A 115,343-nucleotide genomic window follows, 5' to 3' on the forward strand; every position below is an offset into this window, starting at 1 on the left:
TAAGCCGATCCGCTATATTTTAACGATCTTCCACAGGCTCCCGGTTCCAGGCGTCGGGTTATGCTTACCCATCAGGCCAAAATCGACAAGGTACAGCTCATTTCCTTCGGCATTAAATTTGACATCAATAGGCCGGATCGGCCCTAGTTTCGTAGATTCGCCATGTGGATTGGTCAGAAAGTTGGAAATTTGCCCGGTATCCAGGTTGACTGTAACCACTTTAAATCCGGGAAGTTCCTCGGTTTTTTCAAAACCGGATTCTCCAAACTGGGCGACAAACAGTTCCCCTGGACTGCCGAATTCAGCGTTCGTACAAACATCAAATTTCATGGAAGCGCTATGCGGCTGCAGACGGGCGAGCGGTTGGGCGGCAAGCGGAGGATGGTTGCGGATAAGAAAGGTAGGCTTCGCTTGTTCCGCGGCATGGAAATGGGGGAGGGTTACGGGCAAACCGCTAAAAAACTCCGGAAATCCGTACCACCCCCCAGGGGTGACCTCCCAAATTTTATCCCAATCCAGCTTGATTTGCCGGCTTCCCCGCGGATCCGCGCCATGGTCCGTTACGATCAGTTTCCCGTTCATTGGGGAAAATCTTAAACCGAACGTATTCCGGAAGCCGTCTGCGACGATCTGTAGGTGGCTTCCGTCAGGATTACAGCGGTAGATGACCCCGTTAGCCAACAATCGGCCTTTGACGATATCACCCGATTTGCTCGGAACTCCAAAGGCATGGTATGCCCCCGTTACGGCTGCCCCTGGTTGATCGGATAGCGGATCCCGGGTAATAAAATTGGTGCCGATCAATTCCAGGTCTCTGGCCGGCACATCGTGAAATTGCGGGTGATGCTTCAGGATCAGCATATTATCCAGCCCTACAACAGCCGAATTCGTGGCGGTACCAACGGAAAAGTACAGTTTGCCGTCAGGGCCGAACAGAATGTCTCCGGTAAAATGGTCCCCGCATGTGCGCAGCCCGCTAACAATCGTTTGCCTAGTACCGTCCGGCGATACTCGAATAATTTCCCCGCATCCGTCTGACGGCTTTTCCCCTAAATTTCCTGCAGCCACATACAAATCCCCATGATGCCAGGCAATGCCTGTTACAGGACCTCCGAATCCTGAGGCGATTTCTGTAAAGGACCCATCCGATTCCAGGCGGAGCACGCGGCCCATTCCTGGCTCAGTCCCGTAAGCAAACCCGGCTTCGGCAACATAGACGGTTCCTTGCGGGTCAAATGTCATGACCGTGGGGAACGTTAGCCCCGTGGCGATCCGCGTCAGCCGGTACCCCTTTTCCAATATGTAATCGGGCTTTTGCGTTTCATGTTGGGGTTTGAAAAGCTGACCAAAGGTCTCCTTTAATGCTGTAAGCGTATTGACCTGCGCCAACTGAGACTTTATCAAGTCTTCGATCCCCAATGGATACGAGGAAACCGGCAAAAAGTAATCGTGATAGCTGATGTACTCCTGTAACAATTCATACTCCCGCTGATGGAGTTCTTTAATACAGTCCAGAAGCGGATTATACCTTATATTCACCGTTGCAGAAGGACTGGATATCCCCAGTGAAGCCGCGAGCTTCCTCAATGCATCCAATTGCTGTTCCTGCTTGTTCAGCAAATCGTTCAGCGGTGCCATCAGTTTGGGAAATGGGTTATTCTCTTGAAGATGCCGGTACAGAAAATAATTGACCCATTCCCAGTGATACTGCTTTTGAACCATTCCCTGCGGTACATATTCGTTCATTGAAACACTCCTCCTCGATCCTCCAAAAGGAAAGTGGTGTCCAGGATGTCGCTAGATGTCCAGACTAAGGCTTGTAATGTATATTCCATTCCGGATTTCAATAGAAGGGTCATGACTGAATGAAAAAATGGGTCATTTCCCGGAAAATAATTTGTCGGATGCAGCCCATTTGCAGCGGGCTCTCATCAAGGGCTAATGCTAAAAAACAGCGGAACTAGGACTGAGGATGCAGTCTTAGATTGCCGCTGTTCTCTATTTTCGGCAGGGGTAAACCATTGAACCGCAAAAAAACTCCCGTTAAACCGAGTTTGATTTTTGCTGAATGTACGCCGTTTCTTATTCTTTAAGCACCTGTATTTTGGGCAAAGTATTTTTATTAACAAACTACCTTGACAGTCATAGTAGTATATCGTATCATGCAGATATGGAGGTGATGACATGAAAGACAACAAAATCACATCCGACCTGCTGCGAGGCCATACCGACACGATGATTTTACGGCTCTTATCCGAAGCCGACCGCTACGGTTATGAAATTGTCAAGCTGATTGTCGAGCGTTCGGGCGGTGAGTATGAATTAAAGGAAGCCACGATGTACTCCAGCGTTCGGCGGCTTGAAGGTGACGGTGATATCGAGTGGTATTGGGGCGATGAATCGCAGGGCGGACGGCGCAAGTATTTTCGGATGACTAAGAAGGGCAAGGCAACTTATGAACGCAACCAAAGCAACTGGAAGTACGCCAAGCGCGTGCTTGAAAACTTATTATAAGGAGAGATGATGGGATGAACGAGAAATTGACGAACTATTTGAACGAGGTTTTTGCTGCATACGAAGGGGTGAGAAGCGTCAGCGAATTAAAGGCCGACCTGCACTCCGATCTGCAGGAGCGGTTCCGTGAGCTGAAAGCTGAGGGCAAGGACGATGAAACGGCTTTGGAGATGACTATCGACAGTATCGGGGACATTGAGCAAACCGTACTGGAGGTGGCAAACCTTTCCCGTTCGCTGGAGCGGCAGGTGCTGACCAACCTCAGCGCGAGCAACTTGGCCGAAAGCGACTTTGCGGGCGTTACCGCACATAAGGGGAAATTCACATCAAGCACGCTCCGAGGCTCCGACTTCACGAATGCGGACTTGACCGGCAGTTCATTTAAGAGCAGCGATGTGAAGGATGCACGATTTGACGGCGCAAACCTGACCGACTGCAGCCTGACCACCCTGGACCTGGCCAATGCAAGCTTTAACGAATCCACTCTTGTACGAACGAACTTCAGCAAGTCGTGGCTGGCCGGAGCCACATTCACAGGCGTTCACCTGACCGACGTCAACCTGACGATGACCGCTCTCACCAAAACCGTCTTTGAGAATTGTGTATTCGACGGAGTGGACTTCACATCTTCCGATCTGACAGGGCAGCACTTCGATGGTCAAATCTTCATTGGCGTCAAGTTCGACAGAGCCGGGTTGAAAGAAGTTTCGTTCAAGGGCGCTACGCTCAAAAATGTGTCTTTTCAAGGGTCGATGTTGTCCAAGAAATATTACCGCGCCATTAAAACGATCTGCTTTGACGGGGCAACGATGGATAAGTTGACCTTTGCCGCACTCAAGGGCATGGATGCCGATTTATCAAAAGTTACGGTGATTTGAAAAGGAGGAGAAGATATGCCAAACAAATCGATTCAAGTCAAAGGACTGCAAAAATCCTACAAACAGCAGCAAGTTCTAAAAGGTGTGGATTTTGAGGTGGATCAGGGAAGCATTTTCGCCCTGCTCGGCTCCAACGGGGCGGGTAAGACGACAACCGTAAAAATCCTTACCACGCTGCTTAAGCCTGACGGCGGAAGCGCTGCCGTCAACGGATTCGATGTCACCTCAAAGCCGGACCATGTACGGCAGTCGATCAGTTTGACCGGTCAGTTTACCGCCGTAGACGAAAATTTGACCGGACAGGAAAATCTCATCATGATCGCCAAGCTGCGGCATCTCGCAGCTCCGCGTGTGGTCGCACGCGATCTGCTTATGCGCTTCGGCTTAACGGATGCCGCGAACCGGAGAGTATCTGCTTATTCGGGAGGGATGCGCCGCAGGCTCGACCTCGCTATGAGCCTGATCGGAAAACCGCAGATCATTTTCCTTGACGAGCCGACGACCGGGCTTGATCCCGAGGCGCGCATCGAGGTGTGGAAGATCGTCAAGGAGCTGGCGGACGGCGGCACGACCGTATTCCTGACCACGCAGTACCTGGAGGAAGCTGAACAGCTTGCCGACCGAATCGCCATTCTGCATGAGGGCAAGATTATCGCGGGCGGCACGCTCGCGGAGCTGAAAAAGCTGTTCCCGCCTGCAAAGGTAGAGTACGTTGAAAAACAGCCTTCATTGGAAGACATATTTCTTGCCATCGTTGGCAAAAAGGAGGAAAAGTAAATGGAAGCGGTAAAGAAGCATTACTTCAGCGATATGGGTGTGATGCTGGGACGTTCCATGCGCCATATTTTCCGCAGCTGGGACACCATCATCACGGTCACGATCATGCCGATCGCATTTATGCTGCTGTTCGTTTATGTATTCGGAGGCGCCATTCAAACCGGCACGGATAACTATGTAAATTATTTGCTGCCAGGCATTTTGCTGATTGCCATTGCAAGCGGAATTTCTTATACGGCTTATCGCCTGTTTATCGATGTGCAGCGGGGCATATTCGAGCGGTTCCACTCCATGCCGATTGCCCGTTCCACCATGCTGTGGGGACATGTGATCAGCTCGCTGGTATCCAATGCCATATCGGTGGTCGTCATCATTCTTGTTGCGCTATTAATGGGCTTTCGTTCGTCGGCCGGGCTGCTGCCATGGCTTGCCGTAGCCGGCATACTGATGCTGTTTACACTGGCGTTAACGTGGGTCGCGGCGATTGCCGGGTTGTCCGCCAAATCCGTAGATGGCGCAAGCGCCTTTTCCTATCCGATTATCTTCCTGCCGTTCATCAGCTCCGCGTTTGTGCCGACCGATTCGATGCCCCGGGTCGTTCGCGCCTTTGCCGACAACCAGCCGGTGACCTCGATCGTGGAAGCGATCCGTTCGCTGCTGTCAGGTCAGCCTGTGGGCAATGATATCTGGGTCGCTCTTGCATGGTGCGTCGGGATCATGCTCGTGGCATATGTTTTTGCGATGAGGGCGTATAAAAAACGGGTGTGATATCCGTAAATCCCCGCTTATCTCAAGCTGCTGCCTACCATCCGGCATTGTTTGTCCCTGCCCCATTTGGGGTAAAAAGTGTAAATAAACAAAAGCTGCCGTTCCAGACGGATAATGCACCATGATCAGGGAATATTAGGCAGTGGACATGAAGACAGCGGGGTGAATGTGCAATGAAGGAAATACCGGAGCAGCACGTTAAGCTGCATGGTTTTAACAACCTGACGAAGTCGCTCAGCTTTAATATGTATGATATCTGCTTTACGCGGACCAAAGAAGAGCGCGAGGCTTACCTGGAATACATCGATGAGCAGTATAATGCGGAGCGTCTGACGACGATTCTGAAGACGGTGTCGGATATTATCGGGGCTCACGTGCTGAATATAGCCAAACAGGATTACGTACCGCAGGGGGCGAGCGTGACGATTCTCGTCTCCGAAGGGCCGGTGGTGGAGGTTCCGCAGGAATCCTATTCCGAATCCCCCGGACCGCTGCCGGACTCAGTCGTCATGGCCTTGGATAAAAGCCATATTACGGTTCATACGTATCCGGAGTTCCATCCGGATGAGGGCATCAGCACCTTCCGGGCCGATATTGACGTATCGACCTGCGGGAAGATTTCGCCGCTGAAGGCGCTGAACTATCTCATTCATTCTTTTGACACGGATATTATGACCATCGACTACCGGGTTCGCGGATTTACGCGCGATATTAGCGGCCATAAGCTGTTCATCGACCACGATATCAATTCGATCCAGAACTATATCCCGGATGAGGTGAAGGATATGTACGACATGATCGACGTGAACGTGTATCAGGAGCATATCTTTCATACGAAATGCAAGCTGCGGGAATTTGACCTGGACAATTACTTGTTTGGCTATACGAAGGATACGCTGAGCGAGAGCGAGCAGGAAGAAATCACGGAGCGGATTACACTGGAAATGGACGAGATTTATTACGGCAAAAACTTGGTTTGAGGCAGATGAACCTGGTGCGGAAGTGATGAAGTTAAATTCGATAAGGCGATGGAGTCATGAAAGAGAATAAAAGCCTAACTATGCTGGCAATAAGGCGCTGTGCTCACACAAAGGGGTACGGCGCTTTTATTTTGCTGACGGCAGTTATTTGAAAATGCTGATCAAGATGGAGATCACCGCAAACAGGGCGATGCCGGACATAAAAAAGTAGCCGAAGTAGCGGATCGGGGCGGGGAGCTGGTCCATATTGACCTTTTTGGGCGGGCCGCCGCCTTCGATGGTTTGTATGTTTCTGAGCTGCTCATCAACATAACTTTCATGATCAAGGGTCGCAGCGGTTTCGTTCGCGGGCTGCGTTTCGTGAACTGCGGGCTTTCCTTGCGGACTGGTGGAACGGGATCGGTTGGGGTCCATGGGGGTCAGCTCCTTTTTTGTTTAAAATTACATTTAATTTCCATTATTGTAACATACGGGAGATGGAAAAGCATCTTCAGCCGGATCGTAAAAAAAGACTGGATCTGTGGGGAAGCCACATGGATCCAGTCTTTTTAGTAGAAGCAGAGCCCAGTGTGAACGCCATGATTGTACACAAGGGGCCGATCTCGTTCCCGGGATGCCGGATTAAACCTTTTATGGCTGAGATGTGCCAGGCTCAGCGCCTGCCGGATCGGGCGTGCTTGGCTCGGACGAATCAGGATCAGTACTTCCTGGATTGGACGTGTCTGGATCGGACGAACCTGAGGCGGTATCACCTGAATCGGCCGGGACCGGATTGGACGGCTCAGGATCCGTGCTGCCCGGAACAAGGGAACCCGGATCGGTCGAATCCGACTCGGCTGGACCGGTCTCTTCACTAATGCGGTTAACCGGTATTGGGACGTAAGGTTTGACGACCAGAAGGGAGGCGGCAGCTGTCTGTCCGTTATATTCGGCCTTAATACTCGTCAGGCCCGGTGCCAGCCCGATAATATTACCCTCTTCGTCAATTGAGGCGATCTCAGGGTTTTCGATTGAAAACCGGGTCACTTTGGTCACCGGAAGGACGGTGCCGTCCGTTTTTTTAAACAAAGCGACGATATCAATCATGTCGTTTACCGTTACGGAATACTCGCTGTCATCCAGGAAAAATTCACCTTCGCCGGGCTGCTCGCCTTGAGATACGAGCTTAAACTTCGTGAGCTGAAGATAAGCGGAGGACTCGATACTGTTTAAATATACAAACCCGCCGTCTTGAAGAAGGGCTGCATGATTGAAATTTCCCGTATACCCGGGGATCTCCTGGCGAAGGACATCCACGGTTTTCCCTTCGGCGTTAAGCTTCAGGATCACATGGTCATCGCTCGTTTGATCCTTGCCGAAGACCAGATAACCATCGTCTACCCGGTTCATTTGCAAGAACGAAATATCGTCCAATTCCCGCGAGGAATCGGTTAATCTCAGGTTCCACAGCGTATTTCCGGAACGGTCGATTTCCCAGAGACCTTCGGCATTCAGCATGATATAGCCCTTCCCATCGGCCGAGGCCATGATCTGCTTGTAATCCAGCCTCCCCCAGTCCTTTCATGCGTTTGGATATCAGTTTTCCGGAAGCATTATATTTGACCAACAAAGGATAGTATGTAGAGGAATCATAGGATCTGCCTACCACCCAAAAACCGCCGTCCGAAGTCTCGGCAGCAGCGTTGAAAACTTGACCATCCCTAAAATCGGTCGGTCCGCCCCCGCTGTAACGAAATGTATGGTCCCATTGCAGATGGCCGTCTTTGTCCGTTTTAAAGACGTAGGCAGGAGCCGTATCGGAGCGGTTATAGGTGGAGGACGTCACGATAAAACCGCCGTCGCTCGTTTCTTGGACGCTGTTGACCGGATTTGCGAAGACGGTGCTGTAGGCCCGGTTCCATTCCACTTGTCCCGTGGACGACAACTTAAGGAGGTATGCGCGATAAAGGGGCCCGCCATTGGAACGGTCATCGAGGGCAGCACCAATGATATATCCTCCGTCCCGGGTCTGTTGAATGTCGTACCCGTGATACGCTTCTGTGACGTAATGATCGTCGAAAAAGTCTGTTTCCCACTCGGTGCCGCCGCTTGCATCCGTTTTGATCACATGCAGTCTGGTGGGGCCGAAGGTACGGCTCGTGAGGTCGCTGAGCACGACAAAGCCGCCGTCGGCCGTCGGCGCCACATGGTCCGGCGTATTGTAGTTCGCGGGATCCCCGAACAATTGGGTCCATTCCGCTTCTAGCTGGGAAGAGCTCATGTCCGCATAACTTGTAGCCGTCTGGCTCACCCATAGACAAATTCCTGTCACCAAAGCCATCAACATCATCGCCGGTTTGCGCAAGGCTGTCGTCAATCTGCAACACTCCTTTAGCATTGGTAATATGATCAAATTCTATTGTGCGGCAGGAGCTGGCGGCCCGACAGGTGCGCTGTAACCATTCTGCATATGAGGTTTGTCTTATTTTCAAGTTAGCTGGCAACAGCGGCATCGGAAGTTCAAAGTCTACCTTGGAAACAGAAAATAGCTGCAAAAATGCAGCTATTGTGGCCATTCTTACCTGTTATTCAGCGCTCCCCGATTAGATGATTTTTCTCCGCACCCATCCCGAAATGAGATCCGTCAGGATGACCAGGACGATGATTCCCAGCAAAATGATGCCCACACGGTTCCAGTTGCGCACCTGCAGCGCGAAAATCAGCGGGGTGCCGATGCCTCCGGCACCGACCAGACCGAGGGTCGTGGCGGAGCGGATGTTGATCTCGAACCGGTACAGCGAGTAGGAAAGGAACTGCGGGATGACCTGCGGCAGCACCGCATACCGAAGCACCTGCAGCCGGTTCGCCCCGGACGCGATCAGGGCTTCCTGCGGTCCGCGGTCGATGCTCTCGATCGTCTCCGAGTAGAGTTTGCCCAGCATGCCGACGGAATGGATGCCCAGGGCCAGGACGCCGGCAAAGGAGCCGGGACCGACGGCTTTAATGAACAGAATCGCCACGATGATCTCCGGGAATACCCGGATGACGCTAAGGACCAGCTTGCCGCTGCCGGACAGCGCGAGACCGCGGCTCATATTGCTGGAAGCCCAGAAAGCGAACGGAATGCAGACGACGGCAGCGACGACGGTGCCGAGGACGGAGATGACGAGCGTATCGAGCAGACCCCGAAGCAGATCCTCTCCGTCCGGAATATACACAAAAGACCAATCCGGATGCAGGAAGCCGGTCAGGATGGACTTGGAGACGGTGCCCGCCGTCCCTTGAATTCCTTCAAAGTGCATCCCCTGAATGGACCACCAGTAGACGGCAATCACCACCAGCGTGACCAGTCCGAAACGGATGCGTGAGCGAAGCACCGAGCCGAATGACACCGGCGTGCCGGACGGCGGCAAAGATGTGTTACGGTTCATAATAATCTCCTCCGAATCAGCGCGCTGCCGTAATCGATGATCAGAACGATGACGAGGGTCAGCAGGATGATGATGCAGGCGCGGTCGTACCGGAACAAGCCGAGGGAGCGGTCGAGCAGGAGGCCGATACCGCCCGCCCCGACAAGCCCGAGCACGGCAGCTGCGCGCACGTTCACCTCAAACGTATACAGCAGGTACGACATAAAATAGGGCAGGGCCTGCGGGATGACGGCATACCGGATGATCTGCAGCCGGTTTCCGCCGACGGCCGACATCGCCTCCAGCGGCCCCGGGTCGATCGCCTCGATGGCCTCGAACGTCAGCTTGGCGATAATACCGAAGGAGAAAAAGACGAGCGCCAGCATCCCGGCAAATGGGCCGATGCCGAATACGGCGACGAATATGGCTGCGAACAGCAGGTCCGGAATGGTGCGGACGAGGTTCAGCACCATCCGTACCGGCAGCGAGACGAAGCGGCTCACGCGCAGATTGGACGCGGACAGCAGCGCCACCGGAATTGCCAGCAGCCCGCCGAGGGAGGTGCCGAGCACGGCGATCTGCACGGTTTCCATCATCGGGGCCCATATCGTGGGCAGGTAGCTCCAATCCGGCGGGAACATTTCCGCCAGGAGGCCGCCCATCTGCGGCAGGCCGGTGATGAGCTGGTAAGGGGTGACCTCGGTGCGGATGGAGCAGGCGATGAGGATTGCGATCAGGACGATCCACCCCGCGTACCGCTTGTATTTCGGCGGCGGCTCCATCCCGGGAAGGGAGGCCGTCTGCAGCGGCCCTGCCTGGGGCGACGCCTTCATGACACGCCTCCCAGCAGCTCGTCCTTGAGGACCGGCCGTCCATAAATTTCGGCCAACGCCTCGTCTGTCGCCTCCTCCGGGGTTCCGTCGAAGACGACCTCGCCGGCGCGCAGCCCGATGATCCGGGTCGCATACTCCCGGGCAAGGTCGATAAAATGGAGGTTGATGACGGTCGTAATGTTCATCTCGCGATTGATCCGCTTCAGGTCGTCCATGACCTGGCGGGTGGTGAGCGGGTCCAGCGAGGCGACGGGCTCGTCCGCGAGAATGACCCGGGCCTCCTGCGCGAGCGCGCGGGCGATCGAGACGCGCTGCTGCTGGCCGCCGGACAGCTGGTCGGCGCGGATGTACGCTTTTTCACGGATGTTGACGCGGTTTAGAGCCTCGAGCGCGATGGCGACGTCCGGCTTCGGGAACCAGCCGAGCATCGTCCGCAGCGTTGAATGGTAGCCGACCCGGCCGGACAGCACGTTGCTGAGCACGTTCTGGCGCTTGATCAGATTGAAGTTTTGGAACACCATGCCGATGTCGCGGCGGATCAGCCGAAGCTGGCGGCCGGCCGCACGGGTGACAGATTGTCCGCCGACACGAATTTCCCCGGAGGAAATTTCGTTCAGCCGGTTAATGCTGCGCAAAAAGGTGGACTTGCCCGCGCCGGATAGGCCGACGATGACGACAAGCTCACCTTCCTTGATGGTCAGATTAATGTCGCGAAGTCCGACCGTTCCGTTGGGATACACTTTGGAGACGTGATCGAATTCAATCATGAGATTCCAACTTTCTGTCGTATTTTCAGATAAAACGGGAAAACAACACCGCCATGAAGCCATTGGACGGTGCTGCCCGGTTCATTGTATCTACATTGAAATGCTTGAAATTACTTGATTTCCTGCCCGACGGCTTCAGCGTATTCGCGAACCGGATCGAAGTTTTTGTCATCGCCTTTGGCATAGCCGACATGCGTGTAGATGTCTTTGATGATTTGTGCGCCTTCCGCATCGTTCGTAATGTCGATGAACGCCTGGCTGATTTTGTCTCTCCAGCTTTGGTCCATGTCGTTGCGGACGCTGACCGTATCGTTCGGGATTTTGGCCGTATAGTGAAGGACGCGGGTCTTATCGAAGACGTCCGGAACGTCCTTTTTCACCGTGTTGCGCGCGTCCTGGAATACGGCGACGGCATCAACCTGACCGTTCAGGAGCGCCATAATGGCGGCATCATGCCCTTTGATCGTCACGCCTTGAACGTCTTTGTCCGGATCGATGCCTTCCTTTTTCAGCTCAGCCGCAGGGAATACATAGCCGGCGGAGGAAGTGACGTCCTGCCATCCGATCTTTTTGCCCTTCAAGTCCTGAAGGCTTTGGATCGGCGAATCCTTTTTCACAACGATCATCGCTTTGTAGAAATCGACCTTTTCGGTGGTGTCTTCGCCGGTATCGTCTTTAATGCCGTAGCGCTGCGCCTGAAGCAGCAGGTCGGCGGCTTTCTTTTTGTCGTGGGCCAGTACGTAAGCGTTCGGCGGCAGGAAGCCGACGTCCACCTGCTTGGAAGCCATCGCTTCCACGATCGTGTTATAGTCCGGGGAAACCGTGACATGAACCGGAATGCCGAGACGGTCGCCGAGGAGCTTTTCCAGCGGCTTCGTTTTGGCTTCCAGGGTGTCGGCGTTTTGGGATGGAACGAACTGCACGTTCAGTTCTTTGGGCACATAAGCCGTAGCAGCCGCTTCCGCCGTACCCGAGGCCGATGAGGCGGCCGTGCTGCCCGAGTCGCTGCCGCTGGTTTTAGACCCGCATGCCGCTAAACCGGCAGCCAGGGCCAAGGTCATGCTGATGGATAGTACTTTTTTAAACATGGATGATCCCCTCTCCACTTGATTCATCTATTTGGCCAGAAGCGGGTTTAACCCCGTCTGACAGGAAAGAGCTTATCACACGTTCCGGGGGACAAGGGTTAACAGAGAAGAGGTCTTTTGTAAACGAATGTAAAAATTTAGTACTTCGGAACGGAGGGTCCGGCGTTTTTCTAAGGCGAAAGGTCTACTTCCAATAAGTAGAAACAGGTCTGAAAGGGCGTTTACGTGGAATTAATGTTTTTCCGTTATACTGGAAAACAGGAAGTGCCGGCTTGTTCGAGCCGGCCGGGAGGAGAGGAGACATCAATGAATATAGTGAACGGGATGATCCCCGATAACAATACAACGGTCAACCTGCGGATTCTGTCGACGACGGACGTGCATGCCTGCCTGATGGATTACGATTATTACCGGGAACAGCCGGATCCCTCCATCGGTTTGGTGCGGACAGCCGCCTTGATTGCAAGCGCGAGGGATGAGGTGCCGAACACGCTGCTCGTGGATAACGGAGACCTGATCCAGGGAACGCCGCTCGGAACGTATGCCGCTAAAAAATATGCTGCGATGAAGCATGGGAAAGGGCCATATGTCCACCCCGCGATCCGGATCATGAATGCGATGGGGTATGACGCGGCAACTTTGGGCAACCATGAATTCAACTATGGACTCGACATGCTGGATGACGTTATCGCCGGAGCCGAATTTCCCTATGTCAACGCCAACGTATATTTCGACGAAGGCCTTGGCCTTGAGCCTGAGGAATGCGGCCGGAACAGGTATAAGCCGTATGTCATCTTGGATAAAAGATGTCTGGATGATGCCGGGCAGGAACATCCTATCCGTATCGGGCTCATCGGTTTCGTGCCGCCGCAAATCATGGACTGGGACCAAGCTAACCTTGAAGGCCGGGTGAAGGTGAAGGACATCCTGCTGTCCGCGCTGGAATGGGTTCCGAAGATGAAGGAGGAAGGCGCGGATCTGGTCGTGGCGCTGGCTCATACGGGCTTCGACGGCAAGGTGGCGCTGACGGACGGCAATGCCGAGAACGCGGTGTATCCGCTCAGCCTGGTGCCTGGCATTGATGCGCTGACCTTTTCCCATACGCATCATGTGTTTCCTGCGGATAGGCATCTGCTGGATGCTTCCTTTAAGGATGAGAGCGGTGAACTCCTGCCGGACATCCATTTGGAAAAGGGGACGATTCACGGCATTCCTGCCGTACAAGCCGGGTTCGGCGGAGGGCATTTGGGTGTGATCGACTTGTCGCTTCAATTTCGGCAGGGGAGATGGCAGGTCGTGCAGGGGACGTCTATGGTTCGCCGTTTGGAAAAAGAGGAGGATGCGGCACGCGACACGCCGCTTCGGGACCCAGGGATCGCCGAGCTCCTCCGGCAGGACCATGCGGCGACCGTCGCCTATGCCAATGAGCCGATCGGCACCATTCACGCCCCGCTGCACAGCTATTTTTCCCTGGTCCAGGATGACGCCTCCGTTCAGCTCGTCAACCATGCCCAGACGTGGTACGCCCGGCGGATGATTGCAGCTTCCATGCCGGAGCTGAAGCAGCTGCCGGTATTGTCCGTGGGCTCGCCGTTTAAAGCGGGGCGCAACGGTCCCAAGGAATATGCGGATATTCCGGCCGGACCGATTGCGATCAAGAGCGCGACGGAGCTGTATTTGTATGACAACACGATCAAAGGGGTGCGGATTTCCGGCCGGGCCGTCAAGGAGTGGCTGGAGATGACCGCGGGAGCGTACAATCGCATCGATCCGCTGTCCTTGGAGGAACAGCCGCTGCTTAACCCGCAGTTTTCCGTGTTTAATTTCGACGTGATCAGCGGCATCACGTACGAGGTCGACGTAACGCAGCCGGCAAAATATAAGCTGGATGGGAGCCTGAACGACCCGGATGCCAGCAGGATCGTTCATCTGTGTTTCGAAGGGGCTCCCATGGATCCGGATCAGGAGTTCATCGTGATTTCGAGCAACTACCGGGTCTTTGGCGGCGGCAATTTCCCGGGGATCCGGGAGATGGAGCTGGTCATCGATTCCGAGGATGAATGCCGGCAGGTACTGATTGACTACATTACGGCATGCGGCGAAATTCCGGCTGAGGCGGAGCCGAACTGGCGCATCACACCGGTGGAAGGCCCTGTGAACGTCACTTTTACGACATCGCCTGACGCGGTGAAATATGCCGGAGATTATCCGCACATCCGATATACCGGGCGGCAGAACGATCAAGGCTTCGGCATTTTCAGCCTGGATCTGGGGCGGAAGTCGCCGGAGCGGGAAGCGGAGACCCGGAATTCGGGAAAGATTGGTTTAAAGGGATAAATCCCCTGACGATCCGGAATGCCAAATATATAATGATAGGATAACCGGCATTCAAGGAGGGAATCGTACATGGCAGCTCGTTCCATTCAGCAGCCTGCCGTTATCGTAATTACCGGCATTATGGCCAGCGGCAAATCGACGGTTGCGCAGCTGCTCGCCGAGCGGACGGGCAAGTCCGTGCATCTTCGCGGCGACCTGTTCCGGAGAATGATCGTGAACGACCGGAAGGAGGTCGAGCCGGACGCTTCCGAGGAGGAGCTGGGCCAGCTGCTGCTTCGCTACCGGCTTGCCGCGCAGGCGGCCGATACGTACGCCGGGGCAGGGTTTACGGTCGTGGTGCAGGACGTCATCGTCGGCCGGGTGCTGGAAGATTTTTTGTCCTTCCTGCATAGCCGCCCGGTATATTTGGTGGTGCTGTGTCCCACTCCCGAGGCGGTCGAACAGAGGGAAGCGCAGCGGTCCAAAAAGGGCTACGGGGCCTGGACGGTGGACGCCTTAAACCGCGTGCTGCATGATGAAACGCCCCGGCACGGTTTGTGGCTGGATTCCTCCAGCTTGACGCCGGGGGAGACGGTGGACAAGATCATGTCCGGCATAGCAGAAGCCAAGATTCGTTAAATAACGGCAGGGTATGACATCACTGTTGAGGGGAGAGTCCTAGGCATAAGCCTAAAGGTCTCTCTTTTTTTGCGCCAAAATGAGGACTGCGGCACTGCCCGCCCTTCCGCTCCCTCATATAAAATCCAAGGTAAGGAAGGGTTTCCGTAAGCACCTCGGTGCATTTGTACAGCAGTCCCATATTTTACATAATCCGCAACAAGCCATAATAAAGGGATGTTAACCTGAGGAAGCCGCAATCATAATTGCCGGAATGTAAAGGAGGAGTTCGCAAGATGGACAACCCGTATTTCGTCCGCAGGAAAAAGCTCACAGGTCTATTTCTGGCATGGATGCTGCTGCTGTCCGCCGCCTTGGGATACATGCCCGCACAGGCTGCGGCTGCTGTTCCGCTCACGGTGGCCGAAGCTCTTGCCAAAAACAACAGCGGAGAAACTGCGACCGTTGAAGGCTACATCGTCGGTGAGATGTACAATTCCAAACCGATTTATTCGGGCTTTCAGGACGATTTTAACGTATTGATTGCCGATACAGCCGGGGAGAAGACACAGAGCAAAATGATTGATGTCCAGATCTCGGCTTCCTACCGTTCCCAGTACGGTCTGAAGACGAACCCCGCCAACGTGGGGAAAAAACTGACTGTTACCGGGCAATTGGCCGCGTACAGCGGCATGGCTGGAATCAAAAGCCCGACAGCGATGTCCCTGGACGGGGAGTCCGGAGAAAATCCCGGCGGAGGCACGCCGAACCCGGCGGATCCGGGCAGCGAAAATATCGGCGTTCCGACGACGCTGCCGGATGGCACGGGGAAAAAGGTGCTGTTCGACGAAACGCACGGTCAGACGGCCGGAGCTTCGGACTGGGTCATTGACGGTGCATTTTCGGACTTTGCCGACGGGCTGAGGGATGCGGGCTTCCAAGTGGACGCGCTGCAAAGATCGCTGCCGATGGACTCGCACGCTTTTGACACGCCGGCGATTACGCTGAGCAAGCTGAAGCAATACGACGTCTTTATTATCGGCGAAGCCAACATCCCGTTTAAGGCGTCCGAGCAGGCCGCCATGCTGACGTATGTCAAGGAAGGCGGCAGTATATTTTTCATCTCCGACCACTACAATTCCGACCGGAACCTGAACCGCTGGGACTCCTCGGAAGTGATGAACGGCTATCGGCGCGGAGCATTTGGTAATCCGACCAAGGGCATGTCCACCGCCGAAGCGGCATCGGGCGCGATGCAGGACGTGACCAGCACGGACTGGCTCGGCCAGAACTTCGGCGTACGCTTCCGCTTCAATTCGGTTGGGGACGTTACCAAAACCGGCGCGGTGAAATATGATCAGTCTTTCGGTATTACCGCAGGCGTTAATGATGTGGAGATGCACAGCGGCTCCACGCTGACAATTCTGGATCCGACCCGGGTCAAGGGCGTTGTCTACCTCCCGGAAAATGTGCCGGGCTGGGGCAATGCCGTAGAAAACAGCGACAAGGCAAACTTCCCGAACGGAGGCGTCTATAAAAACGGCGGCATCGCCGAAGGGCCGTTCGCTGCCATTTCCAAGCTGGAAAAAGGAAAAGCTGCATTCATCGGCGACTCCTCGCCGGTCGAGGACCCAACGCCGGGATACGTCCGCGAGGACAACGGCGGCAAGAAAACGACTTACGACGGATTCAAGGGGGAAGCCCAGGACGCCGTCTTCCTCGTCCAGACGGTAAAATGGCTGGCAGTTCATGAAGATTACGCAACATTCGAAAATCAGGGTATTACGCTTGATGAGCCGACGCCGCTGCTCGGTAAGCTGGAAGAACCGGCCACATCGGCCGAAATTCCGGGAACCGAGCCGTGGACGACGCCGGCCGCAGGGTACAAATGGTATGATCCGACGACGTACAAAGCCGGTTCCTATGGAGCCGGCGGTACGCCGCCCGTCGTTACCATTCCCGATTTGACAACCATTGCGGAAGCGCGTAAAGCGGCAGACAACGATTACGTTACGGTGCAGGGCGTGGTCGTGTCGGAGCCGGGAGTTTTTGGCGGCTCGGGATTTTACATGCAGGACGGCACCGGCGGTGTCTATGTGTACCCGAGCAAAGCGACAGGCTACCATGCCTTGGACAAGGTCAAGCTGACCGCCCAAAAGCTGACCTATAACACCGAGGTCGAGCTGGCCAACGAGGTCCAGGTGGCCAAGCTGGACGCCCAGGCCGATATTCCGGCTCCGGTTCCGCAGGCTGCGGCCGAGGTCAATGACAGCAACCAGGGGCAGCTGATCACGATCAAAAACGCGGCGGTGCAAAACTACGCCACCGTCACGGGCTCCCTGGAATTCGATCTCGTCAGCGGCGGCACGACGAACCGTGTCCGCGTCGACAGCCGGACGGGCATCAGCGCGGATGCGCTGAAGCAGGCCTATCCGGCAGGAACGGCCGTCGATATTACCGGGATCTCTTCGATCTTTAAAGGCGCCTACCAGTTGAAGCTTCTGAGAGAAAGCGACATCCGTCCGGCTGGGGCTGCCGGAGACAATCACGCTCCGGCGTTTGCCGACGTGCCTGCCCAGACCGTGAAAGCCGGGCAGCAAGTGACGTTCTCGGTGTACGCCAACGATGAGAACGGAGACGTTTTAAGTTATGAGGCGGTGTCCCTGCCGGAGGGAGCGGCCTTTGATGCGGCTTCCGGAAAATTCACGTGGACGCCGGCTGCGGAAGGCAGCTACACGGCTTCCTTCCGGGTTCAGGACGGAAAGGGCGGCAGCGATACGCTCCAGGTCAGCATCACGGTGGAAGCGGCAGGGACGCAGGCGCCGAACTCCGCCGTGCTGACCGGTCCGGCAGCGGCTTCTGCGGGAGCGCAGGTTGACTTGGGCGTAGGCATTACCAAGCCGGCGTTTGCCTTTACGGCGCTGGACCTGATCGTCAAGTACGATCCGGCCAAGCTGGAATTTGCGACCGTGGCAAATTCGGACGGCACGCTGGCACTGGCCGACGGCGCGGTAAGCTCCTCGCGCACCGGCTTTGGCGTGCTGGCCACCGGGGTGAAGCCGGAATCAGGCGAGATCCGCATCATCATGGCCAGCACCGGCCAGGAAAACGCCGTCTCGGAGGACGGGGAGCTGCTGAAGCTCCGCGGCACGCTGAAAGCCGGCGTCTCCGGAAGCGCAGCCGTGTCGGTGTCCGCCTTTAACATATCGGCGGACGGCAATTCGAGCCCGGTGAACACGGACTCCGCTGCGCTGCAGATCCAGATCGCCACGGCTGACCGGGCGGCGCTGCTTGCCGCCATCGGCGAAGCGCAGAAGCTGGCGGATCAGGCCGTCACGGGCACGGAGCCGGGGCAGTACCCGGCATCGGCGAAGACTGCGCTGCTGTCGGCGATCAGCGACGCCAAGCGTGTGGCGGACGATGCCGCTGCCACGCAGAAGGCGATCGACGATGCGCTGACCGCTCTGAAAGCGGCGGTCAGCACGTTCAAGAACGCCGTCATCCCGGTTCCTTCGGTTCCGGTCGACAAGTCGGCTCTCACTTCGGCGATTGCCTCCGCGCAGAGCATCTATGACCGGGCGGTCACAGGGGATAAGGTCGGCCAATATCCGGCATTGGCCAAGGTCCAGCTGAAGGCGGCCATTACAACCGCGAATGTGGTGTACTTAGACAATGGCGCGACGCAAAACCAGGTGGATTCGGCTGCGGCTGCACTCGGCAGCGCCGTAACCACCTTCCAGAAGAAGCTGATCACGCTGGTACCTGGTGCGGTGCAGATTACAGTGCAGGATTTGTCCATCCTCGCCAAGTACTACGGCATCCAGTCGACGGATCTCAACTGGAGCCGCGTTGCTCCGGCGGACCTGTTCAGCGAAGGCGAAATTTCGATCCGTTCGCTGGCTGCGGTAGCGCAGATGATCATCGGCAGCTGGTACGCGAAGTAAGGGGATAGAGAACCGGATGGTCCTCAAGCCCGGCTCATACGCAGTACCTTGTCTCGCATGATTCATGCGGGGATTGGGGCCGTATCGGGATGGATATGGTCGTAAGCAGCATTAGAAATCAACTGCTTGGAAAAGGATACAATCGCAGGAGCGGTGCAGGCTGCTCCTGCGATTTTCAATTCATGGAAAGAGGGCTGGACGTATGCCACGAAAACAATCTACCCGCTATGCCGCATGGGCCGTAGCCATTTGTGTCGGACTCATCGGATCAGGAACCCCCGCAAACGCTGCGGTTTCAGAAGTACGCACGGCTGGCAGCTCCCCGGTTGCCGCGGCCTCCCCGGCTATTGCGGTAACCACCGCCGCTGCGGAAGCACCTTCCTTGTCACTGGGGGTAACTTCCAATGGCTCCAAGGTGACGGTCACGGTGACCGGCGAGCAGCTGAAGGACTTGTATGCGTATGAGCTGACGCTCAGCTTTGACCCGGCGAAGCTGGCTTACCGCACCGCATCCTCTGGGACATCCGGCTTTTCGGTCGAACCGATTGTCCAAAACAACGAAATCCGCCTAGCCCACACCAAAGTAGGAAAAACAGCCGGAGACAGCGGCAAGCTCCAGCTCGCCGCCATTGAGTTTACGGCGCTGCAGGCGGCTTCGTCCCGGGTGGCTGTGGAGAGCGCCAAATTGGTGGATTCCGCTCTCCGCTCATCCGAGATGACCGTCAAGCCGGAAATCACGGTCCAACCGGGCAAAGCGGAAGGAGCGCCGGGCACTTTCCGGGATATCCGCGGCCACTGGGCGGAGCAGCCGATTCTGAATGCGGTCCAGCAGGGATGGGTCAGCGGATATCCCGACGGCACGTTTCAGCCGGGCAAGGAAGTGACCCGGGCAGAGTTCGCCAGCATGATGATGCGTGCGGTCTCGATGGGTCAGACGGCCGGCTCGCAGGCGCTGGCCTTTTCCGACGCGAAGAAAATTCCGGCCTGGGCGCTGTCTTCTATCCAGGATGCGGTGTCGCGCGGCATCATGAACGGTTATGCCGACGGCACGTTTGGGCCAAGCCGGCTCATTACCCGGGCCGAAATGGCGGCGATGACCGTCAGGGCGCTCGGTACCGGAACACCGGGCGGCACGGGAAGTTTGAATTTTGCCGACCGCGGTCAAATTCCGGCCTGGGCCAAGCCGTATATCGCATCAGCGGTGGAGAAAGGAATCATGCACGGAAGAGCGGGCAGCTTGTTCGCCCCGAACGCGCACGCAACGCGGGCTGAAGCGGTGGCCGTGATCCTGTCGGTGCTTGAGCAGTGATAAGTGCTGCCGCGAGTCCGTTCAGTGCTTGCTGCAGGCTCATCAATGCCTGTCGTCTGTCATTTTAAATGGCTGCTGATATACCGAAAAATGTCCATCTCCAGCCCCATATCCAAATTTTTAATCCATGGAAATAAAAAGCTATTAAAAAACTGAAACACTTTTGGATACATTTATGCTATAATGATGAAAACAATGTAAGTTGCATGAAAAAAAATAAAAATAAATGAATATGGATCTTCGGGGTAAGGTGAAATTCCTGACCGGCGGTGAGCGTCTCTTCTTGTGGTAAAGACGGCGTCAAGCCCGCGACTCGCAGCTTTAGCAATAAGGCGGCGACTGACCTGGTGGAAATCCAGGGCCGACGGTAAAGTCCGGATGGGAGAAGATCAAAGAATAGGCATGTGCGAAATTTTGACATTTCCGCAAGCTTATTTGATCAACCCCCGATGTGTCGATTGATGTCGATCTCGGGGGTTTTCCAATGTTGACTCCGTATTCAGGGATAGGGGAACTGGAGTATGGAAAATGTAAGCAGCAATATCAAGGTACGGCCCGCGGCAAGCGGGAAGGCCGAACGCAGCAAATCCGGCTTTTGGCTGGTCGTGCTGGGTGCAGCATTGTGGGGAGCGGATCCGCTGTTCCGGATCATTTTGCTCAAAGAACATATGACGGCAACGCAGATCGTGCTCATCGAGCATATTTTGCTGGTGCTGTTCGTCGCACCGATGCTGTGGAAACATCGGAGCGAGTTGAAAGGCCTGAAACTGCGCCATGTCGGCGCGTTGCTCTTCCTGTCGTGGGGCGGCTCGGCCGTTGCAACCATCCTGTTTACGCAGGGGCTGTCCTCCGGGAACTTGAACGCGGTCGTTCTGCTGCAGAAGCTGCAGCCGATCTTCGCCATTCTTATGGCCAAACTGCTGCTGCGTGAGAAGCTTCCGAAGCATTTCACCTGGCTGTTCATCGTGGCGCTGGCCGGAACGTATTTGTTGACCTTCGGCTTCACGTTTCCGTTCGGGCATGTGAATGATTTCGTCAAGGTCGGCAGCTTGTTCTCGCTGGGTGCCGCGGCACTGTGGGGCGGTTCCACGGTCATGGGTCGTCTGATGGTCGGAAAAATGGAGTATGAGACGGTGACTTCGCTGCGTTTCATTCTGGCGCTGCCGCTGCTGATCGGGATTACCATCAATCAGGGAGATCCTTGGCAGGTGCATACCGACGGGGGAACGCTGGCTGCAGTGTCGATCAACATGCTGGGGCAGGCGCTTCTGCCGGGACTGTTCAGCTTGATGGTGTACTATAAAGGGCTGACAACGACGAAAGCATCGGTGGCGACGCTGGCGGAACTGAGCTTCCCGATGGTGAGCGTGCTGATCAACTGGATCGTATTTCATCAGGTCGTGACGCCAACCCAAGCGGTCGGATTTATCCTGATCTGGGCGGCGCTGTTCATGATTTCCCGCAAGAGCGCGGCTTAAAGCTTGCAAGCAGCCAGTCCAGGATTTGAAGACGCAATTTTATATAGGTTTGAAAAGCGGTTCCTGCTGATGGCAGGGGCCGTTTTTATTTGGAAGGGAAGGGCAAACCGTGCGAAGGATTTCAGTAACTTTTTTTCAGCACATTTAAAAAATAAATCAGTCATCATTTCCAAGCGATCCCTCATACATTTTACGGAAAGCGCTTGCAGAACACGTTTTAGCCGCATGAGTCCGTCAGCCCGCTCCGTACTTTTCGTGAAGGGGTATGCGGTTTCCTCGGAATGAAGAGGTTTGATTTCTTCGGATCCATGGGGCACGAACCTTCCGATCTGAAGACGTGAAATCTGCATCACGCTTGCATGTATATAAAATGAGCTAAAGGCGAAGTGCTGTCCCTGTCTTAGTTCAATTTATGTAGATGTGAATTGGAGGAAATGGGGGAGTTTACATGAAGCTGAAATTAGCTTCCAAGCCGCTCATGGCCCTTTTCGTGGCGGCGACCGTGATGATCGCGGGCTGCCAGACCGTGCAGCCGCCTTCCGCAACGGGAACGACGACGCCGCCGGCGCAAGGGGAAACCAAGCCGGCCGATCAGGGAGAAAAAGCCACGGAGCCGGCGACGACCGAGCCCGCGGCGAACCAGCCAGCAACGAGCGGAGACGCCAAAGAAACGCCGAGAAATGAAACCCTTTACATTAACGGAATTCAATGGGGGCCGCCATCCAACTTCAACCTGCTGAGCGGCAATCCGGCCTTCCCGATCAACTATGGTAACTCGAGAGAGTTGGTCTACGAGACGCTGTTTATGATCAATCAGCTGGACGGCAAGCTGGAGCCGCTGCTCGGCACCAAATACGAGTGGACCGACGACATGACATTGCATATCGAGCTGAATAAGGACGCTAAGTGGAGCGACGGCAAGCCGTTTACGTCCGATGACGTTGTGTACACCTACCAGCTCGGCAAAAAATACGACATCAACTGGAGCAACTATTGGGCGTACATTGCGGATGTCACAGCGGACGGCCCGAATGCGGTCAAGATCATGCTGAACAAAGACAACCCGAACCGTCTGACGGTGCTTGACAGCATCGAGCTGATCCCGATGATGCCCAAGCATATTTGGGAAGAAATCGAGAAGAAGTCAAACAACGATCTGGCGACGATCCGCAAGGAAGTCAACGCCAATCCGGTAGCCACCGGCCCTTACAAAATCTACTTCTACAACGACCAGAAAATCACGATTGTGCGCGACGACAATTACTGGGGCAAATCGCTCTTCGGCAAGCTGCCTGCTCCGAAATATATTACGCACGTCATCTACAAGGATAACGCCGCCGGCGATTTGGCCTTCAAGAGCGGGCAGGTGGACGTCTCCCAGCAGTTCATCCCGCAGGTATGGAACATGTGGAAGAACGGCGCTCCGATCAAGACCTATCTGAAAGACGCCCCTTATTACGTCCCGGGCTCCATGCCGTCGATCTTCTTTAATTTCTCGAAAAAGGGGCTGGATAACCCGGATGTCCGCCGCGCGATCGCGATGAGCATCGATTACAAGAAAATTTCCGACCTCGCGATGAGCGGCTACTCGGCAGCGATGCAGCCGTCCCTGACGCTGAACACGGACGCGGAGTCCAAATACGTCGATCAGGCTGCGATCAAATCGCTGCAGTGGACGACCGACGTCAAGGCGGCCAACGAGCTGCTCGACAGCATCGGCGCCAAAAAAGGCAAGGACGGCATCCGTGTGCTGAACGGCACCCGCCTCGGGCCATTTGAAGTGGAATGCCCGTACGGCTGGTCCGACTGGAATGCGGCGCTGGAGATCGTGGCCCAGAGCGCGAAAGCGATCGGCATCGAAATCCGCACGAAGTTCCCGGAAGCGCCGGTATGGACGAACGACCTGCAAACCGGCAAGTTCGACATCATCATGAACACGCCTGCGGGCGGCGTCAATCCGAGCCAGCCGTGGAGCAGAGCGCATGACATCATGTATTCCAAGGAAGTGGCTCCGCTCGGCGAAATGGCGTTCTGGAACTGGGGCCGTTACAAAAACGACAAGGCCGACCAAATTATCGACAAAATTCCGAGCGTCACCGATCAGGCCGAGCTCAAAACCCTGTACACGGATTTGACGAAAATCTGGCTGACCGACATTCCGTCCATTCCGCTCATGTACCGTCCGTGGGTGTTCCATACGGTCAATGAATCGGTATGGAAAGGCTTCCCCGTCGACGGAGACGGAAGCAACATTCCTCCGCAAATCGCCATGGACGGGGCGGGCATCCGGGCGCTGTACCAGATCCACAACTAAGCCCAAGGAAGCGGCCTGCATGGGAGGCTACCGGCACTGCCGGAGCGCCATGCGGGCCCTCTTTTCCAAGACGCATCCACCGCCGATCCAAAGATCAAGGGAGGGACCTTCTTGAATGCCTATGCCAAATATTTCGTAAAAAAGCTGTTCTGGTACCTGGTGACGCTCGTCATTGCCGTTTCCCTGAATTTTTTCCTTCCGCGCATGATCGAGGGGAATCCCGTCGCCATGATCGTATCACAGATGACCAAAGGGATGACGGACAGCGATACGATCAAACGGGTCTATGAGACGTTCATTCAGGAGTTTGGTGTTGACAAGCCGCTCTGGCAGCAGTTTCTGATCTATGTCCAAAACCTGTTTACCGGCAACCTCGGCACCTCGTTCGGCCTGTATCCGAAAAAGGTGACGGACATCCTGGCTTCAGCGGTGCCGTGGACGATCGGCCTGCAGCTGCCGGCGATTCTGGTAGGCTGGATTCTGGGCAACGTGCTCGGAGCCGTGGCTGCTTATAAAAAAGGCGTGTTCGACAAGGTGATTTTTCCGGTAGCCCTGTTTGTGAACTCGATTCCCTTTTTTACGCTGGCCATCATCATGCTGTACGTATTCGCCCTGACGCTGGGGTGGTTCCCGCTGTCCGGAGGGTATGATTTTCAAATGATTCCGCAGCTCAGCTTCGAATTTATCGGCTCGGTCATCCGCCATCATACGCTGCCATTCCTCTCGATCGTGCTTGTCACCATCGGCGGCCAGGCGATCGGGATGCGGGAAATGTCCATTTACGAGCTGAATGCCGACTATGTGCTGTACAGCAAGCTGCTTGGGATCCGCGATTCGCGCATCTCGAGATATGTGTTCCGGAACGCCATGCTTCCCCAAATTACCGGACTGGCTTTGTCCATCGGCACGATGGTGGGCGGTTCGCTCATCTGCGAAATCGTGTTCAGCTACCCGGGCATCGGCACCTGGCTGTTTACGGCCATCCGCCAGCTCGATTATCCGCTCATTTCCGGCTGTACGCTGCTGATCGCGCTCTCTGTTCTGCTGGCTAACTTTACGATTGATATCATTTACGGTTTTATCGATCCGCGGATCAAAGCCTCGCAAATGGAGGACCAGTAATATGAAAAACTCCTTCAACATTCTCATCAAGTCCCCCAAATTCATGCTGGGGGCGGGAATATTCATCGTTATGCTGGCGCTGGTGCTCATCTTCCCGATGATCAACAAAAAGGATCCGCTGGAGATGATCGCCCTGGCGTTTCAGCCGCCGAGTTCGCAGCTGTGGCTCGGTTCGGACAATTTCGGGCGGGATCTGTTCCTGGAGCTGATGTACGGCATCCAGACCTCGATCCGGGTCGGTCTCATCGCAGGCGTGTTCGCCACGGCCATCGGACTCATTATCGGCCTTGCTTCCGGCTACATCGGCGGTATCGTGGATAACTTGCTGACGTCGATCACGAACATTTTTATCGTCATTCCGTCGTTTATTATTCTGATCCTCATCTCGGTCAGCATCAACTCGCGCAGCTCGCTCGTGACGGCGATCATTATCGGTATCACCAGCTGGCCGTGGACGGCCCGGGCCGTACGGGCGCAGACCAGCTCGCTCCGCAACCGGGATCATGTCCATATCGCCAAAATTTCCGGACACAGCACGCCCCGGATCATCGTTTTTGAAATTTTGCCCTATATCGCGTCTTATGTCGTCATGGCGTTCGTGCTGCAGACCGCGTCCGGCATTCTGTCGGAGGCCTCCATCTCGATGCTGGGGCTCGGGCCGTACAACACGATCTCCCTCGGCATCATCATGAACTGGGCGCTCGTTTTCGAGGCGCCGGTGGCGGGGGCATGGTGGGCGTTTATCCCTGCGGCGCTGTCAATCGCGCTGATCACGTTCTCGTTGTATATGATGAACACGGGCATGGACGAAATTTTTAATCCGAAAATAAGGAGCTAGGCCGATGACTACAAACATTCTGGAAGTTAGCGGACTGAAAACCTATTATAAAACCCGGCTTAAGGAAAAAGTGTTTGCCGTCGACGGCGTCGATTTCGTGCTGGAAGATGGGAAGACGCTCGGCATCGCCGGCGAATCCGGCTGCGGCAAGTCGACGCTGGCGCTGAGCCTGATGGGATTTTATTTTCCGCCGCTCCATTACGGCAGCGGTTCGATCCAAATTCACGGCCGCGACATTATGAAGCTGAGCAAGGAGCAGCTGCGCACGCAAATTTCCGGGCGGGAAATCGCGTATATTCCCCAGGCGGCCATGAATGCCCTCAATCCGACGCTGCGGATCATCCGCTTCATTGAGGATATCATGAAGGAGCACCGGCCAGAGCTGACCAAGAAGCAGGTGTGGGACATGGCCGTCGAGCGCTTTGAAACGCTGAACCTGTCGCCGAAGGTGCTGCGCTCGTATCCGAATGAGCTCTCCGGGGGCATGAAACAGCGGACGGTCATTGCGATTTCCACCATTCTGAATCCGAAGGTGCTGATCGCCGACGAACCGACGTCTGCGCTGGACGTAACGTCGCAGAAGGCGGTCATCAAGCTGATGAAGGACCTGCTCAACAAGCAGTTCATCCGCTCGCTGGTATTCATCACGCATGAGCTGCCGCTCTTGTACCACGTCACCGACGACATTATGGTCATGTACGCGGGAGAAATCGTGGAGCGCGGCACGGCCGAGCAGATGATCTTTGATCCGCTGCATCCGTACACGAAGAAGCTGATGGGTTCCATCATCGTTCCGGAGGAGGGGATGAAGGGGCACAAGCTGGCGGCCATTCCGGGCACACCGCCGAATTTGAAGCATGTGCCTGCCGGCTGCCGGTTTGCCGAGCGGTGCTCTTACGCCCAAGATATTTGCAGGCAAAACAATGTGGCGGTGCAGGAAGTGGAGGGCCGCCAGTACCGGTGCCATTTTGACACAGGAACGCTGAAGGAGTGGTATGCGAATGAGCAGTCGTGACCTGTTGATCCGCGGCAGAGGCATTACAAAAGTATTCGGATACGGGGCGGCCAAAACGACCGCGGTCGATACGGTGGACTTCGATTTTCATAAAGGCGAAATCATTTCCATCGTCGGCGAGAGCGGCAGCGGCAAAACCACCCTTGCCAAAATCATCATGGGTCTCTTAAAGGAGTCGGGGGGCAGCATCGATTACAAAGGACAACCGAGAGTGCTGCGCCGCCATGCTGACCGGAAAAAGTACTGGAAAGACATTCAGGCGATTTTTCAGGACCCGTTCTCGTCCTTTAACCTGTTCCAGCGGGTAGAGAAGCTGCTGCTCAGCTGCATCCGGCTGCAGGGGCTGAAGCTCACCAAGGATGAGCAGTTCAATAAAATGAAAGAGGCCTGCTCTTTCGTCAACCTGAAGTTCGAGGAGCTGTACAACAAGTATCCATTCGAGCTGTCCGGCGGGCAGATGCAGCGGCTTATGATCGCACGGATTTTTATGCTTCACCCCAAGGTGCTGATCGCGGATGAGCCCACCTCAATGGTCGACGCCTGCTCCCGGTCCACCATTCTCGACATGCTGCTGAAGCTGAGGGATGAGAACGAGATGACGATTATTTTCATCACGCACGACGTGGGGCTCGCTTATTACGTGAGCGACACGATCTACATCATGGAGAAGGGCCAAATCGTCGAAAGGGGACCGGCCGAGGACATTATCCTGAACCCGCAGCACGCCTATACGAGGCAGCTCATCAGCGATGTGCCGAAAATCCATACGGCCTGGGACTTGGGCTAGTCACATTGGCGCCGTATAGCGGCCGCCCTCCTGCACGACGCGAAATGCGCCGCCGTCCTGCTGCAGCACGGCCAGGTTCGATCCTTCCGAGCCCCACCATTCATACCCAAGCGTATAGCCATGCCCGGAACGGGTGACAAATAAAACGTGGAACAGCTGCGGGTCCATCTGCCCGCCGTCGTCGACGCGCCAGGTGGAGCTCGGGTCATCCGTTCCTTCAAAATCGCGAAACAGCAGCGTATCCGGGGTGATCAGCACGAGGCTGGCCAGCGGCTTGCCGCCGTCCTTGTCGTACTGGACGATACCCAGCTGCACGTCAGGGGAGATTTGTCCGATAAGCCCCTGGCTGTGGATGTTCAGGCCTTTGGCTTGCTTGATCCGGGCTGCCTCCTCTTCGGGCAGGCTTCCCTCCGCATGCTCCACCTGCAGAAATTCATGCCCGGCAAAAGCGTCTCTCTGTGCGAGAACGACGCCTGCGTCCGGATCCGCTGGAGTTACCGGGGAAGAGAGGCGGAACAAATCGCCTTCATCATGGTCGAAATTGTACCGGTTCTGCCTGCCGTTATCCTGATCCGACCGGGCCTGATGCTTCGTGAAGCGGATGTCGGCCAGCTCGCCCGGCGCGATGACCGCTTGTGTAAACTGCTCCCGCGGTGTTTGCTGCTTGCCTTCCGGGTCGGCTGCAAGAATCCGGCTGCTGGCGGCGTCCAAATAGCCGAACATCAGCTGGGAAGACTGCAGCCGCCCCGGAGTTTCTGTTTCGGCTTCGCCCTCGTGGCTGCTGGTAGGCTGCGGGCTCCCGCCATCAGGGGTGGAAGCAGGGGGATCAGCTGCCGTGGCGGGAGGTTTTTCGTTGATTCCGTCCGTGGAATTGACCGTTCCGGAAGGCATTGGGTCAGCCGTTGATGTGCTATCCGCCGAAGGCTTGTGGCTTTCGCAGCCCGTGGCGATACAGATGGACAGCAGCAGGATGGCGGCGATTTTTTTCAAATTCAATCCCTCCCTTTCCGAAGGTTGATGTGCTGGATGTTTCATCCACGCGGTTTACAGATCGCACGGATTGTTTTAAAATAAAGACGATTACAAGTTGTATACAAGTATACTTGGAGGCAGAGGCAGGTTAGAGCACAGCACAATCAAACTGGAAGCGTTTCTTTTTCGAAGAACCACAGGTCTTCGTGGTAAAAGACGCATTCCGGTTCTTCGTTGTTGCATGGTTCTTTTGAAAAAAGGAAAAAATCGGATTGCGGCACACGGCTGCCGGTCAAACGGTTGAGCGTTAAGGTCTGCGGCTGAAGCAGGCTTCCGGAGAGCAGGTCCCTCACCATGGATGCGGCGGTCGGTTGTATGATAGAATCGGTAGCGTACGTCATTGTACATACATTGATTTAGGAGAGTTGTCTCATGCTGCGTTATCCTTCATCCTGGCTGCAGGGTGTTTCCTTGGGAGAGTCGATTGCGTCCGAGCTGAGGCTGCAGATTATCAGCGGCCGGATCAAGCCGGGTGAAATTATTTCAGAGAACCGGGTGGCCGCCGATTTCGGGACAAGCCGTTCCCCCGTCAGAGAAGCCTTGAAATCGCTCTCGAGCGAAGGGCTGATCCGGCTCGAACGGATGGGTGCCGTCGTCGTCGGACTGAGCCTGACCGATATTGTTGAATTGTACGATGTCCGCTTCCTGATCGAGAGCTTCGTTCAGCAGCGGCTGGCCAAGATGGACCGGGATCAGCTGCTGGTTACGCTGCGCCGGATCGTTGACCGGATGGAGCTTGCGGTCAAGCATCAGGATGCCGTCGAATTTTCGTATCAGGACTTGTCCTTTCACGAGGCGATTATTGCGGCAGCGGACCATAAGCGCATTTTGCATTTATGGAACAGCATCCGGCCGATCGTGATGACCGTCATGCTGATTACGACGGAAGAGATTTTTTCTAAAGGGGAAGCAAAGCTCGGGTCCGTGATCGGCAAGCATCAGAAAATTATGGACGGTCTGGCCTCCGGCGACGAGGACGAAATCCAGAAGCTTGTACAGGAGTATTTCGCCGATTCGCGCCAGACGCTGCACCGCAGCCTGACGGATTTTTAAAGCGCTTCGTCGGCCTTTCCATACCGTAATATGAACCAAAAGGGGCTGCTTGCGGGCAGCTTCCGCCTCATGTTGTCGACAAGTATGCAAGTATTTGAAATCAAAGCTTGGAATAATGGGTATCATATGTGAAAAACATCATGTACGAACAAAAGGAGGACAACCCATGTCCAGTATATTCGGTATGAGCCATAATTGGACGCTCATTGTGTGGACACTGATCGCCATTGCATTTCTTATTGTGTTTATTGCCAAATTCAAGTGGAATCCGTTTGTGACCTTGCTGTTGTCCGCCCTGCTGCTCGGGTTCCTGACCGGCATGAAATCGATGGATATTATCGATTCCGTGACCAAGGGGCTTGGCGGCACGCTCGGAACGATTGCGATCGTCATCGGTCTCGGCACGATGCTGGGCAAAATGATGGCCGAATCCGGCGGCGCCGAGCAGATCGCCACAACCCTCGTGAACCGGTTCGGGGAGAAACGCGTTCACTGGGCGATGATGATCGTCGGCTTTATCGTAGGGATTCCAGTATTTTTTGAGGTCGGCGTCATTCTGCTGATCCCGATTATTTTTACCGTCGCCCGTAAAACCAAAATGTCACTGCTGCAAATCGGTATTCCGATTCTGGCCGGTCTGTCCACCGTACACGGACTTGTGCCGCCTCACCCGGCCCCGATGATCGCGATTGATGCCTATCAGGCGAATTTGGGGAAAACGATTCTGTACTCCCTGATTGTTGGCATTCCGACAGCGATCGTGGCCGGACCGCTCTTTGGTAAATGGATCGGCAGACGCATTCAGGTCGAGCCGCCTGCTGAGCTGGCGGAGCAGTTCTCCAGCAGCAGCACGCGCAAGCTTCCGGGCTTTGGCATTACGCTGCTGACGATTCTGATGCCGGTTATCCTGATGCTGATCGGTTCGATCGCCTCGATCGTTGACCCGGATGCTTCGAGCGGTTTTACGCTGTTCTGCGAATTTATCGGTAACGAAATTATTGCCCTTCTGATTTCGGTCGTGTTTTCTTTCTTCTCCCTTGGCTTCGCCAGAGGATTTACGAAAGAACAAATATCCAAGTTTACGAGCGAATGTCTGGCGCCGACAGCCACGATCATTCTGATCATCGGCGGCGGCGGGGCGTTCAAGCAGGTGCTCATTAACAGCGGCGTCGGTGACGCCATTGCCCAAATCGCAACTTCGGCTCACATCAACATTATTTTGTTTGCATGGTTCGTGGCCGCACTCATCCGTGTTGCAACCGGTTCCGCCACCGTGGCCATGACCACGACTGCGGGGATCGTCGCACCGGTGCTTGCTTTGAGCCCGGCAGCCAATGTCGAGCTCGTCGTGCTGGCGACCGGAGCAGGTTCGCTCGTCCTGTCGCATGTCAACGACGCCGGCTTCTGGATGGTCAAGGAATTCTTTAACATGTCTGTTCCGCAGACGCTGAAATCCTGGACCGTCATGGAAACGCTGTTGTCGATCGTTGCATTGATTATCATCCTGGTGCTCAGTCTGGTAGTATAAGGATATGTCTAGTGAAGAAGAAAGAAGGTTGAAACATGAGCAGTAATATGATGATCGGAATCGATATTGGAACGACGAGCACCAAGGCCGTTCTGTTCGAAGAAAACGGAAAGGTTGTGGCCAAGGGAAGTGAAGGCTATCCGCTGCTGACACCGACATCGTCCATCGCCGAGCAGGATCCGGATCTGATATTTACGGCCGTGATCCATTCGGTCAAGCAGGTGATGGATACAAGCGGAATCCGCCCGGAGCAGGTGATGTTCGTCTCGTTCAGCTCGGCCATGCACAGCGTCATTCCGGTCGGCCAGGACGGGAAGCCGCTGATGAACTGCATTACGTGGGCGGATAACCGCAGCGCGAAATGGTCCGAAGTATTGAAGAACGATATGAACGGACATGAAATTTATCTGCGCACAGGTACGCCGATCCATCCGATGTCCCCGCTGACCAAATTGATGTGGCTGCGTCATGACAATCCGGACATTTTCGAAAAGACGTCCAAATTTATCTCGATTAAGGAGTACGTATTCGCCAAGCTGTTCAACCGGTACGTCGTCGACCATTCGATAGCCTCCTGCACGGGCCTTATGAATCTGAACAAGCTGGATTGGGATGAGGAGGCGCTGCAGGTTGCCGGCATTACGCCAAGCCAGCTGTCCGAGCTTGTTCCGACGACTTACCGCATGGATGGGCTGGATAAGACGTTTGCCTCCGAGATGGGGCTCGATCCATCCACGCCGTTTATCGTTGGCGCGAGCGACGGCGTGCTGTCCAATCTGGGCGTCAATGCGATCGAACCTGGTGTCGTTGCCGCCACCATCGGTACCAGTGGAGCAATCCGCACCGTGGTCGATCATCCGGCGACGGATCCGAAGGGGCGCATTTTCTGCTACGCCCTGACGGAGAAGCTGTGGGTGATCGGCGGTCCCGTCAACAACGGCGGCATGCTGTTCCAATGGGTACATGATGAACTGGCCGCATCCGAGATCGAGACTGCCAAGCGTCTCGGTATCGATTCGTACGACCTGCTGACACGGATTGCGGAACAGGTGAAACCGGGATCCGACGGGCTGTTGTTCCACCCTTATTTGACCGGGGAGCGCGCCCCGCTCTGGAACCCCGACGCCCGCGGATCGTTCTTCGGCCTGACGATGCACCACCGCAAGGAGCATATGATCCGAGCCGTCCTTGAGGGCGTTATTTTCAACTTATATACCGTACTGCTGGCGATGGAGGAACGCATCGGGCGTCCGGCCAAAATCCACGCGACCGGCGGATTTTCCCGTTCCCCGCTGTGGCGCCAAATGATGGCCGACATCTTCGATCAGGAAGTTGTCGTGCCGGAGAGCTTCGAAAGCTCCTGCCTGGGCGCCGTCGTGCTCGGCTTGTACGCCACGGGCAAAGTCGATTCGCTAAGTGTCGTCTCCGGCATGGTCGGATCAACGCATCAGCATACGCCGGTGAAGGAGAACGCACAGATTTACCATCAGCTGCTGCCGATCTTTATTAAAATTTCACGCAACCTGGAAGAGGAATATAAGGCGATCGCCGATTTTCAGCGCAGCCTGTTCTAATCCAAAAGAATGCCTGTACAGCGTTTGAAACTGCTGTGCAGGCTTTTTTTGCGTTAAACATGTTTCTGCGAAGCTAATCGGCTTTGCGCGTGGAATGCGTGATGTCAACTTTTAATGTGTGTTATATCTTACTAAGAACCAGTTGCCTAAATAGAACATAGATTATACTGAGACTCATAAAACCTCCTTAATAAGATCAGCCCGCTCTTTCGGAGCGGGCCTTTTTCTTTAAAAAGATGAATGAATTATGCAAGAGCCTAAACATATATAGAATTTACCCATATGATATCAGTATCTTCAATATGAAGGAGGTACTTTCATGAGCGACGTTAGAGGAATAGGTTATGGCTGTTGCCATAATAATGTTGGTGCTATCCTTGTACTCTTTATTCTTTTGGTAATTATCCTGAAGGCATTTTGTTGGTAATAAAGAATGACGAAAACCCTGCCGGCTGTGAGCTGGCAGGTCCTTTTTATTTAGAGACACAGAACAACCGATATGAAAGATACCGGTCAAAGGTCGTGCCTCATGCATACTGGCGGAGAATCTCCCGCGCCTGCTCACGAATCCCGTCTACAAGCTCGGGCGGCTCGATGACTTTAACGGCCGTACCCAGGTGAAAAAAGTAGCCGGTCACGAATTCCATCTCGCGCTGATCAATGACACTTTCAATGTAACCTTCATCCGGGCTAACCTCCACGATATAAGGCTCCAGCCATGGCTGGCTGCGGCACTGTCTCAAGCCTTCACGGGTCAGCTCTACATATAAACGGACGGGCGACTCCGGCGTCACCGCCGTGCTGAGGTTGAGCCAGTCCGGCAGTTCCATCTGTGGCTCAAACGCCTGCTTCGTTTGCTCCATGGACACGATCCGGTCTGTACGAAACAGCCGGATTTCGCCATGAGCCTGATCGAACGCGGGCATGTACCAGAAGCCGTCGCTGGCGTAAATACCGATCGGAGCCACTTCCCTCACTGTATTTTCCAGCTTCGACACATATTCGATTTTAAGCAGCCGGTGCGCGGCGGCCGCCTCGATGATTTCCTTTAGAAATGGAGACGGGACGGTCCTTTTCTGATTCCAAAAGGTGATTACCGAATCCAGGCCGTCTATTTTTCTTTTCGTATCGTCAGGCAGGCTTGCGTACAGCTTGCGGGAGACGGAATCGATATGAATATCAAAAGGAAGCGATTGATAGTACTTCAATGCCTGAAAAGCAAAAAAGATAGCAAATGCTTCTTCTTCATTAAACATGATCGGCGGCAGTGTCCGGTTGGGGAGTACCCGGTAACCACCGCTTCTTCCTGGTTCCGTATAAAGCGGGACGCCCATATCGGCAATATCCGTAAGATAGCGGTGCGCCGTTCGGACAGAAATGCCAAATTCATTCGCGACATCCTGTGCAGTAAAACTGCGTTTGGCATTCACGTACAGGATTAAATCAAACAGTAATTTGGCTTTGCTCACAAAAGCTCCTCCTCTTCACTTAACCATGACAGTTTCTGGCATGGTTTTAGCATATCCTATTTTATACAAATCGCAAGAGGAGGAATCCACATGATCAAAGAAGATGACATTCGCGTCGTCGGCGGAAGAGAAAAAAATCTGAAGGGAGTTCATGTGACGATCCCCAAAAAGCAGATTACGGTATTTGTAGGCGTATCCGGCTCCGGCAAATCGGCGCTTGTTTTCGATACGATCGCAGCGGAGTCACAGCGGCAATTCAACGAATCGTACTCCAGCTTCATCCGCAACCGGCTCCCTCATTATGGGCAACCGGAGGTGGATGCCATTGAGCATCTGCCGGCGGTGATCGTCATGAATCAAAAAAGGATCGGCGGAAATGCGAGATCTACCGTCGGCACGGTCACGGATATTTATGCGCTGCTGCGGCTGTTATTTTCCCGGATCGGCACTCCTTTCGTCGGATATTCCGACGTGTTTTCCTTCAACAACCCTAAGGGCATGTGCCCGGACTGTGAAGGCTTAGGGAAAGTGAAAGACATCAACGTCGACCGGTTGATCGATAGGGAAAAATCGCTTAACGAGGGGGCTATTCTGTTTCCGACCTTCATGCCCGGCGACGTCAGGTGGAAAAGATATGTCTGCACCGGCCTGTTCGATAACGACAAAAAGCTGAAGGATTATACGGATGAGGATATGGATACGCTGCTCCATAAAAGCGGGTTCAAGCCGCCAAATCCAACGGAGGGGTGGCCGCCGACGTCTCTCTATGAAGGGGTCATTCCGCGCATTAAACGTACTTATCTCTATAAGGATTCGAGAGATGCTAAACGATATCAGGAGGCGATCGACCGCATTGTGAGCGAGAAGCTGTGCGCTTCATGCCGCGGCGGCCGCCTGAACCCACGCGTGTTGTCCTGTAAAATTGACGGAAAAAGCATTGCCGATTGTGCGGGTATGCAGGTTAGCGAGCTTATCAGGTTTATACGTTCCATCCGCGAGCCTGAAGTACAGACGGTGACGGACGAAATTGTCAAGCGCCTTGGCAATTTGCTGGCGGTAGGCCTTGGCTATTTAAGCATGAATCGCGAAACGCCCAGCCTGTCGGGCGGTGAATCGCAGCGGATCAAGATGGTGCGTCAGCTCGGCAGCAGCTTATCCGATTTGCTGTATATTTTTGACGAGCCCAGCATTGGTCTCCATCCGCATGATGTCAACACAATCAACCGATTGCTTAAGCAGCTGCGGGATAAAGGCAACACCGTTCTGATTGTTGAGCATGATCCGGATGTGATCCAGATTGCCGACTATATTGTTGAAATGGGGCCGCGCGCCGGAACCCACGGTGGAGAGGTCGTATTTCAGGGGAGCTTTCATAAGCTGTTGTCATCCCCGACATTAACTGCCGGGTACTTAAACCGTCACCTCGACTTCAAAAGGGAGGTCAGAAAGCCTGACGGTTGGCTCGCCATTGAGCATGCGACTATGAATAATCTCAAAGATATTAGCGTTCGAATTCCGGCCGGCGTGATGACCGCTGTTACCGGAGTAGCGGGATCCGGAAAAAGTACGCTGATCCGTCAAGTTCTTCCGAGGTACTACCCCGAGGCGATTTTCATTGACCAAGGCGCGATTCACGCCTCCAACCGGTCCAATCTGGCCACCTATACGGACATCTTCGACACGATCAGAACTTTGTTCGCCAAAGAAAACCGCGTGAACGCTTCGCTGTTCAGCTTCAACTCCGAAGGGGCTTGTCCCCACTGTAAGGGCTTGGGGATCATATCTACCGATCTCGCCTTTATGGATACGGTCTCCAGCATCTGCGAAGCATGCGAAGGAAAGCGTTATACAGAACAGGTCCTGTCCTATCGGTTCCGCGGGAAAAGCATCAGCGACGTTCTGGCCATGACCGTGGAGGATGCGCTTAACATGTTTCATGAAAAAGAAATTGAAACGCCGCTCAAACGATTAAAGGAAGTAGGCCTCGGTTATTTGACCTTAGGACAACCTCTGAGTACGATATCAGGGGGCGAACTGCAGCGGGCCAAGCTGGCCGCGGAGCTGGAGGGAGAAGGGACCCTGTATGTCCTGGACGAGCCGACCACCGGACTGCATATGTCTGATGTCGAGCTTCTGATCGGCCTCATGAACCGCCTCGTGGAGCGTGGCAGCACCTTGATCGTGATCGAGCACAATTTGCAGGTGATCCGTCAGGCTGATTGGATGATCGACCTCGGCCCTGGGGCTGGAGAAGAAGGCGGCCAGGTGATGTTTGAAGGCATACCGAAAGATAGCATCGATTGCAGCGCCTCGATCACTGGAAGGTATTTAGGGCTTTAGCGAGGATGCTTGGTTCAAAGGACGTTTGTTTCAAATGTGCCGGAGAAAATTTACGGTGTAGGGGATCCCGACGATTCTACGAATTGTCGGGATTTTTTTGGGCTGGGCTTTTTAGTCGAGAGACTATTTATCTTTTAGGTCTGTTTCTTCTGTAACAGTGCCCCCGGAGGAAAAGGGGATTGAGGCGTAAAGTTTACGTGCCGCCTTTGAATTCGTGTTGTGACCACCTAATAAAATCCCAAACAACACGAATTCAACAGCGGCTGAAGCCCAATGCCCGTTCCTCCCACGCGCCAAAAGTTGAAGTCACGGCCTGTTCCACGCGCCAAAAGTTGAAGCCACGGCCTGTTCCACGCGCCAAAAGTTGAAGCCACGGCCTGTTCCCACTCTCCAAAAGTTGAAGTCCGGGTATATTCATCCCCGCATCGTCCATCCTAAGCCCATGCGTTCCTCCTCAAAATTGGGTATATACATTCCAAGAGATTATTCATCCGTCGAACATAAAGGAGGTGCTCCTTATCCTGGCCGCTCACCGCCGCCCAAGGCGCAGGGTAAGGAAATGCTGTGGAAATTGTGAAAATCATATTCGTTATTCTGCTCATCGCATTAACCGCGTTCTTCGTTGCCTCCGAATATTCGGTGATCCGGGTCAGAGTGTCCCGCATTAACCAATTGGTGACCGAAGGCAATAAAAATGCCCGCGCGGTCAAACATATCATTTCCCGCCTGGACGAGTTTCTGTCCGCCTGCCAGCTCGGAACGACGCTGACCTCGATGGCTCTCGGCTGGCTGGGGGAATCCACCGTGGAGCGAATGATCCATCCGCTGTTTGAGCTTATGCATACACCCGAGTCGGTGGAGAGCATCGTGTCGTTTATTATCGCCTTTTTGATCCTGACCTACTTTGAGGTTGTGATCGGGGAACTCGTGCCGAAAAGCTTTGCGATTCAGATCGCTGAACCGATGGCATTGTTTTTCGCCCGTCCGCTGATTATTTTTTACAAAATCACGTATCCCTTCAACTGGATTCTGAGCCGTTCCTCGCGCTTCATTACCGGCATCTTCGGGGTTAAGCCCATATCGGAGGAAGACGCTGCGTTAAGCGAAGCAGAGCTTCGTTTTGCGCTCACCGAAGGGTATCGCAGCGGCGAAATTACGCCGACCGAGTACCGCTACCTCAACAACGTCTTTGATTTCGACGAACGGGACGCACGGGAAATCATGGTGCCGCGGACTTCCATCCGTTACGTCTCCCACGATGCTACGGTACGGGATGTCCTGGGTGTCATCGAGAGCAAAACGTTCAATTATCTGCCGGTTGCAGTGGATGGCGATAAGGACCGCGTAACCGGGATTATCCACGTCAAGGAAATGCTGCATCAAGTCGTCCGGCGCGTAACCGGCGAAGACGAGAAGATTACGCCTTTTATCCGTCCGGTTCTGCAGGTGATAGAAACCGTTCAGGCGAGAGATTTGCTGGCTCAGATGCAGAAGGCGGGCATCAATATGGCGGTGCTGATGGACGAGTACGGGGGAACATCGGGTCTGGTCACTCTGGAGGATATCCTGGAGGAGATTGTGGGAGATATTCCTTCGGGTGCCGGCGGCCCGCAGCCAGCGGGATCTCTGCTGATCACGAAGCTGGAGGGCAACCGCTACCGCTTTCAGCCGCAAGCCCTCATCCATGATGTGAACAAAAAGCTGGGGACCAATATCCCGGCGGGGGATGAAGTTTATACGATCGGCGGCTGGCTGCTGTCGCAAAAGTTCGATCTTGCCGAAGGGGACGTCATCCGGCAGGACGACTGCGAATTTGCCATTCGGCGCATGGAAGGACCGATGATCCGGGAAATCGAGGTCGTTAAGCACGAGCCGGAGGCGGAGCTGCCGGAAGCAGGGGAGGACTAACGGTTTGAGTTTAGGAGCTCTATACAGTGGTGAGCGGGGAGCTTGGGAGTGATGAAGACAAACGTAAGAGGGCCTTTCGGGACAGCCGGAGGCCCTTTTCTTGTGGTTGCATCACGTGCTCTGCGGAATATTTATGGTAAGGAGGATGGGATGGAAGGAATTTGGCGCGGGTATCGCGAACGAATAAAATTGATTTTTTAAATGACCGTTTTAATTAAAATTGGGGGAACGAACATGGTACGCAAAGCTTTAACCGTAGTGACGGCACTTGGCGTGTTTATGGCTGCCGCTCTGCCGACAGGTGCACTGGCCAAAACCGTTGATGATTTCACCGATCTGCAGGGAGTGGACATCGGGACCAAAGCAAAACTGGAAACCTTGATCCAGGCAGGCGTTTTTCAGGGGATCTCCGAGGATCGTTTTGGACTTAACGACACGCTTACAAGGGCCCAGTTCGCCAAGGTGCTGGCGCTGGTTTTGAATCTCAAGGTCGATGACAGCTTGACGAAATCTTCATTTAATGACGTTGTGGCCGATGATCCCGGCAATGGATATGCGCTGCCTTACATCGAAGCCCTCAAGCAGGCAGGGATTACCACGGGGAACGCCGATGGTTCGTATAATCCGGCAGGGAAGGTGACAAAGGAGCAGCTGGCCGCTTTTCTGATCCGGGGATTGGGGAAAGAAGGGGAAGCCAAATCAACGCCTGGTGTTTCGAGTGATACGGTATCGGATTGGGCAAAAGGATATGTAGCCTTGGCGCTTCAGCTTAAATTGCTGGATGGATCTGCAAACGACTTTAACGGTTCTGCAACCCGCGATGACTTGATTGACGGTTTGTCCAATAGCGGAACATATCACTATGGCAATAATCAACCGTTTCGAGTCTACAGCGTTGAGCAGACGGGGGCGAGCCGCCTTCAGGTAAATCTCAGCCGTTACAGAACGAATGAAGAGCTGTCCTTTAAAGTCGTCAGTAAAAAGTATGGCGAAGTAACCGTTAAGGCGGTGGAATGGAGCGGGACAAAAGCGACCCTCATCTTGGACCGCAAGCTGGAAGAGGACTCATATGACATCACATTGACCGGAACTGGGCCGATCGATGAGAAGTATACGCAGGGTTCTACATCTACCCATGCGGAAAGGCTCGCCAGCATCAAATTTACCGATCCCAGCGATACGGTCGCCTGGGCCAAAGAGATTCCTGTTCATTTTGCTCTGTTAAACCAATTTGGGGAAACTATGGATCTGACCGCCGACGACTTTGACATTTCTTCCTCCGAAGATTTAACGACGGTCAAAGGGGAACCCACCGTACTGGTCCACATGAACAACCCGACCTTGAGAAGAGGTGACCGGTTTACCGTTTCCGTCATTGAACCGAATGGAGGTGTCGCACAGACCCGCATCTTTACCATCGGAGATACGGCAATCGTAGGAAAGCTGGAATCGAAAGGGATCACGGACGCCTCGGGCAAAGCAACCGACTCGATCATGAGCGGTGAGCAGGCGTTTTGGAACTTTACGGCATACAATCAGTATGGGGATCCAATCCGTGACCTAGAAACTCTAACAAAATATATTAGCGTCATTTCAGATAAAAGTCAGTTGAAATTTAGCGGCATATCGGTTTCTTCAGGTAAATCGGCTCAAACCTATGCCCGACTCGTCGCAGACACTTCGTCAGAAGTTCAGGTGAAGGCAACGCTAAGCGCCGCTAGCACAGGAGATACGTTCCAATCCACGCTTACGCTGAAGCCAAAGCCTGTCATAGAGCCTGCCCCGGTATATTCGCCTCCGGCCAGCACGCCTTCGCCCGACCCTGAACCGCCAGTAGAGGAGAACCCCGCAGCGGTAGTGGAGGAGATTGGGCTTTCGGATTTGACTTCCGAATCAGTAAAGGTTCAGCCGATTACGAAGAATGCCAAAAAGCTCTACTATGCGGTCATTCCGTCGGTGGATGCGCCTGCTGAGCTGACGGCTGAGGAGGTAAAGAACTATAAGGCAGCCCATCCTGCATCGATTAGTGGAACCGTGGATGTAACATCAACCGTCGAGCATACGAAAACAACCATTTCGCTGAGCAACCTTTCCACTAAGACCAAGTACAAAGTATTTGTTGTGGCGGTGAATGGAGAGGGGCTTTTATCCGAAGTGAAGACGCAGGAGATGGAGACGAGGTTTAAATTTAGTTTGGTGAACCCTCCGCCAATTATCATACCGGAAGGCGCAGATAATAAAGGGGCTTTATCAGGGTATGTTATGTACGATGCTCCCAACCCACTTGAAGAAGCCGAGCTTTTCTTTACGCTGGATTCGTCGGAAAAACTCAGTATGGATGAGGTCATCCTTAATGCCGTTCAGAAAAAGCCCTTATCCGATGCAAGAAAAGCCAGCTCGGGGATGGGGTCATTTGAAATATTCTCCATACCACCTGCTGAATCGCCTTACTACCTCTACTTAGTTATGAAGCAAGGCAGCAACAGTTACTCTGATCTACTCAAGTACCAGGTCAACTGGCCAGCACAGCCATTACCATCTAATCCATAACTTGAAGAGCACCCAAACTCATTTGGGTGCTCTTTTATACCCTATATTCATTTGCTTCTTCCCCGCACCATCTCCCCCAGCCGCTCATACGCGGCCGGACTTGCCGTATACACCATCAGCTGCAAATCCGGACTCCCCGAAGGCTGGAGGTTGATATACTCGAATTCCAGGAGGCCGATCCCGGCAACCTCCCACCGTTTATAGCAATCCGATGCCTGGCTGATGTCCTGGCGGCCCCAGTAGAACCGGAACGGTTCACTCGTCTCCAGCAGCTCCTGAATAAGCGCCTGCACATCGGGATCTCCCGGGTAGCGGGCACAATCCGCCCGGAACCTTGCAATCATGACCTGCACCTTCTCGTCCCGCTCCGCTTCGTTCATGCGCCGGGTGGATTCAGTCAGGAACCGTATCAGCCAGTTTGGCCTGGCGGTATGGTCCGTGAACACGGGCAGATCGAATACGAGCTCGGCAGCGCGGTTCCATACGAGCAGATCCCATTTTCGGTCTATGACCAGCGCCGGATTCGGGTCTAGAGACCGGACCGTTCTCTCCAGCCCGGCAGGCAGGAGCGGTGCTTCCTTCGTTCCCGCGGAGTCCTGCGCTTTGACAAGTCGATGCATATACTGCCGCTCATATTCATTCAGATTTAATGCCCGGGCCAGGCTGTCCAGCACCTGGACGGACGGATTTGTCTGCCTGCCCTGCTCGAGAGCGGTATACCATGATATACCGATATGCGCGAGCTGAGCCACTTCTTCACGGCGTAGTCCGGGGGTCCGGCGTCTGCCCAGCGAGGGCAGGCCCACTTCCGATGGATGCAGCTGCTCCCGGCGTGCGCGCAAAAACGCGCCTAATGTGAATCCGGCCGATGCTTCATTCATGCAGCAAAACCTCCTTATCCTGACACTGCCAATGGTACGTTACGCACAGGAGGGCAGTGCTTTTTTGAATGATTCATAATGTTGGAGAACGACCTTCCGGATGCCTAGCTGGATGTATCATCCGGGATAGGGCCCGGCGGTTTACGACTGTAAGGAGGAATCAAGCATATGATCATGATTACCGGAGGGATGGGGTTCATCGGCCTCCATGCGGCCCGCGCCCTCCTTGATCTCGGCGAAGACGTTATCATTACTCGTTATCGTGAGGATCGTCTGCCGTCTTTTCTTGTCCCTTATTTGAACAAAAGGCTGTTTATCGAAACGGTGGACGTGCTTCAAGCAGAATCCCTGCTGGGAGCAGGAAAAAAGCACGCGGTCACCGGGCTTATGCATCTGGCGTCTCCCCGTATGAACGTGCCGCCCGCAGAGGGGACGCAGCAAACCGTGCAAAGCCTGCTCCATGTTCTGGAGTGCGGCAGCCGGTTAGAGGTGAGACGTGTCGTCCTAGCCAGTTCCATCGCGGTCTACGCGGGAGTGGAGATGCCGCTGTGGCGGGAGGATGACGCTTTGCCGGTACAGGCTCCCTATCCGATGACGGCTTACAAGAAAGTGGCGGAGACGATAGGCGATTTTTATTCCAGGCAAGCCGGACTAGAGGTGGTCAGCGCTCGCTTTTCCGCCTTCGGCCCGCTGGCCCGCGGACTGTACTTCCTGCCGGCCCAGGCCGTCCACGCGGCCGTTAATGGCTTACCACTGTCGTCTTATTTGCGGGGAGGACTGCTCCCCTACGAAGAAGAAGGCATGGACGTGGCCTATGTCACGGACACGGCTGAGGCATTGGCCCGGCTGCAGACGGCCCCGTCTCTGGCCCATTCCGTCTACAACATCGGAACCGGGCAGGTAACGACCCATAAACAGATGGTCGAAGCCATTCTGCGGGTCGTACCGGACGCGAGACTGGAGCTGCGCCCCGGGAAGGGAGACGGACCGCAGTATCCTGCCATGGACATTTCCCGGATATATAAGGAGCTTGGATGGCAGCCCAGGTATTCCCTGGACCTGGCGATTGCCGAATATGCTGCTTGGTTAAGGGATGGTAACCCTTTTTAATCCGATAGATGTATCTATATTATATCGACGCAAAGGAGTCATGACATGAAAATTTTGATAACGGGAGCAACCGGCCGCGTTGGGAGCCGCCTGTTGCCGCGGCTGTTGGATCAAGGCTTTTCCGTCAGCGTACTGGTCCATGCGCTGAATGAAGGTGCCCTTTAGTGCATGCCCCTTCCGTCATCCCCTCGGCTTGCAATCCTCTTTTTTTGCCTATACAATAAAATTGTATTGTTGTTGGAGAAATTAACCTCCATTATTTATGATTTGGGAATTTATCTCCTAAAGTGCATGCAGGTTAATAACCGCGAACCGGCTTAAAAGAGGAAGGGGAAGATACAAGTGTCCATGGTGCAGGAAATGGGAAAGACCCTGCTGAGCATCCGCAGCCATCTGAACGGACTGACGAAAACCGAGCAGAAGGTGGCCCAGTACATTTTGGAGCATGCCCAGGATATTATCTATGAATCGGTGACAGAGCTCGCCGAGAAGGCGGATGTCGGGGAAACGACAGTGCTCCGCTTCTGCCGCAAGCTGAAGTTTCAAGGCTTTCAGGACTTCAAGCTGTCTTTGGCACAGGATCTGGTGAAGCCGACGGACCATATTCATAAAGAGATTTCCGAGGATGACGACGCGGTCACGCTCAGCCAGAAAATTATCGGTACGCACATCCAGACCCTCGACCAGACGCGCGAGCTGATCAATGGGGAGCAGCTGAGCAAGGCGATTGAGTGCCTGTTAAGCGCATCGTCCATCCACTTTTTTGGCGTGGGGTCTTCGGGCCTGACAGCGATGCAGGGGGCTCACAGCTTTGCCCGGATCGGCAAGCGGAGTACGGCGGTCGCGGATACCCATTTTCAGGCGATGGGCGCTTCGCTTATGACGAGCAGCGACGTAGCCGTAGGCTTGTCCATTTCGGGCAGCACCAAGGATACGATCGACAATTTGAATTTGGCAAAAAAGGCGGGTGCCCGCATTATTGCGATTACGAGCAACGCCCGTTCCCCGATTACGAAGGTGGCAGACATCGTATTGATTATGGTAGGCCGGGAGAATCCGCTTCAGGGAAGCTCTTTGTCGGCGAAAATGTCCCAGCTGGCCGTCATCGACATGCTGAACGTCGCCGTATCTTTGCGAATGAAGGATGAAGCGCTGAAGTACCGGGAGATCACGGCCAAAGCGACATCGGATAAATTGTATTAACCGGAAATAAAGGAGGGGATGAGGATGCCCGAGGTACCAGATCATCTCGATGATGGCTTGTCCATCCTGTTTATCGGCTTTAATCCCAGCCTGCAGTCCGGAGAAACCGGGCACCATTACGCTAACCCGCGGAACAATTTTTACCGTATTTTGCACCGCTCGGGGCTGACGCCGAGACTGTACGATGCTTCGGAGGACCAGGACCTTCTGAAGCTCGGCTACGGTTTCACGAATATTGTGGCAAGACCGACCCGGGGCGTGGATGATATCGAGCGGCAGGAGTACGCGGAGGGAAGGGAGATTCTCCGGGGAAAACTGCGGCAGTACCTGCCGCGGATCGCCTGTTTTGTCGGCAAAGGCGTGTACACGGAATACAGCCGGCGCTCCAAAGTGGATTGGGGATTTCAGCCGGACCCCGTCATCCCGGAAATCCATGAGTTTGTTGCCCCCAGCTCAAGCGGCCTTGTGCGGATGCCGATGGAGGAGATCGTCGGAATCTACCGCCGGCTGGCGGAGTTTATAGAGAAGCAGGGATCCTGACTTGCACCGGCCCATCGAAGCAGGCGAAGCTCATTGGAAGCCCTGCTTTTTTGCGTTCAAAACCTGCGGGTAACGAGACAGAAGGACACAGATAGTTCCCATTGTCCTTTCAGCTACATATAAGTAGAATAAGGTGCTGAGCGTGAAGACAGCCGGCACAGCCTTTACAGCGTGACACCTCAGATAATGGAGGATTTCCAATATGTCCAAAAGGAACCTCACCACAAGGAGACTCACCAAAAGGAATGTCGCCAAAAGAAAGCTTCGTCCGAAAAAGAGGCGCAGGCAGTCCGCAGAAGATCAAAAACTGAACCAACTCGCGTATACCTCGTCATTTATTGTCATCATTGCTTTAATTATAAAATTGATCAATATCGCGTTCTACAGTTAAAGGGCGTTTGTCCTCCGTACTTAAATTGACTAATTTACTAAACGAATTGAAGCGATGCCGAATTAATGATACTCTCGAATGGGGTAATCGTGGAGCAGCTCTGTGATGAAGCTTTTTTGCGGGGCTGCTTGTGGTATTGCTGTACATGATCTGACTCTAGCACAAAATCGAATCATTAGAAGACGTCGTGTTCGAAATGGCCTGAAAGGAGAACGCATAAACCTTGAAGATTATTCTTGTTGATGACGAATATCTCGCTTTGAAGAAAATGGAACGGCTCCTGCAGTCGCTGGAAGGCGTAAATCTGGAGCCGCTGACTGTACGAGCCTTCCAAAGCCCTCTTCAAGCGCTGGATGCAGCGGCGGAGGATGCCCCGGACCTTGCCTTTCTGGATATCGATATGCCGGAAATGACGGGTTTTGAGCTGGCTGACCGCTTGCTCGCCATGTATCCCGGTCTGGAGGTTGTGTTTGTAACGGCCTATCAGGAGTTTGCTATAAAAGCTTTTGAGATTAACGCGCTGGACTATTTACTAAAACCGATTCATCCCGATAGACTGGCTGTCACGATGAAACGGGTGGCTTCCTCACCGCCGGCGGGTGCCCCTACGGAAGAGGGTCGATCCGTAAACCATATGATGCTTTGCTGTCTGAAAAATCTGCACTTTCGATCCGCCGACGGTAAGCTCCATTCTTTTTCCTGGAGAACCCTGAAAGCACCGGAGTTGTTTGCGTACCTGATCTATTACCGGAATAAGACCGTAAGCAAGCAAACCCTGATCGACCTGTTATGGCCGGACTTTAACCTGAAGAGAGCGACAACCCAGCTTCACACGGCCATCTATCAAATTAGGAAAACGATTAAAACGAGCGGCATGGATCTACATATCAAGTTTCAGGATGAAGGGTACCGGCTTGAATTCGGCAATGTGACACTGGATATCGAGGAATGGGAAAAAGATCTGCGCGGCGCCCCGCCAGTGGCGCCTGAAAGCCTTTCGGAGCATATCGCCATCATGGATAAGTACCCTGGGGATTTTCTGGATGAACACGGGTACGGGTGGGCAGAGCCCGAACAAGAGCGGACGCGGCTGCTCTGGTTTGACCATGCGAAGAGAATCGCCGAATGCTGTGCTGGTCTTGAACAGCATGCGGAAGCGATCGGATTGTATCAGGAAATGATCCGAAAAATGCCTTACAGGGAAGAGGGGTACGAAGGATTAATGAAGCTGTATGCCTCCCTCAATCAACGGGTCGGAGTCCGCCGGCTGTACCAGCAGATGACATCGGTTTTCTTGGAAGACTACGATATGGCTCCCAGTAAAGAGATCTCAGCCTGGTTCGAGGCGTGGGAGAAGGAACGCGTGCATGAGAAGGAAGAAGCAGACGTCCAATAATGAGAGAGATTAAACGTGAATCTCCGCTGTTAAGGGAAATGATTTACGGGCTCTTGTTTTTTGGAAGCGATGTCTACGGTCTTGTATAATACTTGTTCTTTTATGAGAATCTCCTTGATTTCTGCGTTCGACATTGTACTATATTTGAGCAACGTTTCCTTGAGAATGCGCGTAACTTCCATGGATCCTCCTCAAATATCTTATCTCTGACATATCGGTCCCAAATCTCGGGTTCCACGATATGAAGTATATGTTTGTATTATACAAAGTAGAAATGAACTTTATCTGAATATAGCATGGGAATGAAGAAAAAAACGGGTGCTGGAATAAGCATCCGTTTATTTTTTAGAAAAGCCTAAGTGTGTTGAAGGTCTGTTTTTTATCCATATTCAGAATTTATCCAGTCCGTTATGGTTTAATCGGGGTATGTTGGGTATCAGTATATTAATGCCTGATCCGCCGTCTCTGCGGCGAGAAGACAAATAAAGGTTATGTGGTGATCATATGAAACTATCCGACAAACAAAGGGAAGCGCTAAGCATGGCGCAACAACATGGCGGGCGGCTGCAACGCTGGAAGCATGGCGGGTATTGGACTTATGAGAGGGAGCCGGACGACTCCCGGAACCTATCGAAGCCGGGGTGGTATTGTACGACCAATACCGTTTTTGCGCTCGTTCGGCGGGGGCTTGTGAAAATGGACCACTGGGAGAGCTGCACGCTTACACCGGAACCGAAACGCGTCTTATTTGCAGGGATGGTCTGGGAAGAGAAATCCGGGAAGAAAAGCGGGTGACCACCGATTAAGATCAAACTATGGGCAGGCATCATGATTGCGGCTGGCGTAATCCTGCTGTGTTATCCAAAACTGGCCGAATGGAGGGAAAACGCAGCGCAGCAGAAGCTGGCACGCGGATGGGAGCACAGTTTTCAGAACATCGGCGTGTCCGAGGAGGAACTTTCGGCCGGTGCTGCTGGCGGTGCCACAGATTACGACAAAGCAGACAATGAACCGAAGGGAATCTCGGCTGCAGCTTCTACCAATCCTCAGGACGGGAAGGTGGAGGGCATGCTTGTCATCGAGAAAATCGACTTAAAGCTGCCCATCCTGCACGGCGCCACCAAAAAGAATATGAAAACCAGCCTTGCCAGCATCGAGCATACCGGCATAGCCGGCCAGATCGGCAATTATGCTGTTGCAGGCCACCGCAGCCGGACATACGGCCGCAACTTCAACCGGCTGGACGAGCTCCAACCGGGGGATACCGTCCGTGTAGACACCGGTTCAGAGATATTTGAATATACGGTGACAGACAAGCTTGTCGTCAAGCCGGAAGAGGTATGGGTACTTGAGGCAAACGGCCGGGACAGGGAAATCACCCTGGTGACCTGCGATCCGCTCGTGAATCCAACGCACCGGTTGATCATCAAAGGCAAGATGAAGTCTTCATAAACGCTCCTGCCTCCATGTGGAGGCGGGGCGTTTTTTTTATGATTCAAGAGTGCCGACGTCATCGTGTACATGAAGTTTCCGTACCTTCACTAGGCCCTCAAAGTCCTCAAAGTGAGATTCAGAACTTATTCAGAGGGACCCTTTATAGTGATTTTGTTTGCTGGTTCGACAAACAAGGGCAAAACGCATCATTTTTTGCCAGCAGATACATTTCGATATAGAGAGTGAGAGGTGAAATCTGAAGGATGAGGAAAACATTTGGGAAGGTGCCCTATGTGTTAATGGCAGTATTTCTGCTGATTAACCTGCTGGTTCCTTCCGGTCTGGTGCGTGCTGAAACGGACGCCACCGGAGGTACAACCGGAGCGGTGGTGGTGACGGAGTCGGATACAGCCGCTTCGGATGCTTCAAGTGAGCCCGGCGGGGACGCACCGGCTTCCGGTGACGGAAGTGTGACCCCGGGCGATCAGGGAACGGATATGCCGGTTGGGGATGCTCCAGCGGCCCCTGGGGAGGAGCCACCCGCGGTACCGGCTGAACCCGACCCATCCACCGAAACGCCGGTCGCCTCGGACGAGGCTGCTGCCCCTGAAGGAGCTGTACAGGCGGATGCAGACCCGGCGCAGGGTGAGGTGATTACGAAGAACATCATTACCGATGTTCAAATGAAGGACGAAGAGGGGAACAAGCTTCAGGACATCCGTGTCGATATGGGAGCCAGGGTTCAAGTGGACGTGTATTGGACACTTCCTGCAGGCCACGGTTACCATGAAGGGGCTACCTTTACCTTCGATCTTCCAGACAAATTCAAGCCGGATCGGGAATTGGACGGCCCCCTCACTGGCGACGTAGGTACCTATCATATTTCGACCGACGGTCAGGTCACCTTTACGTTCAGCAAGGAAATCGAGGATAACCTCGAATGGTCCGGGGATTTTTACGTATGGAGAAACTTCGACGGAAGCAAGTTTTCCGGCGGGACCAAGCAGGACATCGTCTTTGATTATCCTGATGATCCCATCGTCATTCCCATACATTTTAACAACCCTACAGGCAGCGAAATCGACAAGTCCGGAACGCCGAACAAAGCGATGAACCCGAGTGAAATTACCTGGACGGTTGATTTCAACAAGGGTGAGCGTATGCTGACGGATGCGCAATTCAAGGATACGCTGCCGGAAGGTTTGGAGCTGATCCCGGATTCCATTGAAGTGCATAAGCTGCAGGTTCAGCTGGACGGATCGGTGGTGGAAGCTCAGGATCCGTTTACAGGTTATGAGAAGATGAACGACTCCCTGAGCGGGTTTGAGCTAAAGTTTAATGGAAGCTCGGACAGCGCGTATCGGGTCCATTACAAGACAAAAATCACGAAAACGACGGACACAGCGTACACCAACAATGTGGAAGTCAACGGTGGCGGGCTGCCGCAGCCTCTGACGAAGTCGGCTAAGGTGGACACAAAGTACAGCAAGCCGCTCGGTAAAAAGTCCACAGGCTATGACGCAAATAGTCAAACTATCTCTTGGGCGATCCAGTATAACTACAATGAGCAGAGTTTGACGCAGGACAAGGCCTGGATCAACGATAAGTTCGATACGACTACCCAGGAACTAGTGGGCGATTCGTTCGAAGTGTACGAGATGACGATTGATGATAATGGTACCGCTTCGCAAAAAAACGGAACGGCTCTTACTAAGGGCACCGATTACACCGTGACAAAATCGGAAACGGGCTTCAATCTCCAGTTCACGCATGATGTCAACGCTGCCTATGAAATTCGATACCAGACGAAGGCATCCGGACGCGTGTATGAAAATGGAGATGTCCAAAATACGGTAAGCATGCCGGGTGTACCGGAAGTTACGGTTGGACAACCAATTAAGCAGGTCATTTTCTGGAAAACGTACACAGGCACGAACTACAGCGACAAGACCATCGACTGGAAGCTTAGCCTGAACGATGACAAGAAGAATATGACGGATGTTGTCATTACGGATAACTTCGCAGGCCAGCACATGGAGCTGATTCCGGAGACTGTTGGAATTGACGGAATGAGCAAGGATGATTACACGGTTGAGCCTAATCCGGATTATGATACCGGGTTCAAGATCACGTTCCTAAAGGATATCGATTCGAGCTATGTGATCACGTACCAAACGAGCTTCGATCCGACCGCAGGCCAAATGAATGAATATTCGAACACTGCCCAAGTCGACTGGAAGGAAGGCGGCGTACAGCAGCCAGCCATCAGCAAAACCGTAAGCGCTCCGGCCGACGACTTCACCAAAAACAACGGCAGCAAAACCGGAAGCTATGACGCGACGACCAAGGAAATCACCTGGGCCTTAAACGTGAACTACAACCTGTATCACGTGAACGAGGCCGTCGTCAGGGATTTCTATTCGGGAGAGCAGACGTTCTTGGCAGACTCCCTGGTCGTTCAACCACTGGAGCTCACAGGTGGTGCGAATGGCGTTAAACCAGTGGGAACCCCGCTTGTACTGAACGCGGATTACACGTTAGAGACGCTGTCGGACAATGACAAACATGGTTTTGAGCTCGTGTTCAAAAAACCGATCGACGGCGCCTACCGGATCATGTACAAAACGAGCCTGAAAGACCATCCGGTGGCAGCAAACTACAGCAATGCCGCCGAAATGTACGACCGCGCACTGCCGGATACCAAGCTCTTTGTACAGTCTACCAATGTGAATCCGAAGTACGGCGGCGAATACATCAACAAAACAGGCGTACAGGGAGCCGCTGCGGATCAGGATTTTGCCTACTGGACCCTCAATGTGAACCGCAGCCAGTCCATCGTGGAGAACGCAGTGCTGACGGATACACTATCCACGAACCAGATTCTGATTCCGTCTTCGTTTGAGCTGTACAGTACGGCAGTGGACAAGAATGGAAACTTGACACAAAAGGCGCTCGTGGACCCTGATACATATACGCTTGACGTCCAGGATAATGCCTTTACCCTGACCTTCAAGAACACGATTCAGGAAGCGTACATTCTGAAGTACAAGTCGTTCATCAATGCCGATAGTGGCGAAACGATCACCAACAGCGCCAAATTTGCTGGCCAATCCTCGGGAAGCGTCAGCAAGGACGAAAATAAAATCGTCAATGTCAGCTTCTCTGGAGCTGGCGGCGGTGCCCAGACGGGCAAAGGAGACCTGACGATCATTAAAAAGGATGCAGGTTCAGGTGCTCCACTGGCTGACGCCCGTTTCGGACTCTATGATAAGACCGGCAAGACCCTCATTCGGGAGCTCGTTACCGATGATCAAGGGGAAGCGCTTTTCAGCAATACCCGGTACAATGACTACGTGTTGAAGGAATTGGCTGCCCCAGCTGGATATCTCATCGATGATGAATACCGGGCCGGCAAGAAGATTACTTTCAAAGCGGATGCAGCCGAAATAACCGTCACGAATACGAAAGGCGTATGGGATTACGAGCTTACGAAGGTAGACAAGGATGATCCTGCTAAGGTTCTGAAAGGAGCCGTGTTTAAACTCCAAAAAGACGTGAACGGTACTTTCGAAGATGTCCCAGGGAAGACCGAGCTGTCTACGGAAGACGACGGGAAAATCCTGCTGGCCCATCTCGACGCTGGGAGCTACCAGTTGATCGAAGTGACAGCTCCTAAGGGATATAAGCTCGATGCGACGCCGATTTCGTTTACCATCGATGTGAACCAGTCAATCACTAAACAAGGTACCGCATTTAACGAAATCTATGTCGGTTCTGTGCAGCTGACCAAAACCGACGCTTATGACGGCACGCCACTGGAAGGCGCCGTGTTTAACCTGCTGGACGAGCAGGGGCACGAAGTGGCGGCAGGGCTGACTACGGATGCGGATGGTAAGGTGTCCGTTCCGCATCTCAAAGCGGGCAGCTATATGTTTGTCGAAGTCACTCCACCGGCAGGTTATCAGTCCAAGCCGGAACCGCTGAAATTCGAGATCGTGGATGACCAGCCGCTTCAGCTGACATTCACCAACGACAAGATCACCGGCTCGCTGAAGATCACCAAAATTCAAACCGGCCGGCTGGATATTCCGTTGAAAGGTGCAAAGTTCCGCATTCTTGATGAGAACAAGCAGCATGTACTGGATGCCAAAGGCGAGGAACTCGCCAGTCTGGTAACGGACGAGCATGGCGAATTAGGTGTAGACGGCCTGAGACCAGGCAAGTATTACGCCGAAGAGACCGCCGCTCCGGCCGGTTACTACATTGGGGAGGCACTGACCGAATTCGAAATCGTATCCGGTCAGGAGACCCAAATCACCATTGAGAACGGCCGCATCACCGGCGGAGGCAGCGGTGGAAGCAACGGCGGTGGCGGCGATTCCGGTGGTGGAGGTAACCAAACGAAACCGCCGATAACGCCTACTCCGGATCCGGACGAACCGGAGCAGCCTGGGGGCAGCGAAACGCCAAGCGGCCCGAAAACTCCGAACATTCCAGGCGGAATAATTATCGGGCCGGCGCCCAGTGAACCGGGCCAGCCGTCGCAGCCGGGACAACCGTCCCAGCCAGGGCAGCCGAATGGCGGCGGCACAGCGGGCGCTGGCGGGACTGGAACGCAGCCGAGCCCGGGGCATGAAACTGACCCAGGCAAGAACAGCAGCGCTGGCGGCCAGACAGGCAGCAGCCAGAAGCCTGACGGGTCATCGGCCGGAGGCGCGGCAACCCTGCCGAAGACAGGGGAAGCCAGCCCTCTGCCGATGCAGCTCGCAGGTGTGGGCTTGATTGCACTGGGCGCAGCCCTGTTCGGACTCAAGAAGAAACAAGCAGCCCAAAAGCAGTTGTAGTATAGGGCAAGTAGGGTAAAGTAAGCAGGATCAAAGCAGTATAAACGAAGTAGTATAAAGCAAGCAGCCTGCCGCATAAAACGGCAGGCTGCTTTTTCATCCGTGAATCCAGCGGAGCGGACGGGTCAATTCCGGAGAAACGAAGTGGTCGCCTTTGTCAGCCCATGTTAACCTCAGAGTGGTCTATATCATCGAAAACATGGGCTGGCAACAGCGATCGGAGGAATGAGCCGTTTGCGCAGCGGGCTTACAGGTTTGCCCCAAGCTCACATCGTTCCGCTCTGAGACGCGCCGCGTTTGTTCCGGGCCTTCCATTTGGATTCTCCGACGAGGTAGACGCCGAGCGGCGTATGCATGAGGAGCCAAGTGATCAGCCAGGAGGCGGCCAGCGCAGCAGCCCCGCCTGCCCAGGTGAGCAGGTGATAGGCGATCGGGCCGCTCGTCATGACAAAATGCCGCCACAAGATCAAAAAGTAGGGATGAATAAAGTAAATGCCGAAGGCGCAGGATCCGAGGGAAAACAGTACTTTTTGAAGTCGTGGTTTCCCTTCCAGGATTCGAACGAACAGCACCAAAAATACACACGCAATGCTGCAGTAGGCGTAATCCGTTATAAAGTTGATGTTGGATAGAAAAGGCTGGCGAATCCAATGGGGGTTAGCCAGCTGCAGCCATTTTTGCACGATAAAGAGTATTGCGGATCCCAGAAACAGCGCCGTCCACCGGTAGTTCCATTTCGGCGTTTCATCAGAAGACACGCCCTTTAACCGTTCGGCCATGTAAGCACCCAAGAAGAAATAAACGACATAGGTCATCACGAATGTCCCGGTTTTATACATATGAAGCACATAATAGTTCAGCAGATAGAAGGCGATTTGCAGCAGGGCCCCCACGAGTATGGGATGCCGCCGGACCTTCCCTATCTTTTGAAACAACAGCGATAGGAGAGGAAACAGCACATAAAACTGGGCGATGATGATCATGAAATACAAATGGTCATAGCTGCCACCAAGCGGCAAGCCTTTAAGAAATTTGCGGAGACCGTCTGAGAATGAAATATGCTGGATATACGACAGATAAGTGGAGTAATACACGGACCAGAACAGGTAAGGCAGCAAAATCCGCTTTAAGCGTTTCCAATAAAAAGGAAGCCAGTTGCCTTGAACGCCGCCGTCATAGCGGTAAAACAGGACGAGCGAGCTCAAAAACAGAAACGCCGGTACCGCAAATTGAGAAGCCGCATTCAGGATAAAATAGAGCGGATACACGGTGGAATCCATGGACAGAAAGGCTACCGGATAGGATGTCACATGGATGGTGACTACAGCCAAAATGGCAATGCCGCGCAAGAGATCCAAATAGGTGATCCTCTGTTTTTGGGCCAATACTTTGTTCGCCTCCATGGAACGTTATCGTATGGCAATATTTGACGAGCCAATGGTTAGATTCGATTTAGCATAAAAACATTCCTTTTTTAACAGAAAAAAATATTACAATGAAAAAAGGCTTTCCTGACCCCTTAGGATCAGAAAAGCCTTTGATATATCTGAGCTCAAGCTGAGCTTCTTACCATCCCCACAGCATCGTGAAGAGCGTACCGAAGATCGTAACCAGTCCGACGAACAACGCATAAGCAATGTTGAAGTACAGCGACTTTTTGTTGTCGGTCTCGCCGATGTGCATGAACAGTACGAGCTGCAGTGACGCCTGGATGAGCGCACACACGATCAGGATCCAGAGTCCGGCGGTCGGGTTCAAATCCCAGAACACCACGCCCAGTCCAACCACTGAAAGGATCAGCGAGAAGATGTATCCGATCACGTGCCGTATTGGAAATAAACGTGCCATATTACATCAGTCCTTTCATGTAGACAAAGCTGAAGATGAAGATCCAGACAACGTCAAGGAAGTGCCAGTACAGCGAGAAGATGAACGATTTGTTCGCCGTCTCATCCGTAAAGCCTTGACGGCCGACCTGAATCAGAATGCCGGCGCCCCAGAGAATACCCATCGTCACGTGAAGACCGTGGGTACCGAGCAGGACGAACAAGCTGGACAGGAACGCGCTCGTTTGCAGCGTAGCCCCTTCGTGAACGTAGTTGACAAACTCGGTGATCTCAATGCCCAGGAAGCCGAGGCCCATGAGCAGCGTGATGACGAAGAAGACGATCATCGGCTTCTTCAGATTGAGGCGCATGGCATGAATGCCAAGGCCGCAGGTGAAACTACTGGTCAGGAGCAGGAACGTCTCCCAAATGACGCCGTTCAGTTCGAACAGCTCTTTCCCCGTCGGGCCGCTCCCCGTCCGGTTCCACAGTGTGAAATAGACGGCGAACAGCGTGGAGAAGAGGGCGATCTCTGCCCCGAGGAAGAGCCAGAACCCGAAGATCTTGTTGCTGTTCTCTTCCGTTCTATACTCAAGTGGCAGTGAATCATTTATTTTCATACGGAATCACCCCGCAATTTCTGTTCAGTGGCGGCAATTTCCTCAGGTGAAATGTGATAGCCATGATCGCGTTCGAAGGAACGCAGAGCCAGCATGACTACGACAGCGATACCCGCAATGATTGCAGGAATGAACCAGCTGAATACCAGGAAAAAGCCTAGGAAAAACATAATGACGCCGAGAATGAACGGTTGACCGCTGTTGTTAGGCATATGAATCGGTTCGTAAGGGCCTTCCTCGTAGAGAGGTACCCCGTTGACTTTGGCCTCCCACAGTGCATCCATGGATTTGACGTTAGGTACCTTGGCGAAGTTGTACACCGGCACAGGGCTTGGCGTACTCCATTCCAGCGTACGTGCATCCCATGGATCTCCGTTTTCGTCGCGAGGGCTGTAACGGAAGCTCCAGTAGAAGTTGTAGCACAGAACAACAAATCCGATGGCCAGGATAAAGGCGCCGATCGTAGCCACCATATTCAGCGGGCCAAAGCCGGTATCGGCCGAATACGTGTACATCCGGCGCGTCATGCCGCTCAGTCCAAGGAAGAACAGTGGCAGGAAGGCCGTATTGAAGCCGACGACGATGAGCCAGAAGGCGGTCTTGCCGAGCTTCTCGTTCAGACGGAAACCGAAAATTTTCGGGAACCAGAAGTACATGCCTGCCAGAACCCCGAAGACGGTACCCGGAATCAATACATAGTGGAAGTGGGCAACCAGGAACATCGTGTTATGGTACTGGTAGTCCGCGCTGGCCATCGCCAGCATGACGCCGGTTACGCCGCCGATCGTAAAGATCGGAATAAAGGCCATCGCGTACAGCATCGGTGTCGTGAACGAGATTTTACCTTTCTGCAAGGTAAAGAGCCAGTTGAATATTTTGACGCCGGTCGGTACGGCAATCGCCATCGTCGTGATGGAGAAGAAGCCGTTGACCATAACGCCTGCGCCCATCGTATAGAAGTGGTGAGCCCATACGATAAAGGACAGGAGCGAGATGACCACCATACTGGCAACCATCGATTTATAACCGTACAAATTCTTTTTCGAGAACGTGGAAATAATATCACTGAATATACCGAAGGCCGGCAAAATAACGATATATACTTCAGGGTGTCCCCATACCCAGAACAGGTTGGCCCAGAGCATATCCATACCGCCATTCGCCATCGTAAAGAACTGGCTGCCGAAGATGCGGTCGAACATCATCAGGGCAAGGGCAACGGTCAGAACCGGGAATGCGAACAGGATGATAACGTTCGTAATCAGGACGGACCAGGTAAACATCGGCATGCGCATCAGTCTCATGCCTGGCGCACGCATTTTCAGAATCGTTACGATAAAGTTGACACCGGTCATCAGCGTACCGATACCGGAAATCTGAAGGGCCAGAGAGTAGAAGTTGTTACCTACGGTCGGGCTGAACTCCAGGCTCGCCAGCGGGAAGTAAGCGGTCCAGCCGGCATCCGGCGATCCCCCGATGACGAAGGAAATGTTGAACAGCATCGCTCCGAAGAAGAACATCCAGAAGCTGACGGCGTTCAGTCTAGGGAAAGCTACGTCGCGCGCCCCGATTTGCAGCGGAACGACAACGTTCATAAGTCCGATAACGAACGGCATCGCCATGAACAGGATCATGATAACGCCGTGCGTTGTAAAGATTTCGTTATAGTGCTGCGCATCCAGAAACTTCATTTCCGGAGCCGCGAGCTGCGTACGCATCAGCAGGGCGTCGACCCCGCCGCGGAACAGCATGATGAGTGCGGACAGGATATACATGACCCCGATCCGCTTATGGTCAACCGTTGTGAGCCATTCGCGCCACAGATAGCCCCACTTTTTAAAATAGGTCAGGCCGATCAGGATGGCGAGGGAAACGACGACGATACTGACCATGGCAGCATAGATCATCGGCTCACCGGTAACAAAAAATTCGTCCCATTTCATGCAGGTAGGTCTCCTTTCCAGTAGATGTTAGTTTCCATGTTCCATGGACCCCATATCTTCCATATTGCTCATATCCGAATGATCCATCGTTTCCGAGCCGGAATCTTTGTCACTGCTGCCGCTGCCGTGATGCCCTTCGGACATATCCATTTCAGGCGGCGGGTTGAACCCGAGATGCGTGGAAGAGAAGGATTCCCGTCCAACGTAGGAGGTTTTCAGCAGCGCGTTAAATTTGTCCTCAGTCAATTGAGGTGCGGTTTTCTTCACGTCGTCGACCCATTTGCTGAAGTCTCCGGCGCTCATGGACTGTACCTCAAACTCCATCTGCGCATAGCCTTTACCGGAGAAGTTGGAGTTACGTCCCATGAAAGAACCTGGTGTGTCGGCCAGCAGGTGAAGCGTGTTGACCATGTCGCTCATGGCGTACTTCTGTCCGCCAAGCTGCGGCACCCAGAAGCTCGTAATCGGTCCGTAAGAATACAGGCGGAACTCGATCGGGCGGTTTGTAGGAATATTCACATAGTTCACCGTTTCAACGCCTTCTTCAGGGTAACTGAAGTGCCATTTCCAGTTGGACGATGCGGCATAGATAACAAGCGGCTTCTGATCCTCGTAACCGGCAGGAACACTTTCCACCGCACTGGTCGTTTTGACCGTGACAACCGATAGAATGGCCACAATGATAACCGGAATCGCAATCCAGGTGAACTCGAGCCATTTGTTACCTTCTATATGAGGCGGGATATAATCGTCACTGGTTTTGCTTGCCCGGTATTTGGTCAGCATGATGATGTACAAGATGTAAACAACAATCAAGACGAAAGCCATCATCAGGATGGAGAAAATAATCGTGCTGGATTGCGTTTTTGCCTGCGGACCTTTCGGATCTAGCACGATGAGTGACGACGAGTCGCATCCGCTAAGCAGCAACATGATGGATACAAATAAACCAAAAAATAACCATCTTTTTTTCTTCACAGTGAGCTCCTTTCTAGCGTTACATGTAGCTGAATTGGTCTAAAAATAATGAACCTTATAGCCATAGCTTAGTAATCCGGGGGAACGAAAACAAATGCAACAAAAGTAATAAATGTAAATCATTTACAGATATTCTGTGAACATCTTCACATGATTTTTAAAAAAACCTCAAATTGTGCGAAAAATCACTGTAATCGCTGAAAATCGGGGATTTTCATTTTTGTTCAAAATTGCACAAGGCTTTGTCAATGTTGCCAGTTTCGTCACAATTGAAAGGGCTTATCATAAGCCGTTATCCGGATTTTTTCCTGCTGAAACAGCGGCTGAGGCGTCCCAAAAGCCCGCTGTATGGTACAATATGAGGGCTAATGCGGGCAGCAGCCGGCATGTGATCGCGGACTAGGCAGATGGGGGAGAACAAGAAAATGGGTGAACAAAGAGCGGTATTTTTTGACGTGGACGATACGCTGTATGACCATCTGGAACCGCTGCGGCAAGCGCTCGATCGCTTGATATCGCCGCCGGACGGCTTTCCTTATGAACAAGTATACCACCGGTTCCGGCATTACAGCGACTTGCTGTCGGCCCGGCATGGACATGTAAATGATCCGGCGAATGCGGGGGATCTGGAGGACATGCGCGAGCAGCGGATTCAGCTGGCCCTTGCGGAGTTCGGCATCGACGTGGACCGGGAGCAGGCGGCTGCGATTCAGGCAGCCTATTTGGAGGGGCAGTTCGACATTCGCCTGTTTCCGGGGGCGCAGGAGCTGATCCGGGAGCTCCAGGAGCGGGGCGATGTGGTCGGCGTGATCACCAATGGCCCGAAGGAACACCAAATGAACAAAGTCCGTGCGCTTGGGCTGGACAAGCTGGTGGGCTTGGACCGGGTATTCGTGTCCGGAGCGGTGGGCATCGACAAGCCCGATCCCCGGCTGTTCCGCCATGTCAATGAGGTGACGGCAACGGAGCCTGGGGCAAGCTGGTACATTGGCGACTCCTGGAACAACGACGTTATCGGCGCGCTGGAGGCGGGTTGGACATCGGTCTGGTTTAACCATCGGAAGGTCGAGCTGTTTGCGACCGGACATCAGCCCCATCATATTCTGGGGGGCTACGGGGAGCTGAGATCCGTTCTGCTGGGCGGCTAGCGGGTCGTTGGCTGTATTAAAAAAAGGGTACCTGCATCCATCGGGGATGGACAGGTACCCTTTTTTTTGAAAATCGATAAGCATGGCTCCCGTGGCATCGCTTTTTGAGTCAAGTAGAGTAACTCTCGGGCGGCGCGGTTATTTCGTATTTATTCCGGCGGGAGCGACGGTGGTCCCGGCGGAGGTCCCTGTGGTGCTTCGGGATCGGCCCCTTTGCGTTTGTACAAAATTCGGGAAACGGCGATCCCGGCGACGCCCAGACCGATGAACAGGATCGCCCGCACGGCCAGCGACACGCCTGGCAGGTCGAAGAAGATGACCTTGAGCAGCGTGATCAGCAGGACGATCAGTCCGGCCAGGCGGACCATCGATTTACCCACCATGACGCCGTAAATAATAACGATGATCGCATAGAGCGCGTATTCGGCCGACAGGATCAAATGCTGCAGGTCGAACGACAGATTCCGCGTCAGAACCGAGGTCACTTCCGTCAGGAAGACGATGGACAGCAGAGCGGCGGACCACATCAGAATATCCGGTACTTTCCGCTGCCATTCTTCGGCCAGATGTCTGCGGAGGACCGCCGACAAGCCTGCCAGGCTGGCCAGGAGCGCGATCCAGGACAGCGTTTCGATCGACAGGATCTCGTGAATGATCAGCTGCAGAATGCTCAGTCCCCCGAACAAATACAGGATGGCGGACGTGATCTGCTGCATCCGGCTTCTCAGCAGGATGCCGAGGCCGAGCCCAAGGGACGCCTCGATCAGGACAGACAGCGGCAGTGCCTCCCGGCTGACGATTTCAACCAGCCAAATGAGCCATGCGCAGGTCGCGATCGCCATGTATTCGTGGGGAACGCGGCCGCTCATCACCCGCCAGAGGGCGATCAGGCTGTAAATGACGGCCCAGATGATCATCATCATCGATTCGGGACCGGGGCCGCCCGCCTGATTGTACAAAGCGTAAATCCACAGCACGACCAGCCCGAAGCCGGTCATGAGCGATACCGTCTCGTCTACGCGGTGGCGGTACGGACGGACCAGCGAGAGGACGAGCAGCAGGGCGTGCTGCAGGAATACCGCGCCGAGGAAGACATGCCGGCTGCCTTCGAAATCGCCCGCCATGTATAGAATCATCAGCGGCAGATGCAGCACGCCGATGGACACGAAATAAGCGGCGCGGTAAGCAAAGCGGATCGACAGCGACGTCATCGCCAGGGAAAAGACGAGCTCGAAACCTGCGGCGATCCAGGCGTTCGGCTCCGTGGATTTCACCAGGAACGGAATGAGATAACCGCCGACGGTCATAATGATCACGAGCGTCTGGGAGCGGCGTCTTACGGCGGTCCACACCCCCAGGGCGATGGACAAGATATATAACAGGAAAGCTAACCAGGACGGAATCAATTCATATAGATGATGCGCCGCAAAAAAGGTCAGCATGAGCACGGCGACAGAGCCGCCGAGCAGCACCTGCGCCAATCCTTCCCGCTGCGCCCGGACCTGCCGCTCCCCGAAGAAGTACAGTGCGCCGGCGGCAACGAGGCCGAGGAGGCAGCGTACCGGCTGCGTCAGATACCCCGCCGACACGGCGGCGATAAAGCCCCACAGGACGCCGAGCAGCAGCACGACGATAAACACGCGCGGCAGCCACACCCGTGCGATGGCATGCTCCCAGTCCACGGGCGGCTTCGGCGGCTTGGGCGGCCGCTGGGCCTGCGGCCCGGCTGGACGGGGCTGGCCATAGTACGGCCCTTGGCCCGGCTGGCCTTGGTGCGGGCCCGCCTGCGCCGGGTAACCTGCGGTTCCCGGCTGGCCCGGATACGGCCCCGTGCCGGGACCACCAGGGTACCCCGGCACTCCCGGCTGCCCAGGTATCGGCTGCTGGCCTGGATGCCCCTGGTAAGGCTGTGACCCAGGCGGGTTCGGGTATGCAGCGCCCGGTGCCTGCGGCGACGCATAGGGAGCCTGAGGCGGAACCTGCGGCTGCACCGGCCGCTGGGCCTGGGCTCCCGGATTCACCGGCTGCTGCCGAGGATCACCTATACCCGGCCTCTCCCGTCTAAGTTCGTTCAGCTCCAGCTCCATCGCTTTCATTTTCGCTTCGAGCTGCTCAATCCTTCTTTCCAAATCCAATAGCTGTTCACCCCTAAAAATTCCATAATTATGTATTTAACCGAGATGGTACTAATATAACACATCTCGGCTGGAACAAGAGCCATAATATGGGTGGACATGGGTAAACAGGAAGGCATTCCACGATCTTAAGGCTTGGTGGCTTGGATGACAGCCGAAACAATGTAATCCTCAATATTCGATCCTTGGACCCAATCCTTAATAAAAGCTTTGGACTCATCCTTAGGTTCAACGCTAATGTTTGTAAACCCGCTTTGACTAAGCATCGCTTCTATTTCGCTGACGGAAGAAGCCCCTGAAATGCAGCCTGAATACAATTCATCCAGGTCGTTTTTGATCTCAGGAGGTAAATCTGCTGTTGTAACGATATCCGAAATGGCCAGCCGGCCTCCGCTTTTCAGTACACGAAAAGAATCGTGAAACACCTGCTGTTTATCTGGAGACAGATTGACCACACAGTTCGAAATAATGGCATCTACCGTGTGATCAGCGACGGGAAGGTGCTCAATTTCCCCCAGACGGAAATCGGTGTTCTTGAAATGGCCTTTCACTGCATTGCTGCGTGCACGGCTGACCATTTCGGGAGTCATGTCGACACCGATGACTTTACCGGTATCTCCTACCTGGCGCGATGCCAGAAAACAGTCAAATCCGCCGCCACTTCCCAAATCCAGCACGACTTCACCAGCCTTTAAAGAAGCAATCGCCTGCGGGTTACCACATCCCAAACCAAGGTTTGCGCCTTCTGGTGCCGCGTTTAATTCGTCGTCGAAGTAACCTAATCGGCTCGAGATCGAATTAAAATCGGAAGGCGTGCTGCAGCAGCTGGCTTGGCTGTTGTCCGGTTGGCAGCAAGATCCGGCATTCATCTCGGCAACGGCAATCTGCTTATATCGGCTACGCACGTTTTGGCGGATTTCATCATTCGTTAACTTTGACATGGATAACACTCCTTAGAATAGGTTTGGATTCGATTCAATGGTCAGCAGCAATTTAGCAGCAAGCCTGAATGGGTGGAGAGCAGCAAGGAACTGTCTTCGCTTTACGGACAGAGTCCAGGAACTTATACCGGCCCATTTTTGGTTTTTCCGCGGACCATTTCCATGCCTGCCGAGCCGTTTTTTGCACTTGCTGTTCGTTCATTTTCATCAGGTACTCGGCGGTGTAAAAGTGATCGTACATCGAAGGACCTCCTTAAAGGGTTGTGTATGTTGAATGACCCGCTGCTGGAAGCAGCAAAGCCATTTGACATCAGATCAAAGGATTGCACATGATGAAAATTAATTGCAAACTGCAAGTAATGAAAGGTAAAAAAAATTACCCTAGCATCGGTTTGCAGCAATAATCGGATTTGGCCATCGCTTCATTCATCAATTTAATGGACCGGAGAACGGTCTCTTTCTCAAACTCGGTCATAAAAGAAAATACATCATCCAAATAAGCGTTCATTTGATGGTCGATGGTGGCGGCGACGTACTTCCCTTCAACCGTTAGTGCGAGCGTTGAAACCCGGCGATCTGTGGGATCAGGCGTCTTTTTGATCAGGTTCATTTTGATCAGTGATTGTACCTGGCGGCTGAATGTTGTGATATCGGTGCCTAATGTTTCCGCGATCTGTTGGATCGAAGGATGATGCTGGCGGTCGACCTCAAACAAAATGTGGCTTTGAACCGGTGTGAGATCGTGCCCACCCACGGTACAGCAATTTTTATTGAGTAAGCCAAAGCGGCGGGTCATGATTTGGAATAGTTCGCGAGTGCTTTCCATGGCGTTTTTTCACCTCGTGATTCATTTATACTGTATTTATTTGCAATATGCAAATGTTTTTTTGGGGGTAAGGATGCATTTCTATGGATTTGATATTTATTTCTCATCATCATATCATATAATCATTCGCTTATATATCACGAAAAGGAGGGACCCTTATGGAACATATTCGCGAAATGTCGGATAAGCTAAAGCTGCTAAGCGATTACACCCGCCTTACCATATTATCCTTACTTAAGGAGCGGGAATTTTGCGTTTGTGAGCTTGTTGAGATCCTGGAGGTTTCCCAGCCTGCGGTAAGCCAGCATTTAAGAAAGCTGAAATCTCAGGGACTGGTGAAGGAAAGTAAGCGTGGACAATGGGTGTACTACTCCTTAAATGCAGATGATAAACCGTATATCAAGGCTGTATTGGATCACACGCCCGATTCCCAAACGATATTATCCGCATTAAACAAACAGCATTTAACTTCCGCGTGCAAGTAAGTTTATCTGTTGATCATATAAGTACATAGTTATATAATGATTCGCGAATGTTTACAAACAAGAACAGCGACAGTTCGCACGGAGGTTGAAATGGTAACCGTTGTATTGGCTTGCGTCATATTTTTGGTCACACTAGTTCTCGTCATCTGGCAGCCCAAAAACCTGTCGATCGGATGGTCAGCCTGTGGAGGCGCGGTTCTTGCTCTGCTCCTTGGGGTGGTCCGGTTCCAGGATGTTTGGGATGTCACGCAAATCGTATGGAATGCTACGCTCGCTTTTGTAGCCATTATCCTTATTTCGCTTATTCTGGACAGCATCGGTTTTTTCGAGTGGGCTGCGCTCCATATGGCAAGGGCTGCCCGCGGCAGCGGTCTGCGGATGTTTATTTATGTCTCGTTCCTCGGTGCTGTTGTGGCTGCATTTTTTGCAAATGACGGTGCTGCGCTGATCCTGACGCCGATCGTTCTCGCGATGATGCGGGCGCTCAGATTCGATGAAAAGAAGGTGTTCCCGTTCATTATCGCCAGCGGGTTTATTGCAGATACGACCTCACTGCCGCTGGTTGTCAGCAACCTCGTAAATATCGTGTCTGCTGACTTCTTCGGTATTTCCTTCATGGAATACGCCGGCCATATGATCATCCCGGATTTATTTGCTCTGGGAGCCAGCATCATCGTTCTCTACCTGTTCTTCCGAAAGAGCATTCCCGCGAAGTTTGATGCCGCCGATCTAAGGAACCCGGAGGATGCGATCAAGGATCCAGCAATGTTCAGATTGTCCTGGGTTGTGCTTGCCATTCTGCTGGCTGGATACTTTGCGAGCGAATTTTTAAACATACCGGTATCCATCGTCGCTGGTGTAATCGCGATCTTCTTTTTGCTAATGGCAAGAAAAAGTCCAATCGTTCCGGTCAAGGATGTGGTTAAGGGGGCCCCGTGGGCCATCGTCTTTTTCTCCATTGGCATGTATGTGGTGGTGTATGGCTTGCGGAATGCCGGGCTGACGGACTTATTAGCTCAAGTCATTCAGTCGGCAGCTGATCAGGGGTTGTTTGCGGCGACGATCTCAATGGGCTTTATATCTGCCGTGCTGTCATCTGTAATGAACAATTTGCCCACCGTCATGATTGATGCCCTGGCCATACAATCCACCCACACCACCGATGCCATCAAAGAGGCTCTGGCGTATGCCAATGTCATCGGTTCCGACTTAGGGCCGAAGATGACTCCCATTGGATCACTGGCGACGCTCCTATGGCTTCATGTGCTGTCCGCCAAAGGGGTCAAAATCTCCTGGGGGACGTATTTTAGAACCGGCATCATCCTGACAATTCCTACCCTTTTGATTACGCTGCTGGGCCTGTATTTGTGGTTAGCGATCTTATAATTTTCATATCTAAGGAGACATGCTCATATGAACAAGAAAACAATTTACTTTTTGTGCACAGGCAATTCCTGCCGGAGTCAAATGGCTGAAGGCTGGGCGAAAAAATACCTGGGTGACGACTGGAATGTGCACAGTGCGGGCATTGAAGCTCACGGGCTTAATCCCAATGCCGTCAAAGCCATGGAAGAAGCAGGGATTGATATTTCCGGTCAAACCTCTGATATCATTGATCCCACACTCCTTAACGAGGCTGATTTCGTGGTGACCCTCTGCGGCGATGCGGCTGACAAATGCCCCGTCACACCGCCGCAAGTCAGACGTGAGCATTGGGGATTTGACGATCCGGCGAAAGCCCAGGGTACAGAGGAAGAGAAGTGGGCCGTATTTCAACGTGTACGCGATCAGATTGGCGAAAGAATCGAGCGATTTGCCAAAACGGGGGAATAGAAGCAGGGGTTAGCTGGAAATGAAATAGCGACAGTCCGGGGAGATTTTTGATCCCAAGACTGTCGCTATTTATTTTGGATTGCCATGCATGACTAGAGAAGCGTTCAGCCACATTTATAAGTTTAGAACGACGGCCTGCCGGCTCAGCTGTGTCCCGACTCGGCCGTTGCTTCTTTGCTGGTGAGCACTCCCTTTTTCAAAAACCAGGTGATCACAAAGGAGACCAGGATAAACACGAACGCGATGCCGAACAAGTTTTGGAACGCGTCCACAAAGACGGTCTGCACCTTCAGCACCAAGTCCGGCGCCAGATTTGCCGGGATGCCTCCCGTAGCCAGGTGCTCTGCGCTTCCTTCAGGAAGCTGTCCGGCAATGGAGGAGACGCCATCCTTGATATGCTTGGCAAGCAGGCTGCCGAAGACGCTGAGACCGATCGTCGTGCCGAGCGACTGGATCAGCTGCACGGTGCCGAGCGCAATGCCGCTGTTTTCCTTGGACACCGATTCCTGCACGATCAGATTGTCGCCGCCGAACAGGGCGCCGAGGCCGAGGCCCAGAATAAAGAAGGAAGCGACGATATACACCACGGATGTGTGAATGCCAAGCTGCGTCAGCAGATAGATGCCGATGACCGGCAGGATGAAGCAAATGATAAACAGATTGCGGTATGGAACACGGGTGATTAAAAATCCGTTAACGATGCTCGACGGAATGGCGCCGGCCATAAACGCCAGCATCAGATACCCGGACTGCGTCGGTGTCAGCCCCATCACATTTTGGGCAAAGTACGGGAAGGTGGCGATGCCGCCCATCAGGCCCAGCATGAGAATAAAGACCAGCAGCGACAGCACGACCACATTGCGGTTACGGAACAAATGCAGCGGGATAATCGGCTCCTTGACCTTCGTCTCGATCCAGATAAACAGACCGAGCAGCAAGGCGCCGATAACCAGCAGCCCGATAATCGTTGGCGAAGACCAGGCCAGACCCTGGTTATCGACCAGAACCGGTGACATTAGCAGGGACAGCATGCTTAAGGTAAGCACCGATGAACCAAGCCAGTCGATCGGCTTCTTCTCGTCTCCGCGCGATTCCCGCATGCCGATTCCGAGCACCAGGGCGGCGATCAGGCCAACCGGAATGTTGATCAGGAACACCCAGTGCCAGTTGACGTGGCCGACCAAATATCCGCCCACCGTCGGACCCAGCAGCTGGGGAATGATCATCATGGGGCCGAACAGGCTCTGGATTTTGGCGCGTTTCTCCAGCGGGTACGAATCTCCGATGATGGCTAAGGCGATCGGCATGAGCCCCCCGGCTCCAATGCCCTGAATGCCCCGGCCAATAAGCAGCACCGTCATCGATGGGGCGAGGCCGCATACGATCGAGCCTGCGATAAAGAGCGCCATGCAGCTTAAATAAACGACTTTCCGGCCGTAAATGTCGGCCAGCTTGCCGAGGATCGGCATGAAAATGGTCGCAGCCAGCATATAAATGCCGGCGACCCAGCCGTACAGCGCCAGGCCGTGCAAATCGCGGATGATGGTAGGCATCGCCGTGGATACGACGGTTTCGTCCAGCTCCGCAAAAATCAGACCGATCATCAGTCCGATCAAAATCAGCGTGTTTCGATTTGATTTCACTCCAAACTCCCTCATTTCTCTATTTGCTTTTTTGGAATGAAACCAAAATACACGATGTTTATGAACTGAATATGAACGAACCCCCATTATTCGCCGTACTTCTACGTTACCCCAGCGCTTTCATGTGCTCCGCATCCAGCATCGAATCGGCAAACCAATTCGGGTAGAGCGGGCGCGGCTGTGTGGCTTGATCCAGCAGCAGCATCTCCTCAGCCGTCAGCTCCAGGTCGATGGCTTTCAAATTGTCCTCCAGCTGGCTCATTTTGCTGGCGCCCACCAGGACGCTGCTGACGCCGGCTTTGGACAGCAGCCAGGCAAGCGATACCTGTGCAGCCGTCACGCCATGCGCATCGGCGATGCTGTGAACGTGGTCCAGCACGGCAAAACCCCATTCCTTGTCGAACGGAATGATGTCAAAGCCGCTCAGCCGTCCGTCCGGATCCTGCAAATTGCTGCGGGAATACTTGCCGCTTAGAAATCCGCCGGCCAGCGGGCTCCATACCGTCAGCCCGACGCCCGCGTCCTTCATGAACGGCAGGATATCGTACTCGACGTCCCTGCCGACCAGGGAATAATACATCTGTCCGCTAATGAAGGTGGCCCAGCCCCGTTCGCGCTGGATTTGCACCGCCTTGGCCGCCAGCCAGGCCGGCCAGTTGGAGAAGCCGATATAGCGGACTTTTCCCTGCCGGACCAAGTCGTTCAGCGCTTCGAGCGTTTCTTCCAGCGGCGTGAAGGGATCCGTCTTGTGAACGATGTACAAATCGATGTAATCGGTGCCGAGGCGTTTCAGGCTCGCCTCTGCGGCGGCAAACAAATGCTTGCGGGACAAGCCCGACTGAACAAGCGCAGGTCCCGCACGGAAGCCGCCTTTGGTGGCAATAACCACTTCCTGCCGCCTTGATCCTAGCAGCTGCCCCAGCATTTCTTCACTTTGCCCGTCGGCATAACCATCCGCGGTATCGAAGAAATTGATGCCTGCCGCCAGCGCCTCGTCCACAAGCTGCCGGGCAGCTGATGGGCCTACCTTATAGACGCTCGGGAGGTTTCCCGTGCCAAAAGTCATTGCTCCGAATGCCAGTTTGGACACGATCAGTCCCGAGTTTCCGAGTCTTGCATATTTCATGATTCAACGCCTCCATTCATGTTATAGGGTTGGTGCCCTTCTTGAACCCAAGTATACGGGGAATCCGGGGACGGTTTCTTGAACCGGTTGATCATCTTTTTTGAACAAAATGCTCATTTGGGCCGAAGTACCCTTTGTCAGGGAAGGAAGCAGCGTTTAGAATGGAAAAAAAAGCGTTTCATTTGCATCCAAGCGGTAGGGAGGAGAACGCATTGCCGCTACGGCCAACAGTGGGAAAGGGTGAAAACAGGATCGTGGAGAAGCCGGAGTATACGTTGTCCAGTCTGGAGCAAGTCCCCCCGCAGGAAGCCTTTGAGCCGGTATTAACGGGGCACCTCATGGTCATTCACCGTACCAAGGAGCCGGTCCGCGTGTTTGAGCGGTCCGACGGATACAGCGGGGAAGGGGTGGCCTGGCCAGGACATATCAACGTATTCTCTGCAGGCGACATGTCTTTGTGCCGGTGGGACAGGGAGCTGGATTTCTTCCGTCTCGACCTGAGCCCTGACCTGGTCCAAAAGGTAGCCGGTGAGCTGGAGCTCCCCGGAGGAGCCAGGCAGATCGATTTCGCCACACAGATCCGGCTGCAGGATGAACGGCTCGTCCAGCTGGTCCGCTGGCTCCACGAAGAGCAGCAGAGCGGGGGGGTGGGCGGCAGGCTCTACTCGGATTCCTTGATGCGCATGCTCACCGTCCATATGCTCGACCGCTACGGTTCAGGCACCAAAGCCGGGAGCTGGGCGGCCCCGCATAAGCTGGAGAAAAATCAGCTGGATCAAGCGCTGCAGTACATCGATGCGTTTCTGGACCAGGATATCTCTCTCGAAGACCTGGCTGCAGCCGCTCATATCAGCTCGTCCCATCTGGTAAGGCTGTTTAAGCAGACCACAGGCCTGCCGCCGCACCAGTATATGATCCGGGAGCGGATCCGCAGGTCACAGCAGCTGCTGCTGTCCGGTCTTCCCGTTCACGAAGTGGCGGCAGTGCTTAACTTCAGCGACCAAAGCCATTTTCACCGGCATTTCAAGCGGGTGCTCGGCGTTACGCCGCGCCAATTCGTCCTTGGTTCCCGCTAGGGCAGGAGCAGATTTGGCCGATATATACAAAAAAATAGAGGCATTTCGCCTCTATTTCAGAACATTTTCGCCAGTGAAATCAAACCCGTAATCGTAATAATGTTAAACAGCGTGGAAATCAGGACGGTTTGCGCCGCAAAATCCGGCTCGTTATTGTACTCTTCCGCCAAAATCGACGTGTTGACCCCGGTCGGCATGCCGGATGCGATGAGCAGCGCCTGGGCTGGAATCCCCTTCATTCCAAGCGCAAACACGAGTGTTACGCCGATGACCGGGCCGATGATAAGGCGGAGGAACAGGCTGATATATACGTCCACACGGTACAGTTTGAGCGGATACTTGACGATCTGGGCTCCCAGCGTGAGCAGGGCGACGGCCACCATCGACTGCTGGGCATAGGTGAGCGGCTGCGATACGAACAGGGGCAGCGGGGCATGCACAGCATGCAGCACGATTCCGAGCACGAGTGCATACGGGACCGGCATTTTTAGAAAGCCGATAATCATGCTGCGGTAATTGCCTTTCAGCTTGGCGCCCTGGATCGATATGACTCCATAAGTGAACGTCAGGAGGCTCTGCAGCGACATGATCAGCGCCTGCATGGAGCTGGCGAGGGGGTCCCCCTTGAACACCAGGGCATTGATCGGCATCCCGTAGTTGCCCGAGTTGTCCAGCATGATGCTGTTGTTGAACGCGGCGCGCATGCTTTTGGTGAATTTCAGCGGGCGGGAGACCAAGGTCCCTATCACGTATAGAATGAATACATATAATGCGTAAAAGAGTGTCACATTCCCGAGCAGCTCGCCCGACATATCCGAATGATACATGCTCATAAAGACGGCGGCAGGGGTTATGCAGTAAAAATTGATTTTGGCCAGTGTGTACAAATCCAGGCGGAACACGCGCTGCATCCATGAACCGATTCCAATCAGCACAAAGACGGGCAGCACCACTTCCAGAAGTATGTCTCCAATCATAGCTCAGCTTCCTTTTTCGAGATCATTGTCATGATGTATTTGAAACCAACCTCTTCATTATAGCACCGTACCTGGAGCCGTGATGAAAAAAATAGGGAGGAAGCAGGAAGCGGGAGGGCCACTTTGCCATGGCGAATCCCCAATACTACACTAATTGTTGGAGAAAGCTATTTAATATGGAAAACCCTTCATTTTGATGCAGAAAAAACCGAAATATACAACAAGGAGTGCCAGCAGTTATCAAGCCTAAAGCCCGCAGCGGTCAAGATGGGAACGTTCCCGTCTTGGATGGCCGATACAGGCGGCCGCAGGGCGGCAAGCACTTCCGGCAGTCTATATGCCGACACTCAAGATGAGTATGCACCCCCTTACTTCGCGCCGGCAAGCCATACCGGCTTCAGTTCCTGCAGAAGTGCTGCTCCAAGGGAGGTATGAATGGGAATGAGTCCATACACAACAAACTCGAGCCTGGTCAAAGAAAGGGAACTTAACGCGAATGGGGATTCCGTCCAGTCCGCCAAGACCCGAATTTGGAGTGAATTATCCAGGAGTCATATGAATCTGGCGATCCTGCTCAAAGACGAGGGACAGCTGCAGCCGGCACTGATTCTCGCCCATATGGCGGCGAAAACCAAGCTGAAGGAGATCGCTCTGCATCTTAGGCTCGATGTCCCTGCGGATCGCATGCCCTACGAGGATTTAATTGGCCGGGCACGGGAAATCGCGTTAATCGATTTGGAAACGGAGCTGTTCCTGAACACGCTCAGCTATATTGCCGAGCCGGAAAATATGTCGCTCCTCAAAGATATGCATGCCGAGCATGTGGACATGATGTTGGAACGGGTTCGCGCCCTTTTGGAGGAGATGAGCTGGAAGGCCGCTCCTTCGATGATGGAATCGAAATAAGCGTGAAACTGCCTTTTCCGGTAAGTAAAAGAGACGGTCCCAAGAAAGGGGATCGTCTCTTTTGTCAATACATCTATTTATTTGGCTTCGCCCACAACGGTGAACCGTTCGTTCCGATGCTGCGGATGCTCGATTTCATCAAGGACGGCAATCGCGTAGTCCGCGTAGCTGATATAGCTGCTGCCGGCTGAGTTGACGAGAAGCTGGTCCTTTCCGGCCTGGTAAGAGCCGGTTCTTGCCCCTTCGGGATCAAAAAAGGCCGACGGACTGATAAAGGTCCACTGAATCCCGCTGGACTGCTGCAGATCCTCGAGGTTTTTGCCCTGATTGGATGCCGTAGCGAAGTATTCCTTCGGAAAATCTGGCGTATCCATGACGCGGGTGGTCTGTGCTTCGTCGACAAACAGGCTGCCTGCGCCCCCCACGACGATGAGCCGGGTCGACGGTGCGTCCTTCAGGGCGGAAATCAGCGATCTTCCGGCTTCGACGTGAAGATGCTCGTCCCCGGGCTTGGCGCCGAAGGCGTTGACGACAACATCAAACGGCTTCACATCTTCAGCCGTCAGGTCAAACACATCTTTCTCCAGAACGCTGACGTTCCCCGTAACGCGGCCTGCATCACGAACGATCGCCGTTACCTGGTGTCCGCGGTTCAACGCTTCCTCTACAATAAGGCGTCCAGCCTTGCCGCTGGCTCCAATAACTCCGATATTCATAAAAAAGTTCCCTCCTGGTTATCATGTCCTTCTTGTAACTATTGTAGTTACATGTTGGACGAATGTCAAATCAAAAAGGACGGCAAACCTTCAATACGAAAAAACCACGCCCCTCTTCCGGGTCGGGAGTCGGGGCGTGCGTTACATTTCAAGCACTTCGATGTCTTGGATGATGTCCTGGAGCTTAACGGCAGCGAGCACGTTCTCCATCGCTTTCTGGGCGCTGGTGAACAACGGGACGATCACCCCCTGGATGTTGCGGCCCACCGTGCAATCCGGATTGGGAGAATCATGGACGCCGAACAGGCCGTTCTCCTCCACGACGTTAACCGCATTATAAATGTCCAGCAGCGTTATATCACTAGGATCCTTGGCCAGCTTGGCACCGGGGACCCCCGGCTTCACTTCGACCAATCCCGCCTTGCTGAGCATGCCTGTAATTCTCCGGATCACGACCGGGTTCGTGTTGACGCTTGAAGCTATAAAATCAGACGTATTGGTACCCGTCTTGTTGACTTCCAGAATCGAAAGGATATGAATAGCCACGGAAAACCGGCTGCTGATATTCATGGATTATGCCTCCTTGCCGCCGCCCTGTACTGGGAGTAATAACATTATTTTATCATAAAAGGCGTTCTGCTGCGCAGCATGGTCCGAATGGGCCAGAAAGTTTTCAGAAGGGATGGTACAATCCGCGAATCCTTGGCCAAGGGGCTGGAATATAATGTATTGAAAAGGGAGAAATGCTCGGCTACACTATGGTTGCATCATTCAACGATAACGCTTCATGACAGATCCGGCAGACGCACGAAAGGCTCTAACCTTCCAAGGTTCCAGCTACTTTAGAGAGATGGGGTTGTTGGCTATGGGGCTTTACCTGTTTCTTTACCTGTTATTTGTTATCGGCATCCTTTCCGGGATTGTTTTGTTCCGCAAAAATCAGGTCCCTCGCAGCGATGGCGCAGGGCGGCAGGCGGGGGCTAAGCTCTCCGTGATCATTCCGGCACGGAATGAGGAGAAGAATCTGGCTTTTCTCCTGGAATCGCTCCGGGCTCAAAGCTTGCAGCCGCATGAGATCATTGTCGTCGACGACGGCTCGCAGGACCGGACCCGGGACGTCGCCGCGGGCTTCGGGGTGACCATCGTGCAGAATCCGCCGCTTCCTCCCGGATGGACGGGAAAAACATGGGCCGTGTGGAACGGCTACCTTCATGCTTCCGGGGATACGTTCGTTTTTCTGGATGCCGACATCCGCTTGTCACCGCATGCGCTGGATTCGCTTCTGCAGCTTCGCTCCCGCACCGGTGGCGTCATTTCCGTCGTCCCCTTTCATCACACCGAGAAATTTTACGAACGCCTTGCACTCATTCCGAATATTTTGGGCGTATTTGCGTTTACCTCCCCTTTTGAACGCCGCAATCTCCGGAAAGGACTTTACGGCTCCTGCATTTTGACAACAAGGCAAGATTATGAGCAAGTCGGCGGCCACAGCAGCATCCGGTCGGAAATATTGGATGATTTAAACCTGGGCGCCAAGTACATGGAAGCCGGGATCGACGTAACGAATTTTATCGGCCGGGGGATGGTATCGTTCCGCATGTACCCGCACGGTATTAAAAGCGAGCTGCAGGGATTCGGCAAAGGGGCGGTGCTGAGCACGGCCAAGCTGAGTCCATGGACGATCGTACTGATTGCGCTCTGGTTTATCGGATTGGTCTGCTCCGCAGGGACGTACTTTCTATGGAACACGCCATGGGGAATCCCCTTGCTCGCGGGCTACTTGCTGTACATGGCACACATCGGCTATCTGATCAAAAATGTCGGCAAATTCGGCCTCGTGATGCCTGTTCTTCATATTTTATCCACGATCTTTTTCCTGGTGGTGATGCTGTATTCCGCTTACCAGGTCATGTTTCTGGGGCATGTCATGTGGAAGGACAGGGCCGTGGATGTTGGGGGGCATAGGGAACCATGATGATCCTGCTGCTGACGGCTGTGGAATTTCTGTGCGGCTCGCTGATGTTCTCGTATTGGCTGGGCCGGGCGGCGCACAAGGATTTGAAGGCGGTGGGAGACGGGAACCCGGGTGCGTTCAACCTCTGGAGCGCTGCGGGGTATAAGCTGGGTCTGGCGGGGGTGGCGCTGGACTTTTTGAAGGGATATGTGCCCCTGGTATGGATCGCCGGCAGCGGCACCGTGCACGGGTATGGCATGGTGGCTGTCGCCGCGGCCCCGGTTGCGGGGCATGCCTTCACGCCGTTCCTGAAGTTCAAGGGAGGCAAGGCGATCGCCGTCACCTTCGGGGTATGGAGCGCCTTGACCCGGTTTGAGGTATCGCTGGCGCTGGCCGTCATTCTCGCGCTGCTGCTGATCGCCTCCAAGCTGATGAGCCGGCGGCCCTTATCCACGGAAGCGAGCGGCTTCCAGGTGGTGGCCGGCTTCATGCTCGTCTCCGTCTATCTGATCGCCCGGGGCTTCCCGGGACCATATTTGTGCATATGGCTCGTAAATCTGCTGATTCTCGTCTATACGAATAAAAGGAAGCTGGAAGTATTTTTAAAAAGGTACAGCGGGCGGCGAGGAAATTAACATGGCGTGCTGCCTATGCCGGGTAAATTGAAACGCGGGTGGGCAGGAGGCAAGGGCGGACGCTAAATCGGGCTTGCTTCTTTGGCAGCGGCATCGCGCTTTCGCCTCTGCGGCTCAGGCTTAAGCCTGGAGGTCAAAGCGGCTGGTCGCCCGCGCCTTTTTCACTGAGCACCTGCTCCACTTTGGTGATATGGGCCTCCATCCGGGCCAGGGCCTCCTTGGCATCCTGGGTCCGGATCGCCTCATAGATGGACGCATGCTCCTGCAGCAGCCGCTCGGCGGAGGAGCGCTCGGCATAGAACCACAAGGCGCGCATATCCTTCATGTTTTCATGCAGCTTGTTCGATAACGACTCCATCAAATCCAGCAGCAGCGGATTGTGCGTTGCCGCGGCGATTTGCTGATGGAATTTCACGTCCGCCTGCTCGCTGACCTGCTCATCGGCGGCGTTCTCCATTTCGCGCAGTATTTCCTCAAAAGCCGCCAGATCCGCCTCACTGCGGTTCGATGCGGCAACGGAGGCGCAGCCGGTCTCCAGCACGCGCCGGACCTCAAGCAGATGGCGCAGCGAAGCCGCGCGACCCTCCCACAAGTCCGCGTAGAGCTGTCCGGGATGTACCGGCAGCGGATCGGCGGGCGGTGTACGCACAAACGTCCCTCCGCCCTGGCGGATATCCAGCAGCCCCATCGCTTTCAGAGCGCTGAGCGCCTCGCGGATGGTCGATCTGCCCACATTGTACTGGAGCGCCAGGTCAACGACCGAGGAGAGGCGGTCCCCCGGCTGAAGCGAGCCCTCGTCCATCTGCCGCTTCAAATCATTCATTACCCACTCATATTGTTTCAACGGCCGCTGCGGATTCATCGTTCAAGCGTCCCTCCGTTTAAGTTTTTACTAGTCATTCCTTGATCTACGGGGAATAAATTGTGTCTAAAATGTGACTTTCTTGAATTCAATCTATATAGATTCATTTATTTTAGTGTATACTTGATCATAATAAAAGTCATCAGATGACCTGACTAATTTCTTCGCACTGATATCGATTATGGAATGTAAAGGAGTGTTTTCCTTGCTGCAGGAAGACGTAAAACGCGAGCTTGTCGCCATTTTGGGCAGCTCTTATGTAAAGGATGATCCCCAGTCGCTGGTCACGCATTCGTATGACGGCACGCCGATGCTGCAGTCGCTGCCGGATGCGGTTGTATACCCGGAAAATACCGGCCAGGTCTCCGAAGTGATGAAGGTGCTGAGCCGGCATAAAATCCCTGTCGTCGGCCGGGGTTCGGGAACGAACCTGTGCGGCGGCACGGTGCCCGTTCAAGGCGGCGTCGTCATGGTCATGCACCGGATGAACCGGATCCTCGAGATCGATATGGAAAATTTAACGGCAATCGTTCAGCCTGGGCTAAATACGAAACAGTTTATTACGCATGTGGAGGAGCTCGGCCTGTTCTACCCGCCGGACCCGAGCAGCATGTCGATCTCGACCCTCGGCGGCAATATCGCCGAATGCTCGGGCGGCCTGCGCGGGCTGAAATACGGAACGACCAAAGATTACGTGATCGGGCTGGAGGCGGTCTTGGCGAGCGGCGACATCATTCGAACCGGCGGCAAGCTGATGAAGGATGTGGCCGGTTACGATCTGACGAAGCTGCTGGTCGGTTCGGAAGGCACGCTGGCCATCATCACGGAGGCGACGCTGAAGCTGATTCCGCCGCCGAAGTACAAGAAGACGATGCTGGCGATGTATAAGGATTTGTACGGCGCGGCCCGCACGGTATCCAAAATCATCGAGAACCGGATCATCCCGGCTACCCTGGAAATTCTCGACCGCTCCACGATCAGGGTCGTGGACGATTATGCGAAGCTGGGGCTGCCGCTCGACATGGAAGCGATCCTGCTGATCGAACAGGACGGCGACATGGAAACCGTGGAGCGGGATATTGCGCTTATCACGGACATCTGCCGCAGCGAGCAAGCCGATCAAGTGAGTATCGCGGCGAGCGCGGAGGAGGCCGAGAAGCTGCTGACCGCCCGGCGCAGCGCGTTTACCGCGCTGGCAAGACTGAAGCCGACAACGATTCTCGAGGACGCGACGGTGCCGCGTTCCAAGATCGCGGATATGGTACTTGAGATCAACCGCATCGCGAAGAAATACGACGTCCAGATCTGCACCTTCGGCCATGCGGGAGACGGCAACCTTCATCCGACGGCAACGACCGATGCGCGCAATCAGGAGGAAATTCACCGGGTGGACGAAGCGTTCGAGGAAATCTTCGAAGCAGCGATCCGGCTCGGGGGAACGATTACCGGCGAGCATGGGGTCGGATTGGTGAAATCGCCGTTCCTCGAATGGAAAGTCGGGGCAGCGGGGATGGAGGTCATGAAGGCGATCAAGCAGTCCTTTGATCCGCAAAACCTGCTGAATCCGGGGAAAATGTTCGCAAAAGAAACAAGAAAACGGGTGGTGATCGATCGTGGGTAACACGGTGAACGTGAAGGAGCGGGCGAATCCGCTCGCCGAGACGCTCCGGCTGCGCCTCGATGAGGACCAGCTGACCAACTGCATGCGCTGCGGCTTCTGCCTTCCGGCGTGTCCAACCTTTGCCGAGACGGGCATCGAGGCCGAGTCGCCGCGGGGCCGGATCGCCCTGATGAAGGCCGTTGCAGATGGCATTATGGAGCCGGATGGGGCGTTCGAGGAGCAGATGAACCACTGCCTCGGCTGCCGCGCCTGCGAGCCGGCCTGTCCGGCGGGCGTCAAATACGGGCAGCTTATTGAACAGGTAAGGGACGCGATCGAGGATCACAAGCAGCATAAACCGCTGGTGAAGGCTGCCCGTCATGCGGCGTTCAAAACGGTATTTCCGCATCAGAAGCGGATGAAGCTGGTGGGCCGAGGCCTCGAGCTGTACCAGAAGTCGGGGCTGCGGAAGGCAGCGCGGTCCACCGGCATCATGAAGCTGTTTCCGAAGCATATCAGCGATATGGAGAAAATATTGCCCGAAGCTTCGGGCAAGGGCGTGCTGGAGAAGATCGGCGCGTATCACCCGGCAAAAGGCGAGAAAATCGCAACTGCAGCGCTCTTCAGAGGCTGCATTATGGATGTGCTGTTCACGGACACGAACATTCATACCGTGGATCTGCTTACCGCAGCCGGCTTCGATGTAGTGATTCCGGCGGCACAGAACTGCTGCGGCGCCCTGCATGCGCACAGCGGCGAGGCGGAAGGAGCGCGGGAGCTCGCCCGCGGCAACATCCGCGCCTTCAAGGAGGCGAATGTGGACTATATCGTCTCCAATGCGGGCGGCTGCGGGGCAATCCTGACCGAATACGACCATCTGCTGCATGAAGATCCGCAGTGGCGGGATGATGCAGCCTGGTTCGCCGGGCGTGTCGTCGACGTCAGCGAGCTGCTTGTCCGTGCGGGCCGAAGCTTAAACTTCGGCGTCCCTTCGGCAGGACCTGCTCCAGAAGGGAACCCGAAGGTGAGAATCACCTACCAGGATTCCTGCCATCTGCGCAACGTGATGAAATCGGCGGACGCCCCGCGCGTTTTGATGCGCCAAGTGGAGGGCGCCGAGTTTATCGAAATGAAAAACGCCGATCGCTGCTGCGGCTCAGCAGGCATCTACAACGTGACACAGCCGGAAATGGCCGGCAGCATTCTGGATCACAAGATGGAGCATGTGGAAGCGACGCAGGCCCAGTATCTGCTGACCAGCAATCCCGGCTGCCTGCTGCAGATGAAGCACGGCATCGAGAAGGAAGGCCTCAGCGGCAGCATGAAGGCCGTCCATGTCGTCGATTTTCTGCATGAGCGGCTGCAGGAGCGGACGGAATAGGGAGAAGGAATCGCAGGGGGAACCGGATCCGGTATACCGAAATTGAAATCAGAGTGATGGATCATTGAAGATTCGAATCCTATCAGAATCGATATTTTAAATCATGCTGTCATGGATTTGGGAGCGATGATGGTATTTCGCAGATATTGGAATCAGATCGGAATCAGCAGCGCAATTGATACAGCATATGAGCTAGGGGGATATCACGATGAATCAGGAACGGAAGATCGATCAGCTGATCAAGAGCATGAGCCTGCGGCAAAAAATCGGGCAGATGTTCGTTTGCGGCTTTTGGGGGACGGAAATCAGCGAGGAGCTGCGGCAGTTCATCAGCACGCATCAGATCGGCGGCGTCATTTATTTCGCCCGCAACGTGAAGACGACGGAGCAGGTGGGCAGGCTGAGCCGGGATCTGCAGCAGGCGGCCGCAGCGTCGGGGACGCTGCCGTTGTGGATTTCCATTGATCAGGAAGGCGGAATGGTCGCCCGGATCACGGAAGGCGTTGCTCTGATGCCGGGAAATATGGCGCTGGCCGCCGCGGGCTCGGCGGACTGGGTGTACGAGTCCGCGCGCGTCAGCGGGGAGGAACTGCGTTCCCTTGGCATCAACCTGAACTTTGCGCCGGTGCTCGACGTGAACAACAATCCGCTGAATCCGGTCATCGGCGTCCGTTCCTATGGGGAGTCCCCGGAAGCGGTGGCGGAGTACGGGACGCTTGCTTTCCGCGGCCTGCAGGACGCGGGCGTCGCGGCCACGGCGAAGCATTTTCCCGGACACGGGGATACCGCCGTGGACTCCCATCTGGACCTGCCGACGATTACACACGACCGGGAGCGGATGGATGAGGTGGAGCTCGTTCCGTTCAAAAAGGCGATCGCCGAAGGCATCGACGCGGTCATGTCGGCGCATATTTATTTTCCGGCGCTAGAGCCGTCCAAGCTGCCGGTAACGCTGTCGCATGCCGTGCTGACCGGCCTGCTGCGCGAGGAGCTCGGCTACGATGGCGTCGTCATGACCGACTGCATGGAAATGAAAGCGATCGCCGAGCATTACGGCACCGTCAAGGCTGCGGTGATGGCGGTCGAAGCGGGAGCGGACACCGTCCTGATCAGCCAGACCCCGCAGCTGCAGGTGGAGGCGATGGAGGCGCTGGAGCAGGCGGTCCGCTCCGGCCGGATCGCGGAGAGCCGGATCGACACCTCCGTGCGGAGGCTGCTTGCGCTGAAGGCGAAGCGCGGACTGCTCGGGAGCCCGGCGGAGCTGGGGACGCTGCGGCCGGAGCTGGGCGGGCAGGTTGTCGAAGTCTCGCATGGGCTGCAGGACGAGCTGGCCCAGAGTGGCAAACAGGCAGTGCCCGGACTGCGGGACAAGCTCCCCGGGAGCGAAGCCCACATGGATCTGGCCCGCCGGATCAGCGAGGCAAGCATTACGCTGGTGCAAGCAAGGGAGGGCATCCTGCCGCTGAAACGGGAGCGCACGCTGGTCATCTCGGTCGCGGCTGCCGCGCTGACGATCGCCGACGAAGCGATCGCGAGGACGGAAAGCCTGGGCAGCGCCCTGGCCGCACAGGGGATCGACGTGACCGACCGTCAGGTGCCGCTGGCCGAAGTGGCGGAACAGGCGGGCCGCCTTATGGAGGAAGCCGAAGGCGGGGAGGTGCGGCAGATCGTCGTGGGCACGTACAATGCGCAGTTTGACCCGGCGCAGATCAAGCTGGTCCAGAATTTGCTCGCGCTTGGCAAACCGGTCGTGGTGGCCGCGCTTCGCAATCCGTACGACCTGATGTGTTTTACGGAAGCGTCTGCACTGGTTGCGGCCTACGAGAGCCGCCCGCTGGCGCTTGTGAGCACCGCCAAGGCGATCGCCGGCACCATCCCTTTCAAAGGGCGTCTGCCGGTATCGCTCGGCGCATCGTATCCCGTCGGTTGGGGGTTGCAGACAAAAGCGTGAGAAGCAGGGACAAAGCATTTAAGACGGCGTCAGCCGTCTTTTTTGTGTTCAAGCACGCCTAGTCGGGTAAAGCCCGGAAAGTCGGATAACACGGGTGAAAACTTTACTTTCAAGTCAAATCATTACTATAATGATCCTGTTACGCTTATAAGCGTGAGTAGCATGAGGCATGAATCACAATGGAGGGAACACCGATATGGAACTGTTTAGCGCAATGGAACAGTACGATTATGAGCAGCTGCTTTTTTGTCAGGACAAGTCGTCCGGACTCAAAGCGATCATTGCGATTCACGATACGACGCTCGGGCCGGCACTGGGTGGGACCCGGATGTGGACTTACGCTTCCGAGGAAGCCGCAATCGAAGACGCATTGCGCCTGGCTAAGGGCATGACCTATAAGAACGCTATTTCAGGCCTGAACCTGGGCGGAGGCAAAACCGTCATCATCGGCGATCCGAAAAAGGACAAGAACGAAGCGATGTTCCGGGCTTTCGGAAGATACATACAAGGATTGAACGGCCGCTACATTACGGCAGAGGATGTCGGCACAACGGTGGCCGACATGGATATCATTCATCAGGAGACGGATTATGTGACCGGGATCTCCCCGACCTACGGCTCGTCCGGCAATCCGTCGCCGGCGACGGCGTACGGCGTATATCAAGGTATGAAGGCCGCCGCCAAAGAAGCCTTCGGTTCCGATTCGCTGGAAGGCCGGACGATTGCAGTGCAGGGCGTCGGCAGCGTGGCTTTCCACCTGTGCGAGTATTTGCATCAGGAGGGCGCCCGGCTGATCGTGACGGATATCAACGAGGAGGCGGTCAGCCGCGCGGTGGAGAAGTATAACGCCACTGCGGTGGCGCCGGGGGATATTATCGGCGTTGATTGCGATATTTTCTCCCCCTGTGCGCTGGGCGCCATCATCAATGATGAGAGTATTCCGAAGCTGAAGGCAAAGGTTATTGCCGGCTCGGCCAACAACCAGCTGAAGGAAGCCCGGCACGGAGACCTGATTCACGAGCTGGGCATCGTATACGCGCCGGATTACGTCATTAACGCCGGCGGCGTCATCAATATTGCCGACGAGCTGAACGGCTATAACAAGGACCGCGCCTGGAAGCAAATCAGCGGGATCTATAACAGCATCTCCCGCATCTTCGACATCTCCCGGGAAGCCGGCATCCCGACGTATGTTGCCGCGGACCGGCTTGCGCTTGAGCGCATCGAAACGCTTAAAAATACGCGCAGCCCGTTCCTGCAAAACCCGCATCATGTGCTGAGCCGACGTTTTGGGCGTTAAGCGAGAGGGCCCGCTGGAAACTAAGCGGGGAATTGCTCCAGGGAATCGCTCAGATTATTGGGGAAGCACATCAAACCTGCAGGCACTAAAAGGCATACCGACGGGAACTACCCGTATATACACCAAAAAGCGTACCGCACGGACTAAAACCGTACGGTACGCTTTTTAACATTTCATATACCCCCGGGGGCCGGGAAATCAAGCGGACTGCTGCCCGCCCCAATCAGCCCTCCAGCTTGAAGCGGTCGATTTTCTCCTGCATGTCCACCGCCATCTTCGACAGGCTGTTCGCCGAAGAGGAGATTTCTTCCATGGACGCCAGCTGCTCCTGGTTCGCGGCGCTCACGCGCTCGAACGACGCGACCGTGTTGCGCGAAATGCTGGCCACTTCCTGCACGGAGGCGGACACTTCTTCGCTGCTCGCGGACATCTGCTCGGTGACGGCGGAAATGTCCTGGATCTGGTCGGTAATCTGCTTGGCGGACTTTTCGATATTGGCAAAAGCTTCGAGCGCCTCTGCCGTAACTTCCATCCCCTGATCCACATCGGACTGCACTTTATGACGCATCACGTTATACGCGTCAGTGATCAGCATCGTCATCTCCTGGATCGTGTGCTGGATTTCCTCCGCCGTGAGGTTCGACTGATCCGCCAGCTTGCGGACTTCCTCGGCGACGACAGCGAAGCCGCGTCCATGCTCGCCGGCCCGCGCCGCTTCGATCGCGGCGTTCAGGGAGAGCAGGTTGGTCTGCTTAGCCACTTCGGAGATCGCCGTGCTCATCGCGGCGATGCTTGCGCTGTGGTCGTTCAGCTTCTCGATCAGCGCAGCAGACTCGTGCGTGGACTGCTTGATCGTGTCCATTTGCGTGCTGACCAGCTGAACCTTCCGGCTGCCGGCGTGCACGTCTTCTTCCGTACGGTTCGACGAATCGACGATGGTGCTGGCCGATTCGGCAATACGCTGGATACCGCTGGCCATTTCCTCCATCGTGCGCGCGCTTTCCTGCGCGGCGATGGCCTGGTTATTGGCCTCCTGGGCTGAATCCGTCATCAGATTGGAGACGAATTCGACGCTCTGCGCGTTCTGCTCCGTACTGGCGGTCAGCTCTTCGCTCGAGGCCGCCAGCTGGCTGGAGGTTTCCGACATGTCCAGTACCATCCGGCGCAGCGAGTCGACCATGGCGTTGTAGTTATGCGCCAGGTCTCCGATTTCGTCTCGCCGCTTCGTCACGACGCGATCGTTCAAATACCCTTCGCTCACGCGCTTCGCCGAACGGTTCAGCTGCTCGATCGGACGCGTCATGCTGCGGATGATGAAGAACATCACGATCAGCGCGGCAATAACGGCGATCACAAGAACGATAGCTGATGTCCAGAAGATTGGCGTCGTCGCCTTTGTATATTCGCTCTCCGGAAGGATGCCGACGATTTTGAAGCCGGTCAGCTCGTTGGTCACGAAATAGCCGCGCTGGCCAACGCCATTGATCGGATTGGTGTAGTCGAGCAGCCCTTCATTTTTACCCTGCATCGTTTTGAGCTGGTCGCCGACAAACTTGGCACCCACCTTCTCGGTCGGGTGCGACATCAAGAGGCCGTTGCGGTCCACTAAGTAGATGTAGCCCTCGTTGCCAAGGTGAACCTGCTTCACGATGTTGTTGATGTTCCCGATGCTCAGGCTGATGTTGATGACCCCTTTGCCGTCGGGCAGCGTTTTGGAAATGGCGACCGCATAGTTTTTCGTCGTAGCCGAAATCGCCGGATCGTCGACAACGGCCTGCCCCTTGTTGTTCATGGCCAGCTTGTACCAGTTGCGGGTCCGTGGATCGAACTGCTGCTGACCGGGGTCAGGAGATTTCATCCAGGACCCGTTGTCGGTGCCGATCGAGACGATTTCGATTTCCGGATGCTGCGCTTTAAAATCGTCAATCAGGATTCGGGTCTCCACCGAGTGGTTTTCGATGTCGGCATACGTAATCTGATTGCTGAGTTGTTTCACGTTGGACAGCTGCATTTCAACCATCGTGTTGATCAGTTTGTCGAGCAGCATGACGCTTGATTTCGTAGTGTCCTCCATTTTGTCCTGAAGCTGTGCTTTGGCGCTGTTCACGGCGAAGACGGCAAGCACAACGGTCGGGATAATGAGCATGAGACAGATGAAGAGCATCAGTCTGCTTCTGAGCTTTTTAATGTTGAAAAGCCCGGATATTTGCTTGAGTAGCTTGTTCAAACGAGATTCCCCCTGCAGTCGATATAGGTCTAAAGTTCCGGCAGCACCTGTGTGAACAGGCGCAGCGCTTAAAAGAGCAGCTCCGGGCGGGCCGTATGTGCCGATCCGTGAGAATCCGTCAATAGGTATGTAATATATTTGAATGGATTCATCCGTTTCGGCGGACGGCATGCCTGAGCGGAAAGGATTCCGACCGGTTTTAGTTCCTATTCTATATTTCGACAAGTACCCCCGATATTTTCATATCTTTATTTCATAAACCGGCATTTTTTTCTGAAAAAATGAAAGGAAGAACCATTCATTTCCTGTTTTTTTCCTGAATAGGTAGGACGAACTATACGGGTTACACCGAAAATAGGGTGCATGGGATTGGCTTTTATTGGATAACATTCGATTGTCCGATGGCGGATAGGGCTTGCGGCGGGATGGGGCAGGGATGGAAGCCCCACGGAAACGGATTGTCGATATACGCGAAAAGATCATAAAAAATCAAACCCTTTTCGTCAAAATTCTCCGTTGTCAGAAGGCATCTGGCCCCCATATAATGATGGAAACAAATTATCGATAATCGATAATAGCGGGAGGGATGATGGAACGTAAGTCAGCGAACCTATCGACCGACCGTTTTGAAAACGGTTACCTGACTGCCGTTTCGTACGTGTTGGTCAAATCTGCGGTCATGGATGATCGGCGAATGGAGACTGAGAGTCATGTCAAACAGCAGTTACATCCCTTTGGGGAATTCCATCAGCGAACAGATTTATTTGAGGCTTAAGCGGGAAATTATCGCAGGCGAGCTGCAGCCGGGAACGCGGCTCATCGTGCTGGACATCGCGGGTAAATTTCAGGTCAGTCAGGCGCCTGTGCGCGAAGCGTTGGAGAGGATGAAGCAGGAAGGATTAATTAACGGCATTCCGAATAAAGGGTCGGTCGTTTCCAATATTACGTCGAAGGAGATCAGAGATATTTTCGTGCTTCGCGAAATTATTGAGGGTTACGCGGTGAGAACGTCTATGCCAACTTTGTCGGAGGATGATTACGAGCAATTGGAAATGATTATCCGGTCGATGGAGGAAGCCGTCGAGCGGGATGACACGCTGGGCATCCTCGAGCTGGATATGGATTTTCACGGATTTTTCTACAAACGCTGCGACAATCAGGCTATTCTGGAGCTCTGGAACCAAATGAGGACGAAGGTGATGCGCTTTATGGCCATCTCCAATCGTCATCACACGACGGATTTGCTGGCCGAGTGGCATCGGCGGCTGATCACCGTCCTCCAGACAGGGGACGGGGATGCGGTTGAGGAGGCTTTTATCGAGCATATGCATGCCTATAAGTTCATCCATATGGACTAGAACCATGCCTCTCGTTCGTTATCCTTTCACAAAGGGGAAATGAAGCATGTTAAATGAACGTTTCTTGTTCGATGACCAGGATGTTATGACTTGGATGAGGGACCGTCTGTTAAGGCACCTCATTTCCGGCAAAGCGAATATGAAGGGGGAACTGAAGGAAAGCCTGTCCCGGCTTCGCCTGAACCCGTACTATACGTTTCCCGCCATTGCGTTATTGGAGCCGACCGCTCCTTATGACCATGAGCATGACCGCTTGGCATATCTTGAGAACATGCGCGCCGATCTTCAGGAGCGTGTGCCGGAAGGGAGCGTCGTCTTTCTGGACGAGGAAGGGAGGATCGGACTGCTGTTCTCCTGGGTTTCCAAAGAGGTGCTGGTCCGGGTGCAAGCGATGCTTCAACAGCGGTTTCCCCATCCGGTGAACATTGGAGTAGGGAAGCCATGCAGCCACTTGAGCGACATCCATCTTTCTTACCGGCAAGCTTCGGCTGCACTGAATAACAAGTTTTACCGCGGGACGGGCCAAATCATTCATTACAGCGAAATCCGCCGGATGGAGCCGGTCGGGCGCTACCCGGCCGAGAAGGAGAGAAAGCTGTACGCCAGCTTCCGCTCGGCCGCTACGGAGGCGGAGATCGCAGAAGCGGTGGACCAGTTTTATGCCGCACTGCTGGAGAAAGGCCCGATCGACGTGACGAGCATGTATGAGCTGACAATCCGGATGCTGGTCGGTATTGAAAAAAGGGTGATTGCCGACGAAGGGAATGGAGGCGCTTACAAGCCGTTTGAAGCGACGTCGCTGGTGAAGATCGGCACGCTGGATGAACTGAAGCGCTACGTCACCCGGTTTCTGACCGGCCTGTGGGAGGTCTTCTCGCCCACGCTCAAAGAGAGCCACCGCAGCCTTATTAAAAAGACCATCCATTACATGGAGCAGGAATGCCAGTATGCTTCGCTGCAGAGCGTCGCGCAGAAGGTGTTCATTACGCCGACTTATTTGAGCCTGCTCTTCAAGACGAACACCGGCAAGACGTTCATTGAGCACTTGACCGAAATCCGGATCGACAAGGCCAAGGATATGCTTCGGACCACTCATTACAAAAACTATGAGGTCGCCGAAAAGGTCGGATACCAGGATTCCCGCTATTTCAGTCAAATTTTTAAAAAGAAGGTCGGTGTCTCCCCCAGCGAGTATCGGGAGTCGATCTGCAAATAGGCAGCGAAAAAAAGGAAGCAGGCCATTCAGCCCGCTTCCTTTTTTGTTGTTGTGAAACCGCTACAGCCGCACGTCGCTCCGCGGACCGTCGAGCTCGTTTTTTCGGGCTTCCTCAAGCTCGGCTTCCCAGGTCAGATGCCGATACTCGGCGGCAGCCTCGTCGCTCTCGAACCATTGGGTGAAGTCCTCCCACAGCGCCGTGGTCCAGGAGGCGTCGATCTGCGCAGTGGAGTAGACGCCTTCTTTGAGCCGGACGAAGCCGAAGATGTCCCGCACCTGCGATTTCTCCGCCTGCACGGCCGTCAGCTCGGCCAGATGGGGAGGGATGAAGATGACGCCGGCCGGCGTGCCCAGCACCACGTCACCCGGCAGGCAAATCGCCTTGCCGATCCGGGTCGGCACGTTCATGCCTACCATGGTGACTTCACCGATGGCCGTCGGGTCGCTTCCGCGGTAATAGACGTTGATGTTCTTGATTTCGGACACCTGCTGATTGTCGCGGATGCCGCCCCAGATCACGGCTCCGCCGCGCTTGGTGCGGGTGGAGATGGCCGTCGAGAGGTTGCCGCCGACATAGGTGCCGAGGTGGACCTTGTCGAACATATCGACCACGACGACGTCATCTTCAACAAGAGAATCGATCACCCACTGGTTAAAGAAGCCGCTTCGTCCTTCCTGTTCATGACCATAGTTCAGCAGCGTCTCGTGCAGATCCGGCCGCTGCGGTACCATGACCGCGGTGACCGCGCGTCCCACCATGACCTGGTCGGGATGCACGATTTTGAAGTCGCCTTCAAACTGGAATTTGTAACCCCGGTGCCAGAGCGGCCCCCACGCTTCTTCCAGCGTAATTTTGCGGATTCTTCTCAGCACGTCTTCGGGCACCTTCGGCCGTCCGTTCTCGAACCGCTCGCCCTTCCACTGCGGCGTCAACTGAATGATATCTACCGGATTGTCAAATTTCATTCCAAAATCCCTCCTCGATCAATGGATGCTTTCGAACCTAGTGCTTGATTCCATTGTTAAGGACGAATTCCGTTTTGTCGATGCGACTTTCTTAAGATGATCGAATTTATAAATTTTCAGCAGAGATGAGCCATTCGATCACCGCAAAGCCTATCTATGACACTCTCCAGACCTCAAGCCAAACGGCCTTTCTATGACACTCACCAGATCTCAAACCAAACGGCTTCTCTATGACACTCACCAGATCTCAAACCAAACAGCCTATCTATGACACTCACCAGTTCTCAAACCAAACGGCTTATCTATGACACTCTCCAGTCTCAAACCAAACGGCCTTTCTATGACACTCTCCGGATCTTAAACCAATCAACTGCTCCCCGGGACTCCGCAAACCTCAAATCAATTGGTCTTTTCCCCGCACTGCCCATTTTTGAAATAGCCCTCGTACAACATTCTCTGTCCTTATCCAATGGACATATTCTTGTTTTGTTTTATAAAAGGTGGACACGGCACTATATCCTTCTACGGGCGGCTAAAATGCAGATGTTTCTACATCTTGTATTAACATCTAGATTCCAACCTATATATGGGATGGAGATTGAGAGTAAAGATAGGGTGCGTTTGTCCACCTTTTGAAAGACAAAATCACAATCTGTTCGTTGTCAGTGAACAAACACCTGGAACGACAAATCTAAAGTTTTGTTCGTTATAAGTGAACAAACTCCTGGAACGATGCACATCTAAAGTTTTGTTCGTTATAAGTGAACAAACTCCTGGAGCGATACAAATCTAAGTTTTGTTCGTTATAAGTAACCCAACATCATTGAAATGTACATCGAAAGTTATTGGCGTAATGGAGCATATCTCATTTTTACCACCTGAAATTGAAGGAGCGGGGGGGAGACGCAGACGGATTTTAAAAAAACAAACATTATCGTAAAATCGTCGCCTTTAATCATGAAACCGCTTTCGAATAAAGTAGTACTACAATCATTTTTATGATGATGGAATGCAAGAGGGGAGGAAATGAAAAGGATGGTTGCAGAAACGAAAACGACAGCCGAAGCGGAAAAGACCCGACGCGCCGTCCGAAAGCGCGCAAAGACCGGGGACACCCATTTGGCGGGTTACATCTTTATTTCCCCGTGGCTCATCGGCTTTTTACTGCTTACGCTGTGGCCTATCGCCCAATCGTTTTATTTGTCCTTTACCGACTACTCGCTGCTGGAAGACCCGGTCTGGGTCGGAACCGAAAACTACGTCAACATTTTTACGAATGATTCGACCTTTACCAAATCGCTTGGCGTCACCTTTTTGTTCGTCCTGTTCTCCGTGCCGCTGAAGCTGTTCTTCTCGCTCCTCGTGGCTATGGCGCTGAACCAGAAATTAAAAGGCATGAACCTGTACCGGACGGCCATCTATTTTCCTTCGCTGATCGGCGGAAGCATTGCGGTGGCAGCCCTGTGGCGCAACATGTTCGGCCTCGACGGCTATATCAACCAGGTACTCGCCTGGTTCGGCATCCAGGGCGTAGGGTGGATTTCCAATCCCGACACTTCGCTGGGCACGCTCATTCTCCTGAACACCTGGCAGTTTGGCTCGACGATGGTTATTTTCCTGGCTGGCCTGAAGCAGATCCCGCAGGAACTGTACGAATCCGCAGCCGTGGACGGCGCCGCGAAGATCCGCCGGTTCATCAGCATTACGCTGCCGATGCTGTCTCCCGTCATGTTTTTTAACCTGATCCTCGGCGTCATCGGCTCCTTTCAGACCTTTACCTCCGCGTTTATCATTACGAAGGGCGGTCCGGTCAACTCCACTTACGTGTATGCCTTGTATTTATACGAGAAGGCGTTCAAGCATTACCAGATGGGATATGCCTCGGCGCTGGCCTGGATCCTGCTCGCCATAGTCGCACTCTTGACCATCGTGAACTTCGCCGCATCCCGCTACTGGGTATTCTACGAATCGGAAGGAGGGGGAACGAAGTGAAGCTGAAGTCCAAGGTAACGAATCATCTGTTTCTCTCCTTGTTCTCGCTTCTCATGCTGTACCCGGTCATCTGGTGGGTCGGCGCCTCCCTGAAAAAGACCGAAGAGCTCAGCCTGCCGACCATCTGGCCGAAGACGCCGATATGGGAAAATTACAGCAAAGGCTGGCATTTCTCCAGCGAGTACACGTTCGCCCACTTTTTCGGCAATTCGCTCCTGATGGAGGTCGGCAACGTCTTCGGTGGGGTGCTGACCGCCGCCATCGTCGCTTACGGCTTCGGCCGGCTGAGCTTCAAGCTGCGGGGCTTCTGGTTTTCCATCCTGCTGCTGACGATGATGCTGCCCGGACAGGTGACGATCGTTCCGCAGTATATCCTCTTTAACAAGCTGGGCTTTGTGGACAGTTACGTGCCGCTGGTGCTGCCGCATTTTTTTGGCGGCGGAGCGTTCTTCATCTTCCTGCTGGTCCAGTTTATCCGGGGCATTCCCCGGGACCTCGACGAGGCGGCGAAAATCGACGGCGCGTCGGTGTACGGCATCTTCCTCCGGATCATTTTCCCGCTGATCAAGCCGGCGCTCATGACGGTCGCGATATTTACCTTTATCTGGAGCTGGGACGATTTCTTCGCGCAGGTGCTGTACATCAGCTCGGTCGAAAAGTTTACGGTCGGCCTGGCGCTGCGGATGTTCATCGACCAGTTCGATATCCAATGGGGACAGCTGCTCGCCATGTCGCTGTTGTCCGTCCTCCCGTCCATGCTTATCTTTTTGTTTGCGCAAAAGCATTTTGTTGAGGGGATTGCGACGACCGGCCTCAAAGGGTAGCTTGGCTGCGTAATAAGATTCCACGAAAAAAATGGCTGATATAAAACGAAAGGGGAAACGGAAGATGATGAACATGAGACGAATGAGCCTTGTCTCTCTCCTGCTGGCGCTGATCTTCGCGATCACGGCCTGCAGCGGCGGCGGAAAAGGAAGCGGCAGCGGAAAGACGCTGAGCATCATGTGGTGGGGACCAGACGAGCGGCACGAAGCGACCAAAAAAGCGCTGGATCTGTACACGCAGCAGCACCCGGACGTAAAATTCAAGCCGGAATACATGGCTTGGGATGCCTATTGGCAAAAGCTGCCGACACTGGCGGCATCGAAAACGATTACCGATGTCCTTCAAATGGACGCTGCCTATTTGCAGGAGTACGTTAGCCGGGGGCAGCTGGAGGATTTGTCCGATATCGACTTGACCGGTATCGTGGATCCCGGCGTCCTCGAGAATTTGAAGATCGGCGGCAAGCTGTACGGCATTCCGCTCAGCCAGAACGCGCAGGGGATCGCCTTCAACAAGGAGGATCTGGCGAAATACGGCATCCCGCTGCCGCATAAAGACTGGACGTACGACGAGTTTTTCCAATGGGCGAAGGATGCGCGCGCCAAGCTGCCGGAAGGCAAGTATCCGATCGGCGACACGACGACATGGGACGGCTTCAACTACTACCAGACGGCGATGGGCAAGCCGCCGATCATGGCTGACGGTGGCAAGACGTTCACGCTGGATAAAGACCTGTTCATGAAGTTCTACCAAACCTATGAACAGTTCCGCAAGGACAAAATTGTGCCTCCGGCGGACCAGGCGGCCTCGTTCCTGGAGAACGACCCGCAGGCGGACCCGATGGCTTCCGGCGTCGTCATGACCCGGGGAGCGACGACCGGCTCGGTCAGCGCGCTGGAGCAGCTGATGCCGGGCAAAGTGGGTGTCGTCAATATGCCGACCGGTCCGGCCGGCGGGGGCTGGGCACAGTCGACTATTTTCCTCAGCGTCAGTGCCAATTCGAAGAACAAGGAAGAGGCAAAAAATTTCGTCAAATGGTTCGTGACGGATAAGGATGCGGGAAAAACACTCGGACTAACCCGCGGCATTCCGATCAACCCGGAAATTTACAAGGAGCTCGAGCCGAATTTGGAAGCGAAGGATAAGCTCGGCAAGGAAATTTACGATCAGTCCGTCGACAAAGCGCTGCCGTTCTACTCGCCGGCTCCCGGATTCACGGAATGGGTGGACGCCTACAAGAAAGAGATGGACGCGGTCACGTTCGGCCAGCAGAGCCTGGAGCAGGCCTTCGACAAGATCGACAAGCTCGGCAAGGAGCTGGCAGCCAAAGCAGGAAGCTGAGCCGGGGAAGCAGCGCCTTTCGGGAAGTGGAGCTCCCGAAAGGCGACCCCTGTGACGAATCTTCCTAATGTACCGTTAAGCCGGAAACAGCACGGGGCGGTGGCAATATCAATCGGCGGGGAGCCGCATGAAAAAGCTTCTCTGTTCATGAGACGGTGCTGCTGTTATCCTGAATTGATATCCTAATGTTTATGAGTAAGCTAATGAGAAAGAGGTGTTCATTCCATGCAATTGGCGGAATTTTTCTCTTCGCAGCCGAACCGGCTGTGGCATTTGGCGAAGCAGATGAACGTGAACTATGCGGTTGGCGGCCTGCCGTGGGAAGAGAAGTCGGAGAAGCCGTGGGATCTGATGCCGCTGATCCGGATGAAGCAGCGGTACGCCGACTTCGGACTGACGCTGTCCGTCATCGAATCGATGCCGCCGAGCAACAACATCAAGCTCGGGACGCCCGGCCGCGACGAGGAGATCGAGATTTTTCAGCAGTTCATCGTCAACATGGGCGCCGCCGGCATTCCTGTGCTCTGCTACAACTTCATGGCACAGTTTAACTGGTTCCGCACTTCGACGACAACCCGCACGCGCGGCGGGGCGCTCGTATCAAGCTACGATCACAGCCTGATGGCGGATGCCCCGCTGACGGAGGCCGGCATCGTCACTGAGGCGCAGCTGTGGGAGAACCTGCACTATTTCCTGGAAAAAATCGTGCCCGTCGCCGAATCCGCGCAGGTGAAGCTGGCGCTCCATCCGGACGATCCGCCGATCTCGCCGATCCGCGGCGTGTCGCGGATTCTGACGAGCGCGGCCGCGCTGCAGCGGGCGATCGATCTGGTGCCGAGCGCATACAGCGGCATGACGATGTGCCAAGGAACGCTGGCGACGGCGGGCGAGGACATTCCTGCGGTCATCCGCCAGTTCGCCGGCCAGAAGAAGCTGTTCTTCGTCCACTTCCGTGACGTGAAGGGCACGCCGGAGAAGTTCGAGGAGACCTTCCACGACGACGGCAAGACGGATATGCTCGAAGCGATGAAGACCTATTATGAGGTCGGCTTCGACGGGCCGGCGAGACCGGACCATGTCCCGACGATGGAAGGCGAGGACAATACGAACCCGGGATATGAGCTGCTCGGCCGCCTGTACGGCGTCGGCTATATCACCGGACTGATGGAAGCGGCGGCCAAGATGAGCCGGGCTTCGGTGACGTCTTAAGCTTCGTCCATTGCCAAACAGAAAGATCAATCATTATCAAGGTACGGATCCCTCCTATCCGTGCCTTTTCGTTTTGACGAGGCATCCTTTCGTCGACAAAGGGGGATCAAAAGAAAGGGAGGTCGGAGATCAGCGTCCTTTCACGCGTCTACCTGTCGTCATCCATACGAGAAAAAACCACCCGCACAGCGTTCCGCCGTGCGGGTGGTTCGTATTGCCGCCAGCCGTCAGCTCCACAGCCGGTCGTTGGAATAAAACTTGTTCCACTGGTCGGTCGACTCCCAGATTCCGCCGATCTCCGGGTGGACATGTTCGGCCAGAACCTCGTCGTTCAGATCGTCGATGCCGAGACCGGGCGCATCCGTCAGCGTGATGTACCCGTTCTGGACGAGTTTGTCCGGCAGCCTGCTGCCGATGACGATGTCATCCCACCAATCCACTTCGCAGGAATGGTATTCGAGCGCAAGGAAGTTTTCGGTCGCGGCGGCGACATGGGCGGCCGCAAGGCAGGCGATCGGACTCTCCGCCATATGGATCGCCATTGCGACGCCGTAGTCCTGGGCCATGTCGCCGATTTTCTTCGTCTCCAGAATGCCGCCGGTAGTCAGGACGTCGGGATGGATAACGGAGACGCCGCCCGCTTCGAGCAGCGGCTTGAAATTTTCCTTCAGATAGATGTCCTCGCCCGTGCAGATCGGAGTGGTGACGGACCGAGACAGCTGGGCGTACTGCTGTGTGTACTGCCAAGGAATCATGTCTTCCATCCAGGCCAGGTTGAACTTGTCGATGCGCCGGCCCAGCTTGATGCAGTCCTGAAGCCCGATATGGCCGAAATGGTCGATGGCGAGGGGCACCTGGTAGCCGATGACGGAGCGGACGTCCGCGACGTACTGCTCGAGCATGTCGAGTCCTTTTTCCGTGACATGAATGCCGGTCAAGGGATGGGGGATGTTGTAGATATCGTAGTGGCGGTTCGTAATTTCCCGCAGCTCGTCTTCCGACAATCCGTCGAAGTTCTGATTGTAGCGGCGCTTCGATTTTTCCCTCATCTCCTCCAGGAAACCGAGCGGGGCGCTCAGCGTACCAGGCTCATTGATGATCTGTCCGATGCCGAGGTCCATCTTCAGGAAGGTGAAGCCGGCGTCCATCCGTTTCTTCAGCGCTTCGCCCATCGCCTTGCCGGTATCCTTGCCGACGACCTCCGTATCGCAGTACATGCGGATTTTATCGCGGAATTTGCCGCCAAGCATTTGATAGACCGGCACCCCGTAGGCTTTGCCGGCCAGGTCCCACAGCGCGAGTTCGATTCCGCTGACGCCGCCGCCCTGGCGGGCATGGCCGCCGAACTGCTTGATCCGCCGGAACAGCTTGTCGATGTTGCAGGGATTTTCGCCGAGCAGACGGCTCTTCAGCATGAGGGCGTATACTTTGTCCGCGCCGTCGCGGACCTCCCCGAAGCCGACGAGCCCCTGGTTGGTATACACCTTGATCAGGCTGCTGTGAAAAGGCCCCCCGACGATATCGGTGAAGCGGATGTCCGTAATCTTCAGCTCCGAGGGTCTCGAAGCGGTGCTTACATGGCCCAAAGTTTGCTCGTATGACTCTTTGTTAATCATGAAATCACTCCCCCTATTGGATGGTTCGTTACAGCAGCATGCTCCCGCCGTCCAGACGGATGGCGGAGCCCGTCAAATATTCGCTTTCGTCCGAGGCGATGAAGGCGGCGAGCCTGGCGACATCGAGCGGGACGCCAACGCGTCCCATCGGGAATTTGGCCAGCTGGCGCTTGCGCCGCTCCTCCAGCTTCTTCTGCGCATCGGGATCGTCCGCTAATATGCGCTCATATTTGCCGACGTCGACGGCTCCCGGCTCGATCATGTTCACCGTGATGCCGTACGGGGCCAGCTCGATAGCGCTTTCCCTTCCCAGCATCCGGATCGCACCTTTCGTCATCGCGTAGACGGGATCGAAATCGGTCGGCCGCTTCGCATGCACCGAAGAGATGAGAATGATGCGGCCTGCGCCTTTCTGCTTCATGGCCGGAACGACGGCCTGAATGCACTGCCAGTAGCCCTTCACGTTCGTATTCATCATGCGGCTGAACGTCTCCTCATCATGCTTGAACAGGTCGTAGTTCAGCTGCACGGCGGCATTGTTGACCAGAATGTCGATGCCCCCGCCGCGCTGCTTGACCTCCCTTACCATCGTAATAATCTCGTCCTGCCTGGCGACGTCCGCCTGAACGATGAAGCAGTCACCGCCGGCCTCGTCGATCCGCCGCTTCGTTTCAAGGGCGCCTGCCTCGCTGCGGTTATAGTGGACCGCTACGCTTGCACCTCTGCGTGCAAACTCCAGCGCAATCCCCTGGCCGATGCCGGTTCCCGCTCCCGTCACCAGGGCGACTTTGCCTGCCATGCTCATGGCGAATCGCCTCCCTTTGGCCGTTTCATTTTATGGTCCATGTAGTGCAGCAGGAAACCGCCGTCCAGCCGGAGATCTGCGCCGTTCAAGTAGCGGGCTTCCGCGGAGGCGAGAAAGCCTGCGGCATGGGCGATATCCTCAGCGCTTCCCAGCTGCCCGCTCGGCACCTTGGTTTCGTAGCTGTGATAGAGCGTCGTAAGCCTGCTGTGGAAGCGTTCATCATCGCCTTCTACCGGCCCCGCCTCAATCGTATTGACGCGGATGCCGTGCCGGCCGAGCTCCAGTGCCGCTTCCTTCGCCAGCATTTTGACGGCTCCCTTGGACGCGCTGTAGACAAAGGAAGATCCGGTCGGCTTCTCGGCATGGATCGACGAAACAAAGACGATGCAGCCCGACTGCCGGGATGCCATCGCCTTTCCTGCGGCCTGTGCGCACAGAAAGGCGGACTTCGCATTCGCATGCATCACTTCTTGAAACAGCGCCTCCGAACAGGTCTCGACGGAAGCGGGGGCGAGCAGATCGTTATTGTGGACCAGGACGTCCAGTCCGCCGAGCTCCCGCTCCGCGGTCTCGACCAGCTGGTTCGCGTTGGCTCCGACGCTCAGGTCGAGGCTCGCCACGATGACGTTCGAGCCTGCGGCCCGGGCTGCAGCGATATCAGCCGCCGCCTCGGCGCCGCCGGATGCGCTGTTCAGCACGAGATGGGCGCCGCCGGCCGAAAAACGCCGGATCATGGCTCTGCCAACAGGAGTGTCTGCGTCCGTGATCAGGACAACTTGTGCAGAATGATTCATAAATCACCTCCGGATAGAGCGGTACTTATGGCTGTCGGTACGTTCAACTTCATCATAAAAGGTTGGCGCTGCCAGCTTCGAGATGTGAATCTTACGATTTTGTTTGATTTTTTTCAAAAGGGGAGGGAAGAGGGGATTGCGAAGCAGCCTGAGCGGCGGTTCTAAACCGGAAGCATGAAAAAAGCGGCTCCCGGAGCGAATGCTGCCCTGTACGGGAAGCCTACGCAAGCCGGTTGCCGCTTGTTCGGACCATGCTTTTAGCCTAGTCTAATGCCTAATTTGGGGAAGCATGACGCTTCTATTACACCGGTTGCTTATACCGGCTGCTGCTGTTGCTGCTGCTGCTCCTTGCGCCATTCCTGGACCGCCTGGTCAAGACGCTTCATCGCTTCCTCGACCAGGGAGCGGGAGCAGGCAATGTTCAGGCGCATGAAGCCTTCGCCTTCCTTGCCAAAAGCAGAACCCTTGTTCAGGGCAAGCTTGGCTTTGTTCAGCAGAAATTGTTCCAGGTCGTCGGGTGACATCTGCAGTGCGCGGAAATCAAGCCACATCAAGTACGTCGCTTCAGGCACCCGGGTTTTGATTTCCGGAATATGTTCGCCCAAATATTCACTCACATACTCCATGTTCGCTTTCATGTACACCAGCGCTTCGTCCAGCCAAGCCTTGCCGTCATTGTAGGCGGCTTGGGTAGCTGCGCTGCCGAGCGTGCTGATCGAATTGACATGATAGAGCTCAAGCGTCTTTTTGAACCGGCGCCGGATGGAATCGTTCGGAATGATGATATTCGAAGTATTCAGCCCGGCAATATTAAACGTTTTGCTCGGCGCAGTACAAATGATGCAGTTCTCCTGAATCTCCTTGGACAAGCTGGCGAACGGAATATGGGTCCCTTCTTCATAAACCAGGTCCGCATGGATTTCGTCGGACACCATCAGAATGCCGCGCTCCATGCAGAGCTTCGCAACCGCCTCCAGCTCTTCGCGCCGCCATACTCTGCCGACCGGATTGTGCGGGCTGCACAGGATGAACAGCTTGACCTGATCGTCAAGGCTCTGCTCGAGCGCTTCAAGGTCCATCGTGTAATACCCATCCTGCTCCTTCAGCGGGTTCTGCACCAGCTCCCGGCCGTGATCGGTGACGACGCTGTAAAAAGGAGGGTACACCGGCGTCTGGATGGCAACCTTGTCTCCCGGCTCGGTAAAAGCCTGCACGATGAAGCTGAGGGCGGGCACGACGCCTGGGCAGAAGACGATCCATTCCTTGTCGATGGACCACCGATGGCGGCTCTTCATCCAGTCCGCGACGGCCTGATTATACGCATCAGACTGCATTGTATAGCCGAATACCCCGTGTTCTACGCGGCTGTTCAGCGCGGAAATGACCGAGTCGGGTGCGGCAAAATCCATGTCAGCTACCCACATCGGAAGGACGTCGGACACGCCGAAGATCCGTTTCAGGTCGTCCCATTTAAAACTATCTGTATTTATACGTTCGATTGGTTGATGAAAGTTCAAGCTGTTCTCCTCCTTGGAAGGTCATTCAAAAGTTCGTCTATCCCCGAATATAATCATAACAGATACAGGCAAGTTTTTGGGTACACATCAGCTTTGAAAACCATCCTGCATCTCAAGTACAATTAACGCATGAGGAATGACGCCCACGGGTTATCCGAAAGGAGGAAGGACATGCAGCTGATCGCCATGCTGACCATGCTGATCGATCATGCAGGGATCGTGTTTTTTCCGGATCAAATTTGGCTGAGGGTGATCGGAAGGATCGCATTTCCGATTTACGCCTATGCACTCGTACAGGGACATTATTTTACCCGAAGCCGGACCAAATATTTATTCAGGCTGTTTATACTGGCTCTGCTCTCCCAAATTCCATACCAGCTGGCTCTGGACCCGGACGGGCTGAATGTGGTCGTCACGCTGTTTGTGGCAGCCGCCGTCCTGCAAATTCTGGAGCGCAATCTGTCCTTGGCAGCCAAAGTCGGGATCATTCTGGCCTTTTGCGTTCTGATGGAAGGGTTCCCGTTTGATTACGGAGCATACGGCCTGCTGCTGGTGCTTGCCTTCCGATATGCTTCCTCCGAGAAGCTGCTGGGTGCCCATCTGCTGCTGAACATACTGTATTTGATAGCATTCGGAGCAGGGGCTGTTCTGCAGATGCTGAGCATCGTACCGACCCTGGTGATTGTATACGGGCCTTATTTATGGAAAAAGATCGAGCAGGCCAGAGTTAGGGCGTGGGTGTGGCGGTCGTTTTATCCGCTGCATCTGACCGTGCTGGCTGTGCTGCAGCGGCTGGATGCTTAATGCACCAGCCTTTTTTCGTTGAAAATATTTACAGTAACCCTATTTACAAACCGATGGTCGGTATTTATAATGGAGCTAACAAAACAAGAGAAAAGGTGAGGAAAATGGCTCCTCTGATTGGATTAATCGTTTCGCTGTTAGGGTTTCGCTTGATGGGATGGCTGGGCTGGGAGTATATGAATGACTGGATCATCAGTCTGCGGTTTGCGGTAGCCGTCATGTTTTTGCTGACCGCGTCGGCCCATTGGGGCAAACGCCGCGCGGAGCTGGTCGCCATGGTACCGCCGCGGTTTGCGCAGCCGGGCGCGTTGGTTACGCTGACGGGTTGGCTGGAAATCGCCGGCGCCGTCGGCATGATGATTCCGATCATGGCCGGGGCGGCATCCACCGGGCTCGCACTGATGCTGCTGGCCATGTTTCCGGCCAACGTGTACGCGGCGAATAACCGTCTGACTCTGGACGGCAGAACGGTGATGCCGCTTGTCCCGCGAACCGTGCTTCAGGTCGTTTTTTTGGCTGCCGTACTCGCTGCGGGCTGGCTCCCTCCGGGAGCATGGGCATGACGGATTGGAACTAAATCAGGAGGAGGATGGAGATGAAACAGGAAGAAAGACGCGAGCAGACGATGAAACTGCTGCTGGATACAACCGAGGAGCTCATTTTGGAGAAGGGCTGCAACAAGACAACGCTCAACGATATTATGGCAAGATCCGGCTTGTCCAAAGGTGCCATTTTCCATTATGTATCCGGCAAGGATGAACTGTTCGTGAAGGTGCTCGAGGCTAAGCTGGAGGAGACGAATACGAGCTTCATGGACGCGGTGGATGCCCCTGCCGTAAAGGAATTTGACGGGCCGATGAATGCGATCGCGCAGAGTCTGCCCAAGCTGGAGAGCCGGGAAGATGTGAGCAACCTCATCATGATGTATTTGATCGGGAAAAGCGATCAGCCGGAAGCGGCCGGCATCGTCGCGGACTTTTACCGTCAGGCGGTCGCCACGTCCAAGAGGTGGATCGTCACAGGCCAGGAGTCCGGAGTCATCCCTTCATCGGTCAATGCCGACCAGGCGGCGGAGCTGTTTGAGCTGCTCTCCTTCGGGCTGCGGATGCGCAGCCTGATCGGAGTTCGCAGCACAGGGTTCGGCATTCAGGAGTTTTCGGAGCTGATTATGCGGACGCTGCGGCCGGACCGTCAAGGAGGTGCTCCGACGTCATGACGCTGCTCCTGTTTCTGCATATTGCCGGAAGCGTGCTTTTCTTGGGTAACATCATTACGGCTGCTTTTTGGAAAGTCCGCGCCGACGTCCGGGGCGATGCCGCGGAGATTCACCGCACCGCGAACAACGTGATGCTCGCCGATTATGCGTTTACGCTGCCCGGGCTGCTGCTCTTGATCGTCACCGGGAGCCTGATGGCCGCCAAAGGCGGCTATTCGCTGGCAGGTCTGAACTGGCTTACGGCTTCGCTAATCCTGTTCGGGATCACCGGCGTGCTGTGGCTGGCCGTACTGATCCCGCTGCAGCGGGGAATGATCCGGCTCAGCCGGCAGGCGCTCGAAAACGGGACGATCTCCGCAGCTTACAAGAAGTTGTCGGCGTATTGGGCGGTTTTCGGCATCCTTGCCACCTTGCTGCCGCTTTTCATATTGTACTTCATGGTCAGCAAGCCTTTTTAAAATGAGGCGAAAACGACCGGCCGTTATGTATAACGGCCGGTTTTTGGTTTGCTGATAAGGGGAGTCAAGAGGCCGTCGTCTGCAGCTGCAGGGTCTGTAAAAATGAGGGTATAGGTGCGGTTTTTATGGAAAGAAATAGAGCATACCTTAAATAAAACGCCAAAATGGCTGGGCAGAACCCAAAGCGCAGTGTCTGGGCATTTTCCGGTTCAAAGATGTACAATAAGGTAAGCGCAGATCAGACCGGAAAGATTCCTTCGACTTGATTCAGGGGAAATAAAATTCGGGATGGCGATTTCCCTTTGGCCTGCACCTCGATGAAGTCGGAACCGATGAGCACCAGCTTCATGTTGGAAAAGGCTTTGCCGGACTGGAATACCGTCCGGATTCCGACGCGGCGGAATACCGCCGGCGGCTTGACGTCAAAGACGCGGATGGTCTGCAGGCTGAGCGGAACGAACAGCTCCCCCTGAACGCGGATAAAGCTGCTTTTATACACATGCTGCAGCCGCCCCGGCTCCAGACCCAGGCCAGCGCCGTTGATTTCCACCAGATGCCCGGTGAATTTGGCGAGACGCTCCTGCAGGGTTATATTTCTTTTAAACTTCATGAGCAGCACTTGGATCCCTCCGATGAACGTTTACTGCATTGTATGCCCTGAACTGGGCGGGTGCTTCGATTTTTTGAAGAGAATCACAGGCCGTTTTACGCAGGTACAGCAAAGACGGCTTTAGATTTGCGAAAGGAGGAACCATGAACGAGAGCAGGGTGATATCAAGACCATGGGCGCTGGAAGGGCCCAGCATTCAAATCGACCCGCTGTTTCCTTATTATGCGGACCGCTCTGCCGAGAGCATCGCCGAAGAGATCGAGCTGTCCGGCTACCGGACGGTGCATTATTTTGTCGTGAACGAGAGCAGGGTCCGAACGGACATCATTGAGGCCTTTCACGCCCGGGATATTGCCGTATGGGCGCTTGTAATCGGGAACGGAACGTTCGCCACTGAACATCTCCCACGGGAATGGCGTTCCTGGCGGATGGGGCTGCTGAAGGAGCTCAATGACGGCTTTGAACGGTTTTCGCCGTTCTCGGCATCTTACGTGGAATGGAAAAAGGAAGCGGTCGCCCGGGTCCTACTGGACCATCCGTTTGACGGCATTGAGATCGCCGAGCCCTATTTTCCGGAATGGGACGGCATCCGCAGAGGGGTATACGGCGACGTCGGCCCCCACGCGAAGCAAGCGTTCCGGGATAAGTACGGCCATGATATTCCCGAATTTCTGAACAAGCGGGCGGCTAACTATTATAAAAAGATACCTGACATCTACGGCAAATGGATTACTTTCCGCGTGGACGCCGTGAACGGACTCATCGATGAAATTATAAACGGCAGCGGAGGCGCAAGAAGTGTCCGCCCGGATATTGCCGTGGCGACCTGGTCGCTGGCGGTTGACGGCGGAGCGGTATCCACCCTCCGGCTGAAGGAATGGCAGGGGCTGGATGCGATTTCGATGATCGGGAAGGTCCGGCCGGATATGCACGTGCTTCAAACCCACTGGCCGGACTGGATGAAGCGCCATTTGCCGCCGCAGTACGCGGGCGGATACGAAAGCTTCGCCGCACCGATCCGGGCCGCCTATCCTGGGCTTCCCCTTGGCATTCAGGCTGACATCGGCTCCCGGAGCAGCATGGTGAAGAATCGGCGCTGGCTCAATGACTTCCAGAACACGGTTTACGAGCTCGGCTACGATACGTGGACGGCGTACGAATACCATCTCGGCGGGTATATGTATGACGAACCGCCTGTCCCTGTGAAAGCCGTCATGCGCGGAGAACAGGAGCTGACGGTTTCGTTCAACAAACGGATTGATCCAGATACGCTGGGAACGGTGCTGTTCTTTGCGGAGGAGAACCCGGAGGCTGGACCACTGGCCGGCATCACCATCGAGCAGAGGGCCGTCGACGGCAACCGTTTATTGCTGCGGGTGAACGGGCTTCCCCGGCGGCCTGTACTGGTCGAAGTCAGCGGGATGCGGGATACGCCGGGACTATGGCATGTGAAAGGCAAAAAGTCGGGCGAAACCCCGATCGGCCACAGGCTGAAAGTAGAGCAGGATCGTGGGTAATAGAGGAAGCTGAGCATGAAAAAAAGCGTCCCGGCGGCAGCGATGCCGCCAGGACGCTTCTTTTATACTTGCCGTGGGCATTATTGGGCGGTGTATCCGCCGTCTACCATCAGGCTCGTTCCGATCACGAACGAGGAGTCGTCGCTGGCCAGGAACAGGACGGATTTGGCCACCTCTTCCGCGGTGCCGAGCCGGCCGATCGGGTGCAGCTCCACGAGCTGCTGCTTGGCTTCCGGCGGAAGCGCCTTTAGCAGCGGCGTATCGATATAACCCGGGCAGACGGCATTCACCCGGATGCCGTGCTTGGCGTATTCAATGCCGAGCGTCTGGGTGAGCAGCACGACGCCGCCTTTGGCCGAGCCGTAAGCGGTAACTCCCGCCTTGGCCGCATGGCCGTGGATCGAAGCGGAGTTGATGATCGCACCCCCGGTACCCTGTCTCAGCATTTGGACTACGGCGTGTTTATCCGACAGGAAGACGCCTGTCAGATTGACGTCGATCGTACGCTGCCATTTGTCCAGCGACAGCTGATCGGCCGGCTCATCGTTGGCCACGCCCGCATTGGCAAACATAATGTCCAGTTTTCCGTATTCCTGCACGGTCCGTTCCACCAGCGCCTGGACTTCCTCCTCTTTGGTCACATCCACCCGGACGTAAATCGAGTCGTACCCTTTTTCTTTCAAATGGTCGGACACTTCCTGGCCCGCTTCCGAGCGGTCGGCCACGACGACCTTGGCGCCTTCCTGGGCAAACAGACGTGCGGTGGCTTGTCCGATCCCGCTGGCACCGCCCGTAATGATCGCTACTTTACCGGAAAGTTTCATACCTCGCGTCACTCCTTCTCACAGCAATTGTCCGTATCCGTCACCGGAATCGGGTTCATCTTTGTTAATTTACCCATTTTTCTGAAAATATTAGCCGACGCTTTGGAGATACCCTGAGAATAAAATGCCGCGGACGGAGCAAAAAGAGCTTGCTTTCCGGAAAAGATGGTGGTACATTCGATATATAAATTGTGTACAATTTAATTTTATAAAATATAATTAAGGTGGAGGATGAGACCATGAGTATTTATAATTTTACAGCAAACAGCATTCGCGGCGCGGAAAAGGAACTTTCGGAATATAAGGGGGACGTGCTTCTCATTGTGAACACGGCGAGCAAATGCGGGTTCACCCCGCAGTATGCCGACCTGCAGAAGCTGTACGAGAAATACGGTGACAAGGGATTCAAGGTGCTCGGATTTCCAAGCAACCAGTTCGCCGAGCAGGAGCCTGGAAGTAATGAGGAAGTCGATACGTTCTGCCAAATTAACTATGGCGTGAGCTTTCCGATGTTTGAGAAGGTGGATGTGCGCGGAGAAGACAAGCATCCGCTGTTTGCTTACTTGACGGAGAAGGCTCCGTTTAAGGGGATCAGTACGGACAATTCCGAAGGGAAAATGCTGCAATCGTTCCTTGAGAAGGAACAGCCTGAGCTGCTGGAAGGGGACGATATCAAGTGGAACTTCACCAAGTTCCTGATTGACCGGGAAGGACGGGTGGTGGAGCGGTTTGAGACACCGGTCGGTCCGCTGGAGCTGGAATCGGCCATTGATGCGCTGATCTAAAACACTAAGGATTGTTAGCCGCTATCCATTCCAGTGGTGGCGCCAAACGGCCATTTGGATAGAATTGCCTTGAATTTTAATGTATTCTGAAGGTAATTTTCAGGTGTTTTTAAGAAAACTCTCATATAATGCACTCATACCCCTTTTATATATGAATTGACCCTAGGCACGGGACTAGGGTCTATTTTTTTGTCCATTTTTCGTAAAAGGCTTCGTCCGGGGCCGATGAACGCCGTTTGTACGCCCCGTCCCCGCACACCCGGCAGGCCGGGACTTACGGATTCTGGCGCCGTCTGCGCAGCTGAAGCTGCTGCAGATTGCGCCAGGAGATCTGCCGGATGCGCTGGCTCCGCATCACTTCGCGGATCCAGGGATCGCGGAAAACCTGCAGCTCCATGCCGCGCTTCAGCCACTCATGATGGATGGCCATCAGCTCATCCGTAATGACGGCCGGATGGATATACAGCTCGCTGACTCCGGCCTGGAGCGAGCACAGCGCATCCGCCACGCTTTCCCTGAAGGCTTCGTAGGTTTCTCCCGGGCGCAGAGAAAAGGGCAGCTGGATTAAGTGATCCGGAATGACGACCCTGAGGGAGTCCGCTACACGGACCCGTGCCTTATGGATGCGCCGGGCGGCGGAAGGCAGCTGAAGCGAAGCGGGAATATGCCTTGGCAGCCGAAACGGAAGGCCGTTCTCCGCGCAGACGCCAAGGACGAGGGAGAGGAAATCCCGCCCCGTTTCCAGCCCGTACAGGCTCCCCATATGATTATCGAGATGGGTCGGGTTCAGCCCCATGCGCCGGGCGAGCCGGATTTGGCCGATGATTTCGGCGTGAACCTCAGCCGCCTGGGCCCTGGTCTCCACCGTGCGGCAGTCGCGGGGAAAGTATCCCTCATCCGTAATGAGGGAGGGCACCGTCTGCTTGCGGGTGACCGGCCCCCAGCGGTAGGTGTTCCACTCGCTGGTAAAGGTCAAATGGACGCCGACGTCCACGTCCGGTCGCGCGGCCGCCCACTGGGCAGCCTCCTTGGCCCACGGGCACGGCATCATGATCGTTGCTGAGGAAATGGCCCCTTCGGCAAGCAGCAGCTGGATGCCCGCATTGGCCGAGTGGCACATGCCGTAGTCATCCGCATTGATGATCAGCAGCCGCTCATCCGGCGGGAAGCCCAAAGCTTGAGCGAGGTTCAAGGGACGTCACCTCCTAATTGAATACGTATTTCCATGCAGGGAGAGGATCATTATCGAACGAAGAGGGAACCAGCGGTTCAAGTTTAGGAGAATCAAGGTCGAGGGATTCGAATCACAATAAATAACAACGAAGAAAAGAATAGAAACTGTGATATTTTAACCGCCAACTTCATTTCTTCACCTAAGTCTGCTAATCCAAATAAAATATGCACTACGGACACTAAACCGGTAATGATTAATATAATCCATGCGAGTAAATACACAATTTCCCCTCTTTTTATATGATGTGAACAATGGCTCTGGGTTGACGATCCTGTAGATCACGCACGCCATCAAGCATTTTTGGCAAAGGCGTTAAAACACTTATATTATCAATGATGTATTTATATTTGTAAATATATGTAATATTATACGAATGGCAAGATTAAGCTCGGCAACGAAAGAATTATCCTTTAAATTATTGAAACTTCAGAAACGAAAAGGACCCTTTGCGATACTCCCGCAAAGGGTCTATTTCGTCTTGTTATTTCTATCCGTTTGTTTTTATCGGCTTACGATCATCGATTGTTCTCACTTGACTCATTCCCCCAGGCCTTTGCCCATGCCTTTCAGAAACCGCAGCCCGAAGCCGATCGCCCGGTTCACGTCAGGATCCTTCAGCGCATTCATGAGGGAGAAGACCGTCACCTTTTTGTCCTGCGGCTGATTGGCTTCCTCCAGGCCCTTGGCCACGCTGCCGAGCACCTTCGCCGTATGCTCCGGATCGATAGCGGCGAGGGCGCCGGCGGCGGCCATGCCGTTGTTGATCATGTTCGTCACTTCCGGCCGCGTGGCCTGGCCCAGGACGATTTCGGCCACTTTGGCTTTGGCCTTCAGCAGCGACTCAGCCGCTTCCAGAATGCCGCTGCCGTGCAGCTCGCTGAGCACCCCGATGGCTTTTTCCAACGCCTGTTCATGCTCGGCGATCGAATCCGTCAGCTGGTCCAGGGACTGCTGCTTCAGCTCTTCTTCCGTCAGCTCGCGTTTTTTGATGTATGAAATCGGTTGTGCCATATAGATTCCACCTTTCCTTTAATCGACGAGCGATACATAATCCGGCCGGCTCCATTTCCGGTGCACTTCGACGCCATCCTGCGGGTAGCGCTTCTTGTTGCGCGGATTGGTTAGCGGCAGCGGATTGGTACCCTTCACGTTCAGAATCTGCATCCGCACGCGCGTCTGCTTATAGGCCGGCGTGTGCGTGCGCACATCGACCGCATTGCCGGTGAGCAGGTTGACCGCGTTTTCGTGGCTGACCGAGTGCATCGGCACGTACAGCTCGTTGCGGTGGACGCGGTCGGTAATGACTGCTTTCAGCTTGATCGCGCCGTAAGGCGATTCGAGCCGCACCAGGGATCCGTTCTCGACGCCCCGTTCGGCGGCCAGCTCAGGCGATACTTCCACGAACACTTCCGGCAGCTTCAGATTGATCCCGTGCGATTTGTTGGTCAGGTTGCCTTCATGGAACTGCTCCAGCAGGCGTCCGTTGTTCAGAACGAGATCGAATTCGGCCGGGTATTCCACCGGCGGCACGTAGCCGACCAGCGAGAAGCGCGCCTTTTTGTCGGGGAAGAAGAAGCCGTCCGTATAGAGCAGCGGCGTGTGTTCCCCGCTCGCCGAGCCCCAGATGAAGCTGCCCCAGCCTTCCAGCACCTCATAGCTGCATTGGGAGAAGAACGGGGTCAGGCTGGCCATTTCGGCGAAAATTTCGCTCGGATGGGTATAACCCCAGTCATACCCGAGACGCTTGGCGATCTGGGTCGTGATCCACCAGTCCGGCTTAGAGTCGCCGAGCGGCTCCAGCACCTGATACAGGCGCTGAACGCGCCGCTCCGTATTGGTAAAGGTGCCTTCTTTCTCCAGCGACGGCGCAGCAGGCAGAATGACGTCGGCGAACTGGGCCGTCTGCGACAGAAATACGTCCTGCACGACGAAGAAGTCGAGCTTCGCCAGCACCTCGTGCACGTGGTTGGCGTTGGAGTCGACCCAGGCCATATCCTCGCCGACGAGGTACATCGCCTTCATGTCGCCGCGGTCGATCGCATCGATCATCTGGATGTTGTCCATACCCGGCTGCGGCGAAATCGCCACGCCGTAAGCTTTTTCGAACCGCGTCCGCGCCTCGTCGTTCGAGACGTGCTGGTATCCCGGCAGCCAAGGCGGCAGCGTGCCCATGTCGCAAGCTCCTTGCACGTTGTTATGTCCGCGCAGCGGGTAAGCTCCGGCGCCGGGACGCATGTAGTTGCCCGTAGCGAGCAGCAGGTTGGAGATGGCCGCCGACGTGTGCGATCCGGCGATGTTTTGGGTGACGCCCATGCCCCAGCAGATGACAGTGCCGTCGGCGTCGCGGATCATCTCGGCGATCGAGATGAGCGTCTCCTTGGCAATGCCGGTTTCCTGCTCGGCGTACTCGAGCGTGAAGGTGTCCAGCAACTGCTGGTATTCGGCAAATTGATTGACATACTGGTCGATAAACGCCTGCTTGTGCCACCCTTGGTCAATCATGTATTTCGTGACCGCCGTCAGCCATACGAAGTCCGTACCCTGCTTCGGACGGATGAACAGGTCCGAGCGCTCGGCCATCTCATGCTTGCGCAGGTCGGCGACGATCAGCTTCTGGCCGTGCAGCTTGTGGGCCCGCTTGATCCGGGTCGCCAGGACCGGATGGCCCTCGGCCGGCGCGCAGCCGATCAAGATGACGAGGCCGGCTGCCGCGATGTCCTGGATCGTGCCGGCGTCGCCGCCGATGCCGACCGTCGACATCAGTCCGTCCGATGCCGGAGACTGGCAGTAGCGGGAGCAGTTGTCCACGTCATTGGTTTCAAACACCTGGCGGGCCAGCTTTTGGATCACATAGTTTTCTTCGTTCGTAATTTTCGAGGAAGAAATAAAGCCGACCGAATGGTTGCCGTACTCCTTACGGATGCCTCCGAGGCGTTCGGCAACCAGGTTCAGCGCCTCATCCCAGGTAGCTTCGACGAAGGCGTCTCCCTGCCGGATCAGCGGGGTCGTAATCCGCTCTTCGCTGTTGACGAAATCCCAGCCGAATTTGCCTTTGACGCAGGTGGAAATCGCGTTAACCGGCGCGTCGTGGGATGGCTGTACCTTCAAAATTTTCCGGCCTTTGGTCCACACCTCGAAGGAGCAGCCGACGCCGCAGAACGTGCATACCGTTTTGGTCTTGCGCGTGCGTGTGTCCCGCATCGCCGCTTCGATTTCCGAAACGGCGAAGATGCCGCTGTATCCCGGCTCCACTTCCTTGACGAGGTCGATCATCGGATTCAGCACTTCCTCGTTGATGCCTGTCATGAAGCCGGCCTCGCCCAGCATTGATTTTTCCATGAGGGCGTTGCACGGGCAGATGGTGACGCATTGGCCGCAGCTGACGCAGGACGAGTCGTTGATATCGACCCCGTTGTCCCACTTGACCCGCGGGATGTCCGCTTCCCAATCGATGGAAAGGGTTTCATTCACCTGCAGATTTTGGCAGACCTCGACGCACTGTCCGCAGGCAATGCATTGATTCGGGTCATAACGGTAGAACGGATGGGACATATCGACTTCCGAAGGTTCGACCTTCGGCCGGTACGGGTACTTCTGGTGCTCGATTTCCATCATTTCAGCGGTATTGTGCAGCTTGCAGTTACCGTTGTTGTTGTCGCATACGGTGCAGTAGAGCAGATGGTTTTCGAGGATCCGGTCCATCGCTTCCGTCTGGGCAGCCTTGGCGGATGCGGAAGACAGCTTGACGTTCATTCCCGAAACGGCAATGGTCGAGCAGGCGCGCGCAAGCTTCCCGTCGATTTCCACAATACATGTGTCGCACGTCTGGATCGGGTCTACCTCAGGGACATAACAAATTTGCGGATGCGACAGGCCGGCAAGATTGATCGCCTCGAGCACGGTCATGCCCGATGTGACTTCCACCGCCTGTCCGTCGAGCGTAATGTTAACAAGATTTTGGTTCACGAACATAAAACCCCTTTTCACCCCAATGTTAAATGGAGCCGCGAAGCGTCCCGGTGATTGCAGCGCTTCGGCGGGTGTCCATAAGCTAAAGAGCAGGCCATAAAAACAAAAAAACTCCACTAAACCCGTCTCCGCTAATCATTGTGCGCGGCAGGTTGTAGTGGAGTAACCGATTAGCATTGGCCTACTAATGGATCATTCCGGCGCCTGTATGGCATAAATGTATTCTCGTCATGATTATACTACGCCCGGACAGAAAAACAAGGTTGAATTATTCTGTACAATCCTACTAAGATTTAGTATAGTGTTAAACTTGTGATGAGGTGAGAATGGGATGAAGAAGGAAGTTGCGTTTAACGATATCATTCGCAAAGTGAGGAAAGATACGTTCGGAAAAGGTCCGGAACGCATTCATACCACGTTTGTCGAGAACATGGCGATCACCCGGATGCACGGCAATTTCACACCTACTGAAAAGTTTATCGCACAGTCCGAAGACGGCAAGAAGATGGTGCACAGCGCGAGAACGCACATGATCAAGGAGCTGTACAAATCCCAGGTCCCGGAAGGGCTGGAGGAGCTGTGCGGATCGAAGCTGATCCATCTGTTTACGGATATCAAGGTGGAAGAAGACATGGCCGTTTCGGTCTTTATGTTCGAGAAAAATATAGAGCAGGGATGAAGCGATGATGGAGGCTGTGACGAGCAGGCCGGGCATGATCCGGTACGAGCAGGGAAAGATGGAGGAAAAGACCGACTTGGTCGTGAACGAGCATCCGGTAACGATCAAAATCAACGGCGAGGAATTTGCGACCCTCGTCTGTACGCCCGAATACATTGAAGATATGGCTGTCGGTTATCTCGCATCGGAAGGCGTCATTTCAAGCATTGAGGAAATCAAGGACTTATGGGTTCAGGAAGAGGAGGGGTTCGTTCACGCGTCTGTGAGCAAGTGGAGTCCTCTCCATCGCCAGCTATACAGCAAAAGGTACGTCACGTCCTGCTGCGGCGCCAGCCGGCAGGGCTTTGTGTTTTTCAATGACGCGAAAACGGCCAAGGTGCTGGATCAGGCTCCGGTGGAGTTGTCCTTTGACGATTGCTTCCGGCTCGTGCGGGAGATGCAGGAGGGAGCCGAGACGTTTAACCGTACAGGCGGTGTGCATAACGCCGCTTTGTGTGACCGAAACGGGATTCTTCTGTCGAGAATGGATATCGGGCGGCATAACGCGCTGGATAAAATTTACGGTTACTGCCTGAAAAACGACATCGCGGTGGATGATAAAATTATCGTGTTCAGCGGCAGAATTTCCTCGGAAATATTGCTGAAGGTGGCGAAAATCGGCTGTGCCGTCATCCTGTCCAAATCGGCGCCAACTGAGCTTGCGCTTGAGCTGGCGGACAATTTGGGCATTACGGCCGTCGGCTTTATCCGCGGCCAATCCTGCAACGTGTATACCCACCCGCACCGCATTGTGGAGTGCAGGCCGCAATCCTGAGCGGCCCCAGGCGCACCTGCTGCAGCAGCACGAATTGTTTTGGGCACCAGCCCACATCAAGGGAATTTGCAGCTTCAAATGAAGGAGGGATCATCATGGAAACCCATGATCAATACAACCGTATACTCAGAGATTTGAGGCTTTCCGTGACGGACCGCTGCAATTTCCGCTGCCGGTATTGCATGCCCGAGGAAATCTTCGGCAAGGATTACGCTTTTTTGTCCAGGGAACATATTCTCAGCGTCGAGGAAACGGTGCGGATTACGCGGATTTTCACCCGCCTCGGGGCCCGCAAAATCCGCATCACCGGCGGCGAACCGCTGCTGCGCAAGGAGCTTCCGGATATGATCCGGGAGGTGTCCCGGATCCCTGGCGTGGAGGACGTTGCCCTGACGACGAACGGCAGCCTGCTGGCCCGGCACGCCCGAACGCTGCGTGAGGCGGGCTTGATGCGCGTCGCCGTCAGCCTGGATGCGCTCGATGATGACACTTTTTTGGCGATGAACGGCGGAAAGGCCAAGGTGGCGCAGGTGCTGGAGGGCATTGACGCCGCCGCCGAAGCAGGTCTGGCCGTGAAGGTTAACATGGTGGTGCAGAAGGGCGTCAACGAGCATGCCCTGCTGCCTATGGTCCGCTATTTCCGCGAGCGGGGCCATATTTTGCGCATGATCGAATATATGGATGTCGGCAATACGAACGGTTGGAACTGGGATCAGGTCGTCAGCAAGCGCGAGATGCTGGAGCGGATTCACGCCGAATTTCCGCTGGCGCCTGCCGATCCCAATTATGAGGGAGAGGTGGCTTCCCGCTTCCGGTTTCTTGACGGCCAAGGCGAAATCGGCGTCATTTCATCCGTCAGCGACGCCTTCTGCTCCACCTGTACTCGGGGCCGATTATCGGCGGACGGCATGTTCTACACCTGCCTGTTCGCGACGAAGGGGCATGACCTGAGGGAATGGCTGCGTTCAGGTGCAACCGACGACGAGATCGCGGAGCATATCATGGCCATTTGGGAAGGACGGCATGACCGGTATTCGCTGGACCGCGGTAAAGCCGGCACCGGTACGGGCCGGGAAGCCAAGGTGGAAATGTCCCGGATCGGCGGATGACGGCTTGTTCCGGTCTGGCTTCCTAGAATGTACATCGATCAACGTTTTCTTTAAAATTGTTGACAAATTTATGAACAGGTGTTTATCATATGTATGAAATGTCATAGACAAATGGGGTGGATGTAGGGAATGCACCTGCCCTATTCGTTACGTGTCATGTGTGTTTGATCTCCCTATAGGAATCGGGTAGGGGAATTAACCGCTGTCAATCAACTTTCGGCTTCAGGGCCGGGGTTTGATTTGTGGCGGTTTTTTTGTTGTTGGAAAGAGCAAGGGAAAGTGGATCTGGTTGCGAATCACAGGCTTTTATCGAAGAAAGTTACGAAGAAAAATGGAAGGAATGGTACGATGTCGTCTTTTTATTCACCACAGCAAATTCGTGATATTGCCATTGAAACAGGGGAGAAGAAAGCCAAACTGCCGCTGCCTGCGGTTCTCATTCTAGGCTTCCTGGCGGGTGCTTTTATTGCGCTTGGTTTTCTGCTGGATATCCGTGTCATCGGAACGGCTCCGAAGGAATGGGGCTCGGTCGTCGGATTTCTGGGTGCAGCGGTCTTCCCGGTAGGGCTGATCCTGACCGTCCTGGCCGGAGGGGAACTATTGACGGGGAACATGATGACGCTTCCAATGGCGTGGTTTTCCCGTAAAATCGGCTTTGGCGCCGTCCTCAAGAACTGGATTCTCGTTACGGTCGCCAACTTTATCGGGGCGGTGTTCGTCGCCTATTTCTTCGGGCATGTCGCCGGGCTGACGGAAGGGGCGTTTCTGGCCAAAACGGTAGCTGTAGCCGAAGCAAAGGTGCATGATTCGTTCCTGCAGGCTTTTGTATCGGCCATCGGCTGCAATTGGCTCGTCTGCCTTGCGGTCTGGCTCGGTTACGGCGCGAAGGATGTTACCGGAAAAATCGTCGGGATCTGGTTTCCGGTCATGGCGTTTGTCGCCATCGGCTTTCAGCACGTGGTCGCGAACATGTTCGTCATTCCGGCTGCGATCTTTGCCGGACAGATGAGCTGGAGCCAGTACTTCCCGAACTTCGCGGCGGTGTTCCTGGGCAACCTGATCGGCGGAGCGGTCTTTGTGGCCCTTGCGTATTTCGCCGCTTACCGCCAGCCCGCCGGCTCCATGCTGCCTCTGGCCGAGAAGGCGAATCATAAATCGGCGTAATGCCGCTTGGCGTACTGCTCCAAAATATGCACGAATTTGAGCAGCGCCATGCCGGCTGGCTGATCTTTGCCTTGAACCATCAGCAGGTTCCGGCCGAGCTTCATTCCTTTCAGCTTGACCTCGCACAGCTCGCCGCTGCCAAGCTCCTTGCGGACGACCCAGCGGGACAGGACAGCGATGCCAAGGCCCGCGGCGGCCGCTTCCTTGACACCCTGGCTGCTGCTGAAGACGAAGCTCCGTTTGACCGCAAGTCCCCCCTCCTCAATCAGCCTGTCGCTGTAGGCCCGCGTGCCCGAACCGCTTTCGCGCAAGACCCACACCTGGTCCTGCAGCATGCCGGGATCAATCGATTTGTAGGCGGCGAGGGGATGGTCGGGCGACATCACCAGCACCATTTCATCCTCCATGAACGTGGTCAGCTGCACGTCCCTGACGGTCGTGCTTCCTTCAACCAGACCGATGTGAAACCGCCCTTCGCGGATATCGTGCACGATGTTGTCGGTGTTGCTGATGTGAACCTGCACATCGACGTCGGGGTACTGGTGCGCATATTCGGCGAGAACGGCCGGAAGGATGTATTCGCCGATCGTAAAGCTTGCACCGATGCTCAAGGAGCCGGTCACGACATCCCGCAGCAGATGGATCTCCTGCTGGGCCTCCTCGTACAGCGCCAGCATCTGCTTGGCCTTCCGGAACAAGATTTCGCCGGCCTCGGTCAGTCTGACCTGCTTCGGGGACCGGAGCATCAGCTTCGCGCCCAGCTCATCTTCCAAGTTCCGGATGTGCAAGCTAACCCCCGGCTGGGACAGATGGAGCAGCTTGGCGGCGCGGGAGAAATTGCGCTCTTCGGCGACGGTGACGAAGACCTTTAGTGTGTCTGTGATCATGGCGTGGACTCCTGTTTATCGTTTTTTCAGCGGCAAGCGAGCTAAGGCTAAGGCGGCGCTGAAGATTACACTCAGTGTAACGTGGGGGAGGGCCGCAATCAATCATAAGTTATCCTGATGATTGGGATAGCAAATCGGTATTTCCCTTCCGGAGCCGGACATTCTATAGTGAGCGTATCGATAGCCGCTTGAATGACCAGGCTACGGACGGGAGGAATGAATCATGATTGCATCTCAGGGATCGGCCCTGCCGCGCAAAAAGCGCAATTTGAACGCTTATATGCTGGGGCTCTGCCTCACGTTTGTATTATCACTGGTGGCCAAGGGGCTGGCGCTGCTGCCTTTTCTGGGCATCATGGGGCAGCTGGTGCTGGCTATCCTGCTTGGCATGGTTTACCGGGCATTCGCCGGCGTGCCGGAGTACGCGATGCCCGGCATCGCCTTTTCCAATAAAAAGCTTCTCAGGCTGGGTATTATTTTGCTCGGCATGCGGCTGAACCTGGCGGACATCGTTCATGCCGGGCCAAAGGTTCTGCTGCTGGCCGCGGTCAATATCAGCGTGACGCTGCTTGCGGTATACGGCATCGCCCGGCTGATGAAGGTCGATCCGGTCATGTCGCTGCTGGCCGCCTGCGGTTCGGCCATTTGCGGGGCGGCCGCCGTGGCCGCCATCGCGCCGCAGGTTCGGGCCAACGAGCAGGAGACGGCGGTCAGCGCCGCGGTAGTTGCCCTGCTCGGCACCTTGTTTACGCTGCTGTACGTCGGCCTGTATCCGCTGCTCGGCCTGTCGCCGGCCGGATACGGCGTGTTTGCGGGCGGCACGCTCCATGAAGTTGCCCATGCCATCGCGGCAGCAGCGCCAGGGGGCAAGGAGGCCGAAGATATGGCCGTCATCGTCAAGCTGACCCGGGTGGCGCTGCTCGTGCCCGTCGCCGTTCTCGTCGGCCTCTGGAGCAGCCGCAAGGGCGGGCGCACCGCACCGGGGGAAAGAAGCCGTATTCCCATCCCCTGGTTTGTTCTTGGCTTCCTGGTGATGAGCGGCATCCATACGCTGGGCATCCTGCCCGAATCGGCTGCCTCGCAGATCGTCACGGCAGCTTATATGCTGATGGCGATGGCCATGGCCGGTCTTGGCCTGAACGTCGACTTTGCCGTGTTCGGGCGCAAAGGGGGCCGTCCGTTCGCCGCAGCGCTGCTAGGCTCCTGCCTGCTTGCCGGCGTCGGATATGTGCTGGTCAAGGCGCTGGGATTAGCATAAACGCCGGAACGTACCGGCCAACACCTAAAGAAGGACTCCGGCCGGGAACGGCGGAGTCCTCCTCTTTTTTTTACAATCTTAAATGAACGTACCGGCTACAGTTCTTCGGAATCATCGCCGTCATATCCATTGATCAGGTCCGTTCCGTGCATATCCTCCACCATGGCGATCGCGGAAGGATCGACCGGACTGTTCGCCGAAATGTCGTCCGCATCCGGAACATCCGGCAGCTCTTCGTCCTCCGTCAGTTCGTTCACGGCCGAGGATTCACCGGCGTACGCGCCGGACGTCCCGGCAGA

Annotated in this window: 99 protein-coding genes and 1 riboswitch (2 of these 100 running past the window's edge); of the genes, 59 read left to right on the forward strand and 40 right to left on the reverse strand. The window is 54.7% G+C overall.

Going from position 1 to position 115,343, the window contains the following annotated elements:
• Window positions 1-3, forward strand: the end of a protein-coding gene (locus tag KI379_RS29830; RefSeq protein ID WP_076173580.1) for a YmaF family protein. Its footprint begins 387 nt before the window's first position; the window shows 3 of its 390 coding nt (coding positions 388-390); the start codon falls outside the window, past its left edge; the stop codon is at window positions 1-3.
• Window positions 4-12: 9 nt separating this feature from the next.
• Here the strand turns inward: KI379_RS29830 and KI379_RS29835 are convergent, their stop codons facing one another.
• Window positions 13-1,746 (reverse strand): PQQ-dependent sugar dehydrogenase, encoded by a 1,734-nt coding sequence (locus tag KI379_RS29835; RefSeq protein WP_212985835.1) that lies wholly within the window; start codon window positions 1,744-1,746, stop codon window positions 13-15.
• 438 nt (window positions 1,747-2,184) lie between these two features.
• Here KI379_RS29835 and KI379_RS29840 point away from each other — a divergent pair, with 438 nt between their 5' ends.
• The 5 genes from KI379_RS29840 (at window position 2,185) to speD (ending at window position 5,917) form a co-directional block, all read left to right on the forward strand.
• Complete coding sequence (locus KI379_RS29840) at window positions 2,185-2,514, forward strand: PadR family transcriptional regulator (protein WP_076173581.1); 330 nt, start codon at window positions 2,185-2,187, stop codon at window positions 2,512-2,514.
• A 14-nt stretch (window positions 2,515-2,528) separates the two neighbouring features.
• The gene (locus KI379_RS29845) at window positions 2,529-3,392 is read left to right on the forward strand and encodes a pentapeptide repeat-containing protein (protein WP_212985836.1); all 864 of its coding nucleotides are present in this window, start codon (window positions 2,529-2,531) and stop codon (window positions 3,390-3,392) included.
• Window positions 3,393-3,407: 15 nt separating this feature from the next.
• Window positions 3,408-4,169 carry an ABC transporter ATP-binding protein gene (locus KI379_RS29850; protein WP_212985837.1) on the forward strand — a complete coding sequence of 254 codons (762 nt, stop codon included), beginning with the start codon at window positions 3,408-3,410 and terminating at the stop codon, window positions 4,167-4,169.
• On the forward strand, window positions 4,170-4,937 hold the full coding sequence (locus KI379_RS29855; RefSeq protein ID WP_076173584.1) for an ABC transporter permease: 768 nt from the start codon (window positions 4,170-4,172) through the stop codon (window positions 4,935-4,937).
• Between the two features lie 173 nt (window positions 4,938-5,110).
• Entirely contained in the window at window positions 5,111-5,917 is an 807-nt protein-coding gene (gene speD / locus KI379_RS29860) for an adenosylmethionine decarboxylase (RefSeq protein ID WP_212985838.1), read from the forward strand.
• Window positions 5,918-6,061: 144 nt separating this feature from the next.
• Here speD and KI379_RS29865 read toward each other — a convergent pair whose 3' ends face one another.
• From KI379_RS29865 to KI379_RS29895, 7 genes are all read right to left on the reverse strand, one after another.
• Complete coding sequence (locus KI379_RS29865; protein ID WP_212985839.1) at window positions 6,062-6,331, reverse strand: hypothetical protein; 270 nt, start codon at window positions 6,329-6,331, stop codon at window positions 6,062-6,064.
• A 216-nt stretch (window positions 6,332-6,547) separates the two neighbouring features.
• Complete coding sequence (locus tag KI379_RS29870; RefSeq protein ID WP_212985840.1) at window positions 6,548-7,312, reverse strand: hypothetical protein; 765 nt, start codon at window positions 7,310-7,312, stop codon at window positions 6,548-6,550.
• The gene (locus tag KI379_RS29875; protein ID WP_212985841.1) at window positions 7,251-8,273 is read right to left on the reverse strand and encodes a hypothetical protein; all 1,023 of its coding nucleotides are present in this window, start codon (window positions 8,271-8,273) and stop codon (window positions 7,251-7,253) included. Before KI379_RS29875 ends, KI379_RS29870 begins: the two co-directional genes overlap by 62 nt.
• Before the next feature lie 226 nt (window positions 8,274-8,499).
• Entirely contained in the window at window positions 8,500-9,327 is an 828-nt protein-coding gene (gene phnE / locus KI379_RS29880; RefSeq protein WP_212971341.1) for a phosphonate ABC transporter, permease protein PhnE, read from the reverse strand.
• Window positions 9,324-10,139: a phosphonate ABC transporter, permease protein PhnE gene (gene phnE / locus KI379_RS29885; protein WP_212985842.1), complete on the reverse strand. Its 816-nt coding sequence runs from the start codon at window positions 10,137-10,139 to the stop codon at window positions 9,324-9,326. Before phnE (KI379_RS29885) ends, phnE (KI379_RS29880) begins: the two co-directional genes overlap by 4 nt.
• Window positions 10,136-10,906 (reverse strand): phosphonate ABC transporter ATP-binding protein, encoded by a 771-nt coding sequence (gene phnC, locus KI379_RS29890; RefSeq protein ID WP_212971339.1) that lies wholly within the window; start codon window positions 10,904-10,906, stop codon window positions 10,136-10,138. Before phnC ends, phnE (KI379_RS29885) begins: the two co-directional genes overlap by 4 nt.
• A 110-nt stretch (window positions 10,907-11,016) precedes the next feature.
• The gene (locus KI379_RS29895; protein ID WP_212985843.1) at window positions 11,017-11,994 is read right to left on the reverse strand and encodes a phosphate/phosphite/phosphonate ABC transporter substrate-binding protein; all 978 of its coding nucleotides are present in this window, start codon (window positions 11,992-11,994) and stop codon (window positions 11,017-11,019) included.
• A gap of 306 nt (window positions 11,995-12,300) precedes the next feature.
• On the opposite strand from KI379_RS29895, the gene KI379_RS29900 reads away from it, so the two are divergent.
• From KI379_RS29900 to KI379_RS29945, 10 genes are all read left to right on the forward strand, one after another.
• Window positions 12,301-14,331, forward strand: coding sequence for a bifunctional 2',3'-cyclic-nucleotide 2'-phosphodiesterase/3'-nucleotidase (locus tag KI379_RS29900; RefSeq protein WP_244879495.1), 2,031 nt, complete (start codon window positions 12,301-12,303; stop codon window positions 14,329-14,331).
• A 69-nt stretch (window positions 14,332-14,400) separates the two neighbouring features.
• Window positions 14,401-14,949, forward strand: a complete 549-nt coding sequence (locus tag KI379_RS29905; RefSeq protein ID WP_212985844.1) for an AAA family ATPase — start codon at window positions 14,401-14,403, stop codon at window positions 14,947-14,949.
• Window positions 14,950-15,224: 275 nt separating this feature from the next.
• Window positions 15,225-18,872, forward strand: coding sequence for a DUF6359 domain-containing protein (locus KI379_RS29910; protein WP_212985845.1), 3,648 nt, complete (start codon window positions 15,225-15,227; stop codon window positions 18,870-18,872).
• Between the two features lie 202 nt (window positions 18,873-19,074).
• Complete coding sequence (locus tag KI379_RS29915) at window positions 19,075-20,181, forward strand: S-layer homology domain-containing protein (protein ID WP_212985846.1); 1,107 nt, start codon at window positions 19,075-19,077, stop codon at window positions 20,179-20,181.
• 232 nt (window positions 20,182-20,413) lie between these two features.
• A riboswitch (FMN riboswitch) is annotated at window positions 20,414-20,575 on the forward strand.
• Between the two features lie 127 nt (window positions 20,576-20,702).
• Window positions 20,703-21,659, forward strand: a complete 957-nt coding sequence (locus KI379_RS29920) for a DMT family transporter (protein WP_145141660.1) — start codon at window positions 20,703-20,705, stop codon at window positions 21,657-21,659.
• A 448-nt stretch (window positions 21,660-22,107) separates the two neighbouring features.
• Complete coding sequence (locus KI379_RS29925) at window positions 22,108-23,973, forward strand: ABC transporter substrate-binding protein (RefSeq protein ID WP_089548534.1); 1,866 nt, start codon at window positions 22,108-22,110, stop codon at window positions 23,971-23,973.
• Between the two features lie 111 nt (window positions 23,974-24,084).
• Complete coding sequence (locus tag KI379_RS29930) at window positions 24,085-25,095, forward strand: ABC transporter permease (protein WP_076173597.1); 1,011 nt, start codon at window positions 24,085-24,087, stop codon at window positions 25,093-25,095.
• Between the two features lies 1 nt (window position 25,096).
• Window positions 25,097-25,933, forward strand: coding sequence for an ABC transporter permease (locus tag KI379_RS29935; RefSeq protein ID WP_089548533.1), 837 nt, complete (start codon window positions 25,097-25,099; stop codon window positions 25,931-25,933).
• A 4-nt stretch (window positions 25,934-25,937) separates the two neighbouring features.
• Window positions 25,938-26,948 (forward strand): ABC transporter ATP-binding protein, encoded by a 1,011-nt coding sequence (locus KI379_RS29940; protein ID WP_212985847.1) that lies wholly within the window; start codon window positions 25,938-25,940, stop codon window positions 26,946-26,948.
• A complete protein-coding gene (locus KI379_RS29945; RefSeq protein ID WP_076173600.1) occupies window positions 26,935-27,735 on the forward strand; it encodes an ABC transporter ATP-binding protein in 801 nt (266 codons plus the stop codon). The genes KI379_RS29940 and KI379_RS29945 overlap by 14 nt, the downstream gene beginning before the upstream one ends.
• Here KI379_RS29945 and KI379_RS29950 read toward each other — a convergent pair whose 3' ends face one another.
• A complete protein-coding gene (locus tag KI379_RS29950) occupies window positions 27,736-28,725 on the reverse strand; it encodes a hypothetical protein (RefSeq protein ID WP_212985848.1) in 990 nt (329 codons plus the stop codon). It lies immediately after the preceding gene.
• Window positions 28,726-29,142: 417 nt separating this feature from the next.
• Here KI379_RS29950 and KI379_RS29955 point away from each other — a divergent pair, with 417 nt between their 5' ends.
• The 3 genes from KI379_RS29955 to gntK all read left to right on the forward strand — a co-directional run bounded on the left by KI379_RS29955 (window position 29,143) and on the right by gntK (window position 32,922).
• Window positions 29,143-29,820, forward strand: coding sequence for a GntR family transcriptional regulator (locus KI379_RS29955; RefSeq protein WP_076173742.1), 678 nt, complete (start codon window positions 29,143-29,145; stop codon window positions 29,818-29,820).
• Between the two features lie 166 nt (window positions 29,821-29,986).
• A complete protein-coding gene (locus KI379_RS29960; RefSeq protein ID WP_076173603.1) occupies window positions 29,987-31,348 on the forward strand; it encodes a GntP family permease in 1,362 nt (453 codons plus the stop codon).
• A gap of 35 nt (window positions 31,349-31,383) precedes the next feature.
• Entirely contained in the window at window positions 31,384-32,922 is a 1,539-nt protein-coding gene (gene gntK / locus KI379_RS29965) for a gluconokinase (protein ID WP_212985849.1), read from the forward strand.
• 527 nt (window positions 32,923-33,449) lie between these two features.
• On the opposite strand, the gene KI379_RS29970 is transcribed toward gntK, so the two are convergent.
• Complete coding sequence (locus tag KI379_RS29970) at window positions 33,450-34,391, reverse strand: helix-turn-helix transcriptional regulator (RefSeq protein ID WP_212985850.1); 942 nt, start codon at window positions 34,389-34,391, stop codon at window positions 33,450-33,452.
• A gap of 93 nt (window positions 34,392-34,484) precedes the next feature.
• Between KI379_RS29970 and KI379_RS29975 the strand changes: the two genes are divergently transcribed.
• The 3 genes from KI379_RS29975 to KI379_RS29985 all read left to right on the forward strand — a co-directional run bounded on the left by KI379_RS29975 (window position 34,485) and on the right by KI379_RS29985 (window position 41,189).
• Window positions 34,485-36,731, forward strand: a complete 2,247-nt coding sequence (locus KI379_RS29975; RefSeq protein ID WP_212986045.1) for an ATP-binding cassette domain-containing protein — start codon at window positions 34,485-34,487, stop codon at window positions 36,729-36,731.
• 564 nt (window positions 36,732-37,295) lie between these two features.
• A complete protein-coding gene (locus KI379_RS29980; protein ID WP_212985851.1) occupies window positions 37,296-38,639 on the forward strand; it encodes a hemolysin family protein in 1,344 nt (447 codons plus the stop codon).
• Between the two features lie 234 nt (window positions 38,640-38,873).
• Window positions 38,874-41,189 carry an S-layer homology domain-containing protein gene (locus KI379_RS29985; protein ID WP_212985852.1) on the forward strand — a complete coding sequence of 772 codons (2,316 nt, stop codon included), beginning with the start codon at window positions 38,874-38,876 and terminating at the stop codon, window positions 41,187-41,189.
• 47 nt (window positions 41,190-41,236) lie between these two features.
• On the opposite strand, the gene KI379_RS29990 is transcribed toward KI379_RS29985, so the two are convergent.
• Entirely contained in the window at window positions 41,237-42,070 is an 834-nt protein-coding gene (locus KI379_RS29990; RefSeq protein ID WP_212985853.1) for a helix-turn-helix transcriptional regulator, read from the reverse strand.
• A gap of 168 nt (window positions 42,071-42,238) precedes the next feature.
• Here KI379_RS29990 and KI379_RS29995 point away from each other — a divergent pair, with 168 nt between their 5' ends.
• The 8 genes from KI379_RS29995 to KI379_RS30030 all read left to right on the forward strand — a co-directional run bounded on the left by KI379_RS29995 (window position 42,239) and on the right by KI379_RS30030 (window position 52,988).
• Window positions 42,239-43,180 (forward strand): NAD-dependent epimerase/dehydratase family protein, encoded by a 942-nt coding sequence (locus tag KI379_RS29995; protein WP_212985854.1) that lies wholly within the window; start codon window positions 42,239-42,241, stop codon window positions 43,178-43,180.
• Window positions 43,181-43,225: 45 nt separating this feature from the next.
• Window positions 43,226-43,345: an NAD-dependent epimerase/dehydratase family protein gene (locus KI379_RS30000; protein ID WP_212985855.1), complete on the forward strand. Its 120-nt coding sequence runs from the start codon at window positions 43,226-43,228 to the stop codon at window positions 43,343-43,345.
• A 183-nt stretch (window positions 43,346-43,528) separates the two neighbouring features.
• The gene (locus KI379_RS30005; RefSeq protein WP_089550357.1) at window positions 43,529-44,383 is read left to right on the forward strand and encodes a MurR/RpiR family transcriptional regulator; all 855 of its coding nucleotides are present in this window, start codon (window positions 43,529-43,531) and stop codon (window positions 44,381-44,383) included.
• 24 nt (window positions 44,384-44,407) lie between these two features.
• On the forward strand, window positions 44,408-44,923 hold the full coding sequence (locus KI379_RS30010; protein WP_089548523.1) for a mismatch-specific DNA-glycosylase: 516 nt from the start codon (window positions 44,408-44,410) through the stop codon (window positions 44,921-44,923).
• 614 nt (window positions 44,924-45,537) lie between these two features.
• Complete coding sequence (locus tag KI379_RS30015; protein ID WP_212985856.1) at window positions 45,538-46,710, forward strand: response regulator; 1,173 nt, start codon at window positions 45,538-45,540, stop codon at window positions 46,708-46,710.
• Window positions 46,711-47,250: 540 nt separating this feature from the next.
• Window positions 47,251-47,505 carry a hypothetical protein gene (locus tag KI379_RS30020; RefSeq protein ID WP_076173614.1) on the forward strand — a complete coding sequence of 85 codons (255 nt, stop codon included), beginning with the start codon at window positions 47,251-47,253 and terminating at the stop codon, window positions 47,503-47,505.
• 33 nt (window positions 47,506-47,538) lie between these two features.
• Window positions 47,539-48,162 carry a class D sortase gene (locus KI379_RS30025; RefSeq protein ID WP_212985857.1) on the forward strand — a complete coding sequence of 208 codons (624 nt, stop codon included), beginning with the start codon at window positions 47,539-47,541 and terminating at the stop codon, window positions 48,160-48,162.
• 245 nt (window positions 48,163-48,407) lie between these two features.
• The gene (locus tag KI379_RS30030; protein WP_212985858.1) at window positions 48,408-52,988 is read left to right on the forward strand and encodes an LPXTG cell wall anchor domain-containing protein; all 4,581 of its coding nucleotides are present in this window, start codon (window positions 48,408-48,410) and stop codon (window positions 52,986-52,988) included.
• 266 nt (window positions 52,989-53,254) lie between these two features.
• On the opposite strand, the gene KI379_RS30035 is transcribed toward KI379_RS30030, so the two are convergent.
• The 5 genes from KI379_RS30035 to qoxA form a co-directional block, all read right to left on the reverse strand.
• On the reverse strand, window positions 53,255-54,373 hold the full coding sequence (locus KI379_RS30035) for an acyltransferase (RefSeq protein WP_179232044.1): 1,119 nt from the start codon (window positions 54,371-54,373) through the stop codon (window positions 53,255-53,257).
• Between the two features lie 181 nt (window positions 54,374-54,554).
• A complete protein-coding gene (gene qoxD / locus KI379_RS30040; protein WP_076173618.1) occupies window positions 54,555-54,836 on the reverse strand; it encodes a cytochrome aa3 quinol oxidase subunit IV in 282 nt (93 codons plus the stop codon).
• A 1-nt stretch (window position 54,837) separates the two neighbouring features.
• Window positions 54,838-55,434, reverse strand: coding sequence for a cytochrome aa3 quinol oxidase subunit III (qoxC, locus tag KI379_RS30045; RefSeq protein ID WP_076173619.1), 597 nt, complete (start codon window positions 55,432-55,434; stop codon window positions 54,838-54,840).
• Window positions 55,431-57,377, reverse strand: a complete 1,947-nt coding sequence (qoxB, locus tag KI379_RS30050; protein ID WP_076173620.1) for a cytochrome aa3 quinol oxidase subunit I — start codon at window positions 57,375-57,377, stop codon at window positions 55,431-55,433. The genes qoxC and qoxB overlap by 4 nt, the downstream gene beginning before the upstream one ends.
• A gap of 27 nt (window positions 57,378-57,404) precedes the next feature.
• Window positions 57,405-58,355 carry a cytochrome aa3 quinol oxidase subunit II gene (gene qoxA / locus KI379_RS30055; RefSeq protein ID WP_373309628.1) on the reverse strand — a complete coding sequence of 317 codons (951 nt, stop codon included), beginning with the start codon at window positions 58,353-58,355 and terminating at the stop codon, window positions 57,405-57,407.
• Window positions 58,356-58,780: 425 nt separating this feature from the next.
• Here qoxA and KI379_RS30060 point away from each other — a divergent pair, with 425 nt between their 5' ends.
• Window positions 58,781-59,503, forward strand: coding sequence for an HAD family hydrolase (locus KI379_RS30060; RefSeq protein ID WP_212985859.1), 723 nt, complete (start codon window positions 58,781-58,783; stop codon window positions 59,501-59,503).
• A 149-nt stretch (window positions 59,504-59,652) separates the two neighbouring features.
• On the opposite strand, the gene KI379_RS30065 is transcribed toward KI379_RS30060, so the two are convergent.
• The 4 genes from KI379_RS30065 to KI379_RS30080 all read right to left on the reverse strand — a co-directional run bounded on the left by KI379_RS30065 (window position 59,653) and on the right by KI379_RS30080 (window position 63,405).
• Window positions 59,653-61,638, reverse strand: coding sequence for a DUF2339 domain-containing protein (locus KI379_RS30065; protein ID WP_212985860.1), 1,986 nt, complete (start codon window positions 61,636-61,638; stop codon window positions 59,653-59,655).
• A 128-nt stretch (window positions 61,639-61,766) separates the two neighbouring features.
• A complete protein-coding gene (locus KI379_RS30070) occupies window positions 61,767-62,579 on the reverse strand; it encodes an arsenite methyltransferase (protein ID WP_212985861.1) in 813 nt (270 codons plus the stop codon).
• Between the two features lie 52 nt (window positions 62,580-62,631).
• The gene (locus tag KI379_RS30075) at window positions 62,632-62,820 is read right to left on the reverse strand and encodes a hypothetical protein (protein WP_076173625.1); all 189 of its coding nucleotides are present in this window, start codon (window positions 62,818-62,820) and stop codon (window positions 62,632-62,634) included.
• A 135-nt stretch (window positions 62,821-62,955) separates the two neighbouring features.
• The gene (locus KI379_RS30080) at window positions 62,956-63,405 is read right to left on the reverse strand and encodes a MarR family winged helix-turn-helix transcriptional regulator (protein ID WP_076173626.1); all 450 of its coding nucleotides are present in this window, start codon (window positions 63,403-63,405) and stop codon (window positions 62,956-62,958) included.
• 158 nt (window positions 63,406-63,563) lie between these two features.
• On the opposite strand from KI379_RS30080, the gene KI379_RS30085 reads away from it, so the two are divergent.
• From KI379_RS30085 to arsC, 3 genes are all read left to right on the forward strand, one after another.
• The gene (locus KI379_RS30085) at window positions 63,564-63,890 is read left to right on the forward strand and encodes an ArsR/SmtB family transcription factor (RefSeq protein WP_212985862.1); all 327 of its coding nucleotides are present in this window, start codon (window positions 63,564-63,566) and stop codon (window positions 63,888-63,890) included.
• Between the two features lie 90 nt (window positions 63,891-63,980).
• Window positions 63,981-65,276, forward strand: coding sequence for an arsenic transporter (locus KI379_RS30090; protein WP_212985863.1), 1,296 nt, complete (start codon window positions 63,981-63,983; stop codon window positions 65,274-65,276).
• A 27-nt stretch (window positions 65,277-65,303) separates the two neighbouring features.
• Entirely contained in the window at window positions 65,304-65,723 is a 420-nt protein-coding gene (arsC, locus tag KI379_RS30095; protein WP_089548513.1) for an arsenate reductase (thioredoxin), read from the forward strand.
• A gap of 143 nt (window positions 65,724-65,866) precedes the next feature.
• Here arsC and KI379_RS30100 read toward each other — a convergent pair whose 3' ends face one another.
• Window positions 65,867-67,366, reverse strand: a complete 1,500-nt coding sequence (locus KI379_RS30100) for an MDR family MFS transporter (RefSeq protein ID WP_244879496.1) — start codon at window positions 67,364-67,366, stop codon at window positions 65,867-65,869.
• 106 nt (window positions 67,367-67,472) lie between these two features.
• Window positions 67,473-68,492: an aldo/keto reductase gene (locus tag KI379_RS30105; RefSeq protein WP_212985865.1), complete on the reverse strand. Its 1,020-nt coding sequence runs from the start codon at window positions 68,490-68,492 to the stop codon at window positions 67,473-67,475.
• A gap of 212 nt (window positions 68,493-68,704) precedes the next feature.
• On the opposite strand from KI379_RS30105, the gene KI379_RS30110 reads away from it, so the two are divergent.
• A complete protein-coding gene (locus KI379_RS30110) occupies window positions 68,705-69,568 on the forward strand; it encodes a helix-turn-helix transcriptional regulator (protein ID WP_212985866.1) in 864 nt (287 codons plus the stop codon).
• 56 nt (window positions 69,569-69,624) lie between these two features.
• Here KI379_RS30110 and KI379_RS30115 read toward each other — a convergent pair whose 3' ends face one another.
• Entirely contained in the window at window positions 69,625-70,545 is a 921-nt protein-coding gene (locus KI379_RS30115; protein WP_212985867.1) for an AEC family transporter, read from the reverse strand.
• A gap of 441 nt (window positions 70,546-70,986) precedes the next feature.
• On the opposite strand from KI379_RS30115, the gene KI379_RS30120 reads away from it, so the two are divergent.
• On the forward strand, window positions 70,987-71,451 hold the full coding sequence (locus tag KI379_RS30120; protein WP_212985868.1) for a hypothetical protein: 465 nt from the start codon (window positions 70,987-70,989) through the stop codon (window positions 71,449-71,451).
• A 77-nt stretch (window positions 71,452-71,528) separates the two neighbouring features.
• Here the strand turns inward: KI379_RS30120 and KI379_RS30125 are convergent, their stop codons facing one another.
• Both KI379_RS30125 and KI379_RS30130 read right to left on the reverse strand, forming a co-directional pair.
• On the reverse strand, window positions 71,529-72,167 hold the full coding sequence (locus tag KI379_RS30125) for an NAD(P)-dependent oxidoreductase (RefSeq protein WP_212985869.1): 639 nt from the start codon (window positions 72,165-72,167) through the stop codon (window positions 71,529-71,531).
• A 141-nt stretch (window positions 72,168-72,308) separates the two neighbouring features.
• Window positions 72,309-72,737 (reverse strand): Rrf2 family transcriptional regulator, encoded by a 429-nt coding sequence (locus tag KI379_RS30130; RefSeq protein ID WP_212985870.1) that lies wholly within the window; start codon window positions 72,735-72,737, stop codon window positions 72,309-72,311.
• A 295-nt stretch (window positions 72,738-73,032) separates the two neighbouring features.
• Between KI379_RS30130 and KI379_RS30135 the strand changes: the two genes are divergently transcribed.
• Entirely contained in the window at window positions 73,033-74,142 is a 1,110-nt protein-coding gene (locus KI379_RS30135; RefSeq protein WP_089548507.1) for a glycosyltransferase family 2 protein, read from the forward strand.
• A complete protein-coding gene (locus tag KI379_RS30140; RefSeq protein WP_306433708.1) occupies window positions 74,139-74,756 on the forward strand; it encodes a glycerol-3-phosphate acyltransferase in 618 nt (205 codons plus the stop codon). Before KI379_RS30135 ends, KI379_RS30140 begins: the two co-directional genes overlap by 4 nt.
• A 133-nt stretch (window positions 74,757-74,889) precedes the next feature.
• Here KI379_RS30140 and KI379_RS30145 read toward each other — a convergent pair whose 3' ends face one another.
• On the reverse strand, window positions 74,890-75,618 hold the full coding sequence (locus tag KI379_RS30145; protein ID WP_076173637.1) for a FadR/GntR family transcriptional regulator: 729 nt from the start codon (window positions 75,616-75,618) through the stop codon (window positions 74,890-74,892).
• A gap of 205 nt (window positions 75,619-75,823) precedes the next feature.
• On the opposite strand from KI379_RS30145, the gene KI379_RS30150 reads away from it, so the two are divergent.
• From KI379_RS30150 to KI379_RS30165, 4 genes are all read left to right on the forward strand, one after another.
• Window positions 75,824-77,239 (forward strand): FAD-binding oxidoreductase, encoded by a 1,416-nt coding sequence (locus KI379_RS30150; RefSeq protein WP_076173638.1) that lies wholly within the window; start codon window positions 75,824-75,826, stop codon window positions 77,237-77,239.
• Entirely contained in the window at window positions 77,232-78,599 is a 1,368-nt protein-coding gene (locus tag KI379_RS30155) for a (Fe-S)-binding protein (RefSeq protein WP_373309630.1), read from the forward strand. Before KI379_RS30150 ends, KI379_RS30155 begins: the two co-directional genes overlap by 8 nt.
• Before the next feature lie 208 nt (window positions 78,600-78,807).
• Window positions 78,808-80,550 carry a beta-N-acetylhexosaminidase gene (gene nagZ, locus KI379_RS30160; protein WP_212985871.1) on the forward strand — a complete coding sequence of 581 codons (1,743 nt, stop codon included), beginning with the start codon at window positions 78,808-78,810 and terminating at the stop codon, window positions 80,548-80,550.
• A gap of 196 nt (window positions 80,551-80,746) precedes the next feature.
• Window positions 80,747-81,850, forward strand: a complete 1,104-nt coding sequence (locus KI379_RS30165; protein WP_212985872.1) for a Leu/Phe/Val dehydrogenase — start codon at window positions 80,747-80,749, stop codon at window positions 81,848-81,850.
• 223 nt (window positions 81,851-82,073) lie between these two features.
• On the opposite strand, the gene KI379_RS30170 is transcribed toward KI379_RS30165, so the two are convergent.
• Entirely contained in the window at window positions 82,074-84,077 is a 2,004-nt protein-coding gene (locus KI379_RS30170; RefSeq protein ID WP_306433709.1) for a methyl-accepting chemotaxis protein, read from the reverse strand.
• Between the two features lie 710 nt (window positions 84,078-84,787).
• On the opposite strand from KI379_RS30170, the gene KI379_RS30175 reads away from it, so the two are divergent.
• Both KI379_RS30175 and KI379_RS30180 read left to right on the forward strand, forming a co-directional pair.
• Window positions 84,788-85,435 carry a GntR family transcriptional regulator gene (locus KI379_RS30175; RefSeq protein WP_212985873.1) on the forward strand — a complete coding sequence of 216 codons (648 nt, stop codon included), beginning with the start codon at window positions 84,788-84,790 and terminating at the stop codon, window positions 85,433-85,435.
• A 46-nt stretch (window positions 85,436-85,481) separates the two neighbouring features.
• The gene (locus KI379_RS30180; RefSeq protein WP_076173643.1) at window positions 85,482-86,651 is read left to right on the forward strand and encodes a helix-turn-helix domain-containing protein; all 1,170 of its coding nucleotides are present in this window, start codon (window positions 85,482-85,484) and stop codon (window positions 86,649-86,651) included.
• 60 nt (window positions 86,652-86,711) lie between these two features.
• Here KI379_RS30180 and KI379_RS30185 read toward each other — a convergent pair whose 3' ends face one another.
• On the reverse strand, window positions 86,712-87,617 hold the full coding sequence (locus KI379_RS30185) for an RraA family protein (protein ID WP_212985874.1): 906 nt from the start codon (window positions 87,615-87,617) through the stop codon (window positions 86,712-86,714).
• Window positions 87,618-88,643: 1,026 nt separating this feature from the next.
• Between KI379_RS30185 and KI379_RS30190 the strand changes: the two genes are divergently transcribed.
• The 4 genes from KI379_RS30190 to KI379_RS30205 all read left to right on the forward strand — a co-directional run bounded on the left by KI379_RS30190 (window position 88,644) and on the right by KI379_RS30205 (window position 92,984).
• Window positions 88,644-89,609, forward strand: a complete 966-nt coding sequence (locus KI379_RS30190; protein WP_084204072.1) for a carbohydrate ABC transporter permease — start codon at window positions 88,644-88,646, stop codon at window positions 89,607-89,609.
• Window positions 89,610-89,662: 53 nt separating this feature from the next.
• Window positions 89,663-90,433, forward strand: coding sequence for a carbohydrate ABC transporter permease (locus KI379_RS30195; protein ID WP_212986049.1), 771 nt, complete (start codon window positions 89,663-89,665; stop codon window positions 90,431-90,433).
• 64 nt (window positions 90,434-90,497) lie between these two features.
• Complete coding sequence (locus tag KI379_RS30200) at window positions 90,498-91,775, forward strand: ABC transporter substrate-binding protein (RefSeq protein ID WP_244879497.1); 1,278 nt, start codon at window positions 90,498-90,500, stop codon at window positions 91,773-91,775.
• Between the two features lie 225 nt (window positions 91,776-92,000).
• On the forward strand, window positions 92,001-92,984 hold the full coding sequence (locus KI379_RS30205) for a mannonate dehydratase (protein WP_089548502.1): 984 nt from the start codon (window positions 92,001-92,003) through the stop codon (window positions 92,982-92,984).
• Between the two features lie 129 nt (window positions 92,985-93,113).
• Here KI379_RS30205 and KI379_RS30210 read toward each other — a convergent pair whose 3' ends face one another.
• The 5 genes from KI379_RS30210 to KI379_RS30230 form a co-directional block, all read right to left on the reverse strand.
• The gene (locus KI379_RS30210) at window positions 93,114-93,251 is read right to left on the reverse strand and encodes a hypothetical protein (RefSeq protein ID WP_212985875.1); all 138 of its coding nucleotides are present in this window, start codon (window positions 93,249-93,251) and stop codon (window positions 93,114-93,116) included.
• Window positions 93,212-94,600 carry a mandelate racemase/muconate lactonizing enzyme family protein gene (locus KI379_RS30215; protein ID WP_212985876.1) on the reverse strand — a complete coding sequence of 463 codons (1,389 nt, stop codon included), beginning with the start codon at window positions 94,598-94,600 and terminating at the stop codon, window positions 93,212-93,214. Before KI379_RS30215 ends, KI379_RS30210 begins: the two co-directional genes overlap by 40 nt.
• Window positions 94,601-94,628: 28 nt before the next feature.
• Window positions 94,629-95,405, reverse strand: coding sequence for an SDR family NAD(P)-dependent oxidoreductase (locus KI379_RS30220; RefSeq protein ID WP_212985877.1), 777 nt, complete (start codon window positions 95,403-95,405; stop codon window positions 94,629-94,631).
• Entirely contained in the window at window positions 95,402-96,199 is a 798-nt protein-coding gene (locus KI379_RS30225; RefSeq protein ID WP_089548500.1) for an SDR family NAD(P)-dependent oxidoreductase, read from the reverse strand. Before KI379_RS30225 ends, KI379_RS30220 begins: the two co-directional genes overlap by 4 nt.
• Before the next feature lie 314 nt (window positions 96,200-96,513).
• The gene (locus KI379_RS30230; protein WP_212985878.1) at window positions 96,514-97,716 is read right to left on the reverse strand and encodes a MalY/PatB family protein; all 1,203 of its coding nucleotides are present in this window, start codon (window positions 97,714-97,716) and stop codon (window positions 96,514-96,516) included.
• A 171-nt stretch (window positions 97,717-97,887) separates the two neighbouring features.
• On the opposite strand from KI379_RS30230, the gene KI379_RS30235 reads away from it, so the two are divergent.
• The 4 genes from KI379_RS30235 to KI379_RS30250 all read left to right on the forward strand — a co-directional run bounded on the left by KI379_RS30235 (window position 97,888) and on the right by KI379_RS30250 (window position 100,194).
• Window positions 97,888-98,520, forward strand: a complete 633-nt coding sequence (locus KI379_RS30235) for a TraX family protein (RefSeq protein ID WP_212985879.1) — start codon at window positions 97,888-97,890, stop codon at window positions 98,518-98,520.
• A 104-nt stretch (window positions 98,521-98,624) separates the two neighbouring features.
• Window positions 98,625-99,083, forward strand: coding sequence for a DoxX family protein (locus KI379_RS30240; RefSeq protein ID WP_212985880.1), 459 nt, complete (start codon window positions 98,625-98,627; stop codon window positions 99,081-99,083).
• Between the two features lie 32 nt (window positions 99,084-99,115).
• Entirely contained in the window at window positions 99,116-99,736 is a 621-nt protein-coding gene (locus tag KI379_RS30245; protein ID WP_212985881.1) for a TetR/AcrR family transcriptional regulator, read from the forward strand.
• Window positions 99,733-100,194, forward strand: coding sequence for a DUF2269 family protein (locus KI379_RS30250; protein WP_212985882.1), 462 nt, complete (start codon window positions 99,733-99,735; stop codon window positions 100,192-100,194). The genes KI379_RS30245 and KI379_RS30250 overlap by 4 nt, the downstream gene beginning before the upstream one ends.
• Window positions 100,195-100,432: 238 nt before the next feature.
• On the opposite strand, the gene KI379_RS30255 is transcribed toward KI379_RS30250, so the two are convergent.
• Window positions 100,433-100,804, reverse strand: coding sequence for a hypothetical protein (locus KI379_RS30255; protein ID WP_076173757.1), 372 nt, complete (start codon window positions 100,802-100,804; stop codon window positions 100,433-100,435).
• A gap of 143 nt (window positions 100,805-100,947) precedes the next feature.
• Here KI379_RS30255 and KI379_RS30260 point away from each other — a divergent pair, with 143 nt between their 5' ends.
• The gene (locus tag KI379_RS30260; protein ID WP_212985883.1) at window positions 100,948-102,321 is read left to right on the forward strand and encodes an N-acyl-D-glucosamine 2-epimerase; all 1,374 of its coding nucleotides are present in this window, start codon (window positions 100,948-100,950) and stop codon (window positions 102,319-102,321) included.
• Window positions 102,322-102,401: 80 nt separating this feature from the next.
• Here KI379_RS30260 and KI379_RS30265 read toward each other — a convergent pair whose 3' ends face one another.
• Window positions 102,402-103,145 (reverse strand): SDR family NAD(P)-dependent oxidoreductase, encoded by a 744-nt coding sequence (locus KI379_RS30265; protein WP_076173655.1) that lies wholly within the window; start codon window positions 103,143-103,145, stop codon window positions 102,402-102,404.
• Window positions 103,146-103,384: 239 nt separating this feature from the next.
• Here KI379_RS30265 and KI379_RS30270 point away from each other — a divergent pair, with 239 nt between their 5' ends.
• The gene (locus KI379_RS30270) at window positions 103,385-103,930 is read left to right on the forward strand and encodes a glutathione peroxidase (RefSeq protein ID WP_076173656.1); all 546 of its coding nucleotides are present in this window, start codon (window positions 103,385-103,387) and stop codon (window positions 103,928-103,930) included.
• Window positions 103,931-104,204: 274 nt separating this feature from the next.
• Here the strand turns inward: KI379_RS30270 and KI379_RS30275 are convergent, their stop codons facing one another.
• The 3 genes from KI379_RS30275 to fdhF form a co-directional block, all read right to left on the reverse strand.
• Window positions 104,205-105,122, reverse strand: coding sequence for a polysaccharide deacetylase family protein (locus KI379_RS30275; protein WP_212985884.1), 918 nt, complete (start codon window positions 105,120-105,122; stop codon window positions 104,205-104,207).
• Between the two features lie 579 nt (window positions 105,123-105,701).
• Complete coding sequence (locus KI379_RS30280) at window positions 105,702-106,175, reverse strand: DUF1641 domain-containing protein (protein WP_212985885.1); 474 nt, start codon at window positions 106,173-106,175, stop codon at window positions 105,702-105,704.
• A gap of 18 nt (window positions 106,176-106,193) precedes the next feature.
• Complete coding sequence (gene fdhF, locus KI379_RS30285) at window positions 106,194-109,136, reverse strand: formate dehydrogenase subunit alpha (RefSeq protein WP_076173659.1); 2,943 nt, start codon at window positions 109,134-109,136, stop codon at window positions 106,194-106,196.
• Window positions 109,137-109,464: 328 nt separating this feature from the next.
• On the opposite strand from fdhF, the gene KI379_RS30290 reads away from it, so the two are divergent.
• The 4 genes from KI379_RS30290 (at window position 109,465) to KI379_RS30305 (ending at window position 112,899) form a co-directional block, all read left to right on the forward strand.
• Window positions 109,465-109,812, forward strand: coding sequence for a DUF2294 domain-containing protein (locus KI379_RS30290; protein ID WP_076173660.1), 348 nt, complete (start codon window positions 109,465-109,467; stop codon window positions 109,810-109,812).
• 7 nt (window positions 109,813-109,819) lie between these two features.
• Entirely contained in the window at window positions 109,820-110,626 is an 807-nt protein-coding gene (gene fdhD / locus KI379_RS30295) for a formate dehydrogenase accessory sulfurtransferase FdhD (RefSeq protein WP_076173758.1), read from the forward strand.
• A 95-nt stretch (window positions 110,627-110,721) separates the two neighbouring features.
• Window positions 110,722-111,735: a GTP 3',8-cyclase MoaA gene (moaA, locus tag KI379_RS30300; protein WP_084204073.1), complete on the forward strand. Its 1,014-nt coding sequence runs from the start codon at window positions 110,722-110,724 to the stop codon at window positions 111,733-111,735.
• Window positions 111,736-112,083: 348 nt separating this feature from the next.
• The gene (locus KI379_RS30305) at window positions 112,084-112,899 is read left to right on the forward strand and encodes a formate/nitrite transporter family protein (protein ID WP_212985886.1); all 816 of its coding nucleotides are present in this window, start codon (window positions 112,084-112,086) and stop codon (window positions 112,897-112,899) included.
• Here KI379_RS30305 and KI379_RS30310 read toward each other — a convergent pair.
• The gene (locus KI379_RS30310) at window positions 112,884-113,786 is read right to left on the reverse strand and encodes a LysR family transcriptional regulator (RefSeq protein WP_212985887.1); all 903 of its coding nucleotides are present in this window, start codon (window positions 113,784-113,786) and stop codon (window positions 112,884-112,886) included. The genes KI379_RS30305 and KI379_RS30310 overlap by 16 nt on opposite strands.
• A gap of 223 nt (window positions 113,787-114,009) precedes the next feature.
• Between KI379_RS30310 and KI379_RS30315 the strand changes: the two genes are divergently transcribed.
• The gene (locus tag KI379_RS30315; protein WP_212985888.1) at window positions 114,010-115,044 is read left to right on the forward strand and encodes a YeiH family protein; all 1,035 of its coding nucleotides are present in this window, start codon (window positions 114,010-114,012) and stop codon (window positions 115,042-115,044) included.
• Between the two features lie 95 nt (window positions 115,045-115,139).
• Here KI379_RS30315 and KI379_RS30320 read toward each other — a convergent pair whose 3' ends face one another.
• Window positions 115,140-115,343, reverse strand: partial view of a hypothetical protein gene (locus KI379_RS30320; RefSeq protein WP_089548484.1) — the end only. 231 nt of this gene lie beyond the right edge of the window; 204 of the gene's 435 nt are visible here — the last part of the coding sequence; its start codon lies off the right edge, out of view; it ends in the stop codon at window positions 115,140-115,142.

The organism is Paenibacillus cineris, assembly GCF_018333335.1.
In the GTDB taxonomy this organism is placed as follows: Bacteria; Bacillota; Bacilli; order Paenibacillales; family Paenibacillaceae; genus Paenibacillus_AQ; species Paenibacillus_AQ favisporus.

Excerpts from the sequence above, each read along its gene's own strand:
- KI379_RS29835 (WP_212985835.1), bottom strand. The coding sequence starts at position 1,746 with ATGAACGAATATGTACCGCAGGGAATGGTTCAAAAGCAGTATCACTGG.
- KI379_RS29840 (WP_076173581.1), top strand. The coding sequence starts at position 2,185 with ATGAAAGACAACAAAATCACATCCGACCTGCTGCGAGGCCATACCGAC.
- KI379_RS29845 (WP_212985836.1), top strand. The coding sequence starts at position 2,529 with ATGAACGAGAAATTGACGAACTATTTGAACGAGGTTTTTGCTGCATAC.
- KI379_RS29850 (WP_212985837.1), top strand. The coding sequence starts at position 3,408 with ATGCCAAACAAATCGATTCAAGTCAAAGGACTGCAAAAATCCTACAAA.
- KI379_RS29855 (WP_076173584.1), top strand. The coding sequence starts at position 4,170 with ATGGAAGCGGTAAAGAAGCATTACTTCAGCGATATGGGTGTGATGCTG.
- speD (WP_212985838.1), top strand. The coding sequence starts at position 5,111 with ATGAAGGAAATACCGGAGCAGCACGTTAAGCTGCATGGTTTTAACAAC.
- KI379_RS29865 (WP_212985839.1), bottom strand. The coding sequence starts at position 6,331 with ATGGACCCCAACCGATCCCGTTCCACCAGTCCGCAAGGAAAGCCCGCA.
- phnE (WP_212971341.1), bottom strand. The coding sequence starts at position 9,327 with ATGAACCGTAACACATCTTTGCCGCCGTCCGGCACGCCGGTGTCATTC.
- phnE (WP_212985842.1), bottom strand. The coding sequence starts at position 10,139 with ATGAAGGCGTCGCCCCAGGCAGGGCCGCTGCAGACGGCCTCCCTTCCC.
- phnC (WP_212971339.1), bottom strand. The coding sequence starts at position 10,906 with ATGATTGAATTCGATCACGTCTCCAAAGTGTATCCCAACGGAACGGTC.
- KI379_RS29895 (WP_212985843.1), bottom strand. The coding sequence starts at position 11,994 with ATGTTTAAAAAAGTACTATCCATCAGCATGACCTTGGCCCTGGCTGCC.
- KI379_RS29900 (WP_244879495.1), top strand. The coding sequence starts at position 12,301 with ATGAATATAGTGAACGGGATGATCCCCGATAACAATACAACGGTCAAC.
- KI379_RS29905 (WP_212985844.1), top strand. The coding sequence starts at position 14,401 with ATGGCAGCTCGTTCCATTCAGCAGCCTGCCGTTATCGTAATTACCGGC.
- KI379_RS29910 (WP_212985845.1), top strand. The coding sequence starts at position 15,225 with ATGGACAACCCGTATTTCGTCCGCAGGAAAAAGCTCACAGGTCTATTT.
- KI379_RS29915 (WP_212985846.1), top strand. The coding sequence starts at position 19,075 with ATGCCACGAAAACAATCTACCCGCTATGCCGCATGGGCCGTAGCCATT.
- KI379_RS29920 (WP_145141660.1), top strand. The coding sequence starts at position 20,703 with ATGGAAAATGTAAGCAGCAATATCAAGGTACGGCCCGCGGCAAGCGGG.
- KI379_RS29925 (WP_089548534.1), top strand. The coding sequence starts at position 22,108 with ATGAAGCTGAAATTAGCTTCCAAGCCGCTCATGGCCCTTTTCGTGGCG.
- KI379_RS29935 (WP_089548533.1), top strand. The coding sequence starts at position 25,097 with ATGAAAAACTCCTTCAACATTCTCATCAAGTCCCCCAAATTCATGCTG.
- KI379_RS29940 (WP_212985847.1), top strand. The coding sequence starts at position 25,938 with ATGACTACAAACATTCTGGAAGTTAGCGGACTGAAAACCTATTATAAA.
- KI379_RS29945 (WP_076173600.1), top strand. The coding sequence starts at position 26,935 with ATGAGCAGTCGTGACCTGTTGATCCGCGGCAGAGGCATTACAAAAGTA.
- KI379_RS29960 (WP_076173603.1), top strand. The coding sequence starts at position 29,987 with ATGTCCAGTATATTCGGTATGAGCCATAATTGGACGCTCATTGTGTGG.
- gntK (WP_212985849.1), top strand. The coding sequence starts at position 31,384 with ATGAGCAGTAATATGATGATCGGAATCGATATTGGAACGACGAGCACC.
- KI379_RS29985 (WP_212985852.1), top strand. The coding sequence starts at position 38,874 with ATGGTACGCAAAGCTTTAACCGTAGTGACGGCACTTGGCGTGTTTATG.
- KI379_RS29990 (WP_212985853.1), bottom strand. The coding sequence starts at position 42,070 with ATGAATGAAGCATCGGCCGGATTCACATTAGGCGCGTTTTTGCGCGCA.
- KI379_RS29995 (WP_212985854.1), top strand. The coding sequence starts at position 42,239 with ATGATCATGATTACCGGAGGGATGGGGTTCATCGGCCTCCATGCGGCC.
- KI379_RS30000 (WP_212985855.1), top strand. The coding sequence starts at position 43,226 with ATGAAAATTTTGATAACGGGAGCAACCGGCCGCGTTGGGAGCCGCCTG.
- KI379_RS30005 (WP_089550357.1), top strand. The coding sequence starts at position 43,529 with ATGGTGCAGGAAATGGGAAAGACCCTGCTGAGCATCCGCAGCCATCTG.
- KI379_RS30010 (WP_089548523.1), top strand. The coding sequence starts at position 44,408 with ATGCCCGAGGTACCAGATCATCTCGATGATGGCTTGTCCATCCTGTTT.
- KI379_RS30020 (WP_076173614.1), top strand. The coding sequence starts at position 47,251 with ATGGCGCAACAACATGGCGGGCGGCTGCAACGCTGGAAGCATGGCGGG.
- KI379_RS30025 (WP_212985857.1), top strand. The coding sequence starts at position 47,539 with ATGATTGCGGCTGGCGTAATCCTGCTGTGTTATCCAAAACTGGCCGAA.
- KI379_RS30030 (WP_212985858.1), top strand. The coding sequence starts at position 48,408 with ATGAGGAAAACATTTGGGAAGGTGCCCTATGTGTTAATGGCAGTATTT.
- qoxD (WP_076173618.1), bottom strand. The coding sequence starts at position 54,836 with ATGGCACGTTTATTTCCAATACGGCACGTGATCGGATACATCTTCTCG.
- qoxC (WP_076173619.1), bottom strand. The coding sequence starts at position 55,434 with ATGAAAATAAATGATTCACTGCCACTTGAGTATAGAACGGAAGAGAAC.
- qoxB (WP_076173620.1), bottom strand. The coding sequence starts at position 57,377 with ATGAAATGGGACGAATTTTTTGTTACCGGTGAGCCGATGATCTATGCT.
- KI379_RS30060 (WP_212985859.1), top strand. The coding sequence starts at position 58,781 with ATGGGTGAACAAAGAGCGGTATTTTTTGACGTGGACGATACGCTGTAT.
- KI379_RS30070 (WP_212985861.1), bottom strand. The coding sequence starts at position 62,579 with ATGTCAAAGTTAACGAATGATGAAATCCGCCAAAACGTGCGTAGCCGA.
- KI379_RS30075 (WP_076173625.1), bottom strand. The coding sequence starts at position 62,820 with ATGTACGATCACTTTTACACCGCCGAGTACCTGATGAAAATGAACGAA.
- KI379_RS30080 (WP_076173626.1), bottom strand. The coding sequence starts at position 63,405 with ATGGAAAGCACTCGCGAACTATTCCAAATCATGACCCGCCGCTTTGGC.
- KI379_RS30085 (WP_212985862.1), top strand. The coding sequence starts at position 63,564 with ATGGAACATATTCGCGAAATGTCGGATAAGCTAAAGCTGCTAAGCGAT.
- KI379_RS30090 (WP_212985863.1), top strand. The coding sequence starts at position 63,981 with ATGGTAACCGTTGTATTGGCTTGCGTCATATTTTTGGTCACACTAGTT.
- arsC (WP_089548513.1), top strand. The coding sequence starts at position 65,304 with ATGAACAAGAAAACAATTTACTTTTTGTGCACAGGCAATTCCTGCCGG.
- KI379_RS30105 (WP_212985865.1), bottom strand. The coding sequence starts at position 68,492 with ATGAAATATGCAAGACTCGGAAACTCGGGACTGATCGTGTCCAAACTG.
- KI379_RS30115 (WP_212985867.1), bottom strand. The coding sequence starts at position 70,545 with ATGATTGGAGACATACTTCTGGAAGTGGTGCTGCCCGTCTTTGTGCTG.
- KI379_RS30120 (WP_212985868.1), top strand. The coding sequence starts at position 70,987 with ATGAGTCCATACACAACAAACTCGAGCCTGGTCAAAGAAAGGGAACTT.
- KI379_RS30125 (WP_212985869.1), bottom strand. The coding sequence starts at position 72,167 with ATGAATATCGGAGTTATTGGAGCCAGCGGCAAGGCTGGACGCCTTATT.
- KI379_RS30130 (WP_212985870.1), bottom strand. The coding sequence starts at position 72,737 with ATGAATATCAGCAGCCGGTTTTCCGTGGCTATTCATATCCTTTCGATT.
- KI379_RS30135 (WP_089548507.1), top strand. The coding sequence starts at position 73,033 with ATGGGGCTTTACCTGTTTCTTTACCTGTTATTTGTTATCGGCATCCTT.
- KI379_RS30140 (WP_306433708.1), top strand. The coding sequence starts at position 74,139 with ATGATGATCCTGCTGCTGACGGCTGTGGAATTTCTGTGCGGCTCGCTG.
- KI379_RS30145 (WP_076173637.1), bottom strand. The coding sequence starts at position 75,618 with ATGAATCCGCAGCGGCCGTTGAAACAATATGAGTGGGTAATGAATGAT.
- nagZ (WP_212985871.1), top strand. The coding sequence starts at position 78,808 with ATGAATCAGGAACGGAAGATCGATCAGCTGATCAAGAGCATGAGCCTG.
- KI379_RS30165 (WP_212985872.1), top strand. The coding sequence starts at position 80,747 with ATGGAACTGTTTAGCGCAATGGAACAGTACGATTATGAGCAGCTGCTT.
- KI379_RS30175 (WP_212985873.1), top strand. The coding sequence starts at position 84,788 with ATGTCAAACAGCAGTTACATCCCTTTGGGGAATTCCATCAGCGAACAG.
- KI379_RS30180 (WP_076173643.1), top strand. The coding sequence starts at position 85,482 with ATGTTAAATGAACGTTTCTTGTTCGATGACCAGGATGTTATGACTTGG.
- KI379_RS30185 (WP_212985874.1), bottom strand. The coding sequence starts at position 87,617 with ATGAAATTTGACAATCCGGTAGATATCATTCAGTTGACGCCGCAGTGG.
- KI379_RS30190 (WP_084204072.1), top strand. The coding sequence starts at position 88,644 with ATGAAAAGGATGGTTGCAGAAACGAAAACGACAGCCGAAGCGGAAAAG.
- KI379_RS30195 (WP_212986049.1), top strand. The coding sequence starts at position 89,663 with ATGCTGTACCCGGTCATCTGGTGGGTCGGCGCCTCCCTGAAAAAGACC.
- KI379_RS30200 (WP_244879497.1), top strand. The coding sequence starts at position 90,498 with ATGATGAACATGAGACGAATGAGCCTTGTCTCTCTCCTGCTGGCGCTG.
- KI379_RS30205 (WP_089548502.1), top strand. The coding sequence starts at position 92,001 with ATGCAATTGGCGGAATTTTTCTCTTCGCAGCCGAACCGGCTGTGGCAT.
- KI379_RS30215 (WP_212985876.1), bottom strand. The coding sequence starts at position 94,600 with ATGATTAACAAAGAGTCATACGAGCAAACTTTGGGCCATGTAAGCACC.
- KI379_RS30220 (WP_212985877.1), bottom strand. The coding sequence starts at position 95,405 with ATGAGCATGGCAGGCAAAGTCGCCCTGGTGACGGGAGCGGGAACCGGC.
- KI379_RS30225 (WP_089548500.1), bottom strand. The coding sequence starts at position 96,199 with ATGAATCATTCTGCACAAGTTGTCCTGATCACGGACGCAGACACTCCT.
- KI379_RS30235 (WP_212985879.1), top strand. The coding sequence starts at position 97,888 with ATGCAGCTGATCGCCATGCTGACCATGCTGATCGATCATGCAGGGATC.
- KI379_RS30240 (WP_212985880.1), top strand. The coding sequence starts at position 98,625 with ATGGCTCCTCTGATTGGATTAATCGTTTCGCTGTTAGGGTTTCGCTTG.
- KI379_RS30245 (WP_212985881.1), top strand. The coding sequence starts at position 99,116 with ATGAAACAGGAAGAAAGACGCGAGCAGACGATGAAACTGCTGCTGGAT.
- KI379_RS30250 (WP_212985882.1), top strand. The coding sequence starts at position 99,733 with ATGACGCTGCTCCTGTTTCTGCATATTGCCGGAAGCGTGCTTTTCTTG.
- KI379_RS30255 (WP_076173757.1), bottom strand. The coding sequence starts at position 100,804 with ATGAAGTTTAAAAGAAATATAACCCTGCAGGAGCGTCTCGCCAAATTC.
- KI379_RS30260 (WP_212985883.1), top strand. The coding sequence starts at position 100,948 with ATGAACGAGAGCAGGGTGATATCAAGACCATGGGCGCTGGAAGGGCCC.
- KI379_RS30265 (WP_076173655.1), bottom strand. The coding sequence starts at position 103,145 with ATGAAACTTTCCGGTAAAGTAGCGATCATTACGGGCGGTGCCAGCGGG.
- KI379_RS30270 (WP_076173656.1), top strand. The coding sequence starts at position 103,385 with ATGAGTATTTATAATTTTACAGCAAACAGCATTCGCGGCGCGGAAAAG.
- KI379_RS30280 (WP_212985885.1), bottom strand. The coding sequence starts at position 106,175 with ATGGCACAACCGATTTCATACATCAAAAAACGCGAGCTGACGGAAGAA.
- fdhF (WP_076173659.1), bottom strand. The coding sequence starts at position 109,136 with ATGTTCGTGAACCAAAATCTTGTTAACATTACGCTCGACGGACAGGCG.
- KI379_RS30290 (WP_076173660.1), top strand. The coding sequence starts at position 109,465 with ATGAAGAAGGAAGTTGCGTTTAACGATATCATTCGCAAAGTGAGGAAA.
- fdhD (WP_076173758.1), top strand. The coding sequence starts at position 109,820 with ATGGAGGCTGTGACGAGCAGGCCGGGCATGATCCGGTACGAGCAGGGA.
- moaA (WP_084204073.1), top strand. The coding sequence starts at position 110,722 with ATGGAAACCCATGATCAATACAACCGTATACTCAGAGATTTGAGGCTT.
- KI379_RS30305 (WP_212985886.1), top strand. The coding sequence starts at position 112,084 with ATGTCGTCTTTTTATTCACCACAGCAAATTCGTGATATTGCCATTGAA.
- KI379_RS30310 (WP_212985887.1), bottom strand. The coding sequence starts at position 113,786 with ATGATCACAGACACACTAAAGGTCTTCGTCACCGTCGCCGAAGAGCGC.
- KI379_RS30315 (WP_212985888.1), top strand. The coding sequence starts at position 114,010 with ATGATTGCATCTCAGGGATCGGCCCTGCCGCGCAAAAAGCGCAATTTG.